The sequence below is a fragment of the Geotalea sp. SG265 genome (genome assembly GCF_022808985.1).
GTDB lineage: Bacteria > Desulfobacterota > Desulfuromonadia > Geobacterales > Geobacteraceae > Geotalea.
In genome coordinates, this window is sequence record NZ_JAKZFT010000001.1 from 170,794 (window position 1) to 286,136 (window position 115,343).

Annotated in this window: 103 protein-coding genes and 2 tRNA genes (2 of these 105 only partly in view); 53 read left to right on the plus strand and 52 right to left on the minus strand. The window is 58.3% G+C overall.

What is annotated here, in order from left to right; translation table 11 throughout:
- From ML541_RS00880 to ML541_RS00915, 8 genes are all read left to right on the plus strand, one after another.
- On the plus strand, positions 1 to 1,247 hold the 3' portion of the coding sequence (locus tag ML541_RS00880; RefSeq protein WP_243369858.1) for a methyl-accepting chemotaxis protein. Its footprint begins 34 nt before the window's first position; 1,247 of the gene's 1,281 nt are visible here — the last part of the coding sequence; the start codon falls outside the window, past its left edge; its stop codon occupies positions 1,245 to 1,247.
- Positions 1,244 to 1,672, plus strand: a complete 429-nt coding sequence (locus ML541_RS00885) for a chemotaxis protein CheW (RefSeq protein ID WP_243369860.1) — start codon at positions 1,244 to 1,246, stop codon at positions 1,670 to 1,672. The genes ML541_RS00880 and ML541_RS00885 overlap by 4 nt, the downstream gene beginning before the upstream one ends.
- A gap of 36 nt (positions 1,673 to 1,708) precedes the next feature.
- Positions 1,709 to 3,310 (plus strand): chemotaxis protein CheA, encoded by a 1,602-nt coding sequence (locus ML541_RS00890; RefSeq protein WP_243369861.1) that lies wholly within the window; start codon positions 1,709 to 1,711, stop codon positions 3,308 to 3,310.
- 146 nt (positions 3,311 to 3,456) lie between these two features.
- Entirely contained in the window at positions 3,457 to 4,245 is a 789-nt protein-coding gene (locus tag ML541_RS00895; protein WP_243369862.1) for an outer membrane lipoprotein carrier protein LolA, read from the plus strand.
- Positions 4,246 to 4,341: 96 nt separating this feature from the next.
- Positions 4,342 to 5,070, plus strand: a complete 729-nt coding sequence (locus ML541_RS00900) for an outer membrane lipoprotein carrier protein LolA (RefSeq protein WP_279342291.1) — start codon at positions 4,342 to 4,344, stop codon at positions 5,068 to 5,070.
- A gap of 31 nt (positions 5,071 to 5,101) precedes the next feature.
- Positions 5,102 to 5,587 (plus strand): YajQ family cyclic di-GMP-binding protein, encoded by a 486-nt coding sequence (locus ML541_RS00905; RefSeq protein WP_243369863.1) that lies wholly within the window; start codon positions 5,102 to 5,104, stop codon positions 5,585 to 5,587.
- A gap of 108 nt (positions 5,588 to 5,695) precedes the next feature.
- Positions 5,696 to 7,042, plus strand: coding sequence for a 30S ribosomal protein S12 methylthiotransferase RimO (gene rimO, locus ML541_RS00910; protein ID WP_243369865.1), 1,347 nt, complete (start codon positions 5,696 to 5,698; stop codon positions 7,040 to 7,042).
- Positions 7,043 to 7,151: 109 nt separating this feature from the next.
- Entirely contained in the window at positions 7,152 to 7,571 is a 420-nt protein-coding gene (locus ML541_RS00915) for a TraR/DksA C4-type zinc finger protein (RefSeq protein ID WP_243369867.1), read from the plus strand.
- A gap of 473 nt (positions 7,572 to 8,044) precedes the next feature.
- Here the strand turns inward: ML541_RS00915 and ttcA are convergent, their stop codons facing one another.
- The 4 genes from ttcA to ML541_RS00935 form a co-directional block, all read right to left on the minus strand.
- A complete protein-coding gene (gene ttcA / locus ML541_RS00920) occupies positions 8,045 to 8,803 on the minus strand; it encodes a tRNA 2-thiocytidine(32) synthetase TtcA (RefSeq protein ID WP_243369868.1) in 759 nt (252 codons plus the stop codon).
- A gap of 66 nt (positions 8,804 to 8,869) precedes the next feature.
- The gene (locus tag ML541_RS00925; RefSeq protein ID WP_243369869.1) at positions 8,870 to 9,532 is read right to left on the minus strand and encodes an NAD(P)/FAD-dependent oxidoreductase; all 663 of its coding nucleotides are present in this window, start codon (positions 9,530 to 9,532) and stop codon (positions 8,870 to 8,872) included.
- Positions 9,533 to 9,554: 22 nt separating this feature from the next.
- On the minus strand, positions 9,555 to 9,965 hold the full coding sequence (locus tag ML541_RS00930; RefSeq protein WP_243369872.1) for a hypothetical protein: 411 nt from the start codon (positions 9,963 to 9,965) through the stop codon (positions 9,555 to 9,557).
- Between the two features lie 10 nt (positions 9,966 to 9,975).
- The gene (locus ML541_RS00935) at positions 9,976 to 11,790 is read right to left on the minus strand and encodes a bifunctional homocysteine S-methyltransferase/methylenetetrahydrofolate reductase (RefSeq protein ID WP_243369874.1); all 1,815 of its coding nucleotides are present in this window, start codon (positions 11,788 to 11,790) and stop codon (positions 9,976 to 9,978) included.
- Between the two features lie 84 nt (positions 11,791 to 11,874).
- Here ML541_RS00935 and ML541_RS00940 point away from each other — a divergent pair, with 84 nt between their 5' ends.
- On the plus strand, positions 11,875 to 12,483 hold the full coding sequence (locus tag ML541_RS00940) for a DedA family protein (protein WP_243370388.1): 609 nt from the start codon (positions 11,875 to 11,877) through the stop codon (positions 12,481 to 12,483).
- Positions 12,484 to 12,565: 82 nt separating this feature from the next.
- On the opposite strand, the gene fsa is transcribed toward ML541_RS00940, so the two are convergent.
- The 3 genes from fsa to folK are packed head-to-tail and all read right to left on the minus strand — an operon-like array spanning position 12,566 to position 13,974.
- Complete coding sequence (fsa, locus tag ML541_RS00945; protein WP_243369876.1) at positions 12,566 to 13,210, minus strand: fructose-6-phosphate aldolase; 645 nt, start codon at positions 13,208 to 13,210, stop codon at positions 12,566 to 12,568.
- On the minus strand, positions 13,207 to 13,476 hold the full coding sequence (locus tag ML541_RS00950) for a YHS domain-containing protein (protein ID WP_243369878.1): 270 nt from the start codon (positions 13,474 to 13,476) through the stop codon (positions 13,207 to 13,209). The genes fsa and ML541_RS00950 overlap by 4 nt, the downstream gene beginning before the upstream one ends.
- Positions 13,477 to 13,485: 9 nt before the next feature.
- Positions 13,486 to 13,974 carry a 2-amino-4-hydroxy-6-hydroxymethyldihydropteridine diphosphokinase gene (folK, locus tag ML541_RS00955; protein ID WP_243370389.1) on the minus strand — a complete coding sequence of 163 codons (489 nt, stop codon included), beginning with the start codon at positions 13,972 to 13,974 and terminating at the stop codon, positions 13,486 to 13,488.
- A gap of 210 nt (positions 13,975 to 14,184) precedes the next feature.
- Here folK and ML541_RS00960 point away from each other — a divergent pair, with 210 nt between their 5' ends.
- The 3 genes from ML541_RS00960 to ML541_RS00970 are packed head-to-tail and all read left to right on the plus strand — an operon-like array spanning position 14,185 to position 15,491.
- A complete protein-coding gene (locus tag ML541_RS00960) occupies positions 14,185 to 14,652 on the plus strand; it encodes a tetratricopeptide repeat protein (RefSeq protein ID WP_243369881.1) in 468 nt (155 codons plus the stop codon).
- Positions 14,653 to 14,681: 29 nt separating this feature from the next.
- Positions 14,682 to 15,071 carry a hypothetical protein gene (locus ML541_RS00965; RefSeq protein WP_243369882.1) on the plus strand — a complete coding sequence of 130 codons (390 nt, stop codon included), beginning with the start codon at positions 14,682 to 14,684 and terminating at the stop codon, positions 15,069 to 15,071.
- A gap of 18 nt (positions 15,072 to 15,089) precedes the next feature.
- Positions 15,090 to 15,491, plus strand: coding sequence for a secondary thiamine-phosphate synthase enzyme YjbQ (locus tag ML541_RS00970; RefSeq protein ID WP_243369884.1), 402 nt, complete (start codon positions 15,090 to 15,092; stop codon positions 15,489 to 15,491).
- 4 nt (positions 15,492 to 15,495) lie between these two features.
- On the opposite strand, the gene thiL is transcribed toward ML541_RS00970, so the two are convergent.
- The 3 genes from thiL to ML541_RS00985 are packed head-to-tail and all read right to left on the minus strand — an operon-like array spanning position 15,496 to position 19,377.
- A complete protein-coding gene (gene thiL, locus ML541_RS00975) occupies positions 15,496 to 16,479 on the minus strand; it encodes a thiamine-phosphate kinase (protein ID WP_243369885.1) in 984 nt (327 codons plus the stop codon).
- The gene (lon, locus tag ML541_RS00980; RefSeq protein ID WP_243369886.1) at positions 16,476 to 18,929 is read right to left on the minus strand and encodes an endopeptidase La; all 2,454 of its coding nucleotides are present in this window, start codon (positions 18,927 to 18,929) and stop codon (positions 16,476 to 16,478) included. Before lon ends, thiL begins: the two co-directional genes overlap by 4 nt.
- A complete protein-coding gene (locus ML541_RS00985; protein WP_243369887.1) occupies positions 18,919 to 19,377 on the minus strand; it encodes an Hsp20/alpha crystallin family protein in 459 nt (152 codons plus the stop codon). Before ML541_RS00985 ends, lon begins: the two co-directional genes overlap by 11 nt.
- Positions 19,378 to 19,746: 369 nt before the next feature.
- Here ML541_RS00985 and ML541_RS00990 point away from each other — a divergent pair, with 369 nt between their 5' ends.
- On the plus strand, positions 19,747 to 21,630 hold the full coding sequence (locus ML541_RS00990) for a tetratricopeptide repeat protein (RefSeq protein ID WP_243369889.1): 1,884 nt from the start codon (positions 19,747 to 19,749) through the stop codon (positions 21,628 to 21,630).
- Positions 21,631 to 21,700: 70 nt separating this feature from the next.
- On the opposite strand, the gene ML541_RS00995 is transcribed toward ML541_RS00990, so the two are convergent.
- From ML541_RS00995 to mqnB, 4 genes are all read right to left on the minus strand, one after another.
- The gene (locus tag ML541_RS00995; RefSeq protein ID WP_243369890.1) at positions 21,701 to 22,171 is read right to left on the minus strand and encodes a septal ring lytic transglycosylase RlpA family protein; all 471 of its coding nucleotides are present in this window, start codon (positions 22,169 to 22,171) and stop codon (positions 21,701 to 21,703) included.
- Between the two features lie 139 nt (positions 22,172 to 22,310).
- On the minus strand, positions 22,311 to 24,506 hold the full coding sequence (locus tag ML541_RS01000) for a PAS domain S-box protein (protein ID WP_243369891.1): 2,196 nt from the start codon (positions 24,504 to 24,506) through the stop codon (positions 22,311 to 22,313).
- 139 nt (positions 24,507 to 24,645) lie between these two features.
- Positions 24,646 to 25,479 carry a 1,4-dihydroxy-6-naphthoate synthase gene (locus ML541_RS01005; protein WP_243369892.1) on the minus strand — a complete coding sequence of 278 codons (834 nt, stop codon included), beginning with the start codon at positions 25,477 to 25,479 and terminating at the stop codon, positions 24,646 to 24,648.
- Between the two features lie 24 nt (positions 25,480 to 25,503).
- Entirely contained in the window at positions 25,504 to 26,223 is a 720-nt protein-coding gene (mqnB, locus tag ML541_RS01010; protein WP_243369893.1) for a futalosine hydrolase, read from the minus strand.
- 229 nt (positions 26,224 to 26,452) lie between these two features.
- Between mqnB and gspC the strand changes: the two genes are divergently transcribed.
- The 12 genes from gspC to gspN all read left to right on the plus strand — a co-directional run bounded on the left by gspC (position 26,453) and on the right by gspN (position 37,876).
- Positions 26,453 to 27,328 carry a type II secretion system protein GspC gene (gspC, locus tag ML541_RS01015; protein ID WP_243369894.1) on the plus strand — a complete coding sequence of 292 codons (876 nt, stop codon included), beginning with the start codon at positions 26,453 to 26,455 and terminating at the stop codon, positions 27,326 to 27,328.
- Positions 27,329 to 27,399: 71 nt separating this feature from the next.
- Positions 27,400 to 29,322: a type II secretion system secretin GspD gene (gene gspD, locus ML541_RS01020; RefSeq protein ID WP_243369895.1), complete on the plus strand. Its 1,923-nt coding sequence runs from the start codon at positions 27,400 to 27,402 to the stop codon at positions 29,320 to 29,322.
- Positions 29,319 to 30,881, plus strand: coding sequence for a type II secretion system ATPase GspE (gene gspE / locus ML541_RS01025; protein WP_243369897.1), 1,563 nt, complete (start codon positions 29,319 to 29,321; stop codon positions 30,879 to 30,881). The genes gspD and gspE overlap by 4 nt, the downstream gene beginning before the upstream one ends.
- Positions 30,862 to 32,073 carry a type II secretion system inner membrane protein GspF gene (gspF, locus tag ML541_RS01030; protein ID WP_243369898.1) on the plus strand — a complete coding sequence of 404 codons (1,212 nt, stop codon included), beginning with the start codon at positions 30,862 to 30,864 and terminating at the stop codon, positions 32,071 to 32,073. Before gspE ends, gspF begins: the two co-directional genes overlap by 20 nt.
- A gap of 175 nt (positions 32,074 to 32,248) precedes the next feature.
- Positions 32,249 to 32,689: a type II secretion system major pseudopilin GspG gene (gene gspG, locus ML541_RS01035; RefSeq protein WP_279342293.1), complete on the plus strand. Its 441-nt coding sequence runs from the start codon at positions 32,249 to 32,251 to the stop codon at positions 32,687 to 32,689.
- A gap of 64 nt (positions 32,690 to 32,753) precedes the next feature.
- The gene (locus ML541_RS01040; RefSeq protein ID WP_243369899.1) at positions 32,754 to 33,290 is read left to right on the plus strand and encodes a prepilin-type N-terminal cleavage/methylation domain-containing protein; all 537 of its coding nucleotides are present in this window, start codon (positions 32,754 to 32,756) and stop codon (positions 33,288 to 33,290) included.
- On the plus strand, positions 33,287 to 33,622 hold the full coding sequence (gspI, locus tag ML541_RS01045; protein WP_243369901.1) for a type II secretion system minor pseudopilin GspI: 336 nt from the start codon (positions 33,287 to 33,289) through the stop codon (positions 33,620 to 33,622). The genes ML541_RS01040 and gspI overlap by 4 nt, the downstream gene beginning before the upstream one ends.
- Positions 33,609 to 34,262: a type II secretion system protein GspJ gene (locus ML541_RS01050; RefSeq protein WP_243369902.1), complete on the plus strand. Its 654-nt coding sequence runs from the start codon at positions 33,609 to 33,611 to the stop codon at positions 34,260 to 34,262. Before gspI ends, ML541_RS01050 begins: the two co-directional genes overlap by 14 nt.
- The gene (gspK, locus tag ML541_RS01055) at positions 34,259 to 35,176 is read left to right on the plus strand and encodes a type II secretion system minor pseudopilin GspK (RefSeq protein ID WP_243369903.1); all 918 of its coding nucleotides are present in this window, start codon (positions 34,259 to 34,261) and stop codon (positions 35,174 to 35,176) included. The genes ML541_RS01050 and gspK overlap by 4 nt, the downstream gene beginning before the upstream one ends.
- Entirely contained in the window at positions 35,176 to 36,495 is a 1,320-nt protein-coding gene (gspL, locus tag ML541_RS01060) for a type II secretion system protein GspL (protein WP_243369904.1), read from the plus strand. The genes gspK and gspL overlap by 1 nt, the downstream gene beginning before the upstream one ends.
- Positions 36,492 to 37,040, plus strand: coding sequence for a general secretion pathway protein GspM (locus ML541_RS01065; protein WP_243369906.1), 549 nt, complete (start codon positions 36,492 to 36,494; stop codon positions 37,038 to 37,040). The genes gspL and ML541_RS01065 overlap by 4 nt, the downstream gene beginning before the upstream one ends.
- Complete coding sequence (gene gspN, locus ML541_RS01070) at positions 37,037 to 37,876, plus strand: type II secretion system protein GspN (protein WP_243369907.1); 840 nt, start codon at positions 37,037 to 37,039, stop codon at positions 37,874 to 37,876. Before ML541_RS01065 ends, gspN begins: the two co-directional genes overlap by 4 nt.
- Before the next feature lie 285 nt (positions 37,877 to 38,161).
- Here gspN and ML541_RS01075 read toward each other — a convergent pair whose 3' ends face one another.
- From ML541_RS01075 to ML541_RS01095, 5 genes are all read right to left on the minus strand, one after another.
- Positions 38,162 to 39,397 (minus strand): M48 family metallopeptidase, encoded by a 1,236-nt coding sequence (locus ML541_RS01075; RefSeq protein ID WP_243369908.1) that lies wholly within the window; start codon positions 39,395 to 39,397, stop codon positions 38,162 to 38,164.
- Between the two features lie 23 nt (positions 39,398 to 39,420).
- A complete protein-coding gene (locus ML541_RS01080) occupies positions 39,421 to 40,284 on the minus strand; it encodes a M48 family metalloprotease (protein WP_243369909.1) in 864 nt (287 codons plus the stop codon).
- A complete protein-coding gene (locus ML541_RS01085) occupies positions 40,281 to 40,742 on the minus strand; it encodes an SH3 domain-containing protein (RefSeq protein WP_243369910.1) in 462 nt (153 codons plus the stop codon). The genes ML541_RS01080 and ML541_RS01085 overlap by 4 nt, the downstream gene beginning before the upstream one ends.
- A 2-nt stretch (positions 40,743 to 40,744) precedes the next feature.
- On the minus strand, positions 40,745 to 42,850 hold the full coding sequence (locus ML541_RS01090) for an adenylate/guanylate cyclase domain-containing protein (protein ID WP_243369912.1): 2,106 nt from the start codon (positions 42,848 to 42,850) through the stop codon (positions 40,745 to 40,747).
- A gap of 88 nt (positions 42,851 to 42,938) precedes the next feature.
- Positions 42,939 to 43,736 carry a DNA-binding protein gene (locus tag ML541_RS01095; protein WP_243369914.1) on the minus strand — a complete coding sequence of 266 codons (798 nt, stop codon included), beginning with the start codon at positions 43,734 to 43,736 and terminating at the stop codon, positions 42,939 to 42,941.
- A 156-nt stretch (positions 43,737 to 43,892) separates the two neighbouring features.
- Between ML541_RS01095 and ML541_RS01100 the strand changes: the two genes are divergently transcribed.
- Genes ML541_RS01100 through ML541_RS01120 form a run of 5 tightly spaced genes read left to right on the plus strand, consistent with a single transcriptional unit; the run spans position 43,893 to position 50,013 of the window.
- Positions 43,893 to 44,648, plus strand: coding sequence for a sulfite exporter TauE/SafE family protein (locus tag ML541_RS01100; protein ID WP_243369915.1), 756 nt, complete (start codon positions 43,893 to 43,895; stop codon positions 44,646 to 44,648).
- Positions 44,593 to 46,677 (plus strand): heavy metal translocating P-type ATPase, encoded by a 2,085-nt coding sequence (locus tag ML541_RS01105; protein WP_243369917.1) that lies wholly within the window; start codon positions 44,593 to 44,595, stop codon positions 46,675 to 46,677. The genes ML541_RS01100 and ML541_RS01105 overlap by 56 nt, the downstream gene beginning before the upstream one ends.
- 1 nt (position 46,678) lies before the next feature.
- The gene (locus ML541_RS01110; protein ID WP_243369919.1) at positions 46,679 to 48,100 is read left to right on the plus strand and encodes an NAD(P)/FAD-dependent oxidoreductase; all 1,422 of its coding nucleotides are present in this window, start codon (positions 46,679 to 46,681) and stop codon (positions 48,098 to 48,100) included.
- Entirely contained in the window at positions 48,101 to 49,342 is a 1,242-nt protein-coding gene (locus tag ML541_RS01115) for a sodium:proton antiporter (RefSeq protein ID WP_243369921.1), read from the plus strand.
- On the plus strand, positions 49,324 to 50,013 hold the full coding sequence (locus ML541_RS01120; protein ID WP_243369923.1) for an HAD family hydrolase: 690 nt from the start codon (positions 49,324 to 49,326) through the stop codon (positions 50,011 to 50,013). Before ML541_RS01115 ends, ML541_RS01120 begins: the two co-directional genes overlap by 19 nt.
- Here ML541_RS01120 and ML541_RS01125 read toward each other — a convergent pair.
- The 13 genes from ML541_RS01125 to ML541_RS01185 form a co-directional block, all read right to left on the minus strand.
- On the minus strand, positions 49,998 to 50,489 hold the full coding sequence (locus ML541_RS01125; RefSeq protein ID WP_243369925.1) for a thioesterase family protein: 492 nt from the start codon (positions 50,487 to 50,489) through the stop codon (positions 49,998 to 50,000). The genes ML541_RS01120 and ML541_RS01125 overlap by 16 nt on opposite strands.
- A gap of 102 nt (positions 50,490 to 50,591) precedes the next feature.
- Positions 50,592 to 51,869, minus strand: a complete 1,278-nt coding sequence (gene bioA / locus ML541_RS01130) for an adenosylmethionine--8-amino-7-oxononanoate transaminase (RefSeq protein ID WP_347710775.1) — start codon at positions 51,867 to 51,869, stop codon at positions 50,592 to 50,594.
- A gap of 57 nt (positions 51,870 to 51,926) precedes the next feature.
- Entirely contained in the window at positions 51,927 to 52,880 is a 954-nt protein-coding gene (locus tag ML541_RS01135; protein ID WP_279342295.1) for a transposase, read from the minus strand.
- Positions 52,881 to 52,949: 69 nt separating this feature from the next.
- Positions 52,950 to 53,438 carry a cytochrome C gene (locus ML541_RS01140; protein ID WP_243369930.1) on the minus strand — a complete coding sequence of 163 codons (489 nt, stop codon included), beginning with the start codon at positions 53,436 to 53,438 and terminating at the stop codon, positions 52,950 to 52,952.
- Positions 53,435 to 53,746, minus strand: coding sequence for a hypothetical protein (locus ML541_RS01145; RefSeq protein WP_243369931.1), 312 nt, complete (start codon positions 53,744 to 53,746; stop codon positions 53,435 to 53,437). The genes ML541_RS01140 and ML541_RS01145 overlap by 4 nt, the downstream gene beginning before the upstream one ends.
- A gap of 7 nt (positions 53,747 to 53,753) precedes the next feature.
- Positions 53,754 to 54,038 (minus strand): hypothetical protein, encoded by a 285-nt coding sequence (locus tag ML541_RS01150; RefSeq protein ID WP_243369932.1) that lies wholly within the window; start codon positions 54,036 to 54,038, stop codon positions 53,754 to 53,756.
- Positions 54,039 to 54,040: 2 nt separating this feature from the next.
- A complete protein-coding gene (locus tag ML541_RS01155; RefSeq protein WP_243369934.1) occupies positions 54,041 to 54,232 on the minus strand; it encodes a hypothetical protein in 192 nt (63 codons plus the stop codon).
- A gap of 2 nt (positions 54,233 to 54,234) precedes the next feature.
- Entirely contained in the window at positions 54,235 to 55,221 is a 987-nt protein-coding gene (locus ML541_RS01160) for a cbb3-type cytochrome c oxidase subunit II (protein ID WP_243369936.1), read from the minus strand.
- Positions 55,218 to 56,609: a cbb3-type cytochrome c oxidase subunit I gene (locus tag ML541_RS01165; protein WP_243369938.1), complete on the minus strand. Its 1,392-nt coding sequence runs from the start codon at positions 56,607 to 56,609 to the stop codon at positions 55,218 to 55,220. The genes ML541_RS01160 and ML541_RS01165 overlap by 4 nt, the downstream gene beginning before the upstream one ends.
- A 218-nt stretch (positions 56,610 to 56,827) precedes the next feature.
- On the minus strand, positions 56,828 to 57,346 hold the full coding sequence (locus ML541_RS01170) for a cytochrome c3 family protein (RefSeq protein WP_243369940.1): 519 nt from the start codon (positions 57,344 to 57,346) through the stop codon (positions 56,828 to 56,830).
- A 28-nt stretch (positions 57,347 to 57,374) separates the two neighbouring features.
- Positions 57,375 to 58,457 carry a hypothetical protein gene (locus tag ML541_RS01175; RefSeq protein WP_243369942.1) on the minus strand — a complete coding sequence of 361 codons (1,083 nt, stop codon included), beginning with the start codon at positions 58,455 to 58,457 and terminating at the stop codon, positions 57,375 to 57,377.
- Positions 58,444 to 60,318 (minus strand): quinol:electron acceptor oxidoreductase subunit ActD, encoded by a 1,875-nt coding sequence (locus ML541_RS01180; RefSeq protein ID WP_243369944.1) that lies wholly within the window; start codon positions 60,316 to 60,318, stop codon positions 58,444 to 58,446. The genes ML541_RS01175 and ML541_RS01180 overlap by 14 nt, the downstream gene beginning before the upstream one ends.
- Positions 60,319 to 60,355: 37 nt before the next feature.
- Positions 60,356 to 63,274 carry a 4Fe-4S dicluster domain-containing protein gene (locus ML541_RS01185; RefSeq protein WP_243369946.1) on the minus strand — a complete coding sequence of 973 codons (2,919 nt, stop codon included), beginning with the start codon at positions 63,272 to 63,274 and terminating at the stop codon, positions 60,356 to 60,358.
- A 187-nt stretch (positions 63,275 to 63,461) separates the two neighbouring features.
- Between ML541_RS01185 and ML541_RS01190 the strand changes: the two genes are divergently transcribed.
- The 5 genes from ML541_RS01190 to ML541_RS01210 are packed head-to-tail and all read left to right on the plus strand — an operon-like array spanning position 63,462 to position 70,819.
- A complete protein-coding gene (locus ML541_RS01190; protein ID WP_243369948.1) occupies positions 63,462 to 65,258 on the plus strand; it encodes a thiamine pyrophosphate-requiring protein in 1,797 nt (598 codons plus the stop codon).
- 7 nt (positions 65,259 to 65,265) lie between these two features.
- A complete protein-coding gene (locus ML541_RS01195; RefSeq protein WP_243369949.1) occupies positions 65,266 to 66,348 on the plus strand; it encodes an enolase C-terminal domain-like protein in 1,083 nt (360 codons plus the stop codon).
- A 55-nt stretch (positions 66,349 to 66,403) separates the two neighbouring features.
- Positions 66,404 to 69,316 carry an FAD-binding oxidoreductase gene (locus ML541_RS01200; protein ID WP_243369950.1) on the plus strand — a complete coding sequence of 971 codons (2,913 nt, stop codon included), beginning with the start codon at positions 66,404 to 66,406 and terminating at the stop codon, positions 69,314 to 69,316.
- Positions 69,313 to 69,756, plus strand: coding sequence for a DUF2231 domain-containing protein (locus ML541_RS01205; RefSeq protein WP_243369951.1), 444 nt, complete (start codon positions 69,313 to 69,315; stop codon positions 69,754 to 69,756). The genes ML541_RS01200 and ML541_RS01205 overlap by 4 nt, the downstream gene beginning before the upstream one ends.
- A 46-nt stretch (positions 69,757 to 69,802) precedes the next feature.
- The gene (locus ML541_RS01210; protein ID WP_243369952.1) at positions 69,803 to 70,819 is read left to right on the plus strand and encodes an SDR family oxidoreductase; all 1,017 of its coding nucleotides are present in this window, start codon (positions 69,803 to 69,805) and stop codon (positions 70,817 to 70,819) included.
- 91 nt (positions 70,820 to 70,910) lie between these two features.
- Here ML541_RS01210 and ML541_RS01215 read toward each other — a convergent pair whose 3' ends face one another.
- Complete coding sequence (locus ML541_RS01215) at positions 70,911 to 71,255, minus strand: hypothetical protein (RefSeq protein ID WP_243369953.1); 345 nt, start codon at positions 71,253 to 71,255, stop codon at positions 70,911 to 70,913.
- Between the two features lie 137 nt (positions 71,256 to 71,392).
- On the opposite strand from ML541_RS01215, the gene ML541_RS01220 reads away from it, so the two are divergent.
- Entirely contained in the window at positions 71,393 to 71,773 is a 381-nt protein-coding gene (locus ML541_RS01220) for a sensory rhodopsin transducer (protein ID WP_243369954.1), read from the plus strand.
- 9 nt (positions 71,774 to 71,782) lie between these two features.
- Here the strand turns inward: ML541_RS01220 and ML541_RS01225 are convergent, their stop codons facing one another.
- Entirely contained in the window at positions 71,783 to 74,029 is a 2,247-nt protein-coding gene (locus ML541_RS01225; protein WP_243369955.1) for an EAL domain-containing protein, read from the minus strand.
- The gene (locus ML541_RS01230) at positions 74,026 to 74,874 is read right to left on the minus strand and encodes a substrate-binding domain-containing protein (protein WP_243369957.1); all 849 of its coding nucleotides are present in this window, start codon (positions 74,872 to 74,874) and stop codon (positions 74,026 to 74,028) included. Before ML541_RS01230 ends, ML541_RS01225 begins: the two co-directional genes overlap by 4 nt.
- A 453-nt stretch (positions 74,875 to 75,327) precedes the next feature.
- Between ML541_RS01230 and ML541_RS01235 the strand changes: the two genes are divergently transcribed.
- The 8 genes from ML541_RS01235 (at position 75,328) to ML541_RS01270 (ending at position 83,232) form a co-directional block, all read left to right on the plus strand.
- Entirely contained in the window at positions 75,328 to 75,726 is a 399-nt protein-coding gene (locus ML541_RS01235) for a DUF302 domain-containing protein (RefSeq protein ID WP_243369958.1), read from the plus strand.
- 7 nt (positions 75,727 to 75,733) lie between these two features.
- A complete protein-coding gene (locus ML541_RS01240) occupies positions 75,734 to 76,954 on the plus strand; it encodes an ATP-binding protein (RefSeq protein WP_243369959.1) in 1,221 nt (406 codons plus the stop codon).
- The gene (locus ML541_RS01245) at positions 76,955 to 78,310 is read left to right on the plus strand and encodes a sigma-54 dependent transcriptional regulator (protein WP_243369960.1); all 1,356 of its coding nucleotides are present in this window, start codon (positions 76,955 to 76,957) and stop codon (positions 78,308 to 78,310) included.
- Positions 78,311 to 78,469: 159 nt separating this feature from the next.
- A complete protein-coding gene (locus ML541_RS01250; protein WP_243369961.1) occupies positions 78,470 to 78,760 on the plus strand; it encodes a hypothetical protein in 291 nt (96 codons plus the stop codon).
- 8 nt (positions 78,761 to 78,768) lie between these two features.
- Positions 78,769 to 79,296 carry a DNA-binding protein gene (locus tag ML541_RS01255; RefSeq protein WP_243369962.1) on the plus strand — a complete coding sequence of 176 codons (528 nt, stop codon included), beginning with the start codon at positions 78,769 to 78,771 and terminating at the stop codon, positions 79,294 to 79,296.
- Positions 79,297 to 79,322: 26 nt separating this feature from the next.
- Entirely contained in the window at positions 79,323 to 80,189 is an 867-nt protein-coding gene (locus tag ML541_RS01260) for a transporter (protein ID WP_243370393.1), read from the plus strand.
- Between the two features lie 22 nt (positions 80,190 to 80,211).
- Positions 80,212 to 81,090 carry a hypothetical protein gene (locus tag ML541_RS01265; protein ID WP_243369963.1) on the plus strand — a complete coding sequence of 293 codons (879 nt, stop codon included), beginning with the start codon at positions 80,212 to 80,214 and terminating at the stop codon, positions 81,088 to 81,090.
- 138 nt (positions 81,091 to 81,228) lie between these two features.
- Complete coding sequence (locus ML541_RS01270; protein WP_243369964.1) at positions 81,229 to 83,232, plus strand: monovalent cation:proton antiporter family protein; 2,004 nt, start codon at positions 81,229 to 81,231, stop codon at positions 83,230 to 83,232.
- A 95-nt stretch (positions 83,233 to 83,327) separates the two neighbouring features.
- Here the strand turns inward: ML541_RS01270 and ML541_RS01275 are convergent, their stop codons facing one another.
- Positions 83,328 to 83,834 carry a Spy/CpxP family protein refolding chaperone gene (locus ML541_RS01275; protein ID WP_243369965.1) on the minus strand — a complete coding sequence of 169 codons (507 nt, stop codon included), beginning with the start codon at positions 83,832 to 83,834 and terminating at the stop codon, positions 83,328 to 83,330.
- A 183-nt stretch (positions 83,835 to 84,017) separates the two neighbouring features.
- On the opposite strand from ML541_RS01275, the gene ML541_RS01280 reads away from it, so the two are divergent.
- The 7 genes from ML541_RS01280 to ML541_RS01310 all read left to right on the plus strand — a co-directional run bounded on the left by ML541_RS01280 (position 84,018) and on the right by ML541_RS01310 (position 92,244).
- Positions 84,018 to 85,433 (plus strand): ATP-binding protein, encoded by a 1,416-nt coding sequence (locus tag ML541_RS01280; protein WP_243369966.1) that lies wholly within the window; start codon positions 84,018 to 84,020, stop codon positions 85,431 to 85,433.
- Complete coding sequence (locus ML541_RS01285) at positions 85,430 to 86,098, plus strand: response regulator (RefSeq protein ID WP_243369967.1); 669 nt, start codon at positions 85,430 to 85,432, stop codon at positions 86,096 to 86,098. Before ML541_RS01280 ends, ML541_RS01285 begins: the two co-directional genes overlap by 4 nt.
- Positions 86,099 to 86,213: 115 nt before the next feature.
- On the plus strand, positions 86,214 to 87,653 hold the full coding sequence (locus ML541_RS01290; protein ID WP_243369968.1) for an efflux transporter outer membrane subunit: 1,440 nt from the start codon (positions 86,214 to 86,216) through the stop codon (positions 87,651 to 87,653).
- Complete coding sequence (locus ML541_RS01295) at positions 87,650 to 88,942, plus strand: efflux RND transporter periplasmic adaptor subunit (RefSeq protein ID WP_243369969.1); 1,293 nt, start codon at positions 87,650 to 87,652, stop codon at positions 88,940 to 88,942. Before ML541_RS01290 ends, ML541_RS01295 begins: the two co-directional genes overlap by 4 nt.
- Positions 88,939 to 89,643 (plus strand): ABC transporter ATP-binding protein, encoded by a 705-nt coding sequence (locus ML541_RS01300; RefSeq protein WP_243369970.1) that lies wholly within the window; start codon positions 88,939 to 88,941, stop codon positions 89,641 to 89,643. Before ML541_RS01295 ends, ML541_RS01300 begins: the two co-directional genes overlap by 4 nt.
- Positions 89,643 to 90,845 (plus strand): ABC transporter permease, encoded by a 1,203-nt coding sequence (locus ML541_RS01305; RefSeq protein ID WP_243369971.1) that lies wholly within the window; start codon positions 89,643 to 89,645, stop codon positions 90,843 to 90,845. The genes ML541_RS01300 and ML541_RS01305 overlap by 1 nt, the downstream gene beginning before the upstream one ends.
- A gap of 49 nt (positions 90,846 to 90,894) precedes the next feature.
- Positions 90,895 to 92,244: an MATE family efflux transporter gene (locus ML541_RS01310; RefSeq protein WP_243369972.1), complete on the plus strand. Its 1,350-nt coding sequence runs from the start codon at positions 90,895 to 90,897 to the stop codon at positions 92,242 to 92,244.
- A 47-nt stretch (positions 92,245 to 92,291) separates the two neighbouring features.
- Here the strand turns inward: ML541_RS01310 and ML541_RS01315 are convergent, their stop codons facing one another.
- The 10 genes from ML541_RS01315 to ML541_RS01360 form a co-directional block, all read right to left on the minus strand.
- Positions 92,292 to 94,958, minus strand: a complete 2,667-nt coding sequence (locus tag ML541_RS01315; protein WP_243369973.1) for a S8 family serine peptidase — start codon at positions 94,956 to 94,958, stop codon at positions 92,292 to 92,294.
- A gap of 186 nt (positions 94,959 to 95,144) precedes the next feature.
- Positions 95,145 to 95,222 (minus strand) — tRNA-Glu (locus tag ML541_RS01320).
- A 1-nt stretch (position 95,223) separates the two neighbouring features.
- Positions 95,224 to 95,299 (minus strand) — tRNA-Lys (locus ML541_RS01325).
- A gap of 77 nt (positions 95,300 to 95,376) precedes the next feature.
- Positions 95,377 to 96,672 (minus strand): adenylosuccinate synthase, encoded by a 1,296-nt coding sequence (locus ML541_RS01330; protein ID WP_243369974.1) that lies wholly within the window; start codon positions 96,670 to 96,672, stop codon positions 95,377 to 95,379.
- A 10-nt stretch (positions 96,673 to 96,682) separates the two neighbouring features.
- Positions 96,683 to 97,987, minus strand: coding sequence for an ATP phosphoribosyltransferase regulatory subunit (locus ML541_RS01335; RefSeq protein ID WP_243369975.1), 1,305 nt, complete (start codon positions 97,985 to 97,987; stop codon positions 96,683 to 96,685).
- Between the two features lie 144 nt (positions 97,988 to 98,131).
- Complete coding sequence (locus tag ML541_RS01340; RefSeq protein ID WP_243369976.1) at positions 98,132 to 99,622, minus strand: VCBS repeat-containing protein; 1,491 nt, start codon at positions 99,620 to 99,622, stop codon at positions 98,132 to 98,134.
- A 186-nt stretch (positions 99,623 to 99,808) separates the two neighbouring features.
- Positions 99,809 to 100,096 carry a hypothetical protein gene (locus ML541_RS01345; RefSeq protein ID WP_243369977.1) on the minus strand — a complete coding sequence of 96 codons (288 nt, stop codon included), beginning with the start codon at positions 100,094 to 100,096 and terminating at the stop codon, positions 99,809 to 99,811.
- A gap of 120 nt (positions 100,097 to 100,216) precedes the next feature.
- Positions 100,217 to 101,671, minus strand: a complete 1,455-nt coding sequence (locus ML541_RS01350; protein WP_243369978.1) for a hypothetical protein — start codon at positions 101,669 to 101,671, stop codon at positions 100,217 to 100,219.
- Between the two features lie 497 nt (positions 101,672 to 102,168).
- Positions 102,169 to 102,573 (minus strand): methylmalonyl-CoA epimerase, encoded by a 405-nt coding sequence (gene mce, locus ML541_RS01355; RefSeq protein ID WP_243369979.1) that lies wholly within the window; start codon positions 102,571 to 102,573, stop codon positions 102,169 to 102,171.
- Positions 102,574 to 102,625: 52 nt separating this feature from the next.
- Positions 102,626 to 104,281, minus strand: a complete 1,656-nt coding sequence (locus ML541_RS01360) for a methylmalonyl-CoA mutase family protein (protein WP_243369980.1) — start codon at positions 104,279 to 104,281, stop codon at positions 102,626 to 102,628.
- 129 nt (positions 104,282 to 104,410) lie between these two features.
- Between ML541_RS01360 and ML541_RS01365 the strand changes: the two genes are divergently transcribed.
- Complete coding sequence (locus tag ML541_RS01365; RefSeq protein WP_243369981.1) at positions 104,411 to 104,620, plus strand: hypothetical protein; 210 nt, start codon at positions 104,411 to 104,413, stop codon at positions 104,618 to 104,620.
- A 96-nt stretch (positions 104,621 to 104,716) separates the two neighbouring features.
- Here the strand turns inward: ML541_RS01365 and ML541_RS01370 are convergent, their stop codons facing one another.
- The 6 genes from ML541_RS01370 to larA all read right to left on the minus strand — a co-directional run bounded on the left by ML541_RS01370 (position 104,717) and on the right by larA (position 114,380).
- Positions 104,717 to 107,605, minus strand: coding sequence for a biotin/lipoyl-containing protein (locus ML541_RS01370; RefSeq protein WP_243369982.1), 2,889 nt, complete (start codon positions 107,603 to 107,605; stop codon positions 104,717 to 104,719).
- A gap of 106 nt (positions 107,606 to 107,711) precedes the next feature.
- The gene (locus ML541_RS01375; RefSeq protein WP_243369983.1) at positions 107,712 to 109,436 is read right to left on the minus strand and encodes a carboxyl transferase domain-containing protein; all 1,725 of its coding nucleotides are present in this window, start codon (positions 109,434 to 109,436) and stop codon (positions 107,712 to 107,714) included.
- Between the two features lie 144 nt (positions 109,437 to 109,580).
- Entirely contained in the window at positions 109,581 to 110,144 is a 564-nt protein-coding gene (locus ML541_RS01380) for an XRE family transcriptional regulator (protein WP_243369984.1), read from the minus strand.
- Positions 110,145 to 110,297: 153 nt separating this feature from the next.
- Positions 110,298 to 111,563, minus strand: a complete 1,266-nt coding sequence (locus ML541_RS01385; protein WP_243369985.1) for a (Fe-S)-binding protein — start codon at positions 111,561 to 111,563, stop codon at positions 110,298 to 110,300.
- 91 nt (positions 111,564 to 111,654) lie between these two features.
- Complete coding sequence (locus tag ML541_RS01390) at positions 111,655 to 113,034, minus strand: FAD-linked oxidase C-terminal domain-containing protein (RefSeq protein ID WP_243369986.1); 1,380 nt, start codon at positions 113,032 to 113,034, stop codon at positions 111,655 to 111,657.
- Positions 113,035 to 113,102: 68 nt separating this feature from the next.
- Positions 113,103 to 114,380: a nickel-dependent lactate racemase gene (gene larA / locus ML541_RS01395; RefSeq protein WP_243370395.1), complete on the minus strand. Its 1,278-nt coding sequence runs from the start codon at positions 114,378 to 114,380 to the stop codon at positions 113,103 to 113,105.
- 218 nt (positions 114,381 to 114,598) lie between these two features.
- Between larA and ML541_RS01400 the strand changes: the two genes are divergently transcribed.
- Positions 114,599 to 115,343, plus strand: partial view of a sodium-translocating pyrophosphatase gene (locus ML541_RS01400; RefSeq protein ID WP_243369987.1) — the start only. 1,307 nt of this gene lie beyond the right edge of the window; the window shows 745 of its 2,052 coding nt (coding positions 1-745); the start codon lies at positions 114,599 to 114,601; its stop codon lies off the right edge, out of view.

Genomic DNA, 115,343 nt, shown 5'->3' on the forward strand with positions numbered 1-115,343 from the left:
GCTTCATGGCGGTTGTCGCCGCCGTCGCCTTCGTCCCTGACTTGGTGAGGACGGTGGGGTACTCACCGGAGATAACCAGTATCCTCACCTACACCGTTGCCGTTACCATCGGCCTTATTCTCGGGTGGTTCTTCTCCAAGAGCTTTACCAGGAACATCTCCCTCCTTACCGCGGCGACGGAAGACATCAGCAGGGGAGATCTGACCAGGGAGATAGAACTGAAGGATGCCTACTTCACCGACGAAACCAACGATATTACCAACTCTCTCAACCTGATGGTGCAGAACCTGCGCGAACTGGTCAGGCATATCCGGGAAACGTCGGAGCGGGTTTCCTTCTCATCCCGGACCATTTCCTCCAATGCCCTGGAAATAAACGCTTCCACGGAGGAAGTGGCCAAGGCGGTGGAGCAGATTTCACGGGGAGCCGAAACCCAGGCGGAGATGGTTGCCAAAAGCTCCCGGGTCATCCATGAAATGGCCCTCTCCATGGAGATGATCGCCAGAAGGGCCAACGAGGCCTCCAAGGCCGCCAGGGAGACCAGCCTGACCGCCAACAGGGGGGGAGACCTGGCAAAGGATTCCCTGATGCGCGTCAAGCTCTTCTTCGATGACGTGGAGCGGGTCGGTGTGCAGTTCATGGATCTGAATGCCAAGTTGCTGCAGGTGGGGAAAATAGCCGACTTTATCGGCGAGATCGCCCGCCAGACCAACATGCTTGCCCTCAATGCCTCCATAGAGGCCGCCAAAGCGGGAGAATACGGCAAGGGATTTGCCGTCGTCGCCGATGAGGTGCGTAAATTGGCCGACGGCACGGGAAAATCGGCCGCCGACATCATCGAGTTAATCGGCATGGTCAAGGATGAGAGCCGCAGGGTCTACGAGACAATTACCGACAGTTCGAGAAACATCGAAGCGGGCAAGAAGAATATCGATGTGACTGCGGAATCCTTCCGGGACATCCTCAACACCGTCATGGAAACCGAACGGAAGACCAACAGCATTGCCGAGCTTTCCCAGGTGCACACGGAAGGCGCCGGCAAGATTGTCGGCATGATCGACGAGATTGCCAAGGTTACCGAAGACAACGCCGCTGCTACCGGGCAGGTATCGGCAGCGACGGTGGAACAGTCGGCCGCCATGCAGGAGATGGTCCGGGCGACCCTCGAGCTGACCAAGCTGGCCGAAGCGCTGCTCCGGGTCGTGGAGCAATTTCGCACTCCCGGCGGAGAAACTGCCGCATCATGAGCGAACAAAAGGCGAGCCGCTTTCTCCTTTTCACAATAACCGGTTCCACTTACGCCATCGATCTCCATCAGTTGGCGGAAGTGGTCGAACTCCCGCCCCTATCCCCCATTCCCCGCGCCCCTGCCCATTTCGTCGGTGCCATGAACTCCCACGGCACCATCAAACCGGTTCTGGACCTATCACTGATGGTGAAGCGCGGCAGCTATAGCCCCGGCGGCAAGGTCCTGGTGCTGGAAGACCGTCTGGCCAACCTGGCAATCCTGGTTGACGGCGTCCTCTCCATTGCCTCGGTCGAGGCCATGGAACGGGAGCCGGCCAGCGACGATGAGTTGAGCGACTGGATTTTCACCGATGGTACACAAACGATCGGCTTGCTGGCCCTGGACCGGCTGCTGCAGCGGCTGGAGGCTACTATCAATGGCTGAGGGGGCAATGATCACCCTATGACGGGAGCCTGATCCATGGATATGTCCCATTACCGGGAGCTTTTCATCTCCGAGGCGCGAGAACACCTCCGCGTCATCGCCGGTCACATACTGGCCCTGGAAAACTGCCCAGAGGATCGCGGCACCCTGGATGCCCTTTTCCGCGTCGCCCACTCCATAAAGGGGATGGCGGCATCCATGGGATACGGAGAGATATCTGAGCTGGCCCACAGGCTGGAAGACCTCATGGACCGGTTTCGCAAGGGGCCGCTAGTCTTCGACAGCCGTGCCGCCGACCTCTTCCTTGAAGGGGCCGACCTCCTGCAGGCAATGATCGACGATGTGGACCGAAAGGTGACCGGCAGCCGCAGTATCGAGGATATGATCCGCAGGATCGTTGCCTTCCCCGGCGGCCATGCGCCTTTGCCGGCTACAGGCACCGCCTCCCCGGCATCGGCGGTACAAAACAATGCCATTCCCCTGGAAACAGCCCCTCCGCAAACCATCAGGGTCAAGACGGACCTGCTCGATTCGCTGATCAACATCACCGGCGAACTTGTCACCAATAAATCGAGAATTTTTGCCGTCAGCAGCCGCCTCAGTCATCCCGGCCTGGATAATGCCTGTCTGGAGCTGAGCAGGCTGTTGCGCGGCCTGCAAGACCAGGTCATGAAGGCCCGCCTGGTCCCCTTTTCCCAGATCGGAGATGGCTTTTCCCGCGCCGTACGCGACGTGGCAAAAAGAACGGGCAAGGAGATCGCCCTGGAAGTCACCGGCAGTGACGTGGAACTGGACCGGGGCATCCTGGAGCAGGTCACGGACCCATTGCTCCACATCCTGCGCAATGCGGCCGATCACGGCATCGAGCTTCCGGGGGAGCGCCGGGCGGCGGGCAAACCGCCAAAGGGGAGCATAAACCTTACGGTTCGCCGGGAAAAGGACCAGGTGATTATAATGGTCGAGGATGACGGCAAGGGTATGGACCCTGCCCGCCTGGTATCCTCCGCAGTGGAACGGGGACTGATAACCGGCAAAGACGCAGATCGCATATCGCGGCACGATGCCCTTATGCTCATCTGCCTGCCCGGTTTTTCCACTGCCGGGGAAGTTACGGAAGTCTCCGGGCGCGGAGTCGGCATGGATGCGGTGCAATCGGCGCTTCATCCCCTCGGAGGAAGACTTCTCATCGACACGGAGCAGGGGAAAGGGAGCAAGTTTTCCCTCCTTGTCCCCGCAGGCATCGCAATCATGCATACGCTCGTCATGGACTGCGGCCCAATGCAGGTGGCAGTGCCGGTGGCGGCCATTATCCAGACCCGGCAACTGGAACGGGAGCTGATCCTGAAGCAGGGAAAAATGCGCGTCTTCGTCCTGGAAGGGGAAACCATTCCCCTTCTCAGCCTTAACCGCATCTTGCGCATTCCTTCCGGCCCCGCAACAGGGGGAGAGATATCCCTGCTCATCTGCGAAATCAGGGGAAAGAGGGTGGGGCTCGTGGTGGACCGCTTTCTATCCCAGCATGAGCTGTACATTAAGCCGCTGGGCAGGCCACTTGCCAAGCTCAAAGGGCTGCTGGGGACCGCTATCCTGGGGGACGGGGAGATCATCTACGTCCTGGACGTCCCCAATCTCCTCTAAGCCATGCCTTAAATAACCAAGGCCGGCTTTTTTATAATGGAAATTTCATTTGAAGCACTTGAAGTCGGTTGCAGAGCCTAAAGAGTTGTGGCAATATTGACACTCATGTGATATAGGATTTTGCTGTTTTCATGGGGAAGGAAATTATGAGAAGGATGCTGCGATCCATTATAGCGCTGATGATTGTCATGACGGCATTCTCAGCCGAAGCCGGCACTCCCGCCAAGATCAATGTTGGGCTGCAGGATGTGGTCGATACGGTGGAGAAATCCTACCGGGCCCTGAACACCCTGACCGCCGACTTTTTCCAGCGCTCGACCATAGCCAGGGAAAACCGGGAACTGCGCGCCGAAGGTCAGATGTTTCTCAAGACTGCAGCGGATGGGGACCCGCTTAAGTTCCGTTTCGACTACTTCCGCCCCACGACCCAGGAAATCGTCAGCAACGGCAAGACCATGTGGATGTATCTGCCAGAAAGCCGCAAGGTGCTCCTGAGCGATGTGAGCTTTGTCTTCGACCCTTCGCGCTTCAATCCGGACCGGGACCGGGCCTCCAATTTTCTCCAAGGGCTGGGGCGGATCTCCAAGGATTTCCTCATTACTCCTCCGTCCCAATGGCAGGATATGGAAGGGAATTACATTCTGGAACTGACGCCGCGCCGTGCCACGGCAACCATAGCCAAGCTGTTCATCCTCGTCCGCAGGGATGCGGTTTTGCTCTTTGTTCAAAACAACCGGGACATAACCAGGGTCATCAACGATCCGCTCCGGCACGATCTGGCTTTTCCCGTACTTTCCACAACGGTGGTTGATCATCAAGGAAATGCCACTATAATGGAATTCAGCAACATCAAGGCCAACGCCATCATGTCCGACCAGCTTTTCGAGTTCATCATTCCGGCCGGCGTCGATGTTGTCAGACCTTCGCCACCGTAGGAATACAGGTTTCGGCCGTGCAGAACAAAAAGGCGACATCATCCAATGTCGCCTTTGTAAATTTAAGGGGAGACATTCCCCGAGAGGTAGGGAAAAATGGGACGGTATTTTTTCATTCTGCTGGCAATGTTTCCGGTGCTGATGCAAGCGGCTCTGCCGGCGCAAGCAGTCGCGGCGGACATGACAGAGGTGGTCAAGACGCTCGAACAAGGCTACCGGACACTGAACGACCTGCAGGCCGACTTTTCCCAACAGACGGAAATCGCCTCCATGAAGCGCAAGGAGCGCGGCGCCGGAGAACTGTTCCTGAAAAAAGGGAGCGGCGGACAGGCCCTGTTCAGCTTCAACTATTCCAAGCCGAAGCAGCAGATCGTCTCCAACGGCAGGAAGGTCTGGTATTATCTGCCGGAAAACCGGCAGGTCATGGTCTCCGATGTTGCCTCCCTCTTCGAAGGGGGCAACTCGGTGGCCCTCAACTATCTGACCGGCATGGGGCACGTCTCCCGGGATTTCACCATCAGATTCATGGGTGATGGCCGCGACAAAAAAGGCAATTACCTCCTGGAATTGATTCCCAGGAAGCCGAGCCGGGCAATGGCGAAGCTGCAGCTGGCCATCGAGCCGCAGGCGGTGGAAAGCTTCATCAGGGAAGGGCGGCCTGCCGATCCCTTCCCCATTGCCTATTCGGTCGTTTTCGATTCCTTCGGCAACCGCACCGCCATCGAATTCAGCAAGGTCAAGACCAACAGAGGCATGCGCAGCGACAGGTTCAACTTTAAGGTACCGAGCGGGGTGGAGGTCGTTACTCCCGGCCAGGGCCGATGAAATCAGCTTAATTTTGTTCAGAGGAGGAGCAATGCCGTCATTCGATATTGTTTCAAAGGTTGACATGCAGGAAGTGGACAACGCGGTAAACCAGGCAGTGAAGGAGATATCCCAGCGCTATGACTTCAAGGGGTCGAAGAGCGAGGTCACCCTGGAAAAGGATGCCGTAAAGGTCCTCACTGAGGATGATTTCCGCCTCAAGGCAATCGTCGACATTCTGCAGTCCAAGTTCATCAAGCGCGGCATTTCCCCCAAGGCCTTGCAGTACGGCAAGGTGGAAAACGCCTCCGGCAGCATGGTGCGCCAAATGATCACCATTCAGCAGGGAGTCTCCAAGGAAAAGGGCAAAGAGATCAACAATGTCATCAAAGAAACAAAGCTGAAGGTGCAGAGCCAGATCCAGGATGACCAGGTACGGGTGACGGGAAAAAACATCGACGACCTGCAGCAGATCATCCAGCTGCTCAAGGGGAAGGACCTGGGTATCGACCTGCAGTTCGTCAACTTCAGGCAGTAAAGCTGACAGGAGGCGTTCGGCCATCCGACGCCACCTGCCGTCCGCTATGTTATGGCATTACCGGCTGCCGGCCAACGGTCGCCGGTGGATTTGAAAAAGGAGCAATTTTTGAGTACGAACCGTAAGGAAAAAGTGAGCCTGGTCAGCCTGGGCTGCCCGAAAAACCTGGTGGACGCGGAGGTGATGCTCGGCTACCTGTCCCGGGATCAGTATGAAGTCACCACCGACGAGCACGAGGCCGACATCATTATTGTCAACACCTGTTCTTTTATCAAGGAGGCAAAGCAGGAGAGCATCGACACCATCCTGGACCTGGCCGACCGCAAGCACGACGCCCGCTGCACGATGCTGATCGTCACCGGCTGTCTGCCCCAGCGGTATCAGGAAGAACTGGTCAAGGAGCTGCCGGAGGTGGATATTTTTGTCGGCACCGGGGACTACCCCCGTATTGCCGAGATCATTGCCGAGAAACGGGGCCTTTCGGAACAACTGTGCTACACGGGCGATCCCAATTTCCTCTATGACGACGAGCTGCCGCGGTTACAGTCATCCCCTTACTACACCGCCTATCTGAAGATCGCCGAAGGCTGTTCCAACTGCTGTTCCTACTGTGTCATTCCCTCCCTGCGGGGCTCTTTCCGCTCCCGTCCCCTGGACACACTCCTTAAGGAGGCCCGGGGGCTGGTTGCCAACGGGGTCAAGGAGATCAATCTCATTGCCCAGGACATTACCGGCTACGGAAAGGATCTGGAGGAAGGGGCGACGCTGGAGGTCCTGATCAGGTCGCTGGTGAAACTGGAGGGATTGCAGTGGATCCGCCTGCTCTATGCCTATCCCGACGGCATCGGCGAGGGTCTGATCCAACTGATCAAGGAAGAGGACAAGGTGTGCAAATACCTGGACATCCCCCTCCAGCACATCAGCGATCCGATCCTGAAGCAGATGAACCGGAGGAGCAGCGAAGCCGAGATCAGGGAGCTCATCGGCAAACTAAGGAGTGAGGTGCCCGGGATCGCCATCAGGACCTCGTTCATTGTCGGCTTTCCCGGTGAAACGGACGAAGATTTCAAGAAACTGGTTCAGTTTGTAGAAGAGACCCGCTTCGATCGCATGGGAGTGTTCTGCTACTCCCGGGAAGAGGGAACGCCTGCCGCAGCAATGGCCGAGCAGGTTTCCGAGCGGATCAAACGGGAACGGTACAAGAAGTTGATGCGAACCCAGGCGCGGGTTTCATTTAAGCATAACCGCAGCCTGGTCGATACGGAAGAAAAAGTGCTCATCGAAGGATACAGCGAGGAAACCGAACTCCTGCTGAAAGGCCGTTCGTCGCGACAGGCCCCTGACATCGACGGACAGGTTTACATCACGGCGGGAAATGCGCAGGTCGGCGACATTGTCAAATTGAGGATCACCGATTCCTCCGATTACGATCTCATCGGTGAAATAGTTTCATAAAGCCCCTAAAGACGGCATTTTAGAGCGAGGCTTTTCCCTTGACAAAGTAAACTATTGCTGTATTATTGCGACGCCTTTTACGGCGAAACTCAAGGAATGGAGCGCATTTATGGTTGATAAACTGGATGAGATGAAAGCCATCCTCCTTAAAATGAAAGAAGAGACCATCAAGGAAATCAGCAAATCTCTCAAATCGGGTTCGGATGTAACTACCAATGAACCGAGCGGCGACATATACGATCAGGCATCCAGCGAGCGGGATCGCGAACTGGGGCTTCTGCTGGACGACCGCGAACGGGAGAAGTTGCGCAATATCGATGAGGCTCTGCTGAAGATCGAAGAGGAGGAGTACGGCATCTGCGAAGAGTGCGAGGAAGAGATTCCAATCGGCCGGCTGAAGATCGTCCCCTTTGCCCGCTATTGCGTCAAGTGCAAATCAGACCTCGAAAAGCTGCAGGCCCAGACCAAACGCTTCGAAGAAGACCGAGCCTATCGGGAAATCGCTCTGGGCGAGGAAGAAGAAGCCTGAGAAACCATGCAACAAAAAGGGCGCCGCACAAAACGGCGCCCTTTTTGTTCGGCATGGAGAAGTATGGGAGGAAGGAGGACTGCCGCGACTTCGTCCATTCGTTCGTCGCCACAGCTGCGGACCTTGCGCTGCCGCCCGCGTAATAGTGCACGATGCTTATTGGTCGGCTGCCTCTCCGTTCCATATGCGGCGGGTGTCCGCTCGCCGCTGTAGCTCTGTCACTCACTCCCGAAGCCACGGCAGTCCTCCCCTGAGGCAGCAGCGCAATTACGACGTATTGTGTCACACACCCACGCTATACTCTTTTTTATAAAGCGCGGAGGTGGCAACAATGGAACTTATCGTCATGGCAGGAGCGGCGACGGTGGCTTACTGCGGGTATCTGGCCGCCCTTGATGAAATCAGGGACTGGAAGCGGGTGAATGCGGTGAAAAAGGAGCGAAGGCGCCGCAGCAGGAATCACTCCGGGCGCATCAGGATTGCAGTCGCTTATCCAGAAGGTGGCGCGGCTGCACGTTGGCGAGAGCCTTTAAGAGACTCTTTTTGATGTATGGGTTTTCCTTTTCCAGCTCTTTCAGCAGCTCTTTCATCCTTCTTCGCTGCTGGTCGGCGGAACCGCAAACCGGGCAACAACAGCAGACCACCGGGAAGCGGTTATTGCGGGAAAACTGGATGATGTCCTCCTCAGCCACATAGACCAGTGGCCTGATGACTGTCGTCTCCCCGTTGTCGGCCAGCATTCCGGGCGCCATGGCCTTGAGTGCACCGACGAAAAACTGGTTGAGGAGCAGGGTCTCGATGAAATCATCCATGTGGTGCCCCAGGGCCAGCTTGTTGCAGTTATGCTCTCGCGCCAGGGCATAGAGGGCGCCACGCTTCAGGCGCGCACAGATTGAGCAATAGGAGGAGTCGGGGCGGCGTTTCTCCTTGATGATGCCGTAATGGCCGGTCTTTTCCATGTGCAGGGTAAAGCCGTTTTCCCTGAGATGCTCCTCAATGATATCCGCCCGGAAACCGGGATATCCCGAGTCGATGTTGATGGCGACGATTTCATAGTGTACCGGCGCCCTTTTTCTCAGGGTATCCAGCATGTGCAATAGCGTATATGAGTCTTTTCCCCCGGAAACCCCCACGGCAATGCGGTCACCTTCCTCGATCAGACCGTATTCGGCGATGGCGCGCCCGACCCTGTTCTTGATCCTTGTGAATAATGCATCTTCTATCAGTGCCACAAAAAACTCCAATAAGGAAGGGCGCCCCCATGGGAACGCCCTTCCCATTCAAACGTAGCAGGGAAACTACCCCAGCACTTCCTGACGAAAGCGGTCGATACCCATCTCGTCGATGATGCGGCCGAGGCGATTCTGGCTGGCGGACTGCTTGTACCAGGCGATGATCTTGGCAACGATCTCCAGGACATCTTCCTCGGTCGGCACATTGTCCACCAGCAGGTCGGCAAGGCGCGGCCGGGCACCGGCATTGCCCCCGACCATGACCCGCCACCCCTTGTTGGTGCCCATGATGCCAATGTCCTTGATTGCCGGCTCGGCACAGGAGACCATGCACCCAGAGACCCCCATCTTCAGCTTATTGGGCAGTTCCATGGCGTGGTAGATCTTGTCCAGTTTGAGCCCCAGGGATATGGAATCCTGGATTCCGCGTTTGCAGAAGCTGGTCCCCGGGCAGATTTTGACGCTGCGCACGCAGAGGCCGATGGCGGCACCAGGTGCCGTGGCCAGATCGGCCCAGACCCCATCCAGATCCTCTTCCTTGATGCCCACCAGGGCAATGCGTTGGGCCGAGGTAACCTTCACCGCCTGGACCTTATATTTATCCGCCACGTCGCAGATCTTGCGCAGAGTGGCGGTATCCACTATTCCTCCGGGGATGTGGGGGGCGACGGCATAGGTTTCCCGGTCGCGCTGCAGTATGGCCCCTTTTTCGGGAATGTCTTTTTTCATCTATCCTCCAATCAAAGCTCTCTTATTTGAACTCAGGAAGCAGCGACTCCAGCCGCCACCCCCTTTTTTCCCCTTCGTCGAAATAGCGCCACTTCTGCAGATCGCTAACCGTCTTCACCGTCATGGAAGGGTTGATGGTGTAATCCAGTTCCATGACCACCTCCCCCTTTTTCGTATTCACATCGCAATCTTTGCTGAGAACCCGCGAGTCCAGCACCCGAATTTCACGGGCCGACTCGATCCGTTTCCGGTAATCATCGCGGAGCGGCGCATCCACGAAGGCCACAGCCCCCTCGAATTCCTGCCAGCGCAGCATTGTGGCATACGACCTTGAAGTCTTCTCGAAATTGTCTTTGACGACGTAATCTAAAGTGCAGCCTGAGAAGACAAGCAGCAATCCGGCCAGCAGGGCCATACGGCAGCGAAATGACATAATTATTCTCCTATCTCTTGATATACCGTACCAGTTCGGCAGCGATCCCGTACCTGCCGAAGGGGGGAATCAGATAAAAGCCTCCGACCCTGCCGCGGACGGCATCGATGAACTCCCTGGCGATCGCCAAGCCCTCCCGCGCGCCGTCCTCTTTTTCTTTCCCCTTCATGCGCAGCCGGATCTCATCGGGAATGACGATACCCGGCACCTCGTTATGGAGAAACTCGGCATTGCGTTCACTGACCAGCGGCAGCACACCGGGTAGGATTGGTATATTCAGGTGTGCCGTCTGCTCCAGCATCTCGTCCAGGCGCTTTACGTCGTAAATGGGCTGGGTTTGGGCGAAACAGGCGCCGTTGGCTACCTTTTTCGCCAGCCTGCCGGTCTGGACATCCATGCGCGCCGTGTTGGGGTTGAAGGCAGCGCCGATGGTGAAGCCGGTGCCACTGCCGAGGGGATTGCCCAGGGCATTGACCCCCCCATTCAGGCCGTCAAGGAGTTTGATAAGAGTGAATGAGTTGAGGTCGAAAACGGAGGAGGCGCCGGCCTGCTCGCCAAGGCTTGCCGGGTCGCCGGTTACCGCCAGGATGGAGCGGATTCCCAGGAGGCTCGCCCCCATGAGATCCGATTGCAGGCCGAGGAGATTACGGTCCCGGCAGGTGATATGAACGATGACCTCGATGCCGATTTCCCGCTGGATCAGGTTTGCCAGGGCGATGTTGCCCATCCGCACCCGTGCCAGGGGATTTTCCGCCAGGTTGATGGCGTCGGCTCCGGCTTCCTTGAGGACGCGGCTGCCGGTCAGGACGGTGCTGCAATCGAGCCCCCGCGGCGGGTCCAGCTCGACGGTGACCACCATCTTTTCCCCCCAGGATGACAGGAAACCGGGGGCCGCAATCGGCCGAGGCTCCCCCACGTGGGCGGGAATGGCCGCTACCTGCACCTGGCGTCGGGTTGGCTTCCGTCCTTTAAGTCTTTTGGCGATTTCCCGAATATGGTCGGGGGTGGTTCCGCAACAGCCACCGATGAGCACGGCACCCGCGGCAGCCATCTCCTCAGCCATACCTGCGAAGTAGTCGGGGGTGGCACGGTAGAGGTAGCGGCCGTTGACGTATTCGGGGAAGCCGCTGTTGGGATAGACGGCAATGGGAAGCAGAGTAATGCCCGCCAGAAGTTTGACGGTACGGGAAATTTCCAGAGGTCCTGCGCCGCAATTGGCGCCTATGACATCGGCCCCGGCAGCAGCCAGCCGGCCGGCAACGGTCTCCAGCGGAAAGCCCCCCGCTACTCGGCTGTTCTCGCCGAAGGCCATATTGGCCACAACCGGCAGCCCGGTCTGTTTCGCCACTTCCACGCCTATTTCCAGCTGCCGCAGATCGGAGAAGGTCTCCAGAAGAAAAAGGTCCACCCCCCCCTCGGCCAGTGCATCAACCTGGGCGGCGAACATCCGGCGGATCTCGTCCTCTCCCGGAACCTTCTCTTCACCCCTGCCGCCGATCAGTGGACCAATGGACCCGGCAACATGTACATCCGCACCGCCGGCCGCCTGGCGGGCCAACTGGGCACCTTTGACGTTGATGTCGCGGAGCTTGCCACCGATACCGATGGCGTCCAGCTTGGGGAAATTGGCACCGAAGGTATTGGTTTCGATAACCCGCGCCCCGGCAGCCACGTATTCCCGGTGGAGATCGAGCACCAGCGAAGGTTTGACCAGGTTGAGATGCTCGAAATTTGCGTCTGGGCTTATCCCCTTTGCATAGAGCATGGTGCCGGTGGCGCCGTCACCAATCAGGACTTCTTGCTGGAGTGCTTCAAGAAATTTCACGAGTTATCCATGTTTTACTGGAATTTTTGCCGTCGAGTGCTAGAATAACCCCCTCAAATCCAGTCCATGCGAGGTCTCTTCATGCTGCACACTGCGATCAACTGGCTTCTAGCCACCATACTCAAGCTGGGCTATCCGGGTATTTTCATGCTCATGGCCATGGAAAGCTCCATCATCCCCATCCCTAGCGAGCTGGTCATGCCTCCGGCGGGCTACTGGGCGGTCGAGGGCAAAATGAACCTCTGGCTCGCCATCCTCTGCGGCACCGCCGGCAGTCTTGTTGGTGCCTATGCCAACTATTTCGCCGCACATTACCTGGGAAGGCCGCTGGTCCTCAAGTACGGGAAATACGTGGGCATTACCGAGGAGAAGTTCGGCAAGGTCGAGACATTCTTCCATAAACATGGCGAAATATCAACCTTCATCGGCCGTCTCCTGCCGGTGGTGCGCCATCTGATCTCCCTCCCTGCGGGGCTCGCCGGCATGAACCACGGCAAATTCGCCACCTACACCCTGCTCGGCGCCGGCATCTGGTGCACGGTCCTCACCGTTATCGGCTACGTCATCGGTGAAAACCAGGCTTTGATCATGGAATATTCTCACCAGGCAGTCATCGGCGTAATCATCTTCAGCGCAGGGCTCATCGCTGTTTACGTCTGGCGCCACAAGCGGAGAAGCGTTACCAGCCCCTGAAAAGCTGCCAGAACTGCAGAGAAAAACAAGAAAGCCCCGGCAGGTTGTCCCGCCGGGGCTTTGCATTTGATGGCTTATCCTGCTATTTGGGGACCTTTTCCCAGTCCTCGAGGAATTTCTTGATGCCGGCATCGGTCAGGGGATGTTTTGCCAGCTGCATGATAACCGAATAGGGGATGGTCGCCACATCGGCGCCGATCAGGGCCGAGTTCAAGACGTGGATCGGATTCCTGACGCTGGCAACGATGATTTCCGTAGTATAGCCGTAGTTATCGAAGATGGTGCGGATCTCCTCGATGATCCCCATGCCGTCCTGGGAAATGTCGTCCAGACGGCCGACAAAGGGGGATACGTAGGTGGCACCGGCCTTTGCCGCCAAAAGTGCCTGCATGGGGGTGAAAATCAAGGTGACGTTGGTCTTGATTCCCTTTTCCGACAGGGTCTTGGCCGCCTTGAGCCCCTCGGGGGTCATGGGAAGCTTGATAACGATGTTCTCGTGGATCTTGACCAGTTCCTCAGCTTCCCTGATCATCCCGGCATGATCCAGGGATACCACCTCTGCAGAGATGGGACCGTCGACGATCTCCGTTATTTCCTTGATGACATCCGCAAATTTGCGGCCCGATTTGGCAATGAGAGACGGATTGGTGGTAACACCGTCCACCACACCCAGGGCATGGGCCTCGCGTATCTCCTTCACATCTGCAGTGTCGATAAAAAACTTCATTTTTCTCCTCCGATACTGTTTTTTTCTGCAGTTTCCAACTGCTCGCGGAATTTTTCCAGGCAGGACATGGAGCAGAAGTGAAGCTTCCGCCCCTCCAAATTGCCGATGACGGCATCCTCCCTTGTCACATAGGTGCCGCAGACCGGGTCCCTGAAGGTTTCTTCCTCCCGGTCCGCATCCCGGTGCACCTCCTTCAACTCAGGACGTCCCTTGAACATCCGGTAGATCGCATATCCCACGAGGATCAGCACCAGCAGCTTTGCCAACGTATCCTCCTATAGTTTTTCCACCCGCTCCGACGAAGTGAGGGTGGCTAGCAATTGAGCGACTGACTTGTGCAGCAAGGGGTGCACAAGGTCGGGGGCTATTTCGGCAAGAGGTTGCAGGACGAAGCGCCGTTCATGAAGCCGCGGATGGGGTATAGTCAGTCGTTCTCCGGTGATGACGGCATCATTGTAAAAAAGGATGTCCAGGTCCATTGGCCGGGGTCCCCAGTGCAGGTCTTTCGTTCTCTTGAAAATGCCGGACTCGATGCGCTGAAGCTCGTCAAGAAGGTGAAGGGGGGACAATTCGGTGTTTATCTGGGCGACGGCGTTGTAGAAGTCGGCCTGTGGAATTCCGCCGACCGGCTCGGTTTCGTAAAAAGCGGAAAGAGCCGTGACACGGGTTCGGGGAAGCTTGCCCAGCTCGGCCACCCCGCGCAACAGGTTCAGCTCCCGGTCTCCCTGGTTTGATCCGAGAGCTATGTATGCCGTCACTTGCACTTGGCGATTAGAACACAATTCTTCCCTTTTTTCAACCCCGCGGGCGCGGGTATAAAATGCCGCCCATCCCGCTTCGTTCTCGTGATCGCCCGTCTTCCGCCAACGGCTGCGCCCTTTTTTGTCTTTTTTGACATTGTAATGGAGACGAATTTTGAGTATATTTTAGAACGTTTGTCGCGGCAGTTTAATTCCGGTCCATGGGAAAGCACGATGAAATCAGGCGGCACGGAAGAAAGCAGCGAGCAGGACCCCAAGGCACTTTACGAAAAGGGACTCGAAGCCTTCAAGACCGGAATCTTTTTGTCCGCCATGAAGTGCTTCGAAAAAGCCATTGCACTGGAACGGAGCCCGGCAGCCCTGTCGCGCCTCGGCCTTTGCCTGGCAAAAGAGAAGAGGTACTTCGCCAAAGCCATTTCCCTGTGCAAGGAAGCCATCAAGTATGACCCCCGCAATTCGGAGCATTATCTCTTCCTTGGCAGGATTCACCTGCTGGCGGGACAGAAAAAGGAAGCGATCAGGATTTTCCGCATGGGGCTGCGAAACGCAAAAGACCCGGACATAACACGGGAACTGGAACGTCTGGGCAGCAGAAAAGAACCGCTGCTCCCGTTCCTTGGGCGCGGCAACCCCATCAACAAGTATCTGGGCATCCTGCTGAAGAAAACCGGCTTGCGCTGAACCTGTCGATTATTCCCCTAGGAGGTTCCATGGCAGATAAAATAGGTGTTGCATTAGTTGGCGGAGGGCGCACCGGCACCCCCATGCTGAAAGAATTGCTGAAATACCCCTACATAAACATCATCGGCGTGGCCGACCTGAATCCGACTGCGGAAGGAATCAAGATAGCCGCCGAGCGCGGCATCTATACCACCTCGGACCCCATGGCCCTGGTAGGCAAAGGGGATGCCATCGACATTCTCATCGAGGTGAGTGGCGACAAGGCATTGAAGAAGGCTATCAAGTCCGCCTTCGCCAAAAGCGGCAACAAAAAGACCATCATCATGCACGACCTTATCGCCCGCCTCTTCATCAGCGTCTGTACCCACCAGCAAGAACTTATTCCCACCGTTCACCCTGAAGATATCGGCATCGGCTGAAGCAGCCCCAGGAGCCCAATGATCAGGTATATCACCGTCAAGAGCCGCAGCAGAACCGAGCTGATCAACATTACCGAACAGGTGCAGGAGGCGGTAAGGGTCTCGAAGATTACCCATGGCCTTTGTCACCTTTTCGTCCTCCACACCACGGCGGGCATCACCATCAATGAAGGAGCGGACCCCGCCGTGCAGCGGGACATGGTGAATTTCTTCGACAAGCTGGTCCCCAACGATCCCTACTTCACCCATGCCGAGGGAAATTCGGACGCACACATCAAATCATCCATCGTCGGGACGGCAAAAACGATCTTCGTGGAAAATTCCAGGTTGGTTCTCGGGACTTGGCAGGCAATCTACTTTTGGGAGTTTGATGGACCGCGGGAAAGAAGAGTGGCGGTCAAGATAAGCGGGGACAGTTAGCAGTTCAGGTAAAATGATTGTAGCCCGTCCGCCGCGGCTGATACGCCGAACCGTCGGCAGCGATAATGGCAAGGCCATCCCCTGCAGTAATTTCACCGATCACGGCAACGGCGACACCACAGGAATCCAGACAGGAAAATACACGCTCCCTGAGCAGTGGGGGCGCCGTGAAGACAAGTTCGTAATCCTCCCCGCCCCCCAGGGCAAGGGCGAAGAAGTCCTCAGTAAAACTCGAAACATCTTTCCGGTACTGATCGGAAAGAGGCAGGCTCGCCAGGTCGAGCCGGGCTCCCACAGCCGATTTCTCCAGGATATGCCCCAGGTCAGCGAGCAGCCCGTCACTGACATCGATCATGGAAGTGGCCAGACCCGCCTCTGCCAGGGCAATGCCGGCTGCCACTCGCGGTTCCGGATCAAGGTGTCTTGAAACGGCCAGCCCCTCTCGCTCCCCCTGCCGCAGCAGCTCCAAGCCAAGGGCCGAATCGCCCAGAGTTCCCGTAACAAAAACCAGATCCCCCGGCTGTGCGCCGCTACGCCCTACCACCCGCCCAGGCAGCTGTTCACCGATGGCGGTCACAGAGATGGCCAGTCCCCCTTTGGACGAGCAGGTATCCCCCCCGATCAGGGTGACGCCGAATTGGTCTGCGCGCTCCATCATGCCGTGCATGAACCTGTCGAGAAACGCCAGTTCCAACTGTTGGGGTACGGCCAGCGAAAGCAGGTAATAGCGAGGTTTGGCACCCATGGCGGCCAGATCGGAGAGATTTACCGCCAGCGATTTCCGGCCGAGCCTAAGTGGATCGGTCAGGGTGAGGTCGAAGTGGACTCCTTCCACCAGCATGTCGGAGGTCACCAGCGCCAGGTGGCCGGGTGCCGGTTCAACGGCGGCGGCATCATCACCGATGCCGATGGGGACAGTCGGCTGTTCTGCAATGGCAGCGGCAATCCGGTTGATAAAACCGAATTCGCCCAGGTCGCGTAACCTCACACCTTCGCCCCCGCCACAATCCCTTTGCGGGATGGGACCAGAACCCGCGTCGTATGCGCCTTGGTCTTGGGAGGAATGGTCTTCGGCGTTCCCGGGGGGGTAGGCGGATATTTTTCCAGGGCAACCTTGAGCACATCGTCGATGGTACCGGCGAAGACGATCTTGACCTTCTTCAGGATATGGCGAGGGACGTCTTCAAGATCCTTGCGATTCTGCTCAGGAATGATAATGGTAACGATGCCGAGCCGGATGGCAGCGAGGATCTTCTCCTTGAGCCCGCCGATGGGAAGAACTTTACCCCGCAGGGTAATCTCGCCGGTCATGGCCACATCCTTTTTGACCGGAGTCTTGGTCAGCGCCGAAACCAGGGCGGTGGCCATAGTGACGCCGGCCGACGGGCCATCCTTGGGTATGGCTCCGGCAGGGACATGAACGTGAATATCCATGGCGCCATAGAAATCCTCCGCCAAGTGCAATTCCGCGGCACGAGTGCGAATGTAGGAGAGAGCCGCCTGGACCGACTCCTTCATCACGTCTCCCAGCTGGCCGGTTAGGGATAGTCCCCCCTTTCCTTTCATGATCGTCGCTTCGATGAAGAGGACTTCCCCCCCCACGGGGGTCCAGGCCAGACCGGTAACGACCCCGATTTCGTTCTGCTTCATCTCCTCCTCGCGGATGAATCGGGGCGGTCCCAGGTATTTGGCAACGGTTGCGGCATTGATCAGGAACTGCCGTTTCTCCCCCTCCGCGACCCGCCTCGCCACCTTACGGCAGACAGAGCCGATTTCACGCTCCAGGTTTCGGAGTCCTGCCTCGCGGGTATATTTGGAGATGATCGTCTTCAGTGCCTCATCGGAGAAGGTGATTACCTTATCCGTGATACCGTTTTCCTTGGTCTGCCGCGGCACCAGGTAACGCTTGGCGATCTGCAGCTTTTCCTCTTCCGTGTAGCCGGAGAGACTGATCACCTCCATCCGGTCGCGCAGGGGCCCGGGCACCGTGTCGATCTGGTTAGCCGTGGCGATGAACATGACGTCGGACAGATTGAAGGGAAGATTGATGTAGTGGTCGGAGAAGGAGTGGTTCTGCTCCGGATCGAGCACCTCCAGCAGTGCGGAAGAAGGGTCGCCGCGGAAATCCGCACCCAGCTTGTCCAGCTCGTCGAGCATAAAAACGGGATTGTTGGACCCGGCCTGTTTCAGGCCTTGGATGATGCGCCCCGGCAAGGCGCCCACGTAGGTCCGGCGATGGCCCCTGATCTCCGCCTCGTCCCGCACGCCACCAAGGGAAATGCGGACGAATTTTCGTCCCATGGCCCGGGCAATGGATTTACCCAGGGAGGTCTTGCCGACCCCCGGAGGGCCCACAAAGCAGAGGATCGGGCCTTTCATCTTCTTCTTCAGCTTGCGGACCGCCAGGAACTCCAGGATGCGCTCCTTGATCTTCTCCAGAAAATAATGGTCTTCATCGAGGATTTCCTTCGCCTTCTTGATCTCCAGTGAATCCCTGGTGGATTTGCTCCAGGGAAGTTCCACCAGCCAGTCCAGGTAGGTGCGCAGCATACCCGATTCCGCAGCATCAGGATGCATCTGTTCCAGGCGTCCCAGCTGCTTCAATGCCTCTTTTTCCACATTCTGCGGCATTCTGGCATTGGCGATGGCCTTGCGCAGCTCGGCGATCTCTTCACTCCGGACATCGGTCTCCCCCAGCTCCTGCTGGATCGCCCGCAATTGTTCCCGCAGGTAGTATTCCCGCTGGCTTTTACCCATCTCCTCCTTGGCCGCGGACTGGATCCGTGCCTGCATGCTCAGGAGTTCGAATTCCTTATTGAGATAGTCGTTAACCCGTTTCAGCCGCTCGATGGGATCGATGATCTCCAGGAGTCCCTGGGCCTCCTCCACCTTCAGGCCGATATTGCTGGCGATGAGGTCGGCAAGGCTTCCCGCCTCCTGCATGTTTTCGACGATCACCATGACCTCGGGCGAAACCACTTTACCCAATGAAACGATCTTGGCCAATTGCTCCTTGACGGTACGCATGAATGCTTCCGTCTCAAGCGTGTTCTCCGGCAGCAGCGGCTCGACGATGCGCTCGATACGCACAGAATAAAAGGGCTTCTGCTCCATGAAATCGACAATCCGCCCTTTGGTCAGGCCCTGGACGAGAATTTTAACCCTGCCGTCAGGCAGTTTCAGCATCCGCATGATCATGGCGACGGTCCCCACACCATAGATCATTTCCGGAGCAGGATCTTCCTCGCTCATGTCCTTCTGGGTCGCGAGAAAGATGAGCCTGTCCTTGGACAGCGCCGAATCGACGGCATTGATGGATATTTCCCGCCCGACGAAAAGGGGAAGGATCATGTAAGGATAGACGACAACATCCCTTACGGGCAGAAGCGGCAGGACGTCCGGTATGTTCAGCTCTTCGTTTTCCTGCTTATTTTCCATGTAAAATCTCCTCAATCCGGATATCGCGGATCAGCGTATTTTTGTCCTGCAGTCTGGGGAAAACGACGGCAAGCACCCCTCTCTCGTATCTGGCTTTGACCCTATCCATATCCACAGCAGGGGGGATCTCCACGGTCCGGCAAAAATGACCGAACTGGCGTTCCATACACAGGTAATTGGCGCCGGCAGCACCGGTATCTTCCCTTTTCATCCCTTTCAACACCATTGTATTGCAACATATGGTCAGTGACAAATCTTCCCCGGCAAATCCCGGCAGATCAAACTCCACCACATAACAGTCCGGGGTCTCGAAAATGTCCACGCTGGGGGAAAACTCGCACTCCTTGCTTTCCGTTCCTTCAAGGGTCGAGAGGTAGGAAAAAATTTCATCAATCTGCTGTCGGAAAAAATTCAGCCATTCCAACGGATATCGTGGAATTACCGCCATAACTGCCCCAGATATTTCGATTACATGGCCGGAAAGGCCACCCGACACCCTTTTCGTTCGCTTCAACGGCACGGACGATTTTGTTGATTTAACCATCTTTGCCGCGAAAGTCAAGCCAATCCGCCCTTGCGGCGCCGCCATCCGGCCTGCTTCGGCGGCAAAGAACCGCCATTCCTTTCTCCAACAGGCTGTCCCTCCCGGATTCAACTCTTATGAATTGAATTATGGAACACCCGCGTGTATAATCACCCCGCTTTGCGGACAGTGGCCAGCCTCCCGACAAATACGGGCCGGCCACGGGGCATCCGGCCGGCAAATTGCCAGATGGTGGCTTGCCGGCACTGGAAATATAATGAGATGTGAGGGCGCATGAAAAAATATTCGACTATAATGATAATCGCATTCGCACCGGTCTTCCTCTGCGGTTTCGACTGGGGGTTCGGCATCAAAGACAAATGCACCGAGGCGAAAAAACTGGCCACGGAGCTGAACGAGATCAAGGATGATGCCTCACGCGGCGACTCTGAAGCAAAAATCGCCGAACTCTGCCCGGAAGGTGCGGCGGTCCATTTCGCCAGGGCACTCAACTTCGAACGGAACGGCGCTCTGGACAAGGCAATCGCCGAATACCAGGAGTCGCTCAGGGAAGACTCTGATTTTGCCGCTGCCAATGGCAATTTGGGTCTTGCATATCTGAAGAAAAAACAGGAAGACGATGCGGTAGTCGAGCTGACCAAGGCAACTAAAAACCATTCCAGCGGCATTTACCATAAAGCTCTCGGCAAGATCTTTTCCGATAAAAAACTCTACTCCCTCGCCCTTTACCACTATAACGAAGCACTTGCACAAATGCCCGCCGACACCGGGCTGCATGCCGATATCGCCGATGTCTACCTGAATTCCGGATTGCCGAACAGTGCCGAAGAGGAATTCAACAAAATACTTGTGGCGGAGTCGGGAAACACCCGGGCAAGAATGGGTATAGCGGCAATCAACAGCAGCAGAAACGATTTTGACAAGGCCATAGACCAACTGAAAAAAGCCCAGGCTGTCGATCCCGGCAACAAGGAAATTCACCGGCTTTTGGCAGAGGCCTACGATAAAAAAGGGGACAAGAAAAGCGCCGAATATGAATCGCTCCTAGCAGGCGTGCAGGTCAAGACGGAGACGGCGGCGCGGCCTGACCACCTGCGCCAGGGAGATGCTTTCATGGCTGCAAAGGAATTTCCCAAGGCTATCGACGAGTACAAAGCGGCTCTCAAGGAGAAGCCCGATTGGCCTGAGGTCCTGCAGAAACTGGGAGACGCATCCATGGCCGTCGACAATGACGACGACGCCATAACCTATTACAAGGAAGCGGTACGGCTCAAGGCCAAAGACGACGCCATCCATTACAAGCTGGGCCTGCTCTATGAGCGCCAGGCACTCCTCGACGAGGCGGTGGTGGAGTACCGCCAATACCTTTCCGCCGTCGCCGATAATCTGGATGCACGGCGCAGGCTGGCGGACATCTATACCCAGCGGGGCAGCTATCCACAGGCTATTGAACAGTACCGTGCCTTGCTAAAATTGAAAAGCGACGACGCCGCAGTCCATCTGAAGCTGGCACGGGTCTATGTGAGCAGCAAAGATTATGCACCGGCAATAACGGAATACCTGGAGGCGACAAAGCTTGAACCGGGCAATATCGAAGCGCATCGGGAACTTGCCCTGCTCTACCGGAAGAAGAACCAGAACGACGAAGCGGCAAAGGAGTATCAGGCCGTCCTGAAGGTGAAAAAGGACGATAATGATGCCCGCACGGCCCTCACCTCGATCTATGTGAAAGGCAAGAAGTATGATGAACTGATCGATCTGCTCAAGGAAGGAGTGGAGCTCAACCCGAAGGACCCCAACAGCCATTACAAGCTGGGGCTCATGTATGAGTTCAAGAAAGACTATCCAGCCGCAATAGATCAGTACAAAGAAGCGACGGTGCTCAAGGCAGACCATGCAAAGGCGCTGAATGCGCTGGGCAGGGCTTACATGAAGAGCGGCCGCATAACCGAAGCAAAGGAGGCTTTGGAGGCGGCGAAAAAAGCCGATCCGGAGCTTGAAGAAACCACGGTGCTCCTCAGCAACATCAAGGATGAGATGTCACCCGAACCCAAAAAGTACAAAAAGCGAAGTCACAAGTCGAAGAAGAGCAAATCGGCCAGGAAGAGCGGAAAGAGCCGGTCCGGAAAGACCAAGACGAAAAAATCCAGGCACTGAGTGCCTGAGTCGAAATAAAGAAAAAAGGCCGGGGCATGTCTGCCTCGGCCTTTTCTTTCGCCCAAATAATTTATTGTAATGATGCTTCTTCGGTAAGCGGGACTATCTTTACCCTGGCTATTCCCTTGCCATAAAATCCCAGCTCTTTTGCCGCCGCCCGCGACAGGTCTATGAACGGCTTCTTTTTCTTGCGGCAACGGTCGTTGACTGTTACCACTACCTCTTTCTCATTGGAGAGATTCGTCACTTTCACCTTGGTCCCGAACGGCAGGTCCTGGTGGGCCGCGGTCAATTTCTCCGGATTGTAGCGAGCGCCTGAGGTCGTTCTTCTGCCATCGTACCGCCTGGCATAGTAGGAAGCGATGCCGATCTTTTCGACATCCTTAGCCTCCCTGGGTGTTTCTGCAGCAACGGGTGTTTCTTGTGGCCTGCTTTCCGATTGCGGTTCTTCAGCCAGCAGGGGAAGCGTGTGGATCGGAAGGAGCATCAGGCAGATCGCGGCAATCAAAACCGGCCTGCCCCTACGCTCAAGTGATGCCATGCGCACCTCCTTTGTTGGGCGAGGGGTTCATATAGCATGGCAATCAGGCTGGAGTCAAGAAAAAAGAGAAAGCTCTAATCCATATTTCTAATGAAGTTAATGATACCGCACGGTTCGGCACCGGGCAATGACCGGAAAATCAAACGGTGCTGTATCCAATGGCCGCAGTTTTGATGGCCGTCACGTCGTTGATGGTCACAACCCCCCCCATATCCCCTGAAACCGCCCCCTCGTCATACGGGCGGAAGTTCAGCACAAGCCATTTTCCTGAGGCTCCATTGTATATCTCCACCCCCGGTTGGAGCACGTTCTGCTGCAAGCCGTGGGCAGCCAGGAACTGCTTCCAGTCCCTGCCCACAATATCGCGATGGGAAACGGTAGTGAAATTTTCCAAGGCCCGGTTGAACCTCTTGATCCGCCCCCCGTTGTCCACGAGAATGAAGATATCGGAGATGAAGTCAAGGGTCTGCTCCCACTCCCGTCTGATGTTTTCCATCTGGAGAAACAGATTTTTCAGTTCCTCATGTTTCATGTATAACTGCGACTGGCTCTTTCGCAGCTCCTTCTCCAGAACCCTTTGCTCCGTTACATCTCTAGCTATGGCGATCAGACAGGCCTCGCCGCCATACTCGATAACCTCGGCGGACCAGAGCATGATGCGCAGCTCGCCTGACTTGATGCGGAAAGATACCTCCAGGTTGCGAACCAGGGAATTTTCATTGAGACATTTCAGCATCAGCATCCGATCGCGGGGATCGAACCAGATGCCAAGCTCGGTGGAGGTCTTGCCAATGACCTCTTCACGGGAATAGCCGGTAATATCCAGGAAGGCCTCATTGACTTCGATATATTTCCCGTCTCCGGCCCGGCTTATGACTATCCAGTCCGGACTGGCGTGGAACGCTTTGGCGAACTTTTCCTCCGACCTCCGCAAGGCATCTTCCGCCTCCTGCCGCCACGTTATGTCCTGGGTGGTGCCGTCCATTCTGATGGGTTTCCCTCCTTCGTCGAAGGCGACCTCCCCCTGGACGGCTACTGTACGAACCCTACCATCTGAAAGAATTAGGCGATAATCCATGTTGAACAACTTGTTGGCGTACAGAGCTTCATTCATGGCCCGGTTCACCCGTTCCCTGTCTTCGGGATGGACCATGCTGAACGTGGACTCGTACGTCACCGAAAAGGAATCCCTATCGACCCCCCAGATGCGGTACATCTCGTCCGACCAGGTGATCGTGTTGGATACCACATCCCAATCCCAGCTCCCCAGGTGGGATATTTTCTGCGCGAGCGCAAGGAGCGATTCACTGGAGCGAAGAGCTTCCTCGACCCGTTTCTGATCGGTGATGTCGAGAAAGGAGCCGACCAGCTTATTCGTCCCGGGAATCTCGCCCCATCGAACCACAACGTCTCTGATCGTCCCGGCGGCCCCTGTAAACCTGAACTCGTAGCTGTCAATGGAATGATTACCATCGATTTCTTTTTGGGAGTGTTTTTTTAAAACCAGCTCCCGGTCTTTTTCGGCTACGAACTGCTGCCAGGGGCGCTTGCCTTCCAGCTCATCGCTGAAGTAGCCGCTCAGCTGCTCAAACTCCCTGTTGGCCATGACTATAGTCCCGTCCGCCTCGACGATAATGGTCGCCGCCCCGGTATTTTCAAAAATCGCCCGGTATTTCTCCTGGGACTGCCGCAGGGATTCCTCCACCCCTTTGCGGGCCGTAACGTCCCGGGCCACATGAAGGATCCGGTTTATTGCTCCGTCCTTGTCCTGGATCGGATATGCCGTAACCTCCTCATACAGGGTCTCTCCCTGTTTGCCCACATGGAGATGCTCCATCGTCTGGCATGCACCGGTCTCCATGGCCATACGGATCGGACAGCTGGCCGTTCCGCAAGGGTGACACAGACTGTGCGTCACGGCATGGCACGTCTTGCCGATCACCTGATCCAGGGTGCGGCCTGTCTGGCGGAGAAATACCCCGTTGGCACTCTGAATAGAGTAATCATTGACATTGACGATGCAAATGGCGTCCTGGGTTGCCTCCAGCACAATTCCCGACAGTTCCAGAGACTGTTTTAAATCTTCCTCCGCCTTGAGTCGCTTTTTCTCGCTTCGCCGGAAGCGGCGTGCTCCATAGAAGAGCCCGGCCATGGCCGCACTCCAGAGCAGGAAATGGCCGATAGCGACCCATCGAAGCTGGAATTGGGCATGATTGGAAAAAGGAGCCGCATAGGTCTCGCAGTACACGTTCCAGTAATAGGAAGCCATGAGGGCTACTGTCCACACCAGAGCTGCCAAGAGGATACATTTTTCCCATTGTGAAATCTTTGGCATGTTCCTGAAACCGGCCATGATGCTCATATTCCTCGCAAGGTTTTGAACAATCTTATCGGGCAGTGAAGAGCTTTTCTTGAACGCAAAACAGGGTGCCAGGGAATGGAAGATCAGGAATTCGAACGTGGATAATACCGGATCAGGGTAGGAAGATGTCCTTTGCCGAAAGAGGAACCAGACCATGGGCTTCGGCGCGCCCCATGAGTGTGCTGACGGCAGCCTTCCCCTCCTGCCCCAGGTCCCGTGAAAAGTCATTGACATAAAGCTTGATGTGGGCGGCGCAGACTTCGTCGCTCATTTCCTGGGAATGGGCACGTATGTAGGCATTTGCCTTCAGAGGGGCGGCAAAGGCACATTCCACGCTCTCGCGCAGCAGAGTGTTGATAGCAGCAATGGCCTCGCCCCCCAGAGACCTCTTTGCCACGATTCCCCCCAAGGGGATGGGATGGCCCGTTTCCTTTTCCCACCAATCCCCCAGGTCCAACAGCTTTACCAGGCCGAGGGCGGCGTAGGTAAAGCGGGATTCGTGGATTATGACTCCTGCATCGACGCTGCCGTCGGCTATGGCATCCATAATGCGGTCGAAGGGAAGATAGACGATCTCCGTAAGTGAGGGGTCGAAAAGCCTGAGCAGAAGTGCTGCCGTGGTATATCTGCCCGGCAGGGCAATCCTCTTCCCCTTCAACTGGGCCATATTTTCATGGTTTTTCGAAACGACCAGGGGGCCGCAGCCGCGGCCCAAGGCCCCGCCGGACGTGAGCAGACAGTAATCGTCCCGGACGAAACCGAGAAGATGGTACGATATCTTGCTCACATCCAGTGCCTTGTCCAGCACCAGGCGATTCAGGGTCTCCACATCCTCCAACCGTTCCGTAAAGGAGAAACCGGGGCGAGAAACAAGGCCATGGGTAAGGGCGTGGAAAATAAAGGTGTCATTGGGACAGGGAGAATAGCCGAGCGAAAACGTTTGCATGGGAACCTCAAAAGGATAAATAAGTTACAATTCTTCGATATATTTCAGGATAAAGCGCTGTACCGCCTCGACCGCCCCCGGAATATTCCAGGAAGAGAGATCCCGGTCTTCAACCATGTTGCTGATTCCCCGTACCTCAAGGCAGTCGATGCCGCAGCGCAGGGCCACCTGGGCGACGGCGGCCCCCTCCATGTTTTCACAGATGCCGCCGAAGCGGGAAAAAAGTTCTTCGCCGCGGGCAGTCGTTCCGCTGCACGTGGAAACGGTGAGGAATTTCCCCCGCTTCACGGAAAGGCCCAGGGCAGCGGCAAGACTTGCCGCCCTGCCTGCTGCCTGCATAGATAAGGGGAATTCGTTGAAGTAAGCCTTGCCGCTTCTCTTTACCAGCGGAATGCCGATCCATTCCAGGGAGCGCCATCCCTCCGGTGTCAGAACCCCTTCGTCGGCAAGAATTTCCGAGGTTGCCACAGCCAGCCCCCCGACCTGCAGTCCACTTCCCCGGTACGCACCGGCACAGCCCGTATTGATCAACAGATCAGGGGTCGCATTCTGCAAGAGGAGCGTTGCGGCAGAGGCGGCATTCACCTTGCCGATGCCGGTCACCGCCAGGGTGACCTCCCTGGCGCCAATACAGCCACGGTAAATCTCCGGAAAGAGGGCCGAATCAACCTTGGCAGCCCCCGTGGAATGGATGAGCAGAGAGAGTTCCTGCATGACCGAAGCTGTTACAAAAAAGGATTTCACAGGCACCTCCCTGTTTTCCTGCTGCGGCAAAGACGACTGTTAACATATAGTGGCAGATCTTATCACAGCAGTATCTCCCGTTCAACAGATCAGGGAAAGCCCCTTGCAAAGACCTGCCAATGGCCCGGTAGCCCTGTTCGGCTCCATTCCGTAACCCTCTTTTCCCTTGCATAAGAGTGACAGTTTTACTATAGTCAACGCGTTTCATCCATGCGTAAAAAGGCCCATCATGCAGAAATGGATCGTTCCGCTCAATATATTTCTCACCTTTCTCATCATAGCATCGCTGGCGCTGATAGCCTCTGATTTCATCTCCTTCCGACTCGCCAGACTTTATCCCAAAGCTGCCCCGAAAGGCGCTGCGCCCTCCCCTTCGCCCATGGCAGCGGAAGACCTGACCTCCTTCGCCCCCATCCTGGAAAAAGGACTATTCGGCAAGGCTACGCAGGGAAAGCTTAGCCCTGTCATTCAGCAGGCCGCCACCGCAGCGGCAGCCCCTGCTCCATCCCTGGGGGATCTCATCCTTCTGGGAACTGCACTCGGCTCCTACCGCGAAACATTTGCCCTGGTGCAGAAGGCTGGCAAGGAAGAGCGCGTCTTCCGCCTGGGGGACACGGTCTTCGAGACCGGGCCGCTGGTTTCGGTCGGCAAGGAGTCGGCAGAAATCCTCGTCAACGGCAAAAGGACGAAAATATATTCTCCCACGGCGGCCGCAGCCGAATCGGCCAGGCAGCCACAGCCTGCCCCCCCCGCAGGAAATACCGGTCTTGCCGCTCCGGTCGGCGCAGGAAGTTACGTCATCGACCAGCGGGCGCTGAATGCATCCCTGGACAACATCGGCCAGGCCATGACCGACGCCCGCCTGCTCCCCAGCATCAAGGACGGCAAGGTGGAGGGATTCAGGGCATCGGAAGTGAAGCCCCAGGGGATCTTCGGCACCATCGGCATCAAAAACGGCGACATTCTCCGTGCCATCAACGATTTTCCCATCGATTCGCCGGAAAAAGCCATACAGTCCTTTGCTTCCCTGAAAGGGCAGACCCGCATCAAACTGGACCTGGTCCGGGACGGCCAGCCGACCACATTCAACTATGACATACGATAGGCAGCGGACAATTCTGCTTTTCCCCAACAGCTCCGATACCGTTCCCTGCAATCTGTCTCTGGAGGCACCCATTGCGTAAATCCATCGCCATTCTTTCCCTGCTCTCCCTGTTGGTCCTGCCGGTACCGGCGCTGGCCAAGGGGGTGGTGCTAAATTTCACCGACGTGGATATTTCCACCATGGTCAAGTTCATCAGCGACCTGACCGGCAAGAACTTCGTCATGGACGACCGGGTGAAGGGAAAGATCTCGGTCTTTTCCCCGGCCAAGCTCTCCACGGAAGAGGCCTTCAACGTTTTCACCTCAGTGCTGGAACTTAAGGGTTTTACGGTCGTTCCCGCAGGCAAGGTGCTGAAGATCGTCCCCACCGGCTCCGCCAAGCAATCGGGAATGAAGATCCTGAGCGACAAGGATCGTGGCCCGGTCAACGAGGCATACGTGGCAAGGATCATCAACCTGGAGCACATCTCCAGCCAGGAGGCCATGACTTTTCTCCAGCCGATGATCTCCAAGGATGGCTACATCTCCGCCTTCGGCCCCGGAAACATGCTGCTCCTGGTCGATTCGTCCCTGAACATCCAGAAGATCCTCAATATTCTGCAACTGGTGGATACGGACCAGAAGCGGGAGGGGGCGGAACTGGTCTTTCTGAAGAATGCCTCCGCCGAGAGCGTTGCCACGGTCGTCAAGGAGTGGCTGGGGGGCAAAGAGCGTGGCGCTCGACCCGCTGCCGGCCAGCCGGCACCTGCTGCAACTAGCACCGGTCTGATTCTCTCCGACGCCCGGCTCAATGCACTGATTCTCTTCGGCAGCCCCAAAGACAAGGAAGACATCAAGAAACTGATCGCCCAGCTGGACGTGGTGCCCCCCACAACCAGCAGCAAGGTTAATGTTTATTATCTGGAAAATGCCGATGCCACCGAGGTGGCCAAGGTCCTGGACGGTGTCGTCAAAGGCTCCTCCGCTGCTGCAGCAGCGCCGGGACAGCCGGGAGCGGCAGCTGCCCCCCAGCAGTCGGTATTCGAAGGGGGCAAGATCACCATCACCCCCGACAAGGCCACCAACTCACTGGTCATCATGGCCTCCCCTACCGATTACCAGAACCTGCTCCAGGTGATCCAGAAACTGGACCGCCGCAACCGCCAGGTCTTCGTCCAGGCCATGATCGCCGAGGTATCCCTGGATAAGGCGCGGGATCTGGGGGTACAATGGGGGGTTTTCGGTGGTGCAATAACCTCTGATGGCAGTGTTGCTACGGCTGGAGTTTATGATCCAATGGGCACCTTCTCGACCATTGCGGGCGCAGTAACGCCTTTGGCAACGCTCGCCGACATCAGCGGGCTTAAATTAGCTGGAGCCGCCAATTTTCCGGCGGTGCTCAAGGCACTCCAATCCAACGGCGCTCTTAACGTCCTCTCCACCCCTAACATCATGACCTCCGACAATAAGGAAGCGGAGATATTCGTCGGTGAAAACGTCCCGTTCATCACTTCGACCAATCTCTCTTCGACAGGTCTCTCACAGCAGGGAATTGAGCGGAAGGACACCGGTATCACCCTAAAGATCAAGCCCATGGTCAGCGAAGGAGAGTACGTCAAGCTGGACATCTATCAGGAGATTTCCGCCGTCAAAGACGCGCTGAGTAAGGGTGCCGCCGCCGACATCACCACCACCAAGCGCTCCGCCAAGACGTCTGTTGTGGTGAAAGACATGGATACGGTGGTCATCGGCGGTCTGATCCAGGACCAGGACCAGGAGACCATAAGCAAAGTGCCATTTTTGGGGGACATCCCACTTTTGGGCTACCTCTTCAAGACAAAAAGCACCAAGCGGACCAAAACTAACCTGATGATCATCCTCACCCCCTACATAGTGAAAGATTCCGTAGATATGGCCAAGGTCTCGGAAATGCAGAAGAACCGCTTCAGCGAGCAGCTGAAATCGGACCAGCCCATCGATTTCGATAAGGAACTGAAGGTAAAGGCAAACCAATGACCCCGGCGATGGAAACCGAAGATATTGCCAGGAAACTGGGGCTCCCTTTCCAGGCCGACATCGACGACAGCACCGTGGAAACGGCCCTGCTCATGCGTCTGCCTCTGGCCTTCGCCCGCAACAACCTGCTCCTCCCCCTGCGGGAGGAAGAGGGCGCCCTGATCGCCGCTGCCGGGGACCCGGCCAATCTTCTGGCACTGGATGAACTGCAGGGGGTTTTCGCCATGCCGGTGCGGGCCGTTGCCGTGCCGGGGAAGGCGGTCCTGGAAGCGATCAATCGCCTCTACGGCAGGATCTCCGGTTCGGCCCAGGAGGTGGTTGAAGAACTGGAAGGGGTGGAACTCTCTGCCATCGCCACGGAGTTCAACGAGCCCAAGGACCTGCTGGACCTGACCGACGAGGCGCCGGTCATCCGCCTGCTGAACTCGATCCTCTTCCAGGCGGTCAAGGAGCGGGCCAGCGACATCCATATCGAGCCCTTCGAACGGGAACTGGAGGTGCGTTTCCGCATCGACGGCATCCTTTACAAGATGCTGGAGCCCCCCAAGGTGGTCCAGGAAGCGCTCATCTCCCGGGTGAAGATCATGTCCGGGCTGAACATCGCCGAAAAAAGGCTCCCCCAGGATGGCAGGCTCCGGGTCATCGTCGCCGGCCGTGACGTGGATATCCGCGTCTCCATCATCCCCACCTTTTTCGGCGAGCGGGTGGTGCTGCGGCTTCTGGACAAACAGCGCGGGGTTATCTCCCTGGCTAATATCGGCCTTTCAGAGAACAACGTCATCGCCATGGAAAGGCTCCTGTCGCGAAGTAACGGTATCATCCTCGTCACCGGCCCCACCGGCAGCGGCAAGACCACCACTCTTTACGCGGCGCTCAACCGGGTCAACTCCCCGGAAAAGAACATCATCACCATCGAAGATCCGGTGGAATACCAGCTGAAAGGGGTTGGGCAGATCCAGGTCAACCCCAAGATCGACCTGACCTTTGCCCACGGGCTGCGCTCCATCCTGCGCCAGGACCCGGACATTATCATGGTGGGGGAGATCCGCGACGTGGAAACAGCGGAGATCGCCATGCAGGCCAGTCTCACCGGCCACCTGGTCCTCTCCACCCTGCACACCAACGATGCGGCAACGGCAGTCACCCGCCTCATCGACATGGGAATCGAGCCCTTCATGGTCGCCTCCTCCCTTGCGGCGGTCATGGCCCAGCGGCTGGTACGGGTCATCTGCCCCCACTGCCGTGAAGAGTATAAGCCGGAGCGTGAATACCCCGGCATCACTCTGCCAACCGTGCTCTATCGTGGACGGGGCTGCGAGAAATGCTTCAACCTGGGGACCATGGGCAGGATCGGCATCTACGAATTCCTCCCCATCGACGGCGAGCTGGTTTCCATGATCATCCGCCAGGCGCCGGCAGGTGCCATCAAGGAATACGCCGTTTCCAGGGGCATGAAAACCCTGCGGGAAGACGGTCTGGCCAAGGCGGCCGCAGGAATTACCACCATCGAAGAGGTACTGCGGGTAACCCAGGAGGATTATGCCGACCTTCCGCTATAGTGCCTTCAAGGCCGGCGGCAGCGAGGTCGCCGGAACCCTCGAAGCGGCCAATGTCAATGAGGCAAGACAGCGCCTGAAGAAGGATGGACTCTACGCCAGGGAGATCGCCCCCGCCGACGAAACAGCCCCCGGCCAGAGGCGACGACTATTCCGCAAAAAGATCGGCCTTCCGGAACTGGCGCTAATGACCCGGCGGCTGGCAACCCTGCTCGGCTCCTCGGTGCCGGTCTATGACGCCATCGCCACCCTCCACGACCAGGAACGCCCCGGGGAAATGCGCACCATGCTCGGCAGGGTGCGCGACCGTCTTGCTGAAGGTACCGGCCTGGCCAAAGCCCTGGCCGCCGAACCTCAAACCTTCAGCGACAGCTACATCGGCATGGTCTCGGCCGGCGAGGCAAGCGGCGCCCTGGAAGTGGTACTGGAGCGCCTGGCCGAGTTCATGGAAGACCAGAACGCTGTCCGCAGCAAAATCGTCACCTCCCTCGCCTATCCGATTCTCATGGTGATCGTCGGGACGGGAGTAATGCTTTTCCTCCTCGCCTTCGTCGTTCCGAAAATCATCACCGTCTTCGAGCAAAGCAAGGCTGCCCTGCCGCTCATCACCGTCATTCTCATCAAGGTGAGCACTCTCTTGCACCGAGGCTGGTGGGTGCTGGTCATCATTGCCGCTATCCTCGCCCTGATCTTCGACCGGATCAAGGATAACGAAACATTCCGCCGCAAAAAAGACCGTATGCTGCTCAAGCTCCCCCTGGCAGGAGCGCTCCGGCAACGGTTGATCCTCTCCCGCTTCGCGAAGATCCTCGGTCTGCTCCTGGCAAGCGGCGTGCCGGTCATCAAGGCCATGGAGATCACCGGCGAAGCGGTCGTCAATCGGGAATACCGCGCCTTTCTCACCGAGGCGAGCGAGGAAATCATTCAGGGTGGAACCTTGTCTGTTGCCCTGCGCCGCAGCCCCCTCTTCCCGCCGCTCATGGTGCACATGATCGCTGTCGGCGAAAAGGGGGGCGAGCTGGAAGAGATGCTCATCAAGGCGGGAAATGCCTTCGAGAAAGAATTCGAGGCGGCCATCAGCAGGTCCATGGCCCTACTGGAGCCGATCCTGATCCTGGCAATGGGGCTGTGCGTCGGCACTGTGGTACTGGCGGTGCTGCTGCCCATCTTTGAATTGAACCAGCTGATCAAATGATGGACGCTGAAAAGCACCCATCTGCTGCGTTGCCCTTCCCCCTTCTTCACTGCGACGTAGTAGCGCTGTTTATGCCCTGCGGGTACTACGCCTCGCTCGGCGTGGTTGGGTGCCTTGCACCTGGGTACTTTTGAGCGTCCAGTAAGTGAAAACATACTTTGAAAAGGAGTCAGAAATGAATCATATGCGCAACAACCGCGGCTTTACCCTCATCGAGATCATGGTCGTGGTCATGATCCTGGCGGCGCTTGCGGCACTGGTCGGGCCAAAGATCATGGGCCGCTCGGACGATGCCAAGATCGCCGACGCCAAAGTCCAGATCAGGAACCTGGAAAGCGCTCTCAAGCTTTACAAGCTGGACAACGGCGTCTACCCTTCCACGGAACAGGGACTGGCGGCACTGATCACCAAGCCGACCACCGGTCAGATTCCGAAGAGCTATAAGGCGGAAGGATACCTTGAAAGCAAAAAGCTGCCCAAGGACCCGTGGGAAAATGACTTCGTCTACCTCTCACCGGGCGAACACGGTGATTACGACCTCTCGTCCCTTGGTGCCGACGGTGCCCGCGGCGGCGAGGGGAAAAGCGCCGACATCAACAGCTGGGATATACGCTAGAGGCTGTTCTAGGTTCAAAGTTCTAGGTTCTATGTTAAGAATCCAATGACGGACCGAATTCAAAATGAAACGTAGAACATTGAACATAGAACATAGAACCGCCTCTGAAGGCGGTTTCACCCTCATCGAGCTGATGGTGGTCATTGCCATCCTCTCCCTGATCGCGGGGATCGTCCTCCCCCGGCTCCCCTCGACCGAGTCGGCGAGGCTTCGGGATTCGGCCCGGTCCCTGGCCTCCGCCATCAGGTTCATGGGGGATCGGGCGGCAACCGCCAAAACCGGCTACCGACTGCACCTGAATATAACCGACAACACCGCCTGGATCAGGCAACTGAACAGGTCGGGGGAAGAAACCGGTGCCGATGATCCTTTCCTCAACAGGAAGATCCTGGCCGAAGGAATCGCCATCGAGGATGTCACCATTCCTAGCTCTGGGAAGACCGGTGAAGGGGAAGTCCTTATCGGTTTCGGCCCCGGCGGTTTGCAGGATTACATGATCGTTCACCTGAAGGATTCGAAGGACGGCCACTATACCGTCACCGCCTACCCTGCCAGCGGTAAAGTCAAGGTGGAAGAAGGATACCGGGAGCCCGAGAAGTGAAAGGCTTTACCCTGCTGGAAATCATGGTCGCCCTGGCCATCATGGCAGGGGTGATCCTCACCGTGATCACCTCCTTCAATTACCATCTCTCGGTGGTGGGGCGGGACCGGGAAGAAACGGCGGCGGTGCTGTTGGCCCGCGCAAAGCTGGAAGAACCCGGCTTTACCGATCTGCAGAAAAAGGATGGAACCTTTGCCCCGGACCATCCGGAGATAGCCTGGCACGTGGAAACAGAGGGCACCGAGATGCCCACGCTGCAGAAACTGATCTTGACCGTAACCTGGGGTGAAAAGCAGTCCCTTTCCCTGGTGCAGTATTATGCAAAGAAGTAAACGAGGTTCAAAATCCCCGCTCAGGAGGAGCGCCGGGTTCACCCTGCTCGAACTGCTCATTGCCATGGCGCTTTTGGTCATCATCAGCGGAGCCCTCTACGGCACCTATTTTTCTCTGATGAATGGGCGGGAAGCGGCGGTGGCGGGGATGGAAACGAGGCGGGAAGTCCGTACAACCCTGGACATGCTGCGCCGGGAGATCAGCGCGGTCTATTTCCGCAAGCCTGGCAAGCCCGATGAGAAAAACAGGCTGGGGTTCGTGGTCGAGGACCGTGACTTCTTCGGCAAACCCGCCTCCATACTGAGACTGACCGCCCTCGCCCCCCCGAACATCGGCACGGCACCAGTTTCTGACCTGATGGAGATCACCTACGAGCCCATGGAAAAAGATAACAGGATATCTCTTGTCCGGCGGGCGAAGGACTTCCACTTCGACTTCACACCCGAGCCATACCCGCAGATGGAAGAACTGGAAGGTTTTCTCGTGGAATGCTATGACGGCAGCAAGTGGGTAAAAAGCTGGGATACCGCCTTGAACAACGCACTGCCCAGATCGGTAAGGATCACCCTGCGGATCAAGGAAGGGGATAAACCGGTGGAATATACGGCCATCGCCACCCCCAGGATTGTCGGCCCGTGAGGGACCAGCGCGGTTTTGCCCTCGTCCTGACCTTGCTCATCACGGCGCTGCTGGTGGCACTGTCCGTCCAGTTCATCGACGAGGTCTACGTGGACACCTCCATCAGCCACAATTACGTGGCCGCCCAGCAAGCGAGCATATTGGCGGCATCGGGGGTGGAGGGAGCCACGAGGCTGCTCCAGTATTCACAGTCGCTCCAATCCTATACAACCCTTCTCGACCCCTGGGCGCAGCCCCTGCAGTTCGAGGAAGAGCAGGGAAAACTGGTTGTATCCATCAGCGAGGAAAGCGGCAAGCTGAACCTCAACGACCTGGTCTCCCCTGATGGAACAGTGAAGCAGCCTTACTACGACATTGCGGTACGCCTGTTCAAGACACTGAACCTTTCCCCGGATCTGCTCGATGCCCTGGTGGACTGGATCGATGTCAACGAGGAACCACACCCGGCAGGAGCCGAATCGGCCTATTACAACAAGCTTAAGCCCCCCTACCGGGCCAAGAACGGCAAGTTGGACACCTTTGAAGAACTGCGACTGGTCAAGGGATTCGACAGCAAGGTGCTGGGCAGGCTGAGGCCTTTCGTTACCGTTTACGCGGATGCCGCAACGCTGACAGCCATGATCAACATCAATACAGCGCCCAAAGAGATTCTCGTCGCCCTTTCCGAAAGAATGAGCGATGACTTGGCAAGCCGGATTCTCGACCGACGCAAAACCACGCCGTTCAAAAATCCTTATGAACTCGCCCAGGTGGCCGGAATGGAAAGCATTGCCCAGGGCCTGTCGCTTTTGACTACCACCAAGGGGACCATCTACCGCATCCAATCCGAGGCCCTGGTCAAGGAAACGAGTCGGGTCGCCGAAGCAGTGGTCCGCACGAGCGATGGGAAGTTCTTATACTGGAGAGAATACTGATGAATCTGCTCATCATCCAACTGAAGAAAAACGAGCTGATCCTTACCACCTTCCGCCGCAGGCGGGGGGAGCTCAGCTTCATTGAGGCGTCGCGGCACCCGCTTGGAGCGGAGGATTCCCTGTCACAGATTCTTCAGTCGGTGACCGCTGAGAAGTCTGAGGAGCGGAGGGTGATTCTGTCCATCCCTGCGGATCATCTGTTCATGCGGGAGATGGAACTCCCCATCGCCGACCGTCGTAAGGTGCGTGAACTGCTCCCACTGGAACTGAAGGGTGAAACGGCTGTGGACACGGACCAGCTGGTGTTCGACGCGCTCCTCCTTGATGAGGGAAAGGTGCTGGCGGTCTGGGCCAGACAGCAGTGGCTTGAGGAGACCATTGCCTTGCTCAAAACGAGCGGACTGGAGCCTGAAATCATCACCGGTTCCCTCTTCCATTGGCAGAGTCTCATCCCCGCGGAAGCGGAAACCGGCACCGTCGCCCTCACCGACGGTGAATCCCTGGTTATCTACCGGGACAGACAGCCGCTCTTCTTCCGCCCTCTCACGGGAGGCGAAAGGGAAACGGCTCGCACGCTGGCTGCTGTGGAAATCGCAAAAAATATCACCGTGGAACGAATCTTCTCCCATGGCGGCCACTCTCGGCGGGAAACCGCCGAATCTCTCACCGGTTCCTCCATCTCACCACTGGCCGTGGCCGGCCCCTTCGCCGAAACCTTTGCCGGCGATGCCGATGCGGCCAGGGATCTGGCCGGGACCTATGCGGTGGCCCGGGCCGTCGTTGCCGGGGATAACATCAATCTGCGCAGCGGCAGTCTCGCCTATACGGCCGGTGCGGCAAAGGCACGAAGAAAGCTGCGTCTCACGGCAATTCTTGCAGCGACCGTCGTCGTGCTTCTCCTGGCCGAAGCTGGACTGCGCTGGTACCTGGTAAAGAAGGATCTTGATTCCCTCAACAACTCCATCACCAAGATCTACCGGGAAGTATTCCCCACCCGCAAGAAGGCCGTGGACGAGGTTGCGGAACTGAAATCGGAAATCAAGCGGCTGTCCGGCGGCAAGGCATCCAGCAACACCCTAAAGGTCCTGAAATCATTGGCGGATGCAAAAGGGGACGATATTTCCGGTGTCTTCGAGACAGAAATAGACGGCGACCAGGTGCGGCTCAGGGGGGATGCAAAGTCGGTCCAGGCGGTGAACGACTTAAAACTCAAAGCTGCATCGGTCCTCACCGGAGCCGAGGTCGGCGAAACGAAGTCGAAGCCTGACGGCAGCGTCACCTTCGTTCTCAGGGGAACGCTCAAGGAGGGGAACATATGAAATACCTGCACCTCCTCATGGAAACGGTCAAGGAGATGGATGAAAGAACCCGCCTGCGCTTCGGTATGGCCCTGGCGGCAGTGCTCATCCTGGCCGTCATCCTTTCCGCCATCAACGGCAGCATCAAACGCCTGGAAAAGAAAAGAGCCGCACGTGAAGCGGACATCGCCGAAATGCTCATCCTCAAGGCGCGCTACATGGAAGCGAATATGGGAGCCATGAAGCTATCCAACCGCCTCGCCGCGACCCGCCCCGACGATTCCCCAGCAAAGGTTGTCGAGGAGATCGGCATTAAGGGGAAAAATACCCAGGTCAAGCCTGTCAAAGGAGAAGACAGGCCTGGGTTCGTGGAGGATGCGGCGGAAGTCAAGGTGGAAGGACTGACCGCCAACGAGGCGGTCAACCTCATCTATCGGCTGGAAAAGGGAACCAAGCCGGTGGTTATCAAGAAAGCGCTGATGAAGACCCGCTTCGACGACCCCGCGCGGCTCGATCTTACCCTGACGGTGGCGCTGATCAAGGTTTCACAGCAAGGTTCCAGATGAAACGCCGACTGCTGCTTTACGGCGCCGGCATCCCGGCCGCCCTCGTCTGCTTCATCGTGCTGACCATCCTTTTCATTCCCGACCGGGAACTGCAAGGGGTTGCCGTCAGAGCACTGTCCAGGGAAGGCTACACACTCCAGACTAGAAGCTTCGGTTTCGCCCTCCCCGTGGGCATCAAAGGGAACGGCATCGTCATCGGCACCGACAATGGAGCCGTAGTGAAGCTTGACAAGGCAGCCGTGCGGTTGCGACTGCTGCCACTTTTTCTCGGCAGGGTCGTGTTCGGTTACCACGGCACCATCGGCAAAGGGGAAATCAACGGTGAGTTCAGTCCCCGGAAAAAAGGAGATTTCAAGCTTGAGATTGCCGGGGTGCGCCTGGATGATATTCCCTTTTTCGCGACCGTCACCGGCGCCAAGGTAAAGGGAGAGCTCAGGGCCAGGGGATCCTTAAGGGGAAAACAGGCTGCCGCAAGCGGCGAGCTGCAGCTGGCGGTAAAAGATGCCCAGTTGCAGGGGGTAAAGATCGGAGAAATGCCCCTCCCCGATGCCAACTATCGGAACGTGCAGGGAATGCTGCGCATCGGCGGCGGCAAGGCCAACCTGGAGAGCCTCACTCTCGACGGCGAAGGGCTCTATACCCGGCTCAAGGGGGACATCCCCCTGACCAATCCCCTGAGCATCGCCCCCCTCAACCTCACCCTGGAACTGATGCCCCGCCCCCAGTTCCTGGAAAAGCAGAAATTCATCTTCCTGCTCCTTCTCAAATACCAGACCTCTCCCGGCCATTACCAGCTGCCGGTGCGGGGGACCCTCGGTAAACCGTCGGTGATGTAAAAAGCCCTATTCAACTCTTCTTGCAACAAAAAATGCCCGGCAGGTACTTCCTGCCGGGCGTTTTTTGCTTTCTAATACTTTTTAGTGGAAGGGCCGGCTACCGCGACTTCATCCGTTCGTTCGGTCGCCACAGCTGCGGACCTTGCACCGGCTCTCAGATGCCATTTGTTGCGCAGGAGATTCTCACATATGTATTTAAAGCACCCCCTGGCGGGCGTCCGCTCGCCGCTGCGGCTCTGTCACTCACTCCCGAAGCCACGGTAGCCGACCAGCGGCATTTATGCTTCAAGCCAGATTCTTTAGCCGAGCCACCCGCTCCACTACAGGCGGATGGGAATAATAGAATTTTGCGTAGAGGGGATGGGGATGGAGGTTGCCGAGGTTTTCCCGGTTCAGCTTGACCAGGGCCGTTGCCAAGGCAGCCGGATTGCCGGTCAATTCTCCGGAAAAACGGTCGGCTTGCCATTCGTTGCGGCGGGAAAACCAGCTAGAAAGGGGAGTAAAGGGGAACATAACAATGGAACTGATAAACGCCAGGACCACCAGTTGCCCGGCGAAGGAAAGCTGCGCCAGCCTCAGCACCGACGGCAGCCCGCCCCACTGCAGAAGAAAATAGGAGAGGTAAAGGCCGACGAGGGCAGTGATCTCCGTGAAGAGCAGCCGTTTCCAGATGTGCCCCTTTTTCCAGTGCCCTACCTCGTGGGCAAGGATCGCCAGAACCTCCTCCCGTTCCATCTGCTCCAAAAGCGTATCGTAGAGAACGATGCGTTTTACCCGGCCAATGCCGGTGAAGTATGCGTTTGAATGGCGGCTGCGCCGCGAGGCATCCATCTGCATGACCCGGCTCACCTGTAATCCGGCCCGGTCCATGAGCTTGCGGATATCTTCTTCCAGCGCCGCATCCTTGACCGGCTCGAACTTATGGAACAGGGGCTCAATGATGTACGGAGACACATACATGAAGAACAGGGAAACGGCGGCGAAAAACACCCAGACCCACAGCCACCACCATTGGGGGCTCCATTGCACCAAGGCAAAAGCACCGGCGATCATCAGCCCGAGAATGACCAGCGAAATGGCTGTGGATTTGAAAAGATCCGAGACCCAGACAGCGGGCGTGGTGGTGTTGAAGCCGAAGCGTTTCTCCAGGGAAAAGGTGCCGTAGAGGCTGAAGGGGATGTCCAGGACCGCCTGGACGAGGGTGAGGATGAGGAAGAACAGCACACCACACCAGATGAAAGAATTGCCGAGGGAGGCAATGAAGCGGTCGTAGAGGGATAACACTCCGCCGAAGAGGAAAATGAGCAGCAGTATGTTGTCGAAAATCGATTCGATCAGGCCGAGGCGGCTCTGCTCCAAGGTATATGCTGAGGTCTTTGTAAGAGTATCGGCATCGATGGCGTCTTCAAAACCGGCAGGGATTTCCGAGCCGTGTTTCTTCAGGTGCTGCAGGTTCAGAAAACGGAGGAAGTAGCCGGTGGCGGCCACAAGCAGATAAGCAATGAGAGCGATCAGGGTCATGGAAATCCGTGGCAGGACGTATCTTATTTACCCAGGATTGAGGCGAACCGGCGGCTTCGTTCGCTGAAATGGGCGGCGTCGCTTTTCTGTTCCGGCATGTTGGCGGCAACGTTGTCAACCCGGTCCCTGGTGGCAGGATGGGTCTTCATGATCCCCCCTTGGGAACCGCCGCTCCGGGCGACGAGCCGATCGAGAAAGGTCTTAAGTGCGTGGGGATCATAGCCGGTTGCGGCAAGGTAGTTGAGGGAGGCGAGATCGGCAGCGTGCTCCTGGCTGCGGCCGTAACCATTGACCACCAGGGTCTTGAATACGTCGTCGATGGAACCTTCGAAGAGGCCCACCAGTTTTGCCACATCCTTCGAGCCGTAGGTTTTGGCTGCCTGGCTGCCGATGGTGGTAAGCGCCTCGGTCCAGCGGGCCTGGGATATGGCGCCGATGCCGTCACGGTGATTGATGTGCCCCACCTCGTGGGCCAGAACGGCTGCCAGCTCATCCTCGTTGGAAACGGCATCGAGCATGCCGCGGGTGATGAAGATGATCCCCCCGGGGCAGGCAAAGGCATTGATTTCGCCGCTGTCCAGGATGGCAAAGTGGTAGCCGCCGAAGGTGAAGGGCTTCTCCGAGTGGATTGCCACCGCCTGGCCGACCAGGTTCACGTAATCGGTCAATTTCCTGTTGTTCACCAGCCGGTAAGAAGTGAGAATCTTGGCGGCCACTGCCCGCCCCACGTAGTACTCTTCTTCGTCACTGATGGGCCGGGCCGCCTTGAAGGTGGAGGAAACGGAGTTGGTAATGAGATCCAGCTGGTCGGCGGAAAGGTTTTCCAGGCGACAGCCCGGCAGGAAAAGGGAGAGGACAAGAGCCGTATGGAGCAGCTTCCTGGTCATTGTGCGTTCAGCCCCCCGTTTCTCAGGAACTCGTCGAGACTGTCACCACTGACCTTGAATCCTTCGATGGTGTCAACCGTGTGGAAGTCGGCCTCGGGGTGGCTCCCCTTATAGGAAGCCTCCACCTGGGGATTGAATCCTTTGCCGGCAAGGGAGACCTCATCCTGGGAAGCTGTCTTTCCGGACCCCATGATACTGCCAAGCTTGAAAGACTTCTGCTCTACGGCGCTTTTGTGGACGCAGCCGCTGACCCCTTTGAAGGTCACCTTGTACCAGTCGCCGCTTTTAGCTGTGACGGTCAAACGGTCGTTGAGGCGGATTTTCGTCTTCACCGGGGAAAAGAAGCGGCACTGCTCACGGATCGCATTCTCCTTGACGATGACCCGTGCAGTATCGGCGGCCAAGGCGACACCGGTGAGTTGCAGGAGGATTACTCCCGTTATGATGGCTCTTGTCATTTTCATTTCTCGGTCATTTTTATCACATTCCAGTCATTAGTCAATGGTGGATTTGCCTGCAGCGTCTCGCACCATTTCAGATAATAGGCGGCGGGGCCGTCACCGGGATAGGTTGCGAGGAGGGCAGAGAAGAGGCTGGCGGCTTCCTGCCAGTTGCCCCCTGAGAACGCTTGGTAGGCCCGGCCGTAAGCGGCGGCAAATGACCGAAGTTCCTCTTCCGGCCGGTCAACCGTTACCAGCAGTTCATGGATCCTGATCGGCTGGGATTTCCCCTTCACCTCTATCAGTCCCAGTTCACGGGAGATGAAGGCTTCCCCGGTATGGTTGAAGGTATCCTCGCTGACCATGATCCTCGTCTTGAAATGCTTGTTGGCCGATTCCAGGCGCGAGGCCAGGTTGACAGTGTCGCCGATGGCGGTGAAGTCGAAGAGACGATCGCTCCCCAGGTTGCCGACAATGGCATCACCGGAATTTATGCCGATGCGGATGGCTATTTCCGTCAGACCGTCAGCCACCAGGCCGCGATTGATCTCCACCAGCGCTTCCTGGCATTCAACGGCGGCACGACAGGCGTTGAGCTCATCGTTTTCGCCGGCGATCGGCGCACCCCAGAAGGCCATGATGCAGTCGCCGATATACTTGTCGATGACGCCGTGATTGCGGATGATGACCTCGCTGAAGGTATTGAGGGCGGTGTGGAGGATTTTCGCCGTCGCCTCGGCGGGCAGCTTTTCGGCAATGGTGGTAAAACCGGCAATATCGGCAAAAAATACCGACAACCTGCGCCGCTGCCCCCCCGGCTTGATCAGATCCGGATTCTGCAGCAGGTAATCCACCAGCGTCTCGTCCATGTACTGGGCAAAGGCGCGACGGACAAAGCGCCGCTCCTTCCCCTCCGTGGCATAGCTGTATGCAACCGAGGCGATCATGGCAACGATCAGCGCCGAGGCGGAAGGTACCACCTGCAGATAAATGCCGTTTTTGAAAAGAAGTCCCGACAGGCCGAGGACAAAGGCAGCTGCAGCGGCAAAGAAGGCTACGTTGATGCTGAACCTGTGCTGGGTGAGAACGAAGAGGCAGACGGCGGTCGACAGCAGCAGCATGAGGATGATGGATACCCATGGGGGAAGCTGACGGATGAAGTGCCGGTGCAGCAGATTGTCCATGGCCGTAGCGTGCACCATGACCCCCGTAGAAACGGCGGTGATGGGGGTTGGCTTCAGATCATAGAGCCCTGCCGCTGTGAGGCCGATGAAGACCTTCTTCCCCTTGAAAAAATCCCGGGGGATTGCCGGGGTTCTGCCCGCCTCGCTGTCCATGGATGACTTGAAGATATCGGCAGCGGAAATGACGGTGAACGGTTCCCGTTCGGAATAGAAGCGCAGCAGCAGCGAGTCGCCAAGGAGCGGCAGGGTCGTGTCGCCGGCAACCAGGCCTCCATCCCGCACGGCGACTGTGCCGTCCTTCAGCAGGCTTGCCAGAACGAAGTTGGGAATTGTTTCATTTTGGAACTTGAAGGAAAGGGGCACCCGGCGGTAGGTACCGTCGGCATCGGGCTTGATGACGACGTTTCCGGCACCGCGGGCAGCAGAACGAATTTTTTCGATATTGGTTATTGCGGCGTGGTAGACAAGGCGGGTGGAGAGGACATCGGGCATGGCGTTCCTCTTCATGAAGGCCAGTTCGTCCACTCCCATCTGCCGGTTGTCGTTGGTGAGAAAGATGGGCAGGAAGACGTTGCCCGCCTTTTGCAGCGCCTCGGCCAGGAGGAGGTCATCCTCCTCACCATAGGAGGAGGGTTCGGTAAAGATGATATCCACCAGCACCCCGTCCGCCTGGGACAGGTAATCCAGGAGAGGCGCATACATCTGCCGTGGCCATGGCCAATTAATGCTTTGGCTGCTCAGGGTGTCGAGGCTCTGCTGATCTATCTTGACGATGACGATATCACCCGGGCCCTTGGCGGGATTGAGATGGCGGGACATCAGGTCGTACACTTTGTATTCGAATGGGATAAAAAAGCCGGAAAGGAAGAGTATCAGGGAGAGGACAAAGGCGGACAAGGCCAGAAGACCCATTTTGCCGAACTTGGATGCATCGAGGTTCATACTCGCCTCCTGAGTGCGGTGCGGAAAGAAATCAAAAAGCCCCCTTTGCAGAGGGGGCTTCTTTCGCCGGGAGAGATAAGATACCTGGTTATTTTATGGCGGCCTCTTCCACGATCACGTCATATTTGTAGCCGCTGCCGAAGTCCTTATCGGCCTTCAGGGTGCCGTTCACGGTGACGGTGTCCCCCACTTTGGCTGTATCCTGGGAAGTGACGACCAGGTTGTTGGTCCTCTTTTTGGCATCACCGCTGCCATCCTGCACATGGATCCAATTCTTGCCCATGATTCCTGCCGAGAACTTGACCACCTTTCCCTTGACTGCAACGGCTTTATTATCGAGCTCCCCCCGCTTGGAGTACAGTTCTTCTACGGTGTAGGCATTGGCGCCGGCAGCCTTATCCACTTTTATCCGCTCAGCCGGAGCAGCCACAGCACCGGCACTGCCGGCGGAAACCTTTCCGGCCATGATGCCGTCCTTTTCCCCGCCGATCTGCTTCGCCGGTGGTTCGCAAAAATAAATGCGGTCAAAGGTGCGATTAAGAGAACGGCTGGTGAAGTTAACCATCTCGTTGTTGCAATTGAAGATCAATTCCTGCCCTACGACCACCTTCATCTGAGGCATGGCCACCCAGGTTTTCTTCTCCCCGTCGGCAAGCAGCACATAGGTATAGCTGCCACTATCCATCGTTTCCTGGATTTTGCCTGATATCCTGGGAGCCGCCTCACGTTCAAGTTTCTCCTCCAGCTCCCGTTCCTTCCGCGCCATTTCCTGGTCCTTTTCCGAAAGGGATGGTTCGGGCGCTGGGCTGGCAAAAGAGGCAGCGCCACCGGCAATGACGGCAGCAAAGGAGATGAAGAAAATCAACTTTTTTGCATCTGGTGTCATGAAAGAACCTCGCTTTTGACATATGGTTTGAAAGTGCAAAAAACTTAGAAAGCATACATCTTCTGGAAAAAATGATCAAGGAATTAGGGGTGCCGTTGAAGTTGCGAATTAGATTGATAACATTTAATAAACAACAAGGCTGGGGGAAGGAATGCTATGAATCACGCATTGGTCGGTCTTATGGGAGGGCTGCTGGCATTCCCGCACTGCATGGGCATGTGTGGCGGATTCATGATCCATCTTTCCAGAGCGGACGGGAATAAACCGGCCCTGGTCGCCCAGGCCGCCTGGCTGGCGGGAAAGATGCTCACCTACACCTTTGCAGGAGCTGTTGCCGGTTACGCCGGATTACGGGCACAATCTCTCCTGCAGCACACCTATCTGCAAAACGTCGTCAGTTATGCTGCCGGGGCGGTCATTTTTCTGGCGGGGCTCTCCCTGCTGGGGGTTCTGCCCAGGCGGTCCGCCCAAAAGTCGGGCAGCGGGCTCTTCGCCGTCATGTGCCGACCTTTTCTCACTGCACCATCCCCTGGCGGGGCAGTGGTCCTCGGCATGATCACCGGCCTGCTCCCCTGCCCGATCATTGTAGGCTTTCTCGCCTATGCCATGCAGTCGGCATCGGTCACCACAGGCATGACCACCCTGGCTGCCGTCGGCATCGGCACGATTCTTCCGCTACTGGCATTGGGAGGGGCAAGCCTGGCAGCAGGTGCACGCCTGAAGCGATGGGGGGCATCCGCCGGAGGCATCATTCTCGTCCTTGTGGGACTGGCAACGGGGCTGCGGGGTACGGAGCTGTTTCATCACCTGCTCGGCTGCCCATCCCAGCCCATTTTCCAGCAACCTTCCGAGACAGATGGCAGCAAGGGCTGCTGCGCGGGCAAGTCACATGGCACCGGCAGCGGCAACTGATATAAATCGTCCTGTTTGCGCCCAGTGCGGACTGCCGGTCCGTACCCTGAGGGATGACGAAAATGCTCCTGCCTACTGCTGCTATGCCTGCCGTCTCGTTGCCGGCATCATCGGCAGCAAAAGCGGCGGCGATCACGCCTGGAACCTGCTCAGGCTCGGCTTCGGCGCATTACTGGCCATGAACATCATGATGCTTTCCCTGCTCCTTTACAGTGGAAGCGTCGAACCGGAAACAGTGCCGGTCTTCCGCTCGGTGATGCTGCTGTTGACAACGCCGGCCATGGCTATCCTGCTCTATCCCCTGGTCATGGGTGCCCTGCAGCAATGCCTGCAGGGTAAACCGGGGCTCGACCTCCTCATCGTCGCCGGTTCGGTGACCGCCTTTTCCGTCAGTGCCGTCAATACCCTCCGCGGCGGGGCGCAGGTATATTTCGACACGGCCACCATGCTGCCGGTGCTGGTCACCTTCGGCAAGATGCTCGAAGCGACGGCAAAAAGAAGGGCCGCCGACCTGCTCCACGCCATGGAATCGTTGCTGCCGCCATCGGCCCTGCGTGTAAAAAGCGGAAGCGCCGTGGAAGTCCCGCTCGATCGGTTGCGCCCAGGGGACATGATGCGCATTCGTCCGGGAGAGCGGATTGCCGTTGACGGCATAATCTGCGAAGGAAATACGACGGTCGAAGAAGCCGCCTTCACCGGCGAACCGCTGCCGCAAGATAGGGGCCCGGGAGACCGGGTGCTGGCAGGAACGGTCAACGGCCAGGGAAGCCTGCTGGTGAAGACGGAGCAGGCCGGCAGGGAAGTCCTCCTCCAGCGGATTGTCGCCATGATCCATGGAGCCTGGGAACACCCGTCGCCGGCAGAGCGCATGGCCGAGCAGGCAGCCCGGCTCTTCATCCCCGCTGTCGGAGCGGTGGCCATAACATCCCTCATCATCTGGACGATGGCAGCGAACCCGCTGCAGGGCTGTTTCAGTGCCCTCTCCGTTCTCGTTGTCGCCTGTCCCTGCACCATGGGAATAGCCACCCCCCTGGCCACATCCCTGGCAATCGCCCGGGCAGCAGCGGCAGGTATTGTCGTTCGCGGTGGCGATGCCATGGAGGAGCTGGGGCGCACCGATACGATTTTTTTCGACAAGACCGGCACCCTTACAGCAAACCGGCCGAGCCTTCAGGAGGTCATTGTCCTCGACGCGCAGCAGCAGGAAGAGCAGGTGCTGGTTGTGGCAGCCAGCCTCGAATGCGCCAGCGGGCATCCCTTGGCCAGGGCCATAGCCGCCGAAGCGGTTCGGCGGGGCCTCCAGGTAAAAGCGGCCACACACATCCGGATAACCCCGGGCCACGGCATCAGTGGTCTGGTACAATTAAATGGCGAAGGCAGGATGGCTACCGCGGGAGCCCTGCGACCCGACCAAGAGATCGAAGGAGGTCTCATGGCAGTGGATGTGACCTGGGAGGGATCGGGCGGCGGGCGTTTGCTCTTTCAGGACACCATGCGCGGCGATGCGGCGGCTGCCGTACGGAAACTGGCGGATCAGGGGATAACGCCGGTGCTCCTTTCCGGGGACCGATTGGAGACAGCCGCAGCCATAGCCGCGCAGGCAGGAATAGGGGCGGTCGAGGCACCACGGAGCCCGGTGGAGAAACTTGAAGCAGTAAAAAAAATGGTTGCCGCCGGCAGAAGGGTCGCCATGGTGGGGGATGGCGTCAACGATGCCGCGCCGCTGGCTGCCGCCCATGTGGGCATAGCGCTCGGCGGCGGCGAGGATCTGGCGCGCATGGCCGGAAAGGTAGTCCTTCTGTCGGACCGCCTGGCGCAGCTTCCCTGGTTGATTGAACTCAGCAGGCAGACGAGAAGGATCATCGGCCAGAACTTCGCCTGGAGCTTCGGCTACAATGCCGTCGCCCTAGGTGCGGCTGCGGCGGGGCTGTTGCACCCTCTGCTGGCGGCTGTCGCCATGGTGGTCTCCAGCTTGACGGTGCTCGGCAACTCGATGCGTATTGGCAGGTTTCCGGCAGAGGAGCAATAACATGCCCGAGAACGGAGTCTACGTCGTCGGCGCAGGTCCCAACGGACTGGCGGCAGCCATCGTCATGGCCCAGGCAGGGCTGCCGGTAACCGTCGTCGAAGCAGCTGCAACCATCGGCGGCGGTACCCGCAGCGCCGAGCTGACCCTGCCCGGCTTCGTCCATGACGTCTGCGCCGCCATCCATCCACTTGCCGCCTTTTCCCCCTTTTTCAACTCCCTCCACCTTGCCGACCACGGCCTCAAGTGGATTACCCCCCCTGCAGCCCTGGCACATCCCCTGGATGACGGAACGGCTGCTGTTCTGGAGAAAGAGATTTTCCAGACCGTTGAGACACTGGACTTCCCCGACCGGCGACCGTACCTGGAGCTGATGGGGCCGCTCCGGGAGCACTGGCAGGAGATCTCCTCCCAGATCCTGGGACCGCTCGCCCTGCCAGCCCACCCTCTCCTCATGACCCGTTTCGGCGTACAGGCGCTCAAATCCGCCGTCGGCCTCGCCCGGGGCACATTCCAAGGGCCATTGGCACGCGCCCTTTTTGCCGGTATGGCCGCCCATTCCTTTCTCCCCCTGGACAAACCCGGCTCGGCATCCTTCGGTCTGGTCCTGGGCATTCTCGGCCACGTCAACGGCTGGCCCATCGCCGCAGGGGGAACGGGCAAGATCAGCCAGGCGCTGGCCGACCATTTGCTCTCCCTGGGGGGGAAGATCATCACCGGGAAACGGATCGACAATGTTGACGAGCTTCCTGACGGAGCCACCATCCTGCTCGACGTTTCGCCCCGGCAGTTGTTGCAGCTGGCACGGCAGCGCCTTGACGGCGATTACCGGAGGCATCTGGAGAGATACCGCTTCGGCCCCGGCATCTTCAAGGTGGATTGGGCTTTGCGGGGGCCGATCCCGTGGCGGGCGGAAGGGTGCCGTCGGGCAGCCACGCTGCATCTGGGGGGAACCATGGAAGAGATCGCGGCGGCCGAGAAGGAGGTTTCCCTGGGGCGCCATCCGGAACGCCCCTTCGTGCTGGTAGCCCAGCAGAGCCTCTTCGATCCCAACCGGGCACCGGAGGGCAAGCAGGTGGGGTGGGCCTACTGCCATGTGCCCAACGGTTCCCGGTTCGACATGACCGAGCGGATCGAGCGGCAGATCGAGCGCTTCGCCCCCGGCTTTAAGGACCTGATCATCGGGCGGCGCACCAGGGATACGGCGGCAATGCAGGCCTACAACGAAAACTTCGTCGGCGGCGATATCAACGGCGGTCTCCAGGACCTGCGCCAGATGGTCACCCGCCCCATCGCCGGTCCACACCCCTACGCCACCCCCGATCCGGACATCTTCATCTGTTCCGCTTCCACCCCACCCGGCGGCGGCGTACACGGCCTGTGCGGCTATCTGGCCGCAAGTCTGGCGCTGGAGAGAATGAAATAGGTGCACGCCTTTCATCTCATAGGCATACTCACCACGCTGGCCGCGGTTTTCGCCTACATCAACTACCGCTTCATCCGGCTGCCGGTCACCGTCGGGTTGATGCTGCAGAGCCTGCTCCTGTCTTTCCTGCTGCTGGGACTCATGGCCCTCGGCATCCCTTTGGACCAGCAGCTGGCGAAGATCTTCGAGAAGATCAATTTCAACGTCCTTCTTCTGGAGGGACTGCTCAGCTTCCTCATCTTTGCCGGTGCGCTTTTCGTCAAGAACGAGGAGATCCTGGAGGTCAAGGTGGAGATTGCCGTCTTTGCCCTTGCCGGGGTGATTCTGTCCACAGGCATCATCGGCGGAGGGCTCTACGCCGCCGCACAAATGCTCGGGCTCAGCATCAGGCCGCTCTATTGCTTCCTCTTCGGCGCCCTCATTTCTCCCACCGATCCGGTGGCAGTCCTGCCGACTCTGCGCAACCTGGGCATCCACGACCGGCTCAACGCGCAGATTGCCGGGGAGGCCATGTTCAACGACGGGGTCGGCATAGTCCTTTTTCTCTCGCTGCTGGCTTTCATAAAAGAGGGGAGCCCGAACGGCCCCACGGGGGTAACTCTCCTCTTTCTCCAGGAGACGGCGGGAGGGATCATCTTCGGCCTGCTGCTGGGATGGCTCGGCTACTCTCTCATGAAAACCGTCGATAACTACCAGCTGGAGATCCTCATAACCCTGGCCATCGTCAGTGGCGGCTACTCCATGGCAACGGTCATGAACATTTCCGGGCCGCTGGCCATGGTGCTTGCGGGGCTTTTCATCGGCGGACGGGGTAGGAAACTGGCCATGTCGGAGCGGACCCGGGACAACCTGGACCGCTTCTGGGAGCTGGTGGAGGAAATGCTGAATGCGATTCTCTTCACGCTGATCGGGCTGGAAATACTGGTGATCGTCCCCAGGCTCACCCCCACCCACCTCATTATCGGCTCCGTGGCTATTCCCCTTGTGCTGGCGGGGAGATACCTTTCCATAGGGTCGCTCCGTTCCATCCTGCGCCGACGCAACTCCTTTGCATCCCGCTCGGTGCAGATCATGACCTGGAGCGGCCTCAGGGGAGCAATCCCCATTGCTCTGGCCATCTCCATCCCCGCCGGCAGCGAACGTACCATCATCCTCTTCGCCACCTATCTGGTCGTCGCCTTCTCCATCCTCGTCCAGGGCACGACCCTCAACCACCTGGTAACATGGCATCAACGGCAATGAGATTCCGCGCCCTGGCAACGGATTATGACGGCACGCTGGCCAGTGAAGGGAGAGTCGCTGCCGATACCTTGGCTGCGGTGACACGGTTGCGGCAATCGGGGGTCAAGCTCATCCTCGTCACCGGCCGGCACCTCCCCGATCTGATGGACATCTTCCCGCAGCTGGAGGTCTTCCACCGCATCGTCGCGGAAAACGGCGCACTCCTCTACACCCCCAGGAACCGGGAGGAGTTGTTGCTGGGCCTCCCCCCACCCGATCAGTTCATGCACCTGCTCGGAGAAGCAGGTGTACCCTTCACCCAAGGGAAAGTGGTTATCGCAAGCAACGAGCCCTTCAGGAACGAAATTTCCCGGATCATCGACAAGCTCGGGCTGCAACTGCGCATTATTCTCAATAAGGGAGCAGTGATGGTGCTTCCCCCGGGCGTTGATAAGGGAAGCGGCTTGCTTGCAGCTCTCAAGGGGCTGGGGATAGGGGCAAAAGAGACCGTCGCAGTCGGCGATGCGGAAAATGATCTGGATTTTCTGGAAATCTGCGGCTATGGGGCAGCCGTAGCTAACAGTCTGCCGATGCTCAAGGAGAGAGTGGATCTGGTAACGTCAAAGGAAAACGGCAAGGGGCTAATGGAAGTCATCGAGCGACTCCACGGGCGCTTTCAGCTGACCGTATAGGCAGCCGAACCGATGGCAACCAGCACCCCCGCATCGTTGTGCAGTTCCATGCGCACTGAGGCTATCTTTCCCCCCAGCCGCATGATCGTGGCAGTGGCATGAAAACGCTTGCCCACGCCCTGATTCAGGTAGTCCACGCGCAGATCGATAGTGCTGCAACGGGCGAAGCGCTGGGCAAGCTGCTCCACCGTTTCGTCCGCATGCTTTTCCGCCACCGCCAATGTAACGGCAAAACCGCCCACAGAATCAAGGGCAGTGGCAATTGCGCCGCCATGGAGCCGGTTATGCACATAGCTCCCAACCAGCTCGGGGCGCATGGCGAAGGAGATACGCGGCTTTCGCGGGTCAAGGGAATCGATCTTTACCCCAATAATCCGGTTGAAGGGAAAACATTCCTCGAATACCTCCCGAAGCCGGGCCTCAAGGCGGGCCTGTTCTTCGGAAGAGCGACGGCTGAGTGTTGCGGCATTTGACACTAACTTTCTCCAGCTTATTGAATTTCTTACTTCTGCCCTGCTGTTAAGACACAAACATTTCTACTGCAACCGACAAGATTTCTTCCTGTGCCAGCTTGTCTGTTAAGGGTTGATGACGTTGCGAATCCCCTTGCACAGCTTATTCAGTTCATCGGCGGAGATAATGAACGGCGGCATGGTATAAACCAGCTTCCCAAAGGGCCGCAGCCAGATTCCCTCATCCACGAAGCGCTGCTGGATCTGCTCCATGTTCACCGGCTCCTTCATCTCGATCACCCCGATCGCCCCCAAGACACGGACCTCCGCCACCGAATCTGCTTGCTGCAGCGGCAGCAGTTGTTCCCTCAAGGTTTTCTCGATGTTCAGAACCTTTTCCTGCCACTTGCTCTGAAGAAGCAGTTCGCAGCTTGCCAGCGCCGTGGCACACGCCAGAGGATTGGCCATGAACGTGGGGCCGTGCATGAACACGCCGGGCGAGCCGTCAGAAACGGTATGAGCAACGTCTTCGGTGCATAGCGTGGCGGCGAAGGTGAGATACCCCCCCGTGAGAGCTTTCCCAATGCACATGATGTCCGGCGAAATGCCCGCGTGTTCGCAGGCAAAGAGCTTCCCGCTCCGGCCAAAGCCCGTCGCTATCTCGTCGGCGATAAGCAGGATGTTGTATTCCGTGCAAAGCCGGCGCACCTGCTTCAGGTAGTCGGGGTGATAGAAGCGCATGCCGCCGGCTCCCTGGACAATCGGTTCGAGGATGAAAGCGGCAATGTGCTCGTGGTTCTGTTGCAGGAACGCCTCGACCTCGTTGGTTTCCGCCTCGTCAAATGCATCGTGGAAGCCGGAACGCGGAGCAGGCAGAAAGTACTGCTTTGCCAGGTTCTTGTTGAAAATGGCGTGCATGCCCGTATCGGGATCGGAAACGGACATGGCATGCCAGGTGTCGCCGTGATACCCGTTGCGGATGGTGACGAATGTGTGCTTAGTGCTGCACGAACGGGAATGCCAGTACTGAAGCGCCATTTTCATGGCCACTTCCACGGCCACCGACCCCGAATCGCTGAAGAAGACATGCTCAAGGCCGGCCGGCACGATATCGATCAGCAGTCGCGCCAGTTCCACGGCCGGCTCATGGGTGATCCCGCCGAACATGACATGGGACATGCGGTTGATCTGGGCTGCCATGGCAGCATTGATCACCGGATTATTGTATCCGTGGATGGCAGACCACCAACTCGACATGCCATCAATCAGGCGCCGCCCATCCATCAGCTCAAGGTGAACCCCCTCGGCTTTTGCCACCGGATAGCACTTGAGAGCTTTAGTGGCCGAAGTATAGGGATGCCAGATGTGTGCCCTGTCGAAATTCAGAAGCTCTCGTTCAGTCATTTTCATAAATTCCTCCCGCCAAGGGGACGTTCTTAAAAACTTAACTAACGCTTTAATCTACAGTGTCAGTAGGTGGGGATAGTTTTGTATAACTTCTTTTCCGCGCCTTGCCGCAATGGTCACCCCAGACCCGGTAATGTCAAGGCGACGCGCTATGTCAATACCTCTATAACCTGATGAGTAGGCTGCATGACATATTATGCTTCGGGCAAGCGCCACCCGCCCCCCTTTTGCTCGCGACATCAGTTCAGTTTCCGATATTTCCAGCTTTTTTAGCACGAGCTCGATGATCTGGTCGAGGGTGGCCTTATTTTCAGGGGGTGCTGTCCTGGTGTGGCAAAGAACCTGGTCCACAAAATCCCCCGCCCCGAGTATCCGCGAATCCTGCAATTCTTGTTCAAGCGCTCTGTTCCCTTTCAGAATACCGATGCCAACCAGTTCGTCTCTGCGCCCCATCTTAATGCCGTCCTGGATAAAGGTACGATAGTTTGCAGTTGCGGAAGGAATGGCCGTGCCAAAACGCAGCAATACTTCTGCTGTTGATTGTCCGGACATTTCGTTTCTTCTCATGAGGACAGAGTGCCCACACCATGGATAGGCATCCAGGTCATCAAGGGTCGAAACCAGTCCGGCGCGCAATGGATTCAAATGGATATAGCGAACCAATTCAAGGAGGTACTCCTCCTCTTCACAGACAATGGATTTGTAACGGTTCTGGAAGAGGTGGCCGGAACGATTATGACGAAGATTGAATGTTACGGCATATCCGGTAAGCAGCCGTCTCATGAATTTTGAGAGGGGGATGTCCGTAGTCCGGAGAAGCAGGTGAAAGTGGTTAGACATTAACGCCCATGCAAGGCATTCGGTCTCCGTTGAATGGAGAAGACCAGAGAAACGCCTGACAAAATCATTGCGATCATCATCACTTGTAAAAATGTCACGCTTTTCAATTCCGCGCACTATGACGTGCTGGAGCAGATTCGGAATATCAATTCGGGCGGCTCGCGGCATAGCAGATAAATAGCAGGAGGGCTGACTTTAGTCAAGTTTTTAAGAACGTCCCCTTAAAAGGAATTCCTTTCATTTCAGCGACCGCACATACAAAACCAAGTACCAGCGGTGTTTCGGTGGCACCACCCTTTCCAGTACCGGTTCATGGCCGATGCCGAGGAGCATGTTTCGCAGGAGGTCGCCATCCCGGTAATTGGCGATCCGCTGCGAACGCAGATCGGCAGGCGCCGGCATGTAGCTCTCCCCCACCGGGCCGTTGCCCGCTCCTTTCTTGCCATGGCAGAAGACGCAATAGTAGTCATAGTAGACTCGCCCTCGCTGCCGGTTCTCAGCCGTGTCCGGCAGGGGATTCCGCACTGTCGCCGCCGATTCCTCTGTGGGCAGCTGCTCCGGCAGGTTGACCGGCACCGTTCCCTCCACCGGCGGCGGCTGGACCGTCTGATAGGCGCGGAAATGGTGCTGCACCGTCATGCGGGGTCCTTTGTACAGCACCAGACAGAATAATCCTGCGACTATCATACCGGCAACAATCACCAGGGCAGCAAAGAGCTTTTTCATCGGTTCGGACTCCGTTCCCGCAGCTGTTTGTTGTGCGGTTTCGGCGGATTCTCCGGTTGGGCCTCGGGCAGTTTGTGGATCTGCCGCTGCAGCCGCCCATCTGGCGCTGGGGGCTCTTCCGTGGAATAGATGGATTCCGCCGGCGTATCGGGAAGCTGGCCGAAATCCCAGTAGCGCTGACCTTCAAGGACAAAGCGGTAGGCAATTAGGCTGTAGGCGATGAGCGCCAGGCTGAGCATGGTGATGATCACCCATTCCCAAGGGCTCGGCAGTTGCCGCTGCTCGTCGTATTTCTTTCTCTCTGCCATGGCTGCCTCACCAGTTGGGGAGCCTGGTCATGGCCAGGGCGGTGTGGGCAATGCCGTAAATAAAGGTGCCGAAGATGATCAGCACCAAGGGCCAGGGCATGAAGCTCAATACCCACTGAAAGAAACTCAGCGGTCCCCGGATGCGGATCTCGCTTTCCCGGCGGGTTTCCTCTTCCCGGGGGCGCCACATGGCGATGTAGGTGAGGCAAAGCAGGATCATCAGGGAGGTTCCTGCCAGAAGGGTCTCCACAATCCACTGGTTCTGCTGCACGTAGAGGTTGAAAGACATCATCGTTATTTCCCCTTTTGCCGCTTCGGCTCCCTTTCGGGAATGCCGCTTCTAAGCGGCAGATAGCGGGCCCGGTCCTGGTCGGAGAATTGTCGCGACCGGACGGCCCAGACCAGCGCCATGGTGATGGCCGCAATCATCACGCAAAGGAAACCGAGCCACATGGCGAGAAACGCTGTGAATCCCAGACCGCACACGATCAATCCCCCCCCTTGGCCGGCGGATGGTACGGATTGCGCCAATCCTCTTCGTACGAGGCATCGATGCCGCGGGGCTCAATATTAGCATCCGTATAGCCTAAGAAGCTCACCGCCAGGTAATTGGCCAGGTCCCAGATCTTCTCCGATTCCAGGTGCTTTTTGAAATAGGGCATGCCGGTGCCGGTGATGCCGTTCATGATCTGGTAATAGAAGATGCCGCCGATATAGCGATTTGCCTCAAGGTGCCGCCGCAGCGTGGTGAAGTTCAGCGGCGGCGGATAGACCCAGGCCGCCGCAGGCCCCTTGCCGTCACCGATGGGACCGTGGCAGTTGACGCAGAATTCCTGGTAAATGCGTTTTCCCCGCAAAAGCGCCGCCTGGGTCGCCGGATAGGGGTTCGGCATGGGGCGCCAGACGGCGGGCACCTGGGAGTGGAGCCATGTGATGTTGGCATCGGCCCCCGCTTCATAGGCAACAACAGCCGATTTTTTCCAATGCTGCTGCCGGGCGACCCGCACGTCCGCCTGTTTCCATCCCAAGGCCTGAACATAGGCGGTCAGCTTGCGGATCTTCTCCTCGCCAAGGAATTCCCACGACGGCATCACGGAAATGGGGCTGGTGAAGCGGGGGTTGATGAAATGGGCCTTGTGCCAGTCGTCGGGATGCTCTCCCCCTTCCTGGGACAGGTCCGGCCCGGTGCGCTCGCTCCCCAGGATCGCCGGTTCCTGGGCCACGTAATCGCCGCTCTCGGCGATGCGCTCGGCGCCGATATCCCAGTCGTTGATGCGGATAAAGAGGGAATGGCAATAGCTGCAGCCATTCTGCACATAGAGGCGGTGCCCTTCCCGCTCATCTTCGGCCATGGGGCGCCAGATTGCCGACGGCGTCTCCTTCATGGTCATGGCCGGCAGCCCGACGATGATGAAGGTGGAGGCCCAGAAGACCATCAGCGCACCGACGATGAGCAGGGCCGGGGACATCTTCATGCAGCTTCCTCCCCTTGCTGTAGTTCGGCGATGGAAAGCTCCCGCCCCGCCAGGACGGTCATGACCACGTTATAGAAGCCGACCGAGGCGCCGGTGAGGATGGATATTCCCAGGGCGGCCCGGGAGATGTAGTAGGGAGCCAGCTCCGGCAGCACCCGGTAGACCGTCTCTCCATTGTTCCAGGCGTTCCCCTGGATGAGACCGGCCATGGTCAGGACGATGAAGAAGCCGGTCAGACCGAAGGTGATGAGGCCGAACTGGAGGCTGACCAGCTTCTGGGAATAGAGGCTGCGCCCCGTCACCAGGGGGAGGACGTGGTACATGGCCCCCAGGGCGATATAGCCGCCGAAGCCGAGCATGGCAATATGGGCATGGCCGATGGTCCAGTTGTTGAAGTGGGTGACCCGCTGCAGATAGGGAAGGGACTGGAGCGGCCCCTGAATGCAGGTGACGATGTACCAGGCGATGCCCGCCATGACCAACCGGGCGGCCGGATCGCCCCAGACGGCTTTGCCCTGCCGACGGGCCGTCAGCCAGAGATTGAGGACGACAATGGAGACCGGCACCACCATGGCCACCGAATCGACGATGGAGACCGCTTTCAGCCAGTTGGGGATGGGTGATTGGAGCACATGGTGGCCGCCGATGTGGCTGTAGAGGGCGATGAGCAGCCAGAAGCCCAAAAGCGACAGAGTATGGGAATTGAGCGGCATTTTCGCCGCCCGCGGGATGACGAAATAGGCGGCCCCGGTGGCAAGGGGGGTGATGAGCAGCCCCGGCAGATTGTGCCCCCAGAACCAGAGAAAGAGGGAGTCAATCAGGCCGGGCATGGCTCCGGTCGCCGGATGCCAGATTACGTTGCCCAAGGGATAATTGCCGGCAGTCCAGAGGAAGGCGGCCATGAAGTACCAGACCGAGACATAAAGCTGTTCTTCTGTGCGGCTGGCGATGGTCATGGCCGTGTTGTAGACCAGGAGCAGCACCGACAGGATGAGGATGATATCGGCACTCCAGACGTATTCGCTGTACTCCCGCCCCTGGGTAAAGCCGAAGGCGAAGCAAAGCGGGCCGCTTGCGATGGTGATGTTCCAGAGGAAAAAGCTCACCCAGGCCAGCCGCTCCGACCAGAGTTTCGTCCGCAGGAGCGCCGGGATGTAGTAAAGGCCGGAGCCGATGAGCATGGTCCCGGCAAAGCCATAAAGCATGGTATTAACATGCACCGGCCGCTCCCTGCCGAAGACCAGCCAGGGGATATTGGAGAAAAACTCCGGCGAGACCAGATGGATCGCCGAAACCATGCCGTAGAGGGCACCAACAACGAACCAGAAGGCCCCGGCAACCATGAAGGCCAGGGAAGCACTTTGGGGTTTGTCGAAGAATTTTGGCATAAGCGTCCAGGTGTTTTTTTTAACGCATTTTCCATAGGCTGCCACGGCTTCGGGAATGAGTGACCGAGCCGTAGCGGCGAGCGGACACCCGCCGGGAAATGACCCGAGAGTGAAAAGCGGGTTTCACAGCACGGCAGTAATCAGAAGCAGAGACGCCGCTGGGTCCGCAGCTACGGCGACCGAACGAATGGACGAAGTCGCGGCAGCCTGCACCGTCGTCATCTATGACAGGTAAAACAGTCATGGGTCGCATTCTTCTCCCGGTGGCACTGGATGCAGAAGCCCATCTCGAACTTCCGCGCCGCCACCACCCGGTCCATCATGGCCACGTTGCCGTGGCAGTGGCCGCAATCTATCCCCTTGTTCAGGTGCAGGGAGTGGTCGAAATAGACAAATTCCGGCACCCAGTTGACCCGCTGCCAGATGATCGGCTTCCCCTGGGCAAAGGCCTGACGCAGCTTCTCGATGTACGGATAGGTCCTGATGATTCGCTGGTGACAAAGCAGGCATGTCTGCAGTGGGGGGATGCCCGCCCGACGCTGTTCCGTCACGGTCGTGTGGCACATGAGGCAACTGAGCTGCTTCACATGCACATGGACCCGGTGGCTGAAGGGGATCGGCTGCCGCGGTCCGAGCCCTACCGGATAAAAGGTCGAAGAAAGCACCAGGAGGAATGCTGCCATAAGCAGCACGACCACCGCCGCCAATGCCCCCCGCGCCCACTCGTACTTTTTCACCCGCTTCTCCTCGTCTGCCACGGCACGCTCACTTTTCGCCATCTGGCCGAAAATAATCAGCCGGCAGACGACGCTGGAACTGCTCCATGCCCACCCCCAGAAGTCCGGCAAAGGCCATGGCCGCCGACAGGTCGGCCAGGCTGAAGGTGAAGTCTTCCCGCAAAGCCGGAGCCACCAGCCACCACCGCTCTAACCACATGCCGCAGAGGACCAGAAGAGAGATGCCTCCGAGGGACCAGCGGTTACACTTGGAGCGCTCCGTAAGGAGGAGCACAAGCGGCCCCAGGTAGACCACCGCCAAAAGGAAATAGCTCACCCCCAGCCAGGGCTGGAAATTGAGCCGGGGGACCAGGAAGCGGATCTCGTCCGGCAGGTTCTCGTACCACATGGGGAGCAGATGGGCATACATAAGATAGGTGGCCATGAGGCTGAAGGCGACTATCAGCCGTCCCATGTCCAGCAACTGCTCCTCCCGGGCCTGCCGCTGCCAGACCGAGAGGAAGGCCCAAGCGGCAATGGCGATGTAGAGGCCGGACATGAAGAAATATCCCCCCAGCAGTGTGCTGTACCATTCGGGATCGAGGGCCATGACCAGGTCGAAGCCGAGCAGGGAAAAGACGATGCCGTAGACGGCAATGAGAATCCCCCCCCAGAGCATGCCGCTCCCACGGCGGCGCGAAATCAGATAGCGGGCAGCGGTCAGCCAGAATATGGCCAGTCCCGCCAGGTCACGGCCGAAGATAAAGGCATTGTTCAGCCAGCCCCCCTGGTTATACTCCACGTCGTACCATGGCGACCAATGGCTGCTCCCCACCCAGAGCAGCACCAGCGCCACAAGGGAGGGAACGGCGAAGACAATGGCAGAGAGCGCCGTCCGTTCCAGTCGTTCGGGCCAGCGCCCGTTGCAGGCCCGCACCACCGCAGGCCAAACGGTCAGCCCACCCGCCAGGGAACAAAAAAACAGGAAATTGACGAGCAGCGCCCGCCATCCCCTGGGGGCGGCCGCAGTATTGATGGAAAAGAGCCAGAGGGCGGTGCCGGCCACGGCAAGAGCCCCCCAGGCAAGGGATGCGGCACCGAAGCCATGACGGGGGCGGTCAGTGGCGGACATGGATTTCCTCCGCCTCCGCAGCCGACATGAGCCCCTGCAGGCTCGGCAGATTTCCATCGCCGCAGGTGACGAGCAGGCCGAACTTGTCCCGGCTGAAGCGCCGATCGTAGAAGGGATTCACCTTCAACGTGAAGAGGCGCGAATGCAGCATCAGGCCAATCAGGTTGGCGATGCTCCCGATAAGGATCGTGCCCTCGAAAGCGATGACACAATAGGGGATGAAGGCCACCGGCGGCTTACCGCCGACTATGATGCTATTGACCAGGGCCGTGCCGATGGCCAGCCAAAGACCGCCCGAGAGCCCCGCAAGCGCCCCGGCCAGGGTCCAGAAGCGCACCGGGCTTTTCGGGTGTCCCATGACCTTTTCCGCTGCCTCCACCTTGACCGGCGAAAAGGTCTCCATCTCCCGGTATCCCGCGTCACAGGCCGCCTTGACCGCCTTTACCAGCCTTCCCGCATTGGAAAATACCGCCAGCACCGATGCTTTCCCCGGCTCCACCTTCTGCTTCACCTTTGTTTCACAGCAACCGGTCGGTGTGATCTCCTCGTCGGCGATTCTGCCTTTCAGATCGCTCAGGGGTACTGTCGGCAACACTTTACTGAAACCGAAAAACCAGAAAAAGAAGAAGGATGCCGAAGCCGCCGTGATGCCCATCTCCACCCAGGTGGGCATGTAGCTCCCCCAGTTGTGGGGGAGAAAATCGTGGGCAGTCGAGGTATAAACGATGAAGAGACGCTCCAGCCACATCCCCAGGTTGATGAGCAGTGAAATGACGAAGAGCAGGATGAAATTGGTCCTGACCTTTTTGAAGACGAAGGTCAGGGGGATAAGGACATTGAGGGGGATGATCAGCCAGTAAATCCAGGCAGCCGGTCCGGTCATCCGCCATTGGTAGAACTGCCATTCGAAGGTATTGCCCGAGTACCAGGCGATGAAGGCTTCGCAGGCATAGGAATAACCGACGATGGCGGCGGTGAGGATGATGGTCTTGGCCACCATCTCGAAATGGTGCAGCTGGATCAGCCGCTCCAGGTGCAGCAGCTTGCGCATGGGAATGAGGAGCGTCAGCACCATGGCCAGCCCGGAATGGATCGCCCCCGCCACGAAATAAGGGGGAAAGATGGCGGAATGCCAGCCGGGGAGGAGGCTCATGGCGAAGTCCCAGGAAACGACCGAGTGGACGGAAACGACCAGCGGTGTGGCCAGAGCGGCGAAATAGAGGTAGGATCGGCCGTAATGGCGCCACTGGCTGCCGGCCCCCGACCACCCCAGGGCCATCACCCGGTAGATCCGTGTGCGCAGGTTCCTGTCTCCGTATTTCTCCTCGTAGCGGTCCCGGGCCGCAGCCAGGTCGGGGATCATCCCCACCAGCCAGAAGATGAGACTTACGGTGAAATAGGTGCCGACGGCACAGACGTCCCAGACCAGGGGGCTGACGAAGTTCGGCCAGATCTGCCGCTGCGAGGGATAGGGGATGATGTAATAGAAGGCCCAGACCCTTCCCAGGTGGATGAGTGGAAAGAGCCCGGCAGTCATGATGGCGAAGATCGTCATGGCCTCCGACGACCGGGAGACTGCATCCCGCCAGTTGGCCCGCAAAAGATAGAGGATCGCCGAAATGAGGGTCCCCGAATGGGCGATCCCAACCCAGAAGACGAAGTTGCCGATATAAACCGCCCAGCCCACCGGCCGGTTCAGCCCCGTAACCCCCATCCCCGCCTGCATCTGGTAAAGCCAGACCAGCGCCCCCCAGCCAATACCGGCAGCCAGCAGGGCAACGGCTACAAAATAGGGTGTCCGCGGCGTCTGCATGGCGCTCAGCACATCATCGTTAATGTCGCCGTACTTCAGGTCAGACACGGTGCCCCCTCACCCCTCACCCCTCACTCCTCACTCTTCACTCTTCCCCATCAACCCGCCGCAGGTAGGTCACCGCCGGCTTGGTGTTCAGCTCCCCCAGCAGGTGGTAGCGGCGGGGGTCCTCCCTGGTCAGCCGGGTCACCGCCGCATGGGGATTGAGCAGATCACCGAAGGTATAGACCCGGGTAGGGCAGCTCTGGGCGCAGGCTGGTTGTATCTCCCCGTCGGCGATCTTCCGGTTCTCCCGGGCCGCCCGTGCCTCGACATTCCTGATCCGCTGCACGCAGAAGGTGCATTTTTCCATCACCCCCCTGCTGCGTACCGTCACCTCAGGGTTAAGTTGCATGTCCAGGGGCTTTGACCAATTGATGTTGATCCAGTTGAAGCGCCGCACCTTGTATGGACAGTTGTTTGAGCAGTAGCGCGTGCCGATGCAGCGGTTATATATCTGCGCGTTCAGCCCCTCTTCGTTGTGCATGGCGGCAAAGACCGGGCAGACCGGCTCGCAGGGGGCTGCATCGCAATGCTGGCACAGCAGAGGCAGCCAGCCTAGACGGAGGGAGGAACGGGGCTTGCGGTAGGGGGCGACCCGCAGCCAGGCCATCTCCCTCCCCTCCCCCACCTTCCCCTTGCCGATAACCGGGATATTGTTCTCCGCATAGCAGGCGACAGCGCAGGCACCGCAGCCGATGCAGCGCTGCATGTCCACCACCATCGCCCAGCGGTGGGACAGGTATTCCCGCTTCGGATACATGTCCCGCTCCGGCTTGTACCCTTCCGGCAGAGGGAGGGTCAGTTCCTCCCCATCCCCCGGCTCCATGCGGCTCACCTGGGAGAGGGGAATCCATTGCACCACGTCACGGTGCCACTGCTGCCGGGTCATCATGGTGTAAGTCGGATCGTCGGCTCGTTTTCCACCCACCCGGCGCAAGGTTGCATGAGCGAATACCGCGTCACGCTCCCCGCTCCCCAGGAGCAGAAACGGATTGGCGCCGATACTGTCGGCAATGCGCCCCATGGCCGTGTGTCCCTGGCCGAAGGCGATGGCCGCTACCCCACCAGCCACCTCGTCGGTGATCCGCACCGGAGCGCGAATGGAGCCGGCGCCGGTGCGAAGCTCGGCCACATCGCCGTTTTGCAGGTTCAGAGCAGCTGCGGTGCGGCTGTCTATGTCGAGCCAGTTACCCCAGGTGATGGAGGTAATCGGGTCCGGCGCCTCCTGAATCCAGCCCCGGTTGGCCGTCCGTCCGTCGTGGAGCATGATCGAGCCCCAGGGCCAGACCTGCACCTCCCCCGCCTTCAATTGGGAAGGCCTGGGCACCGGGGTTAGGAATCCCACCCCTTCAGGGCACAACGCCACATGGGGGGGCGTTTCCTTCGTGCTCCAAACCCCGCCACGGCGAAGGGCGTTTTTCCAGAACTCATCGAAGGTGGCTGCCTGGGCATAGCTTCCATGGAGCTCATGCCAGCGCTGGGTGAGCCAGTCCCTGAAGGCGGTGACCGGGGCTTGGCCTTGCCGCCGGGCCAGGGGGCGTCCCGCTTTTTGCGCAAGGGTGAGGAAGATGTCCCCGACCGGCCGGGTATCGTAGAGACGCGCCATGGTGGGCTGCATGATACCGTGAACGCCTTGCTCGGGATCGTAGTCCCCCCAGGTTTCCAGGGGGTAATCGACCGGGAGTACCCAGTCGGCAGCGGCAGCGGTTTCGTTTTCCAGCGTCCCCAGGTAGACGATCATCCCTGCCCGGCTCACCGGGAGCGCTGCATCCCCTCTGGTGAAAAGGGGATTCGTATCATGGATGAAGAGGATGTCGTCGGGGCCGAGGGAAGCCAGGAAACGACGAACCTGATTTTCGCCGGCAACGTCGGAGAGGGCGTGGCGGCGGCTGAAATCCACCGTCTGGTTTATGCGGCCGGCGACATAATTAAGCAGTGCCACGGCAATGGCCGTCTCAGTTGCCAGCGGGCCTGAGCTACCCACCGGTGCAGTCAGGGCAACGCTGGAGCCGGCGGCGCAGAAGTTGCGGCAGAGCTCGACCAGCTTGTTTTCGTCCACCCCCGGCAGGTGAGGTGCGTCGACGAGCAGAGCCTTGATCGTGGCGCGGAGGGGCAGGCCATTCCTCCCCCAGCCGTTTTCCAGGATGATCTGGAGCATCTTCAGGGCCACCAGCCGCTCCGCCCCCGGCGGCACCTGGAGATAGAGGTCGGCATTGGCGGCGGTCATGGAGAGACGGGGACCTATGTAGACCATGCGGTTCATGTCCCTGTTGTTGCGGTAGGCGTGCATCTCACCGAACTGGGAGGCATGGGAAACGGGCGAAATCCACGATTCAAGGAAATCGGCAGCAAAACTGACAATCACCTGGCATTCCTGGAGGCGGTAACGCGGAATGAGCGGCAGGCCGAAGAGCCGGCCGTGGGCCTCCTTCAGGGGCTCGTAGGAGAATGCCTCGTAGAACAGCAGCCGCTCTGAACCGAAGGCCGCGGCAAAGCGTTTCATGACCTCAGCCAGCGCCCCGGTCTGCAGGCTGCTCATGAGCGCAACACGTCCCCCGGCTTTGAGGCGTCCGGCAATGGCCGCCAAGGCCTCGTCCCAGCTTGCCGCCCGGCTGTCCGATCGTTGAGGCCGCGAGTTAACCCGCTGCAACCGGTCCGGGTCATAGAGCCCCTGCAGGGCCGACTGTCCCCGTGGGCAGAGTCCCCCCCGGTTCACCGGATGGTCCGGATTCCCCTCGGCCTTGGTGACCCGACCATCCCGGTGCCAGAGATGCATGCCGCACCCCGCAGGGCATTCGCGGCAGGTGGTGGCGAAGAGCGCCCATTCGCCCGGTCTGATGTTTTCCGGAGGGATGACCTGGGGAATGAGCCTGTTTACCAGCTTCCGGGGAGGATCGACGGCCAGCGCCACCCCCGAACCGCCGGTAATCCAGAGAAAGTTGCGCCTCGTCATCTTCGGCATCCGGTCCGTCCCCGCTGAAAGGCGCTGCCATGCGCACCCAGGTAAACATTAAACATCACCAATATTATTTATTTTTAACAAGACACACCCGCAAGTCAAGGCGGCAAAAATGGCCGGGTTCTGTTGACAAGGGGGGATGTGGCCTTAGACTTTTTGTGAGAACCACTTAATTTATGGAGGAATTCCCATGGCATTGACGACCAGCGACTATCTGGTGCAGCGGCTCGTGGATTGGGGAATCGACAAGGTTTACGGATATCCGGGGGATGGCATAAACGGCGTCATGGGCGCGCTGCACAGGGCGCAGAATAAAATACGCTTCATTCAGGCGCGCCATGAGGAGGAGGCGGCATTTATGGCCTGTGGTCATGCCAAGTTCACCTGCGAGGTCGGCGTCTGCATCGCCACCTCCGGCCCCGGCGCCATCCACCTGCTCAATGGCCTCTATGATGCGAAACTCGATCATCAGCCGGTCGTAGCCATCGTCGGACAACAGGCGACAACGGCACTGGGGGCCGATTACCAGCAGGAGGTGGATCTCATCTCCCTGTACAAGGACGTGGCCCACCATTTCGTCCACATGGCCTCCAACCCGGCCCAGATCAGGCAACTGGTAGACCGGGCCATAAGAATCGCCCTTGCCGAGCGGACCGTGACCTGCATCATTATCCCCAATGACATTCAGGAACTGGATGCGGTGGAAGCTCCTGACCGCAAGCATGGCTCCACCTACACCGGCATCGGCTTCACCAGGCCTGCCATCGTCCCCCAGAGGGATGATCTGCGGCGGGCGGCGGATGTCCTCAACGCCGGCAGGAAGGTGGCGATTCTCGTTGGTGCCGGCGCGCTCCATGCCACGGAAGAGGTGATCGAAACGGCAGAAAAACTCGGCGCGGGGGTTGCCAAGGCACTCCTCGGCAAGGCGGCAGTGCCCGATGATCTCCCCTTTGTCACCGGCCCGATCGGGCTTTTGGGGACGAAACCGAGCTATGACCTCATGCTGAACTGCGACACCTTCCTTATGATCGGCAGCGGTTTTCCCTATGCGGAGTTCCTCCCCAAGGAAGGACAGGCCCGGGGGGTACAGATCGATATAAACCCGCGCATGCTCAGTCTGCGCTATCCAATGGAGGTAAACCTGCAGGGAGACGCGGTCCTGACGCTACGGGAACTGCTGCCTCTCCTTGACAGGAAACCACACCATGAATGGCGCGAGCAGGTGGAAGCAGGCGTGAAAGAATGGTGGCAGATCATGGAGGCGCGGGCCAACCTGCCCGCCACCCCCATCAACCCCCAGAAGCTCTTCTGGGAGCTTTCCCCCCGACTGCCCGACAATGCCATCATCACCTGCGATTCCGGCTCTGCCGCCAACTGGTATGCAAGGGACCTAAAGATGCGGCGCGGCATGATGGCCTCACTTTCCGGAACCCTTGCCACCATGTGCCCCGGCATTCCCTATGCCCTGGCGGCAAAGATCACCAATCCTGAGCGGGTGGTGGTCTCCCTGGTGGGTGACGGCGCGGTGCAGATGCTGGGGGTCAATGGCCTCATCTCCATCGCCAAGTACTGGCGCGAGTGGAGCGATCCCCGACTGGCGATCCTGGTGCTGGACAACCAGGACCTGAACCAGGTCACCTGGGAACAGCGGGTCATGAACGGTGATGCCAAATTCCCCGCATCCCAGGATCTGCCCGCCTTTCCCTATGCGCGTTATGCCCAGATGCTGGGACTGGAAGGGATAGAACTCCGCCATCCCAATGAAATCGGCGCCGCCTGGGATGCGGCCCTCAAAGCTGGAAAGCCTGTAGTCATCGACGCCCATTGCGACCCGGATGTTCCGCCACTGCCGCCGCACATCACCTTCGAGCAGGCGAAAGGCTACATGTTCTCCATCTTCAAGGGGGACGCCAACCTGGGAGGGATGGTCAAGCAGTCGGCAAGGCAGATGATGGCCAATTTCCTCTCCAGCAACGAGAAGCAGTGACCGCGGAATGAAGGGGACAATAGAGGACGTTCAGGTCAGGGCCTATCGGATTCCCACCGATGATCCGGAAGCGGATGGAACCTATCGGTGGGATTCGACGACCCTGGTCGTCGTCCATTGCCGCGCCGGCGGCACAGCAGGATTGGGCTACAGCTATGCCGACGCTGCAGCAGCGACCCTTGTCAAGGACAAGCTGGCCGGGAAGGTACTGGGCAGGAGCGCCTTCAACATTCCCGGGTGCTGGTTTGCAATGGCCGGTTCGGTGCGAAACCTGGGAGAGCAGGGGATTGCCATGCTCGCCATTTCCGCCGTAGATACCGCTCTCTGGGATCTGAAAGCGAAGCTTGTGGGGCTGCCGCTGGTGGACCTGCTCGGGGGAGTGCGGGACCGGGTGCCGGTTTATGGCAGCGGCGGCTTCACCTCCTACACCATCGAACAGCTGCAGCACCAACTGGCAGGATGGGTGGAGGAGGGGATAATCCGGGTCAAGATGAAGATCGGCACCCAGCCCGACAAGGACCCGGAGCGGATCGCAAGGGCGCGGGCGGCGATCGGCTCCGCGCAGCTTTTTGTCGATGCCAACGGCGCCTATGACCGCAAGCAGGCCCTGGCCATGGCGGAGATCTTCAACGATTACCAGGTCAGCTGGTTTGAAGAGCCGGTGGTGCATCACGACCTGGAGGGGCTGCGTCTCATCAGGGACCGCGCTCCGGCAACCATGGAGATTTCCGCAGGGGAATACGGCTTCGAGCTGGATTATTTCCGGCGCATGGCGGAAGCAGAAGCGGTGGACGTACTGCAGGCCGATGCCACCCGCTGCGGCATCACAGGTTTTCTGCAGGCCGCCAACCTCTGCCAGGCCTTCCATCTGCCCCTCTCATCCCACTGCGCACCGGCACTGCACCTGCATCCCTGCTGCGCAGCATCGGCGGTGCGGCATATGGAATATTTCCATGATCATGTAAGGATCGAACGGATGCTGTTTGACGGCGTCGTGGTGCCGGTGGCGGGGGAACTGGCCCCGGACCGCAGCCGCCCCGGGCTGGGAATCGAACTGAAAGAAGATGTGGCAAAAAGATATGAAATATGAATGATCAGGTTTTAACTGAGCAAAGTGATAACCTTGGTATCTCCGGAGGCGATTGATGCCGCACTACGAGGAGAGCGAGGAATTTGTCAGGACCACCCTCAATCCTGGTGCGCTGGAAGCAGATCTGCGCTATCAAGTGGATGGAGAGGTCCGTTTTGACACGACAAGCCGCGCCCTCTATGCCACCGATGCCTCCAATTACCGGCAGGTACCCATCGGCGTCGTTATTCCGAAATCTGCGGCCGCGGTCGTCAAAACCCTGGAGATCTGCAGGCGTCATGGCGCGCCCATCGTCTCCCGGGGGGGAGGAACCGGCCTCTGCGGCCAGACTTGCAACCTGGCCGTGGTCATCGACCATTCCAAGTATCTGAACCGCATCCTGGAACTGGACCCCGACAACCGTTTTGCCCGGGTAGAGCCGGGGACCATCCTCGACCACCTCCGGGACCAGGCGGAGCATTACCACCTTACCTTCGGCCCCGACCCCGCCACCCACAATCACAACACCTTCGGCGGCATGATCGGCAACAACTCCTGCGGCATCCACTCGGTCATGGCCGGACGCACCGTGGACAACATCCTGGAGCTGGACGTGGTGACCTACGACGGGCTGCGGATGAAGGTAGGGCCCACCAGCGAGGAGGAGTTGCAGGCGATCGTCGCGGCAGGGGGACGGCGGGGGGAAATCTACAAGGGGATGCGGGACATCCGCGACCGCTATGCCGACCTGATCCGCAGCCGCTATCCGAAGATTCCCCGCCGTGTTTCAGGCTACAACCTAGACGATCTGTTGCCGGAAAACGGCTTCCACGTAGCTCGGGCTCTGGTGGGCACGGAAAGCACCTGCGTCACCGTGCTGGAAGCGAAGATACGACTCATCCACAGCCCGCCCGCCCGCTCAATCCTCCTTCTGGGCTACCCTGACGTCTTCACCGCCGGCGACCACATTCCCGATATACTCACCTACAAGCCGGTGGGACTGGAGGGGCTCGACGACCTGCTCATCAAGTTCGCCCGAAAGAAGGGGCTCCACACCCACGACCTGGCCCTTCTCCCCGAGGGAAACGGCTGGCTGTTGGCGGAATTTGGCGGCGACAGCAAGGAAGAGTCGGACGGCAAGGCCCGCCGGGCCATGGAAGCCTTGAAAAAGGTTAAAAGTCCGCCCTCCATGAAGCTCTTCACCGACGAAGGGGAAGAGAAGAAGATCTGGGAGATTCGGGAATCGGGGCTGGGGGCGACCGCCAACGTGCCGGGGATGCCCCTTTCCTGGCCCGGCTGGGAGGATGCCGCCGTGGACCCGGCCAGGATCGGTGACTATCTGCGGGAGTTCCGCAGGCTCCTGGATGACCATAAGCTGATTGCCTCACTCTATGGCCATTTCGGCGACGGCTGCATCCACTGCCGCATCTCTTTCGATGTCTTCAGCCATGACGGCATCCGTAACTATTTGTCATTCATCGACAAGGCCTCGGACCTGGTGGTCAAGTACGGCGGTTCCTTCTCCGCCGAGCACGGCGACGGGCAGTCAAAGGCGGTCTTTCTGCGCAAGATGTACGGGGACGAGCTGATGGAGGCCTTCCGCCAGTTCAAGGCTCTCTGGGACCCGCAGTGGAAGATGAATCCCGGCAAAGTCATCGAGCCGTACCTGCCGGACCAGAACCTGCGGATCGGCACCGACTACAACCCCTGGCAGCCGGCTACCCATTTCCATTTTCCGAAAGATGAGGGCAATTTCCCCCGGGCGACGCTGCGCTGCGTCGGGGTCGGCAAGTGCCGCCGCACCCACGACGCCTTCATGTGCCCGAGTTTTCTCGCCACCCGCGAGGAGAAACATACGACGCGGGGTCGCGCCCATCTCCTCTTCGAGATGTTTCGCGGCGACTTCATCAAGGATGGCTGGCGAAGCAAAGAGGTGCTGGAATCGCTGGAGTACTGCCTCTCCTGCAAGGGGTGCAAGAACGACTGCCCCGTCAACGTGGACATGGCCACCTACAAGGCGGAATTCCTCTCCCACTACTACCGGCGCAGGCTCCGGCCGCTCCCTGCCTATTCCATGGGGCTGATCGGCATCTGGGGCAGGATCGGCGCCCGGATGCCGGGCATGGCCAACTTCGTTTCCCATGCCCCGCTGTTGCGCACCGTCACCAAGGCGCTGGGGGGTATCGCCCGGGAACGGACCATGCCACGCTTTGCCGAGGAAACCTTCACCGCCTGGTGCCGGCGCACCGGCAGGCAGCCCGGCACAGGGCGGCCGGTGGTCCTCTACCCCGACCTGTTCAATGACTGTTTTTTCCCCGAGACGCTCAGGGCGGCCCTGGAAGTGCTGGAGCACTATGGCTGCAGCGTCAATGTGCCGGAGCAGGTTCCCACCGTGCGCCCCCCCATCGATTACGGCATGATCGGCTATGCGAAAAAGCAGATTCTCAAGGCGGTGGAGTTGCTCAGCCCCCACGTGCGCCGGGGGGAGCCGGTTATCTTTCTGGAGCCAAGCAGCGCCGCTGTGTTCCGCGACGAACTGCCGGAGCTCATGCCGCAGCACCAGGACGGGCAGCGGTTGACGCAGTTGGCCTTCCTCTTCAGCGAATTCATCGAGCAGGAGGGCTTGGCTCCGCCGCAGCTCTCCGGCAAGGTCGTTTTCCATGGCCATTGTCATCAGAAGGCGGTACTGAAAGTGGAAGCGGCCCGCCAGCTTCTGAAGAAGATGGGACTGACGGTCCAGGAGCCCGAGCCAGGCTGCTGCGGCATGGCCGGCTCCTTCGGCTTCGAACAGGGCAAGTATGACATTTCTCTGAGGATCGCCGAACGGGCGCTTCTCCCCGCCATCCGCCAGGCGAGCCTTCCCACCTATATCGTCGCCGACGGCTTCAGCTGCCGGACGCAGATCATGGGGGGTGCGGGGAGGAAGCCGCTGCACACTGCAGAACTGCTCCAGCATGCCATCCACGGAGAAAAAGGAGCCTCGTCATGATCAGCACCGCCAGTGTCGGCAAGCACCCGCTCCATCCCATGCTCATCCCCCTCCCCATGGGGCTGTGGATCTTTTCCCTGGCCTGCGACATCATCCTTTTCGCCACGGGGGACGACGTCTGGCGAACGACCTCCCTCTATGCCATGGGGGGAGGCGTCATCGGAGCACTGATAGCCGCTCTCCCCGGTTTCGTCGATCTCTTCACGCTGCACCCCTCGCCGGAAAAAAGGCTCGGCCTGTGGCACATGGCCATCAACCTGACCATCGTCGTCATCTACGTCGCCGATTTTTTATGGCGGCGCACCGGCGCCGGGGATGTGGGGCCGTTCATCCTTTCCGTGGTGGCGGTGCTCCTTCTTACCGTTTCCGGCTGGCTTGGAGGGGAAATGGTCTACGTCTACGGGACGGGGGTGGACCCGGCCTGCCGGCATAAACTTTGACAGGGCTGAGGATAATTACTGCGGAGTCACTCCATATGGAGGGATCATGAAAAACAACACCAAACGGACAGTGGTCATCACCGGGGCATCGGCAGGAGTCGGCCGTGCCACGGCCCACGCATTTGCCCGTGAAGGGGCGAGAATCGGCCTGTTGGCCCGGGATGAGAAGCGCCTGGAGGCGGTCCGGCAGGAGGTGATGGAGCTTGGTGGCGAAGGGCTCATACTGGCAACGGACGTCGCCGATGCCGACCAGGTGGAGCTGGCGGCAGCCCGGGTCGAGGAAGCCTACGGCCCCATCCAGGTCTGGGTCAACAATGCCATGGTCTCCGTCTTTTCGTCCTTCAAGGACATGACCTCCGATGAATTCCGGCGGGTGACCGAAGTGACCTACCTGGGGGTGGTTTATGGTACCTCTGCGGCCTTAAGCCGGATGATCCCCCGCAACAGCGGCACCATCATCCAAGTGGGCTCGGCCCTCGCGGAACGGAGCATCCCCCTGCAATCGGCTTACTGCGGCGCCAAGCATGCCATCAGGGGCTTTACCGACTCCATCCGCAGCGAATTGATCCACGACCGAAGCAGGGTGCATATCACCATGGTCCAGCTGCCGGCCCTCAACACCCCCCAATTCGACTGGACCAAGTCGCGGATGCCCTTCAAACCTCAGCCTGTCCCTCCCATCTTCCAGCCGGAGATTGCCGCCGACGCCATCGTCTGGTCGTCCCATCACCGGCGGCGCGAGCTCTACGTGGGAATGCCGACGGTCAAGGCAATGTGGGGCAACAAGCTGATCGCCGGCCTCCTGGACCGCTATCTGGCGAAAAAGGGCTACAGTGGACAACAGACCGAAGAGCTGGAAGAGCGGGACCGCCCCAACAACATGTGGCGCCCCGTGGAGGGGGATTTCGGCACCCACGGCAGGTTCGACGCCAGAGCCAGTGGCGAATGCCGGGAGCTGTGGCTGGCAGAGAACAAGTGGCTGGGACTGGGGCTTTTGACAGCAGGAGCCGGTGCAGCGCTTGCCCTGGTGCTGCGGGACAGGGCACAGAAGCCGGTTACGTAGACCGCCTGATGGAGCCAAAGCTGCAGAGAATGCGCCGAATAAAAAAAAGCCGGTTCCGAAAACCGGCTTTTGCATCGTGCATGCAGGAATCCTATTTGAAGAGAACCACCAGCAGCAGGATGAAGGAGATGACCGCCACCGTGGCATGGACCAGCATGATCGGTATCGGCAGCGCCCTTTTTTTCAGGTGAAAGAGGAAGAACAGGGTGAAACCGCCCAGAGCGGCGATGATGAAACCGATGAGTGACGCCACGGCCAGGGTAGGCACCACGTTACCGACAATGGTCACGATGAGCGTTATCAGACCAGCAGCAGCAAGGATGCCGTGCAGCATAGCAAGACCTGTCGGCGGAAGTTCGCGTCCTCCCAGACGGAGGGCAGCCATCACCGCTCCTCCCACCGCTGCCAAGGCGAAAAGTATGGTTGCCGTAACCATAAGCGACCTCCTTTTGGTGAAAGGATTGACTGCGTGCTTCTGATTTAATGATAACACTGCCACGATGTTTGTCCAGAGGGGGATAAGGGGCCGAAAGTCACGCCGATAGGACTTCTAGGGGAAAGGAGGATGGGAAAATGACGGCAAAAACCATCGGGAAAAAGCACTGGGCCATTGCCGAAGGATATATTCCCGCTTGGAGCCACGGTCCGGAGCCGGAGATGACCAGTCATGAAACCGCCTGTCTGCTCAATGCCGGTGACGAAGACGCCCATGTGAAAATCAGGATATATTTCTCGGATCGGGAACCGGCGGGGCCTTACCGCGTGACCGTTCCGGCTAGAAGGACACTGCACGTGAGGTTCAATGATCTGCAAGATCCAGAGCCGATCCCGAAGGGGACCGACTATGCCAGCACGATAGATGCGGATGTTCCCATCGTCGTCCAGCATACGCGGCTGGATTCCCGGCAGGCGAAAACGGCGCTTGTTACAACGGTTGCCTTTGCAGGAGACTGAGCACCGGCATCAGGTGGCGAGGGAGATGGCGATGGTTTCTCCCTCCGGAGAAGCGAAAAGTGGGACGGGATTTTCCTTGATCTCCTCCAGTAGCGCCATGAGTGTCTCTTCGGAAAGGGGGCGGTGGAAGTAATATCCCTGCACCTCGTGGCAGCCCTGTTCCTTGAGAAAGTCCAGCTGGTCGGAAGTTTCGACCCCCTCAGCAACCACATGCAGATTCAGGCGGGAAGCCAGGGCAATTATGGCTTCTACAATGGCTCTGCCGTTGGATTGGTTACCGAGATCCCTGATGAACGAGCGATCGATCTTGATCCGGTCGATGGGGAATTTATGCAGGTAGCCAAGGGAGGAGTATCCGGCGCCGAAGTCATCGACGACAATGGAAATATCCAGTTCCTTCAATTTGCCGAGGGCTTTCACCGCAGCTTCTCCATCGGCCATGAGACTGGTCTCGGTGAGTTCCAGGGCCAGAAACCGCGGATCTATGCCTGTCTCGCGGACAATGGAGCAGACGGCATCGGTAAAGCCGGGCTGGCTGAACTGCCGGCCGGAAACATTCACAGAAACCAGACACGGCGGCAGCCCCGCCTCGCACCATTCCTTCATTTTCCTGCACGTTGTCCTCAGCACCCACTCTCCAAGGGGAACGATGAGCCCCGATTCTTCCGCAGCAGCGATAAACAGGTCGGGCAAAATCCGCCCCCGCTCCGGATCTTGCCAGCGAACCAACGCCTCGACACCGATAAAACGGCCGTCACCGGCATTGACGATGGGCTGGAACTCCAGGAAGAATTCCTCCTGCTCAAGTGCATGGCGGATATTTGTCTCCAGTTCCATCCGGGCGTGGGCCTTCCGGTTCATCTCCGGCGAATAGAAATGGTATCCTTTGCCTCCCGCCTCCTTTGCCGCGTACATGGCCATGTCGGCACATTTCAGGAGACTGTTGCAATCGCTGCCGTCATCGGGAAAGACGGCGATGCCGATACTGGTCGATGCGTAGACCTCCCTGCTGCTTACGGGATAGACGGTGGTGATGTTGTCGATCAGGTGCTGAGCAAGATGGGCGACGTTCATCTCCTCCCCATCCAGGGTGGCGAGCACTACGAACTCGTCGCCACCGATACGGGCCAGGGTGTCGCTGCTCCTCAGCACATGACGGAGGCGGTTTGCCACCTGTATGAGTAACTGATCTCCGTGGGCATGCCCCATGGTATCGTTGATCACCTTGAACCGGTCAAGATCCAAAAAGAGCAGGACGAACCGCGTCTTTTCCCGGCGGGCCTTGGCCAGAATCTGCTCCAGCCTGTCCATAAGCAGGATACGGTTAGGCAGACCGGTCAGGCTGTCGTAATAGGCGAGCCTTCTGATCTGTTCTTCGTCGGCCTTGCGCTGGGTTACATCTTCCAGGAGAAAGGCGAAGAAGCCGGGCTCGGGGAAAAAGACCGCCACATGCAGGCGCTGTGAAGTCGCGTGCTGCACGAAATCGAAGGAAAATGCCTCGCCTGTTGAGGCGGCCCTGAGTATCTCCGGGAAATAACCGGCAACAGTCCCGCTGTAGAGTTCGTCACCATCCTTGCCAAGCATCTCTTCACGGGTGAAGCCCAGAAGCCGGCAGCAGGAGGGATTCACATCGACGACGGAAAAAGAAACGGGAATGCCGTATTCATCGTAGGTGATACGGTGCAGTGCCATCCCCTCTTTCATGCTCTCATATAGGGAACGGTATCTTTTTTCGCTCTCCTGGAGATAATTATAGGCACTCTTCACTGCCCGCAACGGCAGGGTGCATAGTACGGAGAAAAAGAGCAGGCCGACCAGCAGGGAACCGGCTGCAACGGAGGCGGTATCCCAGAGGAGTGGTGCAAGGGAGCGGGAAATCTTCATGGTCCCGACCATCGTGCCGGCATCGTACACCCCACAGGTACCGCTAAGAACCGGCCATCTCAGTGGATCCAAGCTTTCAGCGATGACGGTGCCGGTCAGGTCCGCAATGGATCGCTCCTCGGGCACCCGGTCGTGGGGACGGCGGTCCAGCATCTCGGACAGTCTCACATGCTCGAATTGCCACATGAGGGGGTTGCTGTTGATGATGCCATTGACGACAGCAGCGCCTGTTTCCGCTTCGGCATCGAGTGTGCCGTGCATGTAGTGGTAGGAGACGGTAAAATAGCCCAGGGGAACGCCTATCGTCACGGCAAGGGCCAGTATTCCCGCCAAAGCGGTGATGAGTCGGCATATCCGGTCGCTGCGGCTCATGGGTTCTTTTCATCCATCGCCGTCACCAGTACCCCTTCCTTTTTGGCCATCGCCCGACCTTGGGCAGAGTAGACAAAGCGGAGGAAATCCCGGGCGGCAGCCGTGGTCCGGGAAGTGGTGACGAACCGGACGTCCTTGGCCAGGGGATAGGTGCCGTCGGCAATACCAACGGGGGTAGGGGCCCTGCCGTTGAGCCTGAAAGCTTTCAGCCTTCCTTTCGCAGAGATGACGCAGCTGAGGGCGGCAGTGCCTATCGCTCCCGGAGTTCTCAGGATGCTTTCGGTGGCTTCCGGATCGGTCGCGGCGAAGATCATTCCCGGGCGTTTGCGGGCACTGCGCAGTGCCGCGTCCATTCCCGGTGAAAGTCCTGCCAGGATCTGCGCATCGATGTCGTCCCTCGGTCGCAGAATGATGCGGATGGGCTCTCCGTTAGGCCATTGGCGAACCTTTCCGGAAAAGATATCCGTAAGTTCGCGGGTCGTGATATCCTGCTTGCCCACCGCCGCAGGGGAAACGACGGCAAGCGGGATTCTGCCGTAGTCGGAAAAGGAGGCTCCTTGAGCCGCCTCCTCTCGCGTTACTACCTTGCTGCTGACGGCGATATCCAGGAAGCCCGCCAGGAGCGCCTTGACCGCTCCCTTACTGCCAAGCGGCTTGTTTACCACAAATTTGACATTGGGGTGTTGTTTTGCATAGGCACTGATCATCGGCCGCAGGATATCGACTGCCGCACCGGATCCGTTGATGCGGATAAGCTCCGCCCGAGCCTGACACAATGCCGGTAAGAAAAGCAGCCCGATGATGACCAGTGACAGGGAAGTTATATTTTTGACAGTAGACGCCATGGTTTCCCCTGTGGTGAGGTTGCGGCTAATTATTCAAAATTCATTCCACATTTTCAATGCTTCCACATTAGAAAGAGCGGCAAACTGACGGAGCGGAAGGAATGGGATAAAACGCCACCAGGAGCGCCTCTTCAGTAACAGGAGATAATGACGGCATTTAAAGTATTAATGAGACACGAATGGGCCACACCGCCTAAAGACGACATCACACAAGCGGTCGAAAACAAAAATAGCTTATAAAAACCTTAGTTATCCATCCGGACATCACATCGTCTTCCGTCAAATCCCCAGATGCGTGTAACCATGGTTTCCTTTAACCTTGTTCCGGAGCACATATCTGGTACCATAGGGGTATACTGCCGTCCGGAATGCGACAACAAAGGCCGCCACACGGGCTCACCTCCTGGGACAGGAGTTTTCCGGGATGGCGGAATCCCCCACAAAGGAGCTGCCATGGACCTGCGCAAACCATATGCCCTCGGTAAAACCGTTTCCTCCCCATTCGATGCGACGGAAGCGAAAGTACGGCAAGAGCTGCTCAAGGAAGGGTTCGGCATCTTGACCGAGATCGATGTGACCCAAAAATTCAAGGAGAAGCTGGACCGGGATTTCCGCAGATACGTGATACTGGGGGCATGCAATCCGGCCATGGCCTGGGAGGCATTTGCCCGTGAGCTGGATATCGGCACGCTTCTTCCATGCAACGTCGTTGTCTACGAAACCGATGACGGCGGCACCGCTGTCATGGTCATGGACCCGGTGGCAGCCCTGTCCCTGATCGGCAATGCGGAAATAGCAGAGCTGGCCGGAACGGTCAGGGGCAAAATGGAGCGGATGCTGTCGGCATTGTGAGAATGGGATGCTGAAAAAAGTGGTTCTCTTTGGCGGTGTGCTTCTGACCACCGCCCTGTGCTGGTTCGCCGTGCGCAATTACCGCGACGCCTCGGCCATTGCCGAGGAAAATCTTCGGGGCGTCGCCATCTCCATATCCTCCGCAGTGGAAAATATCGCCTTTCACGACCCCTCACTGGAATCTCTGCACGGACTCCACCCCGCCGACCTGGCCTTTCTCGCCTTAACCGACGACAGCGGCATCTACCGTTTTCATTCCAACGGTGACCTGATCGGCAAACGGGCCACTGCCGATCAGCGAGCCACGGAGCAGGAGGAGTCGGCCGGTCGCGTCACTCTCGGGACGGGAGAGCGGGCATACCAGTATCTCCACCCCATCCATCTGCCGGACAGAACGCTGCATCTGCGCCTTACCCTCCACACCTACCGGGCCGACACCGTCATCCGCAAGGCAACGCTCAATGTGGCCATTCTTTTTGGGCTGCTGGCGGCAAGTTGGGTCCTCTCCGCCATCATCTACCGTTTCGCCGTCAGGGACAAAAGGCACCAGTTGGAGATGGCCCGCCGGGAGGAGCTGGCCCGGCTGGGGGAGATGGGAGCCATGCTCGCCCACGAGATCAGGAACCCCCTGGCCGGCATCAAGGGGTTTGCCCAGGTTATCGGTAAAAAACCGGCGGATGAACGTAATGCCGCCTTTGCCGCAAAGATCGTCGCCGAAACCCTGCGCCTGGAACATCTCGTTTTCGATCTCCTGTCCTACGCCCGCACGGCTCCGCTTTCTCCCCTCCCCTTTCAGGCCCGCGAGCTGCTGGAAGGGGGCGTCGCCCTGGTCCGGGAGGAGTCGACAGCTAAGGAAGTGGCGGTTTCCGTGGCATGCCCGGCAGATCTCCTGCTCATGGGCGACCGGGACCAGTTGGGACAGGTGGTGCTCAACCTGCTGCAGAATGCGCTGCAGGCCGTCGGCCACGGCGGTAATATCCGGATTACCGCAGAGCGCTCCGAAACAGGAATAACCATCACTGTCACCGATGATGGCGACGGTATGGACAACGAAACGATCACCAGGGTCTTTGAACCGTTCTTCACCACCAAGGCCAGGGGAACCGGCCTTGGGCTCGCCATTTGCAAAAAGATCATCGAAGCACACGACGGCACCATCGCCATTGCCGTGGTTCCCGGTCGGGGAACCACGGTAACCCTGACATTTCCAGCCGCCATGGAGGCTTGAGTGGCAACAAAAGCATGTATTCTGCTCGTCGAGGACGACGAAACGTTCCGCAGCTTTCTGCAGACCATTCTTGAGGACGAAGGCTATGTGGTGCGCACAGCCGGCGATGGCCGGGAGGGGGAACGGGCCCTTGCCCGTGAAAGTTTCGATCTGGTCGTTTCCGACCTGAAGATGCCGGCTAAGAGCGGCCTGGAACTCTTTCGGGAGAGCAGGCAGGACCCGGGAGCCCCACCTTTCATCTTTCTTACCGCCTTCGGCACCGTCGATGAGGCGGTGGCCGCCATGAAGGAAGGAGCAGTCGATTTCCTCACCAAGCCCCTTGCCGCCCCCGAATCGCTCCTCTCCCTTGTTGCCAGGACCATCGAGAGCCAGACCCGCAACCGGGCCTTCGTCTCCCTCAAGGAAGCGGAAGCTGCAGGGCTTCCCCCCGAGGAACTGGTCTTTGCCGGGCAGGCCATGGAGACGGTGCGGCAGATGGTTCACGATGTGGCCGCAACCACCGCCAACGTCCTCATCTGCGGCGAAAGCGGCACCGGCAAAGAGTTGATCGCCAGGACAGTCCATCTCCTCAGCCCCAGAAAAAAGGCCCCCTTTGTCGCCCTGAACTGTGCCGCCATCCCGGAAAATCTCCTGGAAAGTGAACTCTTCGGCCATGAAAGGGGAGCCTTCACCGGCGCTCTGCAGGCGCGCCAGGGGAAGTTCGAGCTGGCGGCGGGGGGGACCGTCTTCCTTGATGAAGTGGGGGAAATGCCACTGGCGGTTCAGGCAAAACTGCTGCGGGTGATCCAGGAGCGGGTTTTCGAGCGGGTCGGCGGGCGCAGAGAGATCAGGGCCGATGTGCGCATCATCGCCGCCACCAACCGCGACCTGCAGGAAGAGGTAATGGCCCGGCGCTTCCGGGAAGACCTCTATTACCGGTTAAACGTTTTCCCCTTGCAGTTGCCGCCCCTGCGGGAGCGGTTCGACGCCCTCCCTGCCCTGGTAAATTTTTTTCTGCAGCGTTTCTGCCACCAGTTGAACAAGAAGCTGCCGCCGGTGGAGCCGGAAGTACTCAGGGCCATGGGCGCCCACCATTGGCCTGGTAATGTGCGGGAGCTGCAGAACGTTATGGAGCGGGCGGTCATCCTGGCCCGGGAAAAGATCGGCCTGGAGCATCTGCCGGAATCGATCATCTCGGCTCCGATGGAGAAACATGGGGGAAGCAAAGAGGTATTGCGTGACGTGGAACGGGACATGATCGTCAAGGCACTGGAAAGAAATCGCGGCAACCGCAGGCTCACGGCTGACGAACTGGGAATTTCCCGCCGCACCCTGCAGTACCGGCTCAGGGAGTATGGCCTGATCGATGAAGCATGAAAGTGGTGCAAAGCTTTCACCATTGGTGCAAATTTTTGCACCAGTCCACAGACTTGGCGGGTCTCGTTCGTATCGTAACTCCGCCATGTTACAGAAAATTTACTCCCGGCACGGTTCATGGAATACCCTCCTGCAGCATATTCCCAAAAAGGAGGAATCATGAAAAAGACAGCAATCAGTATGGTCATGGCCATTGCCGTCGTTGCCGCTGCTTTCCCCGCCCTTGCGGCCATAGGAAACGGGCCGCATGGTAAAGGCGCCGGCCCTTATGCCGGCGGCCAGAACCGGGCTGCCGTCACAAAGCCCACCTGTGACGGCACCGGCCCGAAGGGACTGGGAGCAGGAAATCAGCGTCCTATGGACGGCCGCGGCAAACAGTACCAGGGGAGCACCGCCCAAACTCCGCAACCCCAGACCGACCAAACGGCTCCACCGGCTATTGAGAGGTAAACACCCCCATGCGCCGCTCTGCCCTCATCATCATTGCCGTAACCATCCTCTGCTCGGTATCGACCGGAACAGCCCGGGCAGGTTTCGGCTTCGGCAGCGGCTCAACCAGGAGCGGACTGGATCTGAACGGCGGCTATGACGTGAATACCGTCACCACCATCAGCGGCACGGTCATCGCGGCGCCCCGGAGTACCGAGGAGAAGCAGGTTACCCTGCAGGTCAAAAGCGGCAGCGAGACCATCACCGTCTGCGTCGGCCCCCCCTCATTCTGGGAAGCTAGGGGGATAACGCTCAACGTCAACGACCAGGTAACCGCCAAGGGTTCCCTGGCCCAGGGGCAAGATGGGAAGAGCTATCTCATGGCCCAGAGACTTACCGTCAAGGCCAGCGGCGCCCAGGTGGAACTCCGGGACGAACGAGGGGTGGGGCTTTGGTCTGGACGGGGGATGAACGGCATGGGTCTCAACCGCCAGAACCGGGGCATGGGCTTCCGGGGGGGGATGATGCGGGGCGGTGGCGGCATGATGCGGAGATGACCGAAGCAGGAGAACAAATAAACGTGATGATAAAATCAATATTGAAAGTTGCGGCTGTGACCATCCTGGCCATCGGTGTAACGTCGGCCGCAGAAGCTGCCGACCAGCTCTTTTCAGTGGGGCTCGGGTTTGAATTCACCTCGGGAAGTTACGGCACCCCTGTCCGCACCGATGCAGTGCTGGTTCCGGTAACCGTGGCGGTCACTCCCGGAGATCGCGCAGCATTCTCCGTGGAAATCCCCTGGGTACGGCAAAGCAACAGCAACGTGATGGCTGGCCAGTTCCTGCAGATGCTGGGCCAGCAAACGGGAATGGCCACGGTTACTGGAGTCATGGGCACCCCGGGATCCGGCTCGGGCATGACCGGAAGCGGCACCACATCCATGACCACCAGGGATACCAGCAAGGCCCAGAGCGGCCTTGGCGACATCACCCTGCGCGCCGGCTACATCATCGCCAAGGAAGGGGAAATCATGCCCCAAATCCGCCCCCGCCTGTCGCTAAAAATACCCACCGCCGACAGTGACCGGGGACTGGGAACGGGAAAGTTCGACGAGGGCTTTGCCGTGGAATTCTCCAAGTGGTTCGGCGACTGGCAGAGCTTCGTCGAACCGGGCTACACTTTGCAGGGCAAGGCGTCCGGCCTTTCCCTCAAGAACTACTTCAGCCTCAACGGAGGAGTGGGCTACCAGTTGACCGACTCCTTCATGCCCGCCTTGGTCATCAAGAGCTCCACCCCCCTTATTGAAGGGGCAAGCGGGCTCCTTGAAGCACGGCTGAAACTGATTTACCAGGCAACATCCCAGGTGGGAATTGAAGGATATGCAGCCAAAGGGATGAATTCGGCAACGGCGGATTACAGTGCCGGACTCACCATCTATTACGATCTCTGACCTATCAATCAGGAGCTAAAAAATGAAAAAGATATGTGCAATTCTTGCAGCAGTGGGCATGGGACTTATTTCCGCCTGTGGCGGCGGCAGCAGCACCCAGGGAACATCGGTGGCAGGAACAGTGGCAGATGGCTACCTGCAGAACGCCCTGGTCTTCATGGACAAAAACGGCAACTACCAGCTGGACAGCGGCGAACCCTCCACCACCACTGATGCCAACGGTGCCTACACCCTGTCAGTCCCCCCCGAGGATGTGGGCAAGTATCCCATCGTCGCCATCGCCATAGCTGGTCAGACTGTCGATCAGGATACGAAAGCCGTCGTCACCAGTACCTACGTGCTCTGCACCCCCGGCAATGGGGTCTCTGGAACCGTCAGCAATTTCATCAGCCCCATCTCCACACTGCTCAGAGAAAAGATGGAGGCCAATCCCGGCATGACCGTGACAGAAGCCATGACTCAGCTGCGCAATCAGCTGGGCATGCCTGCCGGGATGGATATTCTTGCCGACTACGTGGCCGGTGCGAAAACAGGTAACAACATGAGCGAATATGGAACCATGCACCAGGTGGCCCGGCAGATGGCGGGGCTCATGGCAAGCCAGTCCGGATTGGTCATGAATGGTACCAGTACCAATGTCACCCGCTTTCGCGGCATGATGGGGGTCATCAACGCCAATCTTCCCGAGATAGCCGCCAACTACCAGGGGGGCATGGGCAGCGCTTTCATGATCTCCATGCAGAATATGATGCAAACCCAACTGGCCGGCATCCCCACCACCAGCTTCATGAACTTCTCCTCCTCGTTCCGCAACATGACCGGCGCCCGCTATTTCTGGAACTACAGCGGCGGCACCATGCAGCCCAGAAGCGGCAGCATGTGGAGCGGCAGAATGATGTAATTGTTTCCTAAGTATCGCAGAAAACTCCATGGCTGATTAAAAAGACACAAGCAGTGCCGCCTTTGCCAGGCGGCCCTGCTTGTGCTATACCATATGCATTCCCGGCGGCACCATCGGACGGTCACGGAGCATGGACATATGGCATATCAAGCCCTGCGCGACATAGAAATCCTTTTCGGTCTGGCACTGGTGACGGTGGTCATCTTCCGCCACCTGAAGTTTCCCTCCATCGTCGGTTTTCTCGTTACCGGCATCCTGGCGGGCCCACACGCCTCCGGCCTGATCGGCAATACCCACCAAGTCGAGCAGATGGCCGAGATTGGCGTCGTGCTGCTCCTCTTCACCATCGGCATCGAGTTTTCACTGAAAGAGCTGGCGCGGATCAAACAGCTGGTCATTCTCGGAGGCGGACTCCAGGTGATCCTGACCATTATCGCCATCACCCTCGCCGGCACGGTCATCGCCCACCCCCTCAACCAGTCGGTCTTCTTCGGCTTCCTCGTCGCCCTCTCCAGCACGGCCATCCTCATCAAGCTCCTCTCCGACGCAGGCGAGCTGGATACCCCCCACGGCAAGACCGCCCTCGGCATTCTTATCTTTCAGGACCTGTGCATCGTGCCGCTGATGCTCTTCACTCCGCTGCTCAGCGGAAGCGGCAGCGGCTGGCAGCAGATCGCCATGATTCTCGGCAAGGCAGTCGTCGTCATCATCGCTGCCCACTACAGTGCGGGATTCCTCGTCCCGTGGATCTTTACCCAGGTGGTCAAAACCAGGAGCCGCGAGCTGTTCATCCTGACCATCATCTTCATCGGCATGGGGACCGCCTGGCTCACCGCCCAGGCAGGCCTGTCCCTGGCACTGGGCGCATTCATCGCCGGTCTTGCCATTTCCGAATCGGAATACAGCCATCAGGCCTTAAGCGACATCATTCCCTTCCGCGAAGCCTTCATGAGCCTCTTCTTCATCTCGGTAGGGATGCTCCTCGACCCGGCCATCATCTTCACCAGCCCCCTGGCCGTCGGGGGACTGGTGCTGGCCATCATCCTCATCAAGACCGTGGTTACCACCGGTGCAGCCATGGCCCTCGGGCTCCCCATGCGCATTGCCCTGACCGCCGGCCTCTCCCTGGCCCAAATCGGCGAATTCTCCTTCGTCCTCAGCCAGTCGGGGATGAAGTACGGCCTTTTGGGCAGCGAGGCCTACCAGATGTTCCTGGCCGCCTCCATTGCCACCATGGGGCTGACACCACTCTGCCTGAAAATCGCCCCACCCTTCGCCGAAGGCCTTACCGCCAGGCTCCCCCATTCCTGGACCAGGGGGAGAAAGTCTTTTGCCGGCAACGGCAGGAAACCAGCCCTTGCCGATCACGTCATCATCGTCGGCTACGGCATGAACGGCAAAAACCTGGCCCAGGTATTGCGGCACCTGAAGATTTCCTATGTGGCGGTGGAGACCAATCCTTTCACCGTCAATGCGGAAAGGAAACGGGGCCGGCACATAATCTTCGGCGATGCCTCAAAGCCTGAAATCCTCGAGCATGCCGGGATCGACAAGGCCCGCATCATGGTCATCGCCATCTCCGACGCCGCCGCCAGCAGGCGAACCGCGGCCCTGGCCCGGCACATGAACCCTGGCATCCATGTCATTGTCCGGACCAGATACCTCATGGAAGTGGAGCCGCTCTTCAAGCTGGGGGTCAATGAAGTTATCCCGGAGGAATTCGAAACCTCGGTGGAGATCCTCTCCCGGGTGCTGAAACGGTTTCTCGTCCCCCAGGACGTGATCGAAAGCTGCATCGGCGAGGTGCGAAAGGACGGCTACGAGATGCTCCGCTCCGTGAGCAGGCGCCACAGCCATGCCGTCGGCATCGCCGGATTTCTTGCCGGTGCGGAAATCGGCACCTTCACGGTTCAGAAAGGGGCGGCCATCGAAGGGACCACCTTGAGCCAAGGCATCCTGCGCAGCATGTCGGGAGCCAGCATCCTGGCCATAAAAAGGGGGGAAGAAGTGGCGACCAATCCCGATCCGGTCTGGGAACTGAAAACCAGGGACGTGGTCCTGCTCCTGGGAAGCGCCCAGCAGCTAGCCGCGGCGGCGAAGCTTTTCGAGGCAGGGAAAGAGACAAATGGAGCGAAAACCTGAGGGAGAGGAACAGGAAATCGATGCACATCACATCAAAAGGACAGCCCTTCCCGATACCACGGAAGGGCTGTCCTTTTTGGAGCAATTATTAGAGGTTAAAGATCGTTCTGCTCTTCTTCCCCGTCAGTCATCCCTTCCTGGTGCCGCGGTCGGTGGGCGCGCTCCTTGGACGGCTTGAGGCTCTTGGCCAGCTCCCGCTGCTCGGGGGTCAGCAGGGCATGAATCTGCGTGCGGGTCTTGACCCGGATTACCGCCAATTCCGTCTGGATCTGGCCGATGGCGGCAGCAGTGCTCCTGACGAATGCTTCGTCAAAGCTGGTGCTTTCCCCTGCCTTCCTGAGCTGCTGCCGTTTTTCATGCAGCTGTGCCCTGAGAGGCTCGGCCGCTACCCGCTCGGAGCTGAACAACGATTTGATCTGGCTCTGCTGGGCATCAGTCAGTTTCAGCACCTTGGCCATGCGCTGCAAGAATCTTCCTTCATGCATGGCCGGTCCCGGCCTGCTACCGCAATTGTCGTCCGGCCCGCGTCCGGCCAATACCGCAGTTCCTCCGCCGATGGTCATCGCTACCAGAACAGCCGCTACAATCGTGTTATTCTTCATGTCCGTTCTCCTTTCCTTAACCGGCACCGGTCCAGTGCCTGTTTTAATGTTTCGAAGGTACCAGGGGAATGTGAACGAAATGTGGAAGAAATGAGGAAATCCGCCGATGGGGCAAAAGTGCCTGTATTTGCCTTGGATAGTTGTGATAAAACTGGTGAACAGGTAATTTAAATCGAGGAATGGATGCACATCAGCATTACCCAAAAACTCTTTATCGCCATCCTGACGGCGGCCGGTCTGGCTGTTGTCAGCCTGGTGCTCATCATGCAGTGGAACCTGAGCCGCGGCTTCCTGCGCTATGTGAACGCCCTGGAGAGCTCAAGCATGAGCCGCCTTGCGAACCGCTTGGAGCAGTCCTATGGTGACGATCCCGGCTGGCAATCTCTTCGACAAAGCCGGTCCGCCTGGTATGACCTGGTCAGAACCTCTCTTCCCGAGGAAAACGTTCCCCCCGGATCGGACAGCCGGGACCTGCTGAAAAAACCGGTCCCCCCTCCGGTTGTCCGGCATTTTGTCCAGCGCCTGTTTCTGCTCGACGCCCGGAAGAAACCGCTCGTAGCGGAAGCGACGCCAACAGGCGAAAGCGAACTGACCCCCCTGCGTCACGACGGCAAGGTTGTGGGCTACCTGGGGCTGCTGCCCCGTACCAGCATCTCCGATGACCATCAAAAGCGGTTCCTGCGGCAGCAGAAGGCTACTTTTATCCTGGTGGCCGGGGTCATCGTCCTCTTGGCAGCGGGGCTGTCGCTGCTTCTGGCCCGGCGGCTGGTGAAACCGGTGGGAGAACTGGCGAGAGCCACCGGTTCCCTTGCTGCCGGCGACTTCACCATTCGCGTGCCGGCCGGGTCCGGTGACGAACTGGGGCGCCTAGCCCAAGACTTCAATGCCCTGGCGGAGGTGCTGGCGAAAAACGAGCAGGCACGGCGGCAGTGGGTTGCCGATATCTCCCACGAGCTGAGAACCCCCCTGGCGGTGCTGCGGGGGGAAATCGAGGCGATCCAGGACGGCATCCGGCAGCCGTCGCCGGAGACGATCCACTCGCTCCACGGGGAGGTACTCCGCCTGGGACGGCTGGTGGATGACCTCTATCAGCTATCCCTCTCCGACTTGGGGGCGTTGACCTACAAAAAGAGCGAGTTCGACCTGGCAGAGCTTCTTTCCGCAAGCATTGCCGGCCATCGCGATGGGTTGGCCACCGGGGGCATTACCCTAACGGAGAAAATACCCGCAGGCCCTCTCCCCTTCTACGGAGACCGCGGGCGGCTGCACCAGCTCTTCGCCAACCTGCTGGACAATGCCCTCAAGTACACCAGCCCCGGCGGACAGCTGCACGTCGCTATGGAGCAGACGGCACAGCTCATCACCATCCATTTCCAGGATTCTCCTCCCGGGGTACCGGCGGCTGAGCTGGACAGGCTGTTCGAGCGGCTGTACCGGGTGGAATCATCCCGCAGCAGGTCCACCGGTGGCGCCGGACTTGGGCTCGCCATCTGTCGCAACATTACCGAAGCCCATGGGGGGACCATTACCGCACGGCCATCACCCTTGGGAGGGCTCTGGATCGAGATTGAGCTGTCCCGCAAGGGAAGGCGCCCATGAGCGGCATGATTCTCATCGTGGAAGACGAAGAAAAGCTGGCAAGACTTCTGGCCGATTACCTCCGCCAAGCGGGCTACAACAGCCACTGCCTCGGCAACGGTCAGGAGGTGGTGCCCTGGGTCCAGAGCCATAAACCTGAACTGATCCTGCTGGATCTGATGCTGCCGGGCAAGGGGGGGCTGGAAATCTGCAAGGAGATTCGCTCCTTTTCGTCCGTGCCGATCATCATGACAACGGCCCGGGTGGAGGAGATCGATCGCCTGCTCGGCCTGGAACTGGGTGCCGATGATTACATCTGCAAGCCCTTCAGCCCCCGTGAGGTAGTAGCCAGGGTCAAGGCAGTCCTGCGCAGGGCCCAGGGAGGCGAAGCGGGCAATCTGCAAGGGCTGGTTCTCGATGAGTCGCGCTATCGGGCAACGCTGAACAACCGGGACCTGCAACTGACCGCCGTTGAATTCAAGCTCCTCAGCCTGCTCGCGGCAAGCCCGGGGCGAATTTTCAGCCGGCAGCAGCTGATGGACCACATCTATCCGGACCAGCGGGTCGTCAGCGACCGCACCATCGATAGCCACATCAAGAAATTGCGCAGGAAGCTGGCAATCATGGAATCGGAACGGGAATATATCCATTCCCTCTATGGAGTCGGCTATAAGTTCGAACCTTGAAGACGAGCGGGTCCGCATACGAGGAATATTCACATTTCTTCCACAGTTCGTGCACATTCTCCTGGTATTTCTGATCCATCAACTCGTGACAAGGCAAACAACAAGGGGAAAGGTAGTGACACAGGTGACTTGTCTCAAATGGCCGCTAATCATGGTTACCGCCTTGGCTCTCACCGCATGCGTCAAGGTGGGACCCAATTACGTGAAACCGGAACCGACCGTGCCGCCAAACTGGAGCCGGCTGGACGGCATGGCGGGCTCCGAAACTAAAGCCGCTGCCACCGGCGATATAAGCCGATGGTGGCTCACATTGAATGACCCGTTGCTCTCCGCGCTCGTCGATGAAGCCCTGCAGGCAAGCCCGGACCTGCACAGCGCCTTGGCAAAATTGCGGGAAGCCCGGGCCCGCAGCGCCGTCGCCACCTCCGGGCTTTACCCCAGCGTCACCGGCTCGGGCAGCGCCAGCCGCAACCGGTCGGATAATAGAACGCAGAACCTCTTCCGGGCAGGTTTCGACGCGGAGTGGGAGTTGGATCTGTTCGGCGGAGTGCGGCGGGGCATGGAAGCGGCCACGGCGGATGTGGAATCCTCCGAGGCAAGCCTGGAGAATACCCGGGTTTCCCTGGTGGCGGAAGTGGCGCTGAACTACGTGGAGGTGCGGACTCTGCAGATCCGGCTGCGCATTGCCCGGGACAACCTGGCGAGCCAGACGGAGACGCTGCAGTTGACCGACTGGCGCGCCCAGGCAGGCTTGGTGAGCAGCCAGGATGTGGATCAGGCACGGAGCAACCGGGAGCAGACCCGCGCCCGGATTCCGGCCCTGGAAACCAGCCTCGCCGAAGCGGAACACCGACTGGATGTGCTGCTGGGGAAAACGCCGGGGACCCTGCATGGACAGCTGGCTGCCGGTGGCGATCTCCCCTCGGTGCCCGCTCAGATTGCCGTCGGCATCCCGGCCGATGCTCTGCGCCAGCGCCCTGATGTGCAGAGTGCCGAGCGGAGGTTGGCGGCGGAAACGGCCAGGATCGGAGTAGCCGAAGCGGCCCGTTATCCCTCCTTCAGGCTCTCAGGGTCCATCGGTCTTGAGGCGCTGACCGTGGGGGCCATGGGCGACAGCGGAGCTTTAACCTCGTCCCTGCTTGCCGGCATCACCGCTCCGATCTTCAATGCCGGCAAACTGCGCAACCAGGTGGTGATCCAGGATGCGATACGGGAGCAGGCACAGGTCGCCTACGAGCAGTCGGTGCTCACCGCCTTGCAGGACGTGGAAAATGCCCTGGTGGCTTTCTCTCGCAACCGCGAAAGCAGCGAAGCGCTGATGAACGCAGCCGAATCGGCCCGTAATGCGGCCCAGGCGGCACGGCAGCGGTACGGCGCCGGGCTGATCGACTTTCAATCGGTACTTGATACCGAACGCAACGTGCTGTCTGTTGAAGACAGCCTCGCCAGCACCCGCGCCGATCGGGTACTGGCGCTCATCCGCTTATACAAGGCGCTGGGCGGTGGCTGGTCGCCGCAAAGTCAACCAGGCGCCCATGAGAAGGACAAGTCATGAACGAAAACAAGACAGCACACCCCCAGGGTGTATCCCTGCAACACCTCCTGAATAAAAAGTCCGGCGGATTCTTCTCCCGCCGCTGGCCGGTGCTCACCGGCGCGGTCATTCTGATCGCAGCCGTGGCCTTTTTTACCGCTCGCTCCAACGGCAAGGGTGAAGCCCCACGCTACCACACCGAGGCGGTCGAGTCCGGCACGCTGGTGGTAAACGTCTCCGCCAGCGGCAACCTCCAACCCACCAACCAGGTTGACGTGGGAAGCGAACTCTCGGGCATCGTGGACCGTGTGCTGGTGGACGACAACGATCGGGTGAAACAGGGGCAAGTCCTTGCACGCCTAGATTTGGCAAAACTGCAGGATGCGGTTTCCAAATCGAGGGCTACGCTGGCGGCGGCCGAGGCGCAGGTGCTGCAAGGGCAGGCAACGGTAGCCGAAACGCGTGCCGCACTGTCCCGTTTCCGGCAGGTGGCCCAGCTCTCCGGCGGCAAGGTGCCTTCGAAGAGCGAAATGGACACCGCCGAGGCCAATCTCAAGCGGGCCGAGGCCAATGAGGCGAGCGCCCGAGCCTCCGTCACCCAGGCCCGAGCCAACCTCCAGTCCGACCAGACAAACCTCGCCAAGGCCAGCATCCGTTCACCCATCAACGGGGTAGTGCTGGCACGCAAAGTCCAACCTGGGCAGACGGTCGCAGCCTCCTTCCAGGCGCCGGTTCTCTTTACCCTGGCTGAAGATCTCTCCAAGATGGAATTGCAGGTCAACGTGGACGAAGCCGACGTGGGACAGGTAAAGGTGGGGCAGAAGGCGACCTTCACCGTTGATGCCTGGCCCGGCCGGAAATACGATGCCCTCATCACCCGGGTCGGCTATGGGTCCCAGAAAGTTGAAGGGGTGGTCTCGTACCTGACGGTACTCCAGGTAGCCAATAATGATCTTTCGCTGCGTCCCGGCATGACCGGCATAGCCGAGATCACCACCATTACCCGCGATAAGGCCTTGCTGGTGCCCAACGCCGCCCTGCGCTTCACCCCTCCGGTAACGGCCAGGGCGCAGAAGAAGCGTGGCTTCAGTATCGGCACTCTTTTGATGCCCCGCCCCCCGAGACAGGTGCCAAAGCAGAAACAAGCAGCGAATTCCGGCTCGCCACGGGTCTGGGTGCTGCGGGACGGGCAACCGGCGCCGATCGACGTCAAGACCGGGGCAACCAACGGCCGAATGACCGAGATCACCGGCGGGCAGCTTAAGGAAGGCATGCAAGTGATCACAGAGTCACTGGAGAACTCCCCATGAGCGACGGCGCTCTAATCCGCCTTTCCGGCATCACCAAGACCTATGGCCGTGGCCAGGGCGCCTTTCAGGCCCTAAAAGGGATAGACCTGGCCATCGCCGCAGGTGATTTCGTCGCCATAATGGGTCATAGCGGCTCCGGCAAATCCACCACCATGAATATCCTTGGCTGCCTCGACACCCCCACCAACGGCAGCTACGAGTTTCAGGGGGTGCATGTGGAAAAACTGGAACGCAACCAGCGGGCGCTGCTGCGGCGGCATTACCTGGGCTTCATCTTCCAGGGCTTCAACCTGCTCTCGCGTACCACCGCCCTGGAGAATGTGGAACTGCCGCTGATCTACCGGGGGGAAGCGGCGCCGGTCCGCCATGCAGCCGCGCGCAAAGCTCTGGAGCAGGTCGGTCTGAAAGGATGGGAAGACCACACCCCGGCCGAGCTCTCCGGGGGGCAGCAGCAGCGTGTCGCCATCGCCCGCGCCATCGTTACCCGCCCCACAGTACTCTTGGCGGACGAGCCGACCGGCAATCTGGATACGCGCACCAGTCAGGAAGTCATGGATCTGATAACCCACTTCAACATGGAACTGGGCATCACCGTGCTCATGGTCACCCACGAACCGGACATAGCCGCTTATGCCAAACGGGTCATCCACTTCGTCGATGGACGGGTCGAGACCGACCGGCGCAACCGGGAGAATAACTGATGCTCTGGAACACCATACTCCTCTCCATGCGCGCCATCCGCCGCAACCTGCTGCGCTCCTTTCTCACCGTTCTCGGCATCGTCATCGGCGTTGCCGCCGTTATCACCATGGTCACCCTGGGCAACGGCGCCACCAAATCTGTATCCGACCAGATTTCCAGCATGGGAAGCAATCTCTTGATGCTGGTTCCAGGCCAGCGCTTCGGCCCCGGCTCGGAAGGCGCCCCCAAATTCAAGAGTGCCGACGTGGAGGCGATCCGCAACCAGATCACCACGGTTGAGCGGGTGGCGCCGGTGGTGAACAAAAGCGTGACGACGGTCTACCAGGCAAAGAACTGGCCCACGGTCATCACCGGTACCAACAACGACTATTTCCAGGCTGGTAACTGGGAGCTGGCCGGCGGCCGCAGCTTCACGGACGCAGAGGAACGGGCGGGCAAGGCGGTCTGCGTCATCGGTGAAACGGTGCGCAATAAGCTGTTCGGCGGTCAGAACCCGGTCGGGAGCCAGATCCGCATCAAGCAGTTCTCCTGCGAAGTCATCGGCCTTCTGAAATCAAAGGGGCAGTCGGCTATGGGGTCCGACCAGGACGACAGCATCATCATGCCCCTGCGCACTGTACAGCGCCGCCTTACCGGCACCCAGGACATCAACCGGCTGACGGTCTCGGTCAAGAATGGCGCTTCGATCGACGCGGCAAAGGAACAGCTCACCCTGCTCATGCGCGAGCGCCGCAACATCGCCGAGAATGAGGATGATGATTTCCGGGTCATGGACACCCGGCAGATTGCCCAGACCCTCACCAGCACAACAAAGATCCTCACCATGCTCCTTGGTGCGGTGGCTGCGGTGAGCCTCCTGGTGGGGGGGATCGGCATTATGAACATCATGCTGGTTTCGGTTACTGAGCGGACCCGGGAGATCGGCATCCGCCTGGCCATCGGCGCACTGGAAAGCGAGGTGCTGCTCCAGTTCCTGGTGGAGGCGGTGGTACTCTCCAGCCTCGGCGGCCTGGTCGGCATCGCCCTGGCGACCGGCGCCTCCATCGGTCTTGCCAAGCTCATGGGAATCCCCTACCAGTTCTATGCCGGCATCAACCTGCTCTCCTTCGTCTTTTCGGCAGCCATCGGCGTAATCTTCGGCTTTTTCCCGGCTCGCCGGGCGGCGGGACTGAACCCCATCGATGCCCTGCGGCACGAATGAGGTAAGAGGGGCAAGCCATAACAATGACGAAAATATCCCATATCCACAGATGAAGACTAACCACATCCCTCGCCTGCTCAAACTGGCCGGCCCCATGATCCTCTCCACCTCCGCCATCACCATGATGCAGATCATCGATGCCGTTATCCTGTCGCGCCACTCCGGCGCGGCGGTCGCGGCCTTGGGGCCTTCCGGCATGGCGGTGATCCTCTTTCAGGGATTCCTCTTCGGCACAGCCGGCTATGCCAGCACCTTCGTTGCGCACTGCCACGGCCGTGGCGACACGCAGGCCGTCCGCTCATCGGCCTGGCTCGGCATCCATGCGGCCCTCGTGTCCGGCATCCTGGCCCTGGCAGCCGCCTGGCCCCTTGCCCAGCTTTTCTTTCTGGCCGGACATGGGCCACAGGTTGCCAGTAATGAGAGCAGCTATTTCTTGATCTGCATGGCGGGATCACTGTTCCCGGTTCTGGGTTCGGCCCTGGCCGGGTGGCTCTCGGGGATAGGGCGACCGGTCATCGTCACCGGCGTTACTTTCGTTTCGCTGGCGGTCAACGCTTTCCTGGCATGGGGGCTGGTCCTTGGGGAATGGGGGTTGCCGCGGTTCGGCATGGCAGGAGCGGCCATTGCCACCGTTACGGCACAGATGGTGGCAGCCATCGTTTATGCTCTCATTTTTGCCAAGGCTGGGGGATTCGCCGATGGGGCGGCAAGAAAATTTGACAGGATGGAGTTCCGCCGGTTCCTCTCGCTGGCCATGCCCATGGGGCTCAGGATCAGCGGTGAGCTGGCGGCCTGGACCCTGTTCCTGGTGGTGGTCGGCCGGTTGGGAACGGTGGAACTGGCCGCATCCAGTATCGCCTTCCGCATCAACGGCATGGCGTTCTTTCCTGCCTTCGGCCTTGGTCAGGCGGCAGGGATACTGGTGGGACATGCCCGGGGAGCGGGCAACGACGACGAAATACCGGCGATCGCCTCTCAGGCCCTTTTGGTGTGCGAAATATGGATGCTGGCCATGGCTTGTCTGTTCGCCACCCAGGCAGGCCCGCTCATGTCGACCTTTGCCGGCAATGGCCTGGAAAGCGCGCCAATCGTGGAAACAGGCTCGGTGGTGATGAAGTTCGTGGCCTTTTACTGCCTGTTCGATGCCGCCAATGTCACGATCGGCTGCGTCCTGGCCTCGGTTGGAGACACACGTTGGCTAGCCCGCACCTTCCTTGTCTCTTCCACTGCTTTCCTGGTCCTGCTATGGCTCATCGACTGGACCTGCCCCAGCCTGGCGGCGGAGTGGGCGCTGGCCACGGTCTTCGTCTTTGCCACAGCGGTTATCTGGCTGCTGCGCTTTCACAGCGAAGGTTGGAGGTGTACCAGCGTGATGAATGGGACAAAGGCATCCTTCTAGCTGGCTTTACGATGTCTTTTCCAGCCCAACCAACCATGCAGAATCATTTACCGGATGACCAGTTCACTCACGGTCAAGGTTCCAGCTGATATGGTCAACGAGCCATCGACGGTGGTGAAGCCGGTGGTGGAAAGGAAGGAGCTGTCTTTGCCGCCGGACAGGGTAATCTCCTTTTCACCATTGAACAATAGTGACTCGACGAATGTGTCTACCCCGGCCTCAATAGTCCCGGCAGCGGTAATGGCACCATAGGCCGCCTGCAGTGAAGCGAAATATGAGGCTCCCACCCTTGCATTCTGCTTGAGGCTGAAGCCTGCGCTGACGGATTGAGTGGATGACATGCCGATGCTACACGGCCCGGTGCCGCTGCAGCCGCCCCCCCACCCGGTAAAAAGGGAATCCCACCTGGGCAGGGGGGTGAGGGTAACGGCAGAATTGGTGACAAAGGACGCGGTGCAACCGCTGGATGAGCCGGTCGTACATGTGATGCCGGCAGGGTTGCTGCTGACCGTCCCCCATCCGGCGCCGGTCAAGGAAGCAGTGAGGCTCAGGGAGCCGGAGTTCGGCGTGACGCTGTTGGAGGGGGAAGAAAGGGGACCTGTCCCGGCACCGTTGGTGGCAGTGACCGTAAAGGTGTATGCCGTCCCATTGTTCAGGCCGGTAAGCTTCAGGGGACTGGCGGGGCCGCTGACGGCCATGCCTCCGGGATTGGAGATGACGGTATACGAGGTTATGGAGCTCCCCCCGTCGCTGGCAGGGGGGCTGAAAGTCACTGTTGCCTCTCCGTTCCCTGCAGTTGCAGAACCAATTGTCGGAGCCCCCGGAGGGGTAACGGCAGCGAATGTGGCGCTGATGCTGTGATCGGCGGTCACCGGGCCGAAGGAATAGGTAAATTGTTCCCTGTTGGCAACGGTCTGGGCGACAGCATCGACGGTCACAGCGGTGAGATAACTGCCGGCAGCGGGCGTGGCATTACATGAGGTGACGGTATTGTAACTGACAGTGGTGCCCGGGGTGCAGGTAAGGGAGCCGTTACCGGTCATGGCAGTACCGATGGTATAGGTATTGGGAGCAAACGAAAAGATAACCGAGCAGTCAGCGGTGATCGCTCCAGTAGTGTAACTGGTGCCGCTCAGGCTTCCCGTGGGGCAGGTTCCGCCGGTCGGGGTGCCTGTATGGTAACCTGCAGCCGGTGCCAGGGCAAACGTGGCTGTCTGCCCTCCCGTCACCGAAACTGGATTGGCTGACGCGATTGTCCCGTTGCCGCCGTCAACGCTTGCAGTAATCATGTGGGTAGACAGGGCGTTTATGGCGGAATCGACGCGGATCCTGGGTTTCACCAGGCCGTTGCGCGAATCGGTCACCGGCACCCCTGTCGATGCCAGTGCGTCGAGAACTTCCGTCACGGAGGCAGCCGGCTTGGCCGATTTGATAACTGCCCACGCGCCTGTCACGTGGGGAGTCGCCATGGAGGTGCCGCTCAGATAGGCGTACCCGGTTCCGGGGACCGACGAATAAATAGAGCTTCCCGGAGCGAGGAGATTGAGAAAGGAAGCACTGTTTGAGTAAGAGGCGACGACATCGGACTTGCTGGTGGCGCCGACGCTGATGGCACTGGAAATACAGGCTGGGGCAGAAATTCCGGATGAGTTGGCATCGTTACCGGAGGCGATAACCGTGGCTATGCCGACACTGCGAAGGGCATCGATAGCGGCTTTCTCGGAGGTAACGTTGGAATCTGAATCGCAGTAGGAGGCGTAGGCACCTCCCCCCAGGCTCAAATTAGCGGCAGAGATGCTGTAGGTGCTCCGTAAATCATAGACCCGCTGCAGGGCACTGACCTGATCGGAGATATACGACATTATGCAGGGGCCGGTTGCGCCTACGCCGCACTGGGCAGTGTCGAACTGGGAAAACACCTGAATGGCGATGATATTTGCATCCCTGGCAACACCACTGAATGATGCACCCTTCCCAGCCGCGATCCCGGCCACATGGGTGCCGTGCTCGCAGCCGGGCAACGTAGGGCTGCAGTTTCCCCCGGCCCCGGGAAGCGTCGATCCTGATTTACAGAGAGCTGTCGATCCGTTCAGCCTGCTGGTGGTGGAATAGCAAGCCTCTGAGACGACCTTGCCCGTGAGGAACGGATGGGCCTTGTCGACCCCGGTGTCGAGAATGGCAACCATCTGACCGCTGCCGCTGTAGCCGTTGAAGAGGTTTCCCACGGCGCCGATCAACGGGACGCTCTCGGAAAGGGAAAGTGGAAGCGGCAGATCCTCCTCGATCAGATCAATCTCGGGAAGGGCTAGCAGTGCTTCGTATTCGGCACGATCGACCTCCAGTGCCATAAAAGGGATAAAAGGGAAGCGTTTTGCTTCTGCCAGATGCTCATGTGAGAGGAGTGCCCCAACTTTGGATTGTCCCCGGGCGATTGCTGCTCGTTGGGCTTGGACCGCCGCTGCATCGGAAAGTTCCCCTTCGGGAATGAACCCTTGCGGAAGATCGGCGGGAGGAGCAAGGCGGACAATGATTCTCGCCGCTCCGCGCGCAGCAAGGCTTGCCTCTATGCTGTTCTGTGCCGGGGAATGCAATACAGGCGCATTCGCAGGGCGTGATGAGCCAATTAACGGCGTTGTCTCCCCCGCGGCCAAACCTGCTGTGGCAATGGCGACAATAGCTAAGGTAATGAATACAAGCAGTCTCTTCAGGTACACGGTTTTCCTTGTTTATTATCTGGAAGGGCGACAGGTAAAGGAGCAAAAAATATACCTGTCCTCTGCAGAAAGATGGCTGCCTAATCTGTGCAACCGATCGTAAATGAGAGATTCAAACGGACCGCAATTGGACCGACAGGCAAAACAAAAAGCCCTTTCAAGTTTCCTTGAAAGGGCTATTGTTTGTGGCGTCCCCTACCGGATTTGAACCGGTGTCGCCGCCGTGAAAGGGCGGTGTCCTGGGCCGGGCTAGACGAAGGGGACATGGTGAGCCGCGTTGGGGTCGAACCAACGACCACCTGATTAAAAGTCAGGTGCTCTACCGACTGAGCTAGCGGCTCGAAACTGCGTGCTGCAGCGAAGTCCCATTTATACTAAAACTTTTTTTCACCGTCAACACTTTTTTCCATAATTTATTTTAAGCTTCGAACGGGTTGCGCAGCATGATGGTCTGGTCACGCCGTGGACCGACGGAAACGAGAACGATCTGGCAGCCGGCCAGCTCTTCCAGGCGCTTCACATATTTTTTCGCCTTCTCGGGCAGTTCTTCGAACGTTCTGGCAGCGCTGATGTCCGCCTTCCACCCAGGCATCTCCTCGTATACCGGCTGGCATTTCTCGAAAATATCCAGATTGGCCGGAACTTCGCTGAGGAACTTGCCGTTGTAGGAATAGCCGGTGCATACCTTAATTGTTTCAAAATCACTGAGAACGTCAAGCTTGGTCAGGGCGATTCCCGTAAGACCGTTGACCCGTACGGCGTATTTGATAACCAGGGCATCGAACCAGCCGCAACGGCGGGGCCGCCCGGTGGTGGCGCCGAATTCGCCGCCGGTCTGGCGCAATTTTTCCCCATCGGCATCCTCGAGCTCTGTAGGGAACGGACCGCTGCCGACACGGGTGACATAGGCCTTGGAGATGCCGATGATCTCATGGATGTCTCGCGGGCTAGCCCCGGAACCGGTGCAGGCACCGCCGGCGCAGGTGGATGATGAGGTCACATACGGATAAGTGCCGTGATCCACATCCAGCAGCGTTCCCTGGGCGCCTTCGAAGAGCAGCTTCTTCCCGGCCTTCAGATCCTGGTGCAGAACCAAAGTGGTATCGGCAACGTAGGTGCGCAGGGTATCGGCGAAGGCACTGTATTCGTCGAAGATTTCCTCGAAGGTGAAAGGTTTTTCTCCCAGCATCTTCTCCAGGATGAAGTTCTTCTCTTCCAGGCTTTCTTTCAATTTGCGGGTAAAGACCTGCTTGTCCAGAAGATCCATGAGCCGGATGCCGCGCCGGCCGATCTTGTCTTCATATGCTGGTCCGATCCCCCTGCCGGTGGTGCCGATCTTCTTGGCGCCGCTCTTCGCCTCGCGGGCGATGTCTATCCGCTTGTGGTACGGCATGATGATATGCAGCGATTCGGAAAGGAGCAGAACACCGTCGTCCTGAAACTTTCCCTTGGCTTTCAAATTGGTGATTTCCTTGATGAATACTTCGGGATCGAGCACTACTCCGTTACCGATTATGCAGCGTTTTCCCTTGTGCAGTATTCCCGATGGAATCAGATGCAGCACGATCTTCTCATCGCCGACAACAAGTGTGTGGCCGGCATTGTTTCCACCCTGGTACCGCACCACATCGTCGGCGAATTCCGTATAAATATCGACGACCTTTCCTTTACCCTCGTCGCCCCACTGGGCACCAACTACCACGACGTTAGCCATTGACGTCTCCTTACAGCTCAATTTTAAGGGAATAATCATCCCTCAACAGGTCCGCTTTCTTGATGGCAATCCCTTTACGGTCAGCCACCTGGACCAGGTACACTTCATCTTCGGCGCAGTAATTACCGCCGATCACCAGCATCTGCCTGATATTCATACGTTTTGCATAGGCAAGGGAATTGTCGAAATCCCTCCGGATGATGTCCCGGGCGGTGGTAAACCCCCTGTCGCGCAGCTTCTGTGCTATCTCCAGGACCTCCCGCCGATCCTCCTTCAGATTGAAGAGAAGGAAATCCCGTGTCCGTGTTGCCTCCATCTCCGGTTGCTTTTCCAGGACCTTCAGTAATGCAAGGATGTTGAAGGCGAAACCGGTCGCCGGGGCCGGCCGGCCATATTTGGCCGTCAATCCGTCATAGCGCCCGCCGCCGCATACCGCCTCGCCCAGCCCTCCGACAAAGCCTTCGAAGGTCAGGCCAGAGTGATAGTCGAGGCCGCGGATCTCTCCCAGATCAATGGTAATGTAGTCGGAAACGCCGTAGATATCGAGAATTTCCAACACCTCGGCGATATTTTCCAGGGCTTTCCTGGAACGATCGTTACCGGCCGCCTTTTCTGCGAGGGCAAGCACCTCTCTGCCGCCGAAAAGCCTGGGCAGGGCAGCAATCTCTTCCTTCGCCCGATCGGTGATCGCTTCCCTGTCGAGGATTTCCCCCACCGCCGAAGCATCCTTCTTGGCAATGGCGTCCTGCAGGAGGGTGTGCGCTGAGGCGGATAGCCCGGCAGCAAGCATGATACCGCGGAAAAAGTCCACCTGGCCCAAGTCAATCTTGAACTTTTCCAGCCCGAGGCTACGCAGTGCCTCGACTGCCATGGCCACCATTTCCGCATCGGCCTCCGGAGAGTTCAAACCGATCAGTTCCACCCCCGACTGTAAGATCTCGCGGCTCCGGCCCGACTGCACCGCAGCGTGACGAAGCACCCGTCCGTTGTAGTAAATGCGCAGGGGAAGCGGATAGCCGAGCATGCGGGTAGCCACAATGCGGGCTATCTGGGGAGTAATATCGGGGGGAATGGCCAACAACCTGCCGGTCTGGCGGTCGTCAAAGCGGAAGGTTTTCTCCTTGAGGTCTTCTCCCATGCCCAGGGCAATCACGTCGTGGAATTCCAGGAGCGGCGTCATAACCCGCCTGAATCCCCACAGCTCGAAGACGCGGCTGATCCTCCCCTCGATATGGGCGATCTCGTCGGCCTTCTCCGGCAGAAAGTCCGTAACACCCTTTGGCAAGGGGGCTTCAATGGATGGCGGAATGGTCAAAATCTCTCCCGGCAAAAATGTTGAATAGAAAACGGCAAAACGCCTGAAAGGCTAGCAGTATCCCAATGCCATGTCAACAGTTAAATGGGGACAAAAAAGGGTGCCGACTGCGGCACCCTCTTGCATAAAAGACGCTTTTGGGACCTATTCGACTTTCTTGACGACGATGGCGCTCGCCCCTTCATTCAGCAGCCCTTTCTTCTTCACCACCTCAAGAAGAATCAGCTCTTTTGCGGCAGAGTCGTAGTCATAGTCGGCCAGGTAATTCTGACTCTCTTTGGTATGCCATTTTTCATCCAGAGTTGCACCAGTCCAGGCAAAAGCGAATACGGAATTTTTCTTGTAGGACCGATTGTTGCCGAAAACGAAGAAACCTTGATTTTTCGGAACGATGATATCGTTTTCGGGGGTGACGAAAATGCGCTGTTCCAGGAAAGTCCAGCGGTAATCACTACCCGTTGCGCGGGTATTGCCCATGTCCTGGCGCTTCACATAAACCTCGCATCCCCCGAATTTGTCACTGCTGCGCCACAATTCCTCTCCCGACTCAGCATAAACCAGCAGGTAGCCGTCCTCATGGACGACTACAGTGTACTCCTTGCCGGCAGCATCACGAAACCTGTTGAAATTGTAGATATTGGCAAACCTGGGCAATTTGACGGCACTACCCATGCCATAACCGTTGACGGTCTTGATCAACTCCCTGACATCGCCATAGAAATCGGTATCCGTGCTCATCTGCTGTACGTACATCTTCTTTGTTTTTCCATCAAGTGCCAGCGCCCGGAAATAGTAAGGTAGATTTCCCGCCACCTTCTGCAAGCGGCCCTCTTTCTCGGTCCATATTTCGGAAGCGAGCGAGTCTCCCTTGACCAGGGTGATATAGACTTCGGGAGTACCATCCCCATCCATATCGCCCGTATCCACACCGACCGGTTTTGCACCATCTGCAAAAGTAATCGTCGCAATGAGCTTAGGTTCAGAGGACTGGTGATAGAGAAACAGTGCGTGCTCACCCAGGGCATAGATTTCTCTGCCCCCATTGTCCAAAGTGCGCCCACGAGCAACCCCCACTAAAGCTTCCGGCAGCCGGGTTGCGTTCGGATTGGCAGGACGGGTTACTGCAGGCTCAGGCCTGACAATATCGGAAGCGTGTACCGGTACTGCCGATTGCGGCGCAGCCAGAGGAGCGGTTGCCGGCACAGTGGCCAAGTCAGGTTTCAAGGAAACAGCATCCGCAGAAAGTCTCCTGGTTATTTCTGCGTTCAGCCGCTGTGCCAGTTTGGTCATGGCCGGAATGAGATCATCCTCTCCTCCCCCCTGCTCGAAGGCCCTCGCCACGACCTTCCCGGCACGGTCCCTTGCCACCGCATCCAGGCTGAAAAGTCTGCCGGCTTTCGTATAGCTGCACTCGACGATAAGATCGCCGCCGGACTTGCTTTCGACTGTGGCCAGCGAGTCGTTGTTCAGACGTGAAACAAGCAACATCTGCAGTGTACTTTTGAGATCAGCCTGTTCTGGAGCACCATTTATCCTGAATTCGTTGACATACACCGGAATTGTTCCTGCGATTGATTGTCCGCAGGCCAAGAAGAGGGAAAGAACGGTAGCGAGGAACAGAAAGGTTTTTTCCATGGCAAAATCTCCTTCACGAGCAAAAGAAAGGTCAGACACTAAAGCTGTTTGACTGCCGGCCGCGAGATTATCTCAGGAGGGTATTGTGAAGTCAAAGGGTTTGTGTGGGAAACGGGGGGCGGGCACAAAAAAAGGAGAGTTTCCTCTCCTGGGAGCTATCGCCATCGTACATCAGAAAGGCTCCTGTTACTGTGAACCACCTTTGAGGCCCAGCAACGTATCGAGCATGTCGTTTGCCTCGGCAAGCTTAGTCTGCAGTCTCTTCAGTTCCTCGGGACTGTAAACCCTGTTCCCCTTCTTGATCTCCGCATTCAGCTTCTTAATCTTCTTCTGGATGCTGTCTACCTGGGATGCACAATTCTTTGAGGCCAGCAAGCATTCATCCTTCTGATCCTTCGTCGTGTCCGCCCCATACGCCGGGACGGTCGTTGCCAACCACAACGCCGAGATAATCATGACTGACAGTTTCCCCATGTGTGTCTCCCCCCTTTTGCGGTCGAGTAAACCATTAAGAAAAGTAAATCATTTTTTCTCTACTTGTCAAAAAAAAGCCGGCGGGTCGCCCCGCCGGCCAAGAGCAATCCATAAGACAAATTAGAAAACGTAGTTCAGCATGACGGTTGAGTAGAAGGGGTCGTTGGGCTTGTCGCCAGCAGCAATGGCAGCACCAGTATTCGCATTTTTTGCGTTACCCTTGTAGTAGTTGCCCAGTTTCATGAAAGCACCGACCACACTAACATTCAGGTTATCCGTCAGCTTGTAACCGACCTCTGCATTGATTTCCGTACCGAGGTACTTGCTGTCTGCTGAACCAGAATTACCATTGGTCTTGGCAACAGCACCTGCACCGATATTGGCATTGCCATAGAGCTTGTCGGTGAACTTCATGTCATAGCCAAGAGCGCCAACAGTCATACCCTGGTTTTTGTTGTTGGAGGAACCCACGATGTACCCACCGGAATTGATCTCATACTTGGAACGGAGCAGGATGTGCAGATTTGCGCCATAGAAGGTGTTTTCGGACACACCGGAGCTGGTGGTATTCTGAACCGACTGAAAGGCGTTGCTGTTTCCCGCTCCCGGAGTACTGTCGCCGGAGGTGTAGGCAGCAACGAAATTAACCGTACCGGGGCCTGCCGCAACCTTGCTGCCCACATACCCGCCAAAAGCGCTCAGATGGCCTTTTACCGGGGTATCCAATGTACCGAATTGATAAATGAGACCGCCGTCGATGGTCGCAATACCCACTTTTGCCTGGGCATTAACCCCGACCATGTGCGTGATGCTCGAATTGGCAACACGCCCGGAATTGGTGCCAGTGGAAGCAGTTGTTGCAGCATCAGTGGTAAATGCACCGGCAAGTGCAGCATTGTCGGCATTGAGGTCATCATTGAGCAGGTAGTAGGTAGCACCTACTCTGAAATCCTTGGTGACATTGTATTTGGAGTCGAGAGCTAGAAAATCACGGGTATTTTTACCAGATAGTGCTTTTTCAAACCCTTTGCGACCGGCGTCGTCGTCGAAACGGAAAAAACCGATGGAGTTTGCCAGGTCGCCGTATTTTGCAGAGGCAAGGACACCGGCCATATCAGCGTTGACCACGAGGCCGCCATAGGAGTCTACCCACGGCTGCATACCGACTTTGAAATTGATCTTGGTGGCAGTGGGGAGGTTGAAATCAAGATAGACGCTCTTGGTTTCGAGGTTGACTTCATCGGCGCCAAGTGCACCACCATTATTCCTGCCAACGTTGTAGGAGTTATCGCCGAATTTGCTGTAGTCAAGCTCGAAGTGGGTGACCAGCTTCAGATCGTCACTGGCTTTGGCGCTGTACAGCAGGCGGGCACGCTGCTCCAGGAAGGTCTTTGTCTGGGGATCATCGCTAATAGTGGCAAAGTGGGCTCCAGAAGCATTCTGGACGTTGGACATCACCCCTTTGAAACGATACATCCCATGAAATTCATTCTCAAAAGCCATGGCGGGAACTGCGGTGGCTGCGGTCAGGGCGCCCACTGCGGCAACTGCCAACATTTTTTTCTTCAAACTCATGTGTGCCTCCTTCATTGTTGTAAATAATAGAAATAACAAGCAGTTACAGCAACTTCTGGATCATCACCACCTTTCCTCCCAAAATCAGGTCCGAAAACACCAATGGATAAAACAAAAAAGCCCCGGCGCATCCGGTCAAAGGGACAGGCAGGGGCTTACAACAGCAATCGGGGCAGCATTACCATGCCACCCTTTTGCGGCAACCGGTGGGCTAAGCTGTAGATCTCTCTGTGTTGAGTTTGATAACGGCATGGACACCCAGTTGTTTTCAATTTTCGGACGATACTATATCCGCTCGTTCAATTTGTCAACAATCCTTATTAAATTGCCCTTAACACCCAGCGCGGGCAGCATCGATCAGGGTCAATGGGTAATCCTTATACTTTTTTTGCAAACAAAAGTCAAGCGTTTTCAAACAATGTTTCAAAAACTGAAACTTCAAAAAAAAGAGAGGCCGTTTTCGGCCTCTCCCTCCATGGCGCCATGGGGTTTTAAAATTAATGAGCAGATTGGCAGAGCTCCGTCAAGACACCATTGCTGCTCTTGGGATGAACAAAGGCAATTAGTGCTCCATGGGCACCCTTTCGCGGTGTTTTATCGATCATGCGCGCCCCGTCCGCTTCCAATTTTGCTATGGCAGCGGCAATATCATTTACTTCATATGCCACATGATGAATACCGGGGCCATTTTTCTCCAAAAACTTTGCAATGGGACTTTCGGTACTGGTCGGCTCAAGGAGTTCTATCTTCGACTCGCCGATTTCCAGAAAAGCCACCCTCACCTGCTGCTCGGGCACCTCTTCAGTTCCCTTGAATGCCATACCCAGCTGATCCCGGTAATAGGGGAGAGCATCAGCCAGGGCATTGACCGCCACTCCCAAATGATTGATCTTCGTCAGCATAACAATCCTTTCTCGCAAAGCGCCGCTATCACCGGCGGCGCCGCATGTCAACTTACAGCACCACCGTCTCCCGATGCTTTCCGAACACCTCGCGGAAGACGTCCGCGATCTCTCCCAGGGTCGCATAGGCCTTGACCGCTTCGAGGATGTACGGCATGAGGTTGTCGGTTCCCTTGGCCGTTTCTTCCAGCTTCTTCAGGGTTGCCTTGACCTTGTCGTTGTCCCGCTTGGCCTTCACTTCCGCCAATGCCTGTTTCTGGAATATCTCCACTTCTTCCTTCACCTTCAAGAGCCCGGCAGGAGGGGGTTCCTGGATGGTGAACTTATTGACGCCGACTATGACCAGGTCGTTGGTTTCTATGGCACGCTGGTAGGCAAAGGCGGAATCCTGAATTTCTTTCTGCTGGAATCCCTGGGAGATGGCTTCGACTGCTCCGCCGAGGTTGTCGATCTTGTCGATGTAGTCGAAGGCGGCTTTTTCGATCTGGTCGGTGAGGGATTCGACCAAGTAGCTACCGGCCAGGGGATCGATGGAATCGGCCACGCCGGATTCGTAGGCTAGGACCTGCTGGGTGCGCAGGGCAATCCGCACGGAGTCTTCGGTGGGGAGCGCCAGGGCTTCGTCCCGGGAGTTGGTATGCAGGGACTGGGTGCCGCCGAGGACTGCTGCCAGGGCCTGAATGGTGACGCGCATGATGTTGTTGTCGGGCTGTTGGGCGGTGAGGGTGCAGCCAGCGGTCTGGGTATGGAAGCGCAGCATCATGGATTTGGGATTCTTGGCCTTGAAGCGCTCTTTCATGATCTTGGCCCACATGCGACGGGCGGCCCGGAACTTGGCTACTTCTTCCAGAAGGTTGTTGTGGGCGTTGAAGAAGAAGGCGAGGCGAGGGGCGAATTCGTCCACATCTAGGCCGGCCTTGATGGCGGCATCAACATAGGCGATGCCGTCGGCGAGGGTGAAGGCTACTTCCTGGACGGCGCTGGATCCGGCTTCGCGGATATGGTAGCCGGAGATGGAGATGGTGTTCCACTTGGGTACCTGGTCCTTGCAGTAGGCGAAGATGTCGGTGATGATGCGCATGGAGGGCTTGGGTGGATAGATATAGGTGCCCCGGGCCATGTACTCCTTGAGGATGTCGTTCTGAATGGTGCCGGAGATCTTGTCGGAGGAGACCCCTTGCTTTTCGGCGACGGCAATATACATGGCGAGCAGGATGGCGGCGGTGGAGTTGATGGTCATGGAGGTGGAGACCTTGTCCAGGGGGATGCCGTCGAAGAGTACTTCCATGTCGGCGAGGGAGTCGATGGCGACCCCTACCTTGCCCACTTCACCGCGGCTCATGCCGGCATCGGAATCGTAGCCCATCTGGGTGGGGAGGTCGAAGGCGACGGAAAGGCCGGTCTGCCCTGCCTGGAGGAGGTATTTGTAGCGTTCGTTGGATTCCTTGGCGGTGCCGAAACCGGCATACTGGCGCATGGTCCAGAAGCGTCCCCGGTACATGGTGGGCTGGACGCCACGGGTGAAGGGGTACTCGCCGGGGAAGCCGAGCTTTTCTTCATAGCCGGGAAGTTCGAAGTCGGGGGTGAAACAGCGCTCCATCTCTATATCGGAGGTCGTCCGGAACTCCTCCTTGCGCTCCGGCGCCTTGGCCAGATTCTTCGTCACCATGTTTTCCTGCCATCCCTTCTTGGAATCCGAAATACCCATTGTGCTCTCCTTGTCGTTTTAGGAAAAATGTGGATAGTAAGGTAGCTTTATCCACTTGCAATTTATGTGTTAATGGTCATAAAATTTAATCATCTACCGGTGCTTCATGAAGTGAGAAAGGAGAAAGCCATGAAATGCCCAGTATGCAAAAGCCGGCAGCACAAGGACATGGAGCTTCATTCCGACGGCTTCACCGAAGACATCATGGAGTGCCCCAGTTGTGGAACCATGTGGTCGGTGAATCATGGGGTCACCGAGATCATCAAAGACCCCCAGGAAAAGTCGTTTCTCGAAGCACAGTCGGAGTGCGTAGAGGGGGACGACTACAACCTGCACTGAAGATGCTGAAACAGCAAACCCCGCTTCATAGGCGGGGCGGCGTGATTATGGAAGGGCTCCCTGCGGGAGCCCTTTTTCTTTCCCCGGGTAAAGGAGTTAAAGCACTGCCTTCAGGTATTTTGTCGTTACGGAACGTTTCTCCCGCTCGACCTCTGCGGGATCGACCTCGACAAATTTCTCGTCGGGCGTAACCTTGAAGAGCGGCTGTCCTTTCTGGACGATTGTGCCGTCTCCCCCCTGGATGAGGATTTTGTCGATGGTCCCGGCAAAAGGGGCATTGACCTTGTTGAACATCTTCATGACCTCGATGATGTACAGGGGCTGTCCCTTCTCGAAATGCATCCCTTCCTCCACGAAGGGGGGCATGCCGGGCGCTTCCTGACCATAGTACATACCGCCGCAGACGGAGACGATCTCGTCAGCCTTGGTTGCCGGAGGAGGCACCAGCACCTTTTTCATGCGGGCCTGCAGATCCGGGTCCGTCAGGTATTCGGGGATGGTTATCTCAAGGTCCTCCTCGACCCGCAGATCCCAGAACTTCACGTTCACCCCTATCAGGAAGAGCATGCCGAGCAGTTCCAGTCCGGCCTCATAGCCGAAGTGGGCAGAGCGTGCCTGTTCCCACGTGGCGGCATCTATTCCCCCCTGGGGTTCTTCTTTATGCATCAGTTCGCACAATTGGAAATACTCGTCCCGCTGCAGGCCCAGTTTTTCACGGAGGGTGCGCGAGAAGCGGAGGGATTCCTGGAGCAGATCGTTGTCATGTCCCCAGATCACTTCGGCAGCCGGTTTGTGGGGACGGAACGACATGTGAAGATACTCATAGGTATCGTTCAGAACGCCGAGTGGATTCCTTAGCCAGACCACCTTGCCGTTGTCGATGCGGAAATTCTTGGTGTTCATGCACAACCAGCCGGACAGCAGGTGGGGATCGCCGAGCAGCCTTTCCATCGGCCGCGTGATGAGGGTTCCCTTGCGGTCGATCAGGGCCGACATGTTTTTAGCAACCTTGGGGTCGTCGGGGAACTGATCCGCTATCAGCTTGGCGTAGTGCTTCTTCATCTGCAGGAAGGCGTAAACAGGATCAAGCTTGTTGGCCTCCTCCTTCAAAGTGCCGACCAGCGTTAGATAAGGAACGACGAAACGGGTCGTCGGTTTGGCCATGACATTGGTGCCGAGGAACCAGTTGACGAGGCCGTAGTGGAACTCCAGGTTAGTGGCCATGTCGCTGCCGCGCAGGGTTGTGCTGCGAATGACCTCGGACATGCACTCGTAGCTGTCGCGACGGTTCTCACCCTTGGTGAGCAGCAAAGCGATATTGGAATCATAGGCACCGGCAACCTTGTACTTGACGAAAATGCCGGTATCGGGGTTGAGCATGCTGATCCCCTGGTCGTCGCGGATCTCACCGTCGATCGGCTTCGACCAGTAGCGGATCATGCCCCCCGCATGGGGCGACAGCGAGTCATCGGTGGCATTGAGGCGGGCCTCAACGGATGCATTGAAACGGGGGATTCGCTCTGGCTTGGGCAGGCGCTCCTTGTGCCGTGCAAGCAGGGCCATGGCCTCCACCAGCGACTCGACGACAAAGAAGTCGTTCTTGTCTTTGGGGTTGGAGAACTTCAAACTGTAGCAAAGCTCGGTTACCCGGTGCTCCACCTGAATCCTGGTGTTGACTTCCATAAAGAAATGGCGGTCACGGTCAACGATGCACTCGAAGGTGGAGGCGGAGTCAAGGCCGACTGCCTTGCCGAAACGCTCCGATTCCTCTTCCATGCGCTTCAGAACCTTCAGGTCGCTCTCAAGCGCCTTGGCTTCGCTCTTGCTGCCCGCCGCTTTGGCCCTCTCTATGGCAGCCAACAATCCTTCCTGCGTGACCGAGACCTCCAGCAGCTTCTGCTCATGCATCTGCAGAGAACAGTCACGGCCACCCAGGGCAATGCACCAGTCGCCGTTGCCCAGGAGTTGGATCTCGTTGTGGCGGGTCTGCTCGATATTCAGCTCGATAAGGACGTTTTTGTTGTCACCGACGCCGTTGGCCTTGACCTCGTTGAGAATCTCGCGGACCAGGGTCGGCGCCTCGGCTGCAGCAGCGGCAATGGCCTTGTCATCCGCTTTTTTCAGCGGCAGCAGCGACGCGCCGAGAATACGCTGTCCTTTGCCTCCACCGCCGCCGATGGCCTTGAGACGCACCCGGCTCTGGGGGTATTTCTTGAACATATCAGCTACTTCGGCCTGAACCTGCGCGCAGAGCTCTTCTATGGAGAAAAGATCCACTCCTTTGGCATAGGAAGCGTAAAGGATATGGTCGGCCAGGTCCTCCAGGGAGATTGACGCATCATTGAGGACTTTCTCGTCGCAGTTGAAACCATCAGACTTTGCCAAGGCCAACAGCTTTTCGCGGGTCGGGTGTTTCTTGATCAGGGTGCGGGCGGTGACGTTGTCGATACCGGGGGTGACGCTGACGTTGACGGAGAGGGCCGTCCGTTTGGCTTCGTCTTTCTTGCCCGCTCCCGCCTGGGTGGCTGAGCATGGACCGATGAATTTCAGCCCGGCAGCTTCGATGGCGGCGACAAACTCCTCGTCTTCAGCCATGAATCCATATCCGGCAAAGATGGAGTCGTAGCCGTTATCCTTGGCGATGCTGATGATCTGGTGGATACGCTCGACCCGTTCCTCCTTGCTGGCGCCGGTATAGTCGGGAACGCGGTGAACGCGGTGCGGATCGGTCAACTGGCGCAATTCCGGAGCAAGGGCGTTTGGGTAGACTATGGAATCTTTCTCCGACAGCAGGATACCGTAATGGGTGATCCCCATCTCCTGATAGACATCCATTGCTTCCTTACGGATCGGGCCGCGACAGACGATGAGGGGCTTGAGATCTTCGCAGGAAAAGGAACTCACCCATTCGGATGGTGACTTGCCCAGCCGGCGGTCCTTATGAATGAGCGGGTTCTTGACGTAGTACTCAGAGGTTTGTTTCATTGGTCTCCATCTCCAATCCATTGGATAATTAAAGTCAGAAGCAATCAGACATGCACCCTCTGCCGGTCAGACGGAAAAGCCGTGTGCAGGCGAGGGCTTTTCTCGCCTAGTGGAACTCGCGCTGTACCGCCTGCATGGGGCCGGGCTTGTAATGCCTGAGGAAGAAGTTCAGGTTCTCGCCGAGCACCTTGCGCAGATCGGTGGGCATAACCAGCGAGGAGATGGAACCGAGGCTGAGCGCCTCCTTGGGATTCATCAGCTCCTTCTCGTAGCGCAGGTTGAGGGCTGCTTCCTGGGTCCTGAGCCATTCCGCCGCTTCCTTTTCGGCATCGCTCTTGGCGGCATCCTCCTTGACCCCCGCCTCGACACGCTGCAGAGTGCCGCGCTTGACCCGCTCGGCGACTTCTGTACGCAGCTTGCGCAGTTCGTCCTTATAGACGAATTCCTTGCCTGCCGGTCCCATAACCGCCAGACGGGTGGTGGGCAGTGCAAGAACCAGGTCGGCGCCGGTCGGATAGTTGTTGTAGGAAGCATAGGCGCCGCCGTAAGCATTGCGAAGAATCAGCAGGATGCGTGGTGTGCGGATATCGACGATGGAATCGAGCATGGCCCGGCCGGCCTGGACGATGCCGCGCGCCTCCTGCTCGCGTCCCGGAAGGAAGCCGGTTGTATCTTCCATGAAGATGATGGGGATGTTGTAGATGTTGCAGAAGCGGTTGAAGCGGGCAATCTTGTAAGCGGCATCAACGTCGATCTGGCCTGAGTCCACCGCACTGTTGTTGGCGACAAAGCCGACGACATTGCCCCCAAGGCGACCGAAGGCGGTGACGGCGTTCCTGGCACGGTTCGGCTGCATTTCAAAATAGTCACCGTGGTCGCAGATCTGCTGAATGATGATGGAGACATCGAAGGGGGTATTGAACCCGGTCGGCGAGTTGAAGGCTTTCTTGAGCAGCGTATTGATCTCCCAGGTCTTGCGGTCCAGAGGATCGCTCGTCGGCTGGAAAGGAGCCATGACGCTGTTGTTGTCAGGGAGATAATTGAGGAGCATGACGGCAGTCCGCAGGGCACCCACTTCGTCTTCGACGGTCAGGTCGGCAACGCCGGATTGGCCGTGGACATTGGGGCCGCCCAGATCCTCGGGGGTGACGTCCTCACCCAGCACCGATTTGACGACGCCGGGACCGGTCAGGCCGAAAAAGGTATCCTTGGGCTGGATGACAAAGCTTCCCTGCCGCGGCAAATAGCTGCCGCCACCGGCGTTGAAACCGAACATGCACATGATGCTGGGAACGACGCCACTGATTTTGCGAAGCGCCGTGAATGCCTCGGCGTAGCCGTCCAGTCCGCCGACACCGGCAGGAACGAAGGCGCCGGCACTGTCGTTCATGCCGATGAGCGGAATCCCTTTTTCCCCGGCCATCTGGAACAGGCGAGCCAGCTTGTTGCCGTTGGTGGCATCCATGGAACCGGCGCGGACGGTGAAGTCATGGCCGTAAACCGCCACATCGCGGCCGTGGATATTGAGAATACCGGTGACCAGCGAGGCACCGTCCAGGTTCTTGCCCCAGTTCTGGAAGAGAATGTTTGGCTCCAGCTCGGTCAGAACCCGGATCCTTTCCCAGACGGTCATCCGCTTCTTGAAGTGCTGCTTCTCGATCTGATCGATGCTCACCGACTTGATGGGGCGCTGGATCAGGTCGTAGCCCTCCTTCATGGCCTCTTCATAGCCCCCCTCGGCACGGGAGATCTCACCGGGAATGTTGAAATCGACTTTCTCATCCGGGGCAAAAGGGTTCTTCAGTGAAGGTTTAATCGCTTTTTTGGACATCTCCGTCATCCTTCCGGTATTTGGATTGTTTTCAGCAATATTTTGAAGCAAGCATAATGAAAATCATTTTGTTTTCAAAGTTACACCAAGGGAGATGGTGAATGGGCAACTTCGGCGGGGGTGAAACTAGATTCGTCGCTGCGTTTATCTGGTTACAACGGCAAGCACCTTTACCTCCGAGCCGTCCTTGGAGAGAAGGCGGTGCTTGAGGGAAGAATCGAAGTAGACGCAGTCCCCCTCTTCGAGAGTGATGCGCTCGTCGTCCAGGAGAAGTTCAGCATTGCCCTGCATGATGAAAAGAAACTCCTCGCCGTCGTGGCTGTAGGTGTTTTCCTCGGCCGCCTTTTCCGCAACGGAGAGCAGAAAGGGCTCCATCTTCTTGTTCTGCTTCCTGAACGACAGGGATTCGTAGGAATAGCCCTGGCTGGTTCCGGAGCGGGAGATGACGCGGGGAATCAGCTTGCGCTCCCCTTTCCGTACCACCTCGAACCGGCACTCCTCTTCGTCCTCGGCGAAGAACATGCCGACCTTGACGTCGAAGAACTTGGCGATCTTCGAGAGGGTGGCGATCGGCGGAGAAACGTTATTGTTTTCGATCTGCGATATGAGCGCCGGCGAAAAACCGGTTTCCTTTGCAACGGCCTGAAGTGTTAATTTTTTTGCAAGGCGCAGCTTTTTTATCTTTGCTCCGATGTTATAATCGGTCATTTAAAGCCTCAAAAAATAAAACCTATTTTTATTTTTCGGAATACATACCGAATTTAGATTCCAATGTCAATAAAAAAAATTTCACTAATAATAAAATCCTGACATTAAATCAAGGATTTAAAGGAAACTGAAATACTTTTACTGTTATGAAAATCAGTTTCCGATCTTTCGCGCCAGAACCTCCAGTGTATGCAGCACACGGGTAGGCGCGCCGCTTTGCTTCAGTCCGTCGGTCAGCTGCATCATACAGCCGGGACAGCCGGTAACGACGGCGTCGGCTCCCGTTTGCCTGATTGCCTCACTTTTACCCGCATTTATCTGCATGGAGCGATCATAGTGATAGACGTTGAAGGTCCCCCCCAGGCCGCAGCACTTGTCGGCACCCTCCATTTCCACCAGCTGCACGCCGGTCGCCGCCTTGAGCAGTTCCCTGGGCTGCCGGGTAATGGCCCGGGTACGCAAATGGCAGGGATCGTGATAGGTGATTTTCATGGCATCGCCGGCACCAGTCTCCTCCGGATGGAGGCCCAGCTTCTGCAGAAGCACCGCGGCATCCACCGTCTTTTCCGCCAGGGCCTGCAGGCGCTGCAACAGCTCTGGGTTCCGCTTCCCCACCACCGTCGGATAGAACTTGTGCAAGGCACCGCCGCAGGTGGCACAGGCAGTCACCACATAGTCGGCTTCGTGTTTCTCCAGGATGGCGAGATTCCGCCCGGCCAGTTCCCGCACCGTCTCCATATCGCCGCCGGACATGCCCGGCAGACCGCAGCATTGTTGATCCTTGGGAATGATCACTGTGCAGCCCAGATGGCGAAAGAGTGCCAGGGCAGCCTCTCCCACCTCCGTGTAGACAAAATTGGTCATGCAGCCGACAAAATAAACGATACGAGGCTTGCCAGGCTCACCCTGGATGATTTCGGGATGGCGGGACAAGAAAGGCTTCTTGGCCAATTGGGGGATATGACGTTTGCCGCCGATGAAGGGCAGAGGAAAGCGCAGCCGCAGGCCCGATGTTGCCGGCACCTTGCGAAAGAAGAGCGGCCCGAGCAGGGCAGCCATAGCCGCGCCCATGCTCATCATCCGACGATTCTTGATGATCCGCCCGACAGCCTTGTGGAAAGTCGTCAGTCCCCGCTGTTCGGCCAGAGCCTCGCGGGCGGCAACGACGATCTCGTCGGTCGGCACTTCATTGGGACATTTCTCCACGCAGCTGCCGCAAAGCAGGCACTTGGACATGGCCAGATAGGTCTGGTCGTCCAGCTCGATATCCTTGGCAAGCAGATGCTGGGAAAGGGCCACCTTGCCCCTGGCTACCGCCGGCTCGCGCTGAAAAGCAGCGAAAGCCGGGCAGTGAGCCCGGCAGGCGCCGCACTTGACGCATTTCTTCAGGTCTTTCTCAACTCTCTTCATTGGGTCCATATAAAACCTTGTGAGGGGTGAGACGGGAGGAGGAAAGAGCGGAAACAAAAGCCTTTGCACCTCACTCCTTTCTCCTAACACCTCACTGTCTTTACAACGGGAACATTTTGCCCGGATTCAGAATGTTATTGGGATCCAGCGCCTTCTTGACCGCCTGCATGGCCGCCAGCTGCGCCCCCTTCAGCTCCAGATGGATATAGGGCTGCTTGGCCAGCCCCACGCCGTGTTCTCCGGACATGGTACCGTTCAGATCGAGGGCGGCCTGGAAAACCTCGCCGATGGCACGGTGGGCCTTTTCCTCCATACCGGGAACGGTCTTGTCGATCATGACGTTGACATGGATATTGCCGTCACCGGCATGGCCGAAGTTGACGATGGGGATGTCGTAGCGCTGCTGGATCTTGTCGATGCTGCGGATGACATCGGGCACCTTGCTCCGCGGTACGACGATGTCCTCGTTGAATTTGTCGGGATTGACATCGCGTAGGGATGGCGAAACCAGCCGACGCACCTTCCACAGGGCTTCGGATTCGGCCGCATCCTTAGCCACCTTGCATTCCACCAGCCCCAGCGGCTTTACCAGCTCCTGGATGCGGGCCGCCTGTTTTTCGATCAGTTCCCGGTCGCCGTCCACTTCTATGATGAGCACAGCCCGGCCATTTTCGGGAATGCCCAGATTGAAGCGCTTTTCCACGCACTGCAGGGTGGCGTAGTCCATGAATTCCAGGGTTGTGGGGATGATCTTATTGCCGATGATAGTCGAAACCGCCCTGGCCGCACCGTCGATGGAATCGAAAATGGTGAGCATGGTCTTCTTCGCCTCGGGGAGCGGCAGCAGCTTTAGGATGATCTTGGTGATGACACCCAGGGTCCCCTCCGAACCACACAAGAGGCGGGTCAGATCGTACCCCACGACCCCCTTGTAGGTCTCGCCACCGGTGCGGATGACCTCCCCCGTCGGCAGCACCACCTCAAGCCCCATGACAAAATCGCGGGTCACCCCGTATTTGACGCAGCGAGGCCCCCCGGCGTTCTCCGAGACATTGCCCCCCAGGGTGGAAAACTTCAGGGAGGCCGGGTCTGGAGGATAGAAGAGTCCCTGTTTCTCAACCGCCATCTGGAACTGTTCGGTCACCACTCCCGGTTCGACCTCCGCAATGAGATTTTCCGTATCTATGCGCAGAATGCGGTTCAAGCGGGTAACGACGAGCACTATGCCACCCCCCTTTGGGAGGGCGCCACCGGTAAAACCACTGCCGGCACCGCGGGGAAATACACGGATCTTTTCAGCATTGGCAAGCTTCAGGACCTGTGCGATCTCGTCCACGCTTCCCGGATGGACCACCGCATCGGGAAGAAATTCCATCTGGGTGGCGTCATAACCGTAACAGAGCAGGTCCTGGCGCTCAGTGGCAACATTCTCGCTGCCGACAATGGCCTTTATATTTTCCAGTATTCGTGATTCAAGCATGCGCACCTCTTCAACATCTATGTTCTATGTTCTAGGTTCTATGTTCAACGCTCTTTTCAACCAGGAACCTAGAACTTAGAACCTTGAACAGTCTTCAACACCGGCAGGACGTTGCCCCCTTCCGGTATCACATAAGCCTTGTAATCCTGGGGAAGAATGTTTGCCGCCTTCTCCATTGCTTCGTCCAGGGTGCAGGCCGGCATCATCCCCATCTGCGCCACCTCTTCCGGGGGGAGGTCGGAAACCAGCATGACCCGGAAACGCTGCGCCTTCTGCAGCGTCGAGTAGGCGGTCTGGCCATTGATCTCATAGTGTGCGCGCAGCTCATGTTCAAAGGAAGCCAGGTCCTTGAACCTGAACCAGCGATGAAAGGTGTCGTGGCCGTAACCGTCGCTGCAGCGGGCAAGGAGAATCATCACCCCGCCGTCTTTGAGCGCCCGGCTTCCGTATTCCATTGATTTATGGGCCTGGATGAAGTTGATGTCCTTGGGGAATCCGCCGCAGGATACCACCACCAGATCGGCTTGCTCCTTTATCGTGCAGGAAAAATGATCGGCATAGAACCGGCATCCCTCCCGGTGCATTTCCCGCCAGTCGCCGGCAAATGCGGCAATGATCCGTTTATCCGGCGTGAGAACCGTATTGAATATGAAATCGGGCTCAACCAGTGCGCAGGCCTCGGTCATTGCCTGATGAACCGGATTACCGTCGAGAATGCCGGTCGCTGCCCGACTGTTCTTGCCGCTCCCCGGCTCGGGATTGAGCACGGCAAAGTGGCTGGCCATGCAGGCCTTGCGGCTGGCGACACCAGGAAGGATGGACTTTCTGCCGCCGCCAAAGCCGGCAAAATAATGGAAACCGATGGTGCCGGTGAGAATGACCCGGTCCGCCTCCGCCACCGTCCGGTTGATCTCCACGCCGATGCCGGTCGAGGTATTGCCCAGGTAAGCAAGCTTGCCCGGGTCGTCGCAATCATGATCGGTTACGGCGATCCTTCCATAGAGAGAACCAACGATCTTCTTATGCTCCTGCTCGGTCTGGCGGCGGTGAATCCCCAGGGCGACGACTATGTTGATATCCCGGTCGGGAATGCCTGACTCGTTCAACCTGGCCACCAGGGGGGGCAGATAAAGTTCGCTGCCGGTGTAGCGGGTGATGTCCGAGGCGACGATCACCACCTTCTCTCCCGGTTTGAATGACGAGAAAAATGGCTCGCAATCGGCGATGGCCCGGTCGATGATCTGCGAAGGAGGATCGGAAGCAGGACTGACCGTGCGCAGTTCGCCGAGCAGACGATCAGAAGGGATTTGCAGGGAAAACGTTGTATCTCCATATCGAAGAAGCATGGGGATTAATGATACATATTCGTTGATGAAAGCGCAACCCTTAAGGCGGGTTCCGATATCGGCCGGCACTTGGCAATTCCGCCCCCAAATGCTGCTAAAAAAGATTGACAAAGCATGGCTTTTCCTATAACAGTTTTTCGGTTTTCCAGGGGAAGTACTGTACGATCCCTGCTTGAATTAACGCCTTTTTTTAAGGCACAGTACATAGGAGGAAGTAAATGGAACAGTATGCAGTATTATTTGCCCTGATCTGCGCCGTGGCGGCAGTTGCCTACGGTCTTTTCTCGGCCCAGTGGATCCTGGGGCTTCCCCAGGGTAACGAGCGGATGAAGCAGATTGCCGCGGCCGTCCAGGAAGGAGCCGGCGCCTACATGAAACGTCAGTACACCATCATCGCGGTGGTCGGCGTCGTCATGTTCATCGCGCTCTTTGCCGCTCTCGGCGCCAAGACTGCCGTAGGTTTCGCCGTTGGTGCCCTCTTCTCCGGGCTCACCGGCTTCATCGGCATGTTCGTCTCGGTACGAGCCAACATCAGAACCACTGAGGCCGCAAAATCGGGCATTCACAAGGCTCTCAACGTCGCCTTCAAAGGGGGCGCCATCACCGGCATGCTCGTCGTCGGTCTCGGTCTCTTAGGCGTTGCCGGCTATTACCTGGTGCTGCAGAAACTCATGCCCGGCGCTCCGGTAAAAGAAATCGTCGGCCAGCTCGTCGGCCTCGGCTTCGGCGGCTCCCTTATCTCCATCTTTGCCCGTCTCGGTGGCGGCATCTTCACCAAGGGTGCGGACGTGGGTGCCGACCTGGTGGGCAAGGTCGAAGCGGGCATTCCCGAAGACGACCCCCGCAACCCTGCTGTTATCGCCGACAACGTCGGTGACAACGTGGGCGACTGTGCCGGCATGGCTGCCGACCTCTTCGAGACCTACGCCGTGACCCTCATCGCCGCCATGCTTCTCGGCGCCA

What these genes read in the sequence shown, in the direction of transcription:
- ML541_RS00990 (WP_243369889.1), top strand. Translation starts at nt 19,747, where the DNA reads ATGAAAAAATATTCGACTATAATGATAATCGCATTCGCACCGGTCTTC.
- ML541_RS01205 (WP_243369951.1), top strand. Translation starts at nt 69,313, where the DNA reads ATGATCAGCACCGCCAGTGTCGGCAAGCACCCGCTCCATCCCATGCTC.
- ML541_RS01135 (WP_279342295.1), bottom strand. Translation starts at nt 52,880, where the DNA reads ATGCCGCGAGCCGCCCGAATTGATATTCCGAATCTGCTCCAGCACGTC.
- ML541_RS01385 (WP_243369985.1), bottom strand. Translation starts at nt 111,563, where the DNA reads ATGGACCCAATGAAGAGAGTTGAGAAAGACCTGAAGAAATGCGTCAAG.
- ML541_RS00895 (WP_243369862.1), top strand. Translation starts at nt 3,457, where the DNA reads ATGAGAAGGATGCTGCGATCCATTATAGCGCTGATGATTGTCATGACG.
- gspE (WP_243369897.1), top strand. Translation starts at nt 29,319, where the DNA reads ATGACCCCGGCGATGGAAACCGAAGATATTGCCAGGAAACTGGGGCTC.
- ML541_RS01150 (WP_243369932.1), bottom strand. Translation starts at nt 54,038, where the DNA reads ATGATGTCTTTCAACCTCTACGTGCAGCAGAACCAGTGGATTGTGGAG.
- ML541_RS01305 (WP_243369971.1), top strand. Translation starts at nt 89,643, where the DNA reads ATGCTCTGGAACACCATACTCCTCTCCATGCGCGCCATCCGCCGCAAC.
- ML541_RS01310 (WP_243369972.1), top strand. Translation starts at nt 90,895, where the DNA reads ATGAAGACTAACCACATCCCTCGCCTGCTCAAACTGGCCGGCCCCATG.
- ML541_RS01235 (WP_243369958.1), top strand. Translation starts at nt 75,328, where the DNA reads ATGGACCTGCGCAAACCATATGCCCTCGGTAAAACCGTTTCCTCCCCA.
- ML541_RS01215 (WP_243369953.1), bottom strand. Translation starts at nt 71,255, where the DNA reads ATGGTTACGGCAACCATACTTTTCGCCTTGGCAGCGGTGGGAGGAGCG.
- ML541_RS01120 (WP_243369923.1), top strand. Translation starts at nt 49,324, where the DNA reads ATGGCATCAACGGCAATGAGATTCCGCGCCCTGGCAACGGATTATGAC.
- ML541_RS00985 (WP_243369887.1), bottom strand. Translation starts at nt 19,377, where the DNA reads ATGGCGGTAATTCCACGATATCCGTTGGAATGGCTGAATTTTTTCCGA.
- ML541_RS01160 (WP_243369936.1), bottom strand. Translation starts at nt 55,221, where the DNA reads ATGAAGATGTCCCCGGCCCTGCTCATCGTCGGTGCGCTGATGGTCTTC.
- ML541_RS01175 (WP_243369942.1), bottom strand. Translation starts at nt 58,457, where the DNA reads ATGTCCGCCACTGACCGCCCCCGTCATGGCTTCGGTGCCGCATCCCTT.
- gspL (WP_243369904.1), top strand. Translation starts at nt 35,176, where the DNA reads ATGAATCTGCTCATCATCCAACTGAAGAAAAACGAGCTGATCCTTACC.
- mce (WP_243369979.1), bottom strand. Translation starts at nt 102,573, where the DNA reads ATGCTGACGAAGATCAATCATTTGGGAGTGGCGGTCAATGCCCTGGCT.
- gspC (WP_243369894.1), top strand. Translation starts at nt 26,453, where the DNA reads ATGCAGAAATGGATCGTTCCGCTCAATATATTTCTCACCTTTCTCATC.
- ML541_RS01050 (WP_243369902.1), top strand. Translation starts at nt 33,609, where the DNA reads ATGCAAAGAAGTAAACGAGGTTCAAAATCCCCGCTCAGGAGGAGCGCC.
- ML541_RS01100 (WP_243369915.1), top strand. Translation starts at nt 43,893, where the DNA reads ATGAATCACGCATTGGTCGGTCTTATGGGAGGGCTGCTGGCATTCCCG.
- ML541_RS01220 (WP_243369954.1), top strand. Translation starts at nt 71,393, where the DNA reads ATGACGGCAAAAACCATCGGGAAAAAGCACTGGGCCATTGCCGAAGGA.
- ML541_RS01065 (WP_243369906.1), top strand. Translation starts at nt 36,492, where the DNA reads ATGAAATACCTGCACCTCCTCATGGAAACGGTCAAGGAGATGGATGAA.
- ML541_RS00925 (WP_243369869.1), bottom strand. Translation starts at nt 9,532, where the DNA reads ATGAAAAAAGACATTCCCGAAAAAGGGGCCATACTGCAGCGCGACCGG.
- ML541_RS00930 (WP_243369872.1), bottom strand. Translation starts at nt 9,965, where the DNA reads ATGTCATTTCGCTGCCGTATGGCCCTGCTGGCCGGATTGCTGCTTGTC.
- gspG (WP_279342293.1), top strand. Translation starts at nt 32,249, where the DNA reads ATGAATCATATGCGCAACAACCGCGGCTTTACCCTCATCGAGATCATG.
- ML541_RS01165 (WP_243369938.1), bottom strand. Translation starts at nt 56,609, where the DNA reads ATGCCAAAATTCTTCGACAAACCCCAAAGTGCTTCCCTGGCCTTCATG.
- ML541_RS01040 (WP_243369899.1), top strand. Translation starts at nt 32,754, where the DNA reads ATGAAACGTAGAACATTGAACATAGAACATAGAACCGCCTCTGAAGGC.
- gspN (WP_243369907.1), top strand. Translation starts at nt 37,037, where the DNA reads ATGAAACGCCGACTGCTGCTTTACGGCGCCGGCATCCCGGCCGCCCTC.
- ML541_RS01375 (WP_243369983.1), bottom strand. Translation starts at nt 109,436, where the DNA reads ATGTCCAAAAAAGCGATTAAACCTTCACTGAAGAACCCTTTTGCCCCG.
- ML541_RS01075 (WP_243369908.1), bottom strand. Translation starts at nt 39,397, where the DNA reads ATGACCCTGATCGCTCTCATTGCTTATCTGCTTGTGGCCGCCACCGGC.
- ML541_RS01330 (WP_243369974.1), bottom strand. Translation starts at nt 96,672, where the DNA reads ATGGCTAACGTCGTGGTAGTTGGTGCCCAGTGGGGCGACGAGGGTAAA.
- ML541_RS01185 (WP_243369946.1), bottom strand. Translation starts at nt 63,274, where the DNA reads ATGCCGAAGATGACGAGGCGCAACTTTCTCTGGATTACCGGCGGTTCG.
- ML541_RS01390 (WP_243369986.1), bottom strand. Translation starts at nt 113,034, where the DNA reads ATGCTTGAATCACGAATACTGGAAAATATAAAGGCCATTGTCGGCAGC.
- ML541_RS01260 (WP_243370393.1), top strand. Translation starts at nt 79,323, where the DNA reads ATGATAAAATCAATATTGAAAGTTGCGGCTGTGACCATCCTGGCCATC.
- ML541_RS01280 (WP_243369966.1), top strand. Translation starts at nt 84,018, where the DNA reads ATGCACATCAGCATTACCCAAAAACTCTTTATCGCCATCCTGACGGCG.
- ML541_RS01300 (WP_243369970.1), top strand. Translation starts at nt 88,939, where the DNA reads ATGAGCGACGGCGCTCTAATCCGCCTTTCCGGCATCACCAAGACCTAT.
- ML541_RS01145 (WP_243369931.1), bottom strand. Translation starts at nt 53,746, where the DNA reads ATGGCAGAGAGAAAGAAATACGACGAGCAGCGGCAACTGCCGAGCCCT.
- ML541_RS01110 (WP_243369919.1), top strand. Translation starts at nt 46,679, where the DNA reads ATGCCCGAGAACGGAGTCTACGTCGTCGGCGCAGGTCCCAACGGACTG.
- ML541_RS01140 (WP_243369930.1), bottom strand. Translation starts at nt 53,438, where the DNA reads ATGAAAAAGCTCTTTGCTGCCCTGGTGATTGTTGCCGGTATGATAGTC.
- ML541_RS01005 (WP_243369892.1), bottom strand. Translation starts at nt 25,479, where the DNA reads ATGCAAACGTTTTCGCTCGGCTATTCTCCCTGTCCCAATGACACCTTT.
- ML541_RS01000 (WP_243369891.1), bottom strand. Translation starts at nt 24,506, where the DNA reads ATGCCAAAGATTTCACAATGGGAAAAATGTATCCTCTTGGCAGCTCTG.
- ML541_RS01255 (WP_243369962.1), top strand. Translation starts at nt 78,769, where the DNA reads ATGCGCCGCTCTGCCCTCATCATCATTGCCGTAACCATCCTCTGCTCG.
- ML541_RS00885 (WP_243369860.1), top strand. Translation starts at nt 1,244, where the DNA reads ATGAGCGAACAAAAGGCGAGCCGCTTTCTCCTTTTCACAATAACCGGT.
- ML541_RS01095 (WP_243369914.1), bottom strand. Translation starts at nt 43,736, where the DNA reads ATGACACCAGATGCAAAAAAGTTGATTTTCTTCATCTCCTTTGCTGCC.
- ML541_RS00905 (WP_243369863.1), top strand. Translation starts at nt 5,102, where the DNA reads ATGCCGTCATTCGATATTGTTTCAAAGGTTGACATGCAGGAAGTGGAC.
- ML541_RS00915 (WP_243369867.1), top strand. Translation starts at nt 7,152, where the DNA reads ATGGTTGATAAACTGGATGAGATGAAAGCCATCCTCCTTAAAATGAAA.
- ML541_RS01210 (WP_243369952.1), top strand. Translation starts at nt 69,803, where the DNA reads ATGAAAAACAACACCAAACGGACAGTGGTCATCACCGGGGCATCGGCA.
- ML541_RS01080 (WP_243369909.1), bottom strand. Translation starts at nt 40,284, where the DNA reads ATGACCAGGAAGCTGCTCCATACGGCTCTTGTCCTCTCCCTTTTCCTG.
- ML541_RS01285 (WP_243369967.1), top strand. Translation starts at nt 85,430, where the DNA reads ATGAGCGGCATGATTCTCATCGTGGAAGACGAAGAAAAGCTGGCAAGA.
- ML541_RS01365 (WP_243369981.1), top strand. Translation starts at nt 104,411, where the DNA reads ATGAAATGCCCAGTATGCAAAAGCCGGCAGCACAAGGACATGGAGCTT.
- fsa (WP_243369876.1), bottom strand. Translation starts at nt 13,210, where the DNA reads ATGAAGTTTTTTATCGACACTGCAGATGTGAAGGAGATACGCGAGGCC.
- ML541_RS00995 (WP_243369890.1), bottom strand. Translation starts at nt 22,171, where the DNA reads ATGGCATCACTTGAGCGTAGGGGCAGGCCGGTTTTGATTGCCGCGATC.
- ML541_RS01230 (WP_243369957.1), bottom strand. Translation starts at nt 74,874, where the DNA reads ATGGCGTCTACTGTCAAAAATATAACTTCCCTGTCACTGGTCATCATC.
- ML541_RS01225 (WP_243369955.1), bottom strand. Translation starts at nt 74,029, where the DNA reads ATGAGCCGCAGCGACCGGATATGCCGACTCATCACCGCTTTGGCGGGA.
- ML541_RS01265 (WP_243369963.1), top strand. Translation starts at nt 80,212, where the DNA reads ATGAAAAAGATATGTGCAATTCTTGCAGCAGTGGGCATGGGACTTATT.
- ML541_RS01345 (WP_243369977.1), bottom strand. Translation starts at nt 100,096, where the DNA reads ATGGGGAAACTGTCAGTCATGATTATCTCGGCGTTGTGGTTGGCAACG.
- ML541_RS01105 (WP_243369917.1), top strand. Translation starts at nt 44,593, where the DNA reads ATGGCAGCAAGGGCTGCTGCGCGGGCAAGTCACATGGCACCGGCAGCG.
- ML541_RS00900 (WP_279342291.1), top strand. Translation starts at nt 4,342, where the DNA reads ATGGGACGGTATTTTTTCATTCTGCTGGCAATGTTTCCGGTGCTGATG.
- ML541_RS01275 (WP_243369965.1), bottom strand. Translation starts at nt 83,834, where the DNA reads ATGAAGAATAACACGATTGTAGCGGCTGTTCTGGTAGCGATGACCATC.
- ML541_RS01270 (WP_243369964.1), top strand. Translation starts at nt 81,229, where the DNA reads ATGGCATATCAAGCCCTGCGCGACATAGAAATCCTTTTCGGTCTGGCA.
- ML541_RS01240 (WP_243369959.1), top strand. Translation starts at nt 75,734, where the DNA reads ATGCTGAAAAAAGTGGTTCTCTTTGGCGGTGTGCTTCTGACCACCGCC.
- bioA (WP_347710775.1), bottom strand. Translation starts at nt 51,869, where the DNA reads ATGACTGAACGAGAGCTTCTGAATTTCGACAGGGCACACATCTGGCAT.
- ML541_RS00960 (WP_243369881.1), top strand. Translation starts at nt 14,185, where the DNA reads ATGAAATCAGGCGGCACGGAAGAAAGCAGCGAGCAGGACCCCAAGGCA.
- ML541_RS01380 (WP_243369984.1), bottom strand. Translation starts at nt 110,144, where the DNA reads ATGACCGATTATAACATCGGAGCAAAGATAAAAAAGCTGCGCCTTGCA.
- ML541_RS01370 (WP_243369982.1), bottom strand. Translation starts at nt 107,605, where the DNA reads ATGAAACAAACCTCTGAGTACTACGTCAAGAACCCGCTCATTCATAAG.
- ML541_RS00970 (WP_243369884.1), top strand. Translation starts at nt 15,090, where the DNA reads ATGATCAGGTATATCACCGTCAAGAGCCGCAGCAGAACCGAGCTGATC.
- ML541_RS01360 (WP_243369980.1), bottom strand. Translation starts at nt 104,281, where the DNA reads ATGGGTATTTCGGATTCCAAGAAGGGATGGCAGGAAAACATGGTGACG.
- ML541_RS01340 (WP_243369976.1), bottom strand. Translation starts at nt 99,622, where the DNA reads ATGGAAAAAACCTTTCTGTTCCTCGCTACCGTTCTTTCCCTCTTCTTG.
- ML541_RS01085 (WP_243369910.1), bottom strand. Translation starts at nt 40,742, where the DNA reads ATGACAAGAGCCATCATAACGGGAGTAATCCTCCTGCAACTCACCGGT.
- ML541_RS01090 (WP_243369912.1), bottom strand. Translation starts at nt 42,850, where the DNA reads ATGAACCTCGATGCATCCAAGTTCGGCAAAATGGGTCTTCTGGCCTTG.
- ML541_RS01350 (WP_243369978.1), bottom strand. Translation starts at nt 101,671, where the DNA reads ATGAGTTTGAAGAAAAAAATGTTGGCAGTTGCCGCAGTGGGCGCCCTG.
- ML541_RS00890 (WP_243369861.1), top strand. Translation starts at nt 1,709, where the DNA reads ATGGATATGTCCCATTACCGGGAGCTTTTCATCTCCGAGGCGCGAGAA.
- larA (WP_243370395.1), bottom strand. Translation starts at nt 114,380, where the DNA reads ATGCTTCTTCGATATGGAGATACAACGTTTTCCCTGCAAATCCCTTCT.
- ML541_RS01295 (WP_243369969.1), top strand. Translation starts at nt 87,650, where the DNA reads ATGAACGAAAACAAGACAGCACACCCCCAGGGTGTATCCCTGCAACAC.
- ML541_RS01195 (WP_243369949.1), top strand. Translation starts at nt 65,266, where the DNA reads ATGAAGGGGACAATAGAGGACGTTCAGGTCAGGGCCTATCGGATTCCC.
- ML541_RS01250 (WP_243369961.1), top strand. Translation starts at nt 78,470, where the DNA reads ATGAAAAAGACAGCAATCAGTATGGTCATGGCCATTGCCGTCGTTGCC.
- lon (WP_243369886.1), bottom strand. Translation starts at nt 18,929, where the DNA reads ATGGAAAATAAGCAGGAAAACGAAGAGCTGAACATACCGGACGTCCTG.
- ML541_RS01200 (WP_243369950.1), top strand. Translation starts at nt 66,404, where the DNA reads ATGCCGCACTACGAGGAGAGCGAGGAATTTGTCAGGACCACCCTCAAT.
- gspF (WP_243369898.1), top strand. Translation starts at nt 30,862, where the DNA reads ATGCCGACCTTCCGCTATAGTGCCTTCAAGGCCGGCGGCAGCGAGGTC.
- ML541_RS01190 (WP_243369948.1), top strand. Translation starts at nt 63,462, where the DNA reads ATGGCATTGACGACCAGCGACTATCTGGTGCAGCGGCTCGTGGATTGG.
- ML541_RS00965 (WP_243369882.1), top strand. Translation starts at nt 14,682, where the DNA reads ATGGCAGATAAAATAGGTGTTGCATTAGTTGGCGGAGGGCGCACCGGC.